114 protein-coding genes and 2 pseudogenes (1 of these 116 only partly in view) are annotated in these 111,530 nt (G+C 62.6%); 56 read left to right on the forward strand and 60 right to left on the reverse strand.

Features of this window, described 5'->3' with window-relative positions:
* Positions 1–153: 153 nt before the first annotated feature.
* From AC0L2U_RS03015 to AC0L2U_RS03035, 5 genes are all read right to left on the reverse strand, one after another.
* Entirely contained in the window at positions 154–2,031 is a 1,878-nt protein-coding gene (locus AC0L2U_RS03015) for an ABC-F family ATP-binding cassette domain-containing protein (RefSeq protein WP_127268152.1), read from the reverse strand.
* Between the two features lie 124 nt (positions 2,032–2,155).
* Positions 2,156–2,605 carry a Ros/MucR family transcriptional regulator gene (locus AC0L2U_RS03020; RefSeq protein WP_127268153.1) on the reverse strand — a complete coding sequence of 150 codons (450 nt, stop codon included), beginning with the start codon at positions 2,603–2,605 and terminating at the stop codon, positions 2,156–2,158.
* 162 nt (positions 2,606–2,767) lie between these two features.
* Complete coding sequence (locus AC0L2U_RS03025; RefSeq protein WP_024504288.1) at positions 2,768–2,971, reverse strand: hypothetical protein; 204 nt, start codon at positions 2,969–2,971, stop codon at positions 2,768–2,770.
* Positions 2,964–3,890 carry a DMT family transporter gene (locus AC0L2U_RS03030; RefSeq protein WP_127810835.1) on the reverse strand — a complete coding sequence of 309 codons (927 nt, stop codon included), beginning with the start codon at positions 3,888–3,890 and terminating at the stop codon, positions 2,964–2,966. The genes AC0L2U_RS03025 and AC0L2U_RS03030 overlap by 8 nt, the downstream gene beginning before the upstream one ends.
* A 45-nt stretch (positions 3,891–3,935) precedes the next feature.
* A complete protein-coding gene (locus AC0L2U_RS03035) occupies positions 3,936–4,769 on the reverse strand; it encodes a hypothetical protein (protein WP_189526205.1) in 834 nt (277 codons plus the stop codon).
* Positions 4,770–4,879: 110 nt separating this feature from the next.
* Here AC0L2U_RS03035 and AC0L2U_RS03040 point away from each other — a divergent pair, with 110 nt between their 5' ends.
* Positions 4,880–5,839, forward strand: coding sequence for a LysR substrate-binding domain-containing protein (locus AC0L2U_RS03040; RefSeq protein WP_027037936.1), 960 nt, complete (start codon positions 4,880–4,882; stop codon positions 5,837–5,839).
* A gap of 111 nt (positions 5,840–5,950) precedes the next feature.
* On the opposite strand, the gene AC0L2U_RS03045 is transcribed toward AC0L2U_RS03040, so the two are convergent.
* A complete protein-coding gene (locus AC0L2U_RS03045) occupies positions 5,951–6,463 on the reverse strand; it encodes a DinB family protein (RefSeq protein WP_127810836.1) in 513 nt (170 codons plus the stop codon).
* A 59-nt stretch (positions 6,464–6,522) separates the two neighbouring features.
* Between AC0L2U_RS03045 and AC0L2U_RS03050 the strand changes: the two genes are divergently transcribed.
* On the forward strand, positions 6,523–7,215 hold the full coding sequence (locus tag AC0L2U_RS03050; RefSeq protein WP_127397433.1) for a glutathione S-transferase family protein: 693 nt from the start codon (positions 6,523–6,525) through the stop codon (positions 7,213–7,215).
* 11 nt (positions 7,216–7,226) lie between these two features.
* Here AC0L2U_RS03050 and AC0L2U_RS03055 read toward each other — a convergent pair whose 3' ends face one another.
* Entirely contained in the window at positions 7,227–7,487 is a 261-nt protein-coding gene (locus AC0L2U_RS03055; protein ID WP_127331827.1) for a DUF2934 domain-containing protein, read from the reverse strand.
* Positions 7,488–7,870: 383 nt separating this feature from the next.
* Here AC0L2U_RS03055 and ndk point away from each other — a divergent pair, with 383 nt between their 5' ends.
* The gene (ndk, locus tag AC0L2U_RS03060) at positions 7,871–8,293 is read left to right on the forward strand and encodes a nucleoside-diphosphate kinase (RefSeq protein ID WP_013532476.1); all 423 of its coding nucleotides are present in this window, start codon (positions 7,871–7,873) and stop codon (positions 8,291–8,293) included.
* Between the two features lie 65 nt (positions 8,294–8,358).
* Here the strand turns inward: ndk and AC0L2U_RS03065 are convergent, their stop codons facing one another.
* The 6 genes from AC0L2U_RS03065 to AC0L2U_RS03090 all read right to left on the reverse strand — a co-directional run bounded on the left by AC0L2U_RS03065 (position 8,359) and on the right by AC0L2U_RS03090 (position 13,489).
* Positions 8,359–9,123: a YbaY family lipoprotein gene (locus AC0L2U_RS03065; protein ID WP_127397431.1), complete on the reverse strand. Its 765-nt coding sequence runs from the start codon at positions 9,121–9,123 to the stop codon at positions 8,359–8,361.
* A 110-nt stretch (positions 9,124–9,233) separates the two neighbouring features.
* Positions 9,234–9,710: a molybdenum cofactor biosynthesis protein MoaE gene (locus AC0L2U_RS03070; protein WP_127267617.1), complete on the reverse strand. Its 477-nt coding sequence runs from the start codon at positions 9,708–9,710 to the stop codon at positions 9,234–9,236.
* A 1-nt stretch (position 9,711) separates the two neighbouring features.
* Positions 9,712–9,969 (reverse strand): molybdopterin converting factor subunit 1, encoded by a 258-nt coding sequence (moaD, locus tag AC0L2U_RS03075; protein ID WP_127267618.1) that lies wholly within the window; start codon positions 9,967–9,969, stop codon positions 9,712–9,714.
* 1 nt (position 9,970) lies between these two features.
* Positions 9,971–10,567 carry a CDP-diacylglycerol--glycerol-3-phosphate 3-phosphatidyltransferase gene (gene pgsA / locus AC0L2U_RS03080; RefSeq protein WP_023673449.1) on the reverse strand — a complete coding sequence of 199 codons (597 nt, stop codon included), beginning with the start codon at positions 10,565–10,567 and terminating at the stop codon, positions 9,971–9,973.
* 97 nt (positions 10,568–10,664) lie between these two features.
* Positions 10,665–12,728 carry an excinuclease ABC subunit UvrC gene (gene uvrC, locus AC0L2U_RS03085; RefSeq protein WP_127267619.1) on the reverse strand — a complete coding sequence of 688 codons (2,064 nt, stop codon included), beginning with the start codon at positions 12,726–12,728 and terminating at the stop codon, positions 10,665–10,667.
* Positions 12,725–13,489: an SDR family oxidoreductase gene (locus tag AC0L2U_RS03090; RefSeq protein WP_473601380.1), complete on the reverse strand. Its 765-nt coding sequence runs from the start codon at positions 13,487–13,489 to the stop codon at positions 12,725–12,727. The genes uvrC and AC0L2U_RS03090 overlap by 4 nt, the downstream gene beginning before the upstream one ends.
* 413 nt (positions 13,490–13,902) lie before the next feature.
* Between AC0L2U_RS03090 and AC0L2U_RS03095 the strand changes: the two genes are divergently transcribed.
* Positions 13,903–14,565: an outer membrane protein gene (locus AC0L2U_RS03095; protein ID WP_027037944.1), complete on the forward strand. Its 663-nt coding sequence runs from the start codon at positions 13,903–13,905 to the stop codon at positions 14,563–14,565.
* A 117-nt stretch (positions 14,566–14,682) separates the two neighbouring features.
* Here AC0L2U_RS03095 and AC0L2U_RS03100 read toward each other — a convergent pair whose 3' ends face one another.
* Entirely contained in the window at positions 14,683–15,279 is a 597-nt protein-coding gene (locus tag AC0L2U_RS03100; RefSeq protein ID WP_127319025.1) for a glutathione S-transferase family protein, read from the reverse strand.
* Positions 15,280–15,405: 126 nt separating this feature from the next.
* Here AC0L2U_RS03100 and AC0L2U_RS03105 point away from each other — a divergent pair, with 126 nt between their 5' ends.
* Positions 15,406–16,278: a hypothetical protein gene (locus AC0L2U_RS03105; RefSeq protein ID WP_473601381.1), complete on the forward strand. Its 873-nt coding sequence runs from the start codon at positions 15,406–15,408 to the stop codon at positions 16,276–16,278.
* Positions 16,279–16,743: 465 nt separating this feature from the next.
* The gene (locus AC0L2U_RS03110; protein WP_292336759.1) at positions 16,744–17,055 is read left to right on the forward strand and encodes a transcriptional regulator; all 312 of its coding nucleotides are present in this window, start codon (positions 16,744–16,746) and stop codon (positions 17,053–17,055) included.
* A gap of 18 nt (positions 17,056–17,073) precedes the next feature.
* Here the strand turns inward: AC0L2U_RS03110 and AC0L2U_RS03115 are convergent.
* The 6 genes and pseudogenes from AC0L2U_RS03115 to AC0L2U_RS03140 all read right to left on the reverse strand — a co-directional run.
* Positions 17,074–17,391 (reverse strand): annotated as a pseudogene (locus AC0L2U_RS03115) (LysE family translocator); the annotation flags it as partial.
* 28 nt (positions 17,392–17,419) lie between these two features.
* Complete coding sequence (locus AC0L2U_RS03120; protein ID WP_292658885.1) at positions 17,420–18,256, reverse strand: DMT family transporter; 837 nt, start codon at positions 18,254–18,256, stop codon at positions 17,420–17,422.
* Positions 18,253–18,834, reverse strand: coding sequence for a TetR/AcrR family transcriptional regulator (locus AC0L2U_RS03125; protein ID WP_292658882.1), 582 nt, complete (start codon positions 18,832–18,834; stop codon positions 18,253–18,255). The genes AC0L2U_RS03120 and AC0L2U_RS03125 overlap by 4 nt, the downstream gene beginning before the upstream one ends.
* A 133-nt stretch (positions 18,835–18,967) precedes the next feature.
* Positions 18,968–19,420: a hypothetical protein gene (locus AC0L2U_RS03130; RefSeq protein ID WP_127380799.1), complete on the reverse strand. Its 453-nt coding sequence runs from the start codon at positions 19,418–19,420 to the stop codon at positions 18,968–18,970.
* Between the two features lie 193 nt (positions 19,421–19,613).
* On the reverse strand, positions 19,614–20,468 hold the full coding sequence (locus AC0L2U_RS03135; protein ID WP_292658879.1) for a 23S rRNA (adenine(2030)-N(6))-methyltransferase RlmJ: 855 nt from the start codon (positions 20,466–20,468) through the stop codon (positions 19,614–19,616).
* A 62-nt stretch (positions 20,469–20,530) separates the two neighbouring features.
* Positions 20,531–21,136, reverse strand: coding sequence for a hypothetical protein (locus AC0L2U_RS03140; RefSeq protein ID WP_127810843.1), 606 nt, complete (start codon positions 21,134–21,136; stop codon positions 20,531–20,533).
* 707 nt (positions 21,137–21,843) lie between these two features.
* On the opposite strand from AC0L2U_RS03140, the gene AC0L2U_RS03145 reads away from it, so the two are divergent.
* Positions 21,844–22,881: a UDP-glucuronic acid decarboxylase family protein gene (locus tag AC0L2U_RS03145; RefSeq protein WP_128288452.1), complete on the forward strand. Its 1,038-nt coding sequence runs from the start codon at positions 21,844–21,846 to the stop codon at positions 22,879–22,881.
* Positions 22,878–23,957 (forward strand): UDP-glucose 4-epimerase GalE, encoded by a 1,080-nt coding sequence (gene galE / locus AC0L2U_RS03150; RefSeq protein WP_127397616.1) that lies wholly within the window; start codon positions 22,878–22,880, stop codon positions 23,955–23,957. The genes AC0L2U_RS03145 and galE overlap by 4 nt, the downstream gene beginning before the upstream one ends.
* On the opposite strand, the gene AC0L2U_RS03155 is transcribed toward galE, so the two are convergent.
* On the reverse strand, positions 23,911–24,348 hold the full coding sequence (locus AC0L2U_RS03155; RefSeq protein ID WP_245486607.1) for a hypothetical protein: 438 nt from the start codon (positions 24,346–24,348) through the stop codon (positions 23,911–23,913). The two genes, galE and AC0L2U_RS03155, sit on opposite strands and share 47 nt — an antisense overlap.
* 352 nt (positions 24,349–24,700) lie before the next feature.
* Positions 24,701–25,204 carry a DUF995 domain-containing protein gene (locus tag AC0L2U_RS03160; RefSeq protein ID WP_127397615.1) on the reverse strand — a complete coding sequence of 168 codons (504 nt, stop codon included), beginning with the start codon at positions 25,202–25,204 and terminating at the stop codon, positions 24,701–24,703.
* A 328-nt stretch (positions 25,205–25,532) separates the two neighbouring features.
* Here AC0L2U_RS03160 and AC0L2U_RS03165 point away from each other — a divergent pair, with 328 nt between their 5' ends.
* The 3 genes from AC0L2U_RS03165 (at position 25,533) to AC0L2U_RS03175 (ending at position 29,319) form a co-directional block, all read left to right on the forward strand.
* Positions 25,533–27,158 carry an ArnT family glycosyltransferase gene (locus AC0L2U_RS03165; RefSeq protein ID WP_127810845.1) on the forward strand — a complete coding sequence of 542 codons (1,626 nt, stop codon included), beginning with the start codon at positions 25,533–25,535 and terminating at the stop codon, positions 27,156–27,158.
* Positions 27,159–27,346: 188 nt separating this feature from the next.
* Positions 27,347–28,273 carry a lysylphosphatidylglycerol synthase domain-containing protein gene (locus AC0L2U_RS03170; protein WP_127810846.1) on the forward strand — a complete coding sequence of 309 codons (927 nt, stop codon included), beginning with the start codon at positions 27,347–27,349 and terminating at the stop codon, positions 28,271–28,273.
* A gap of 44 nt (positions 28,274–28,317) precedes the next feature.
* Positions 28,318–29,319 (forward strand): glycosyltransferase family 2 protein, encoded by a 1,002-nt coding sequence (locus AC0L2U_RS03175; RefSeq protein WP_245481908.1) that lies wholly within the window; start codon positions 28,318–28,320, stop codon positions 29,317–29,319.
* Positions 29,320–29,575: 256 nt separating this feature from the next.
* Here the strand turns inward: AC0L2U_RS03175 and AC0L2U_RS03180 are convergent, their stop codons facing one another.
* Positions 29,576–29,983 carry a hypothetical protein gene (locus tag AC0L2U_RS03180; RefSeq protein WP_127399002.1) on the reverse strand — a complete coding sequence of 136 codons (408 nt, stop codon included), beginning with the start codon at positions 29,981–29,983 and terminating at the stop codon, positions 29,576–29,578.
* Positions 29,984–30,238: 255 nt separating this feature from the next.
* Complete coding sequence (locus AC0L2U_RS03185; protein WP_127810848.1) at positions 30,239–32,119, reverse strand: glycosyltransferase family 2 protein; 1,881 nt, start codon at positions 32,117–32,119, stop codon at positions 30,239–30,241.
* Positions 32,120–32,729: 610 nt separating this feature from the next.
* Here AC0L2U_RS03185 and AC0L2U_RS03190 point away from each other — a divergent pair.
* Positions 32,730–33,653: a glycoside hydrolase family 26 protein gene (locus AC0L2U_RS03190; protein WP_127810849.1), complete on the forward strand. Its 924-nt coding sequence runs from the start codon at positions 32,730–32,732 to the stop codon at positions 33,651–33,653.
* A gap of 133 nt (positions 33,654–33,786) precedes the next feature.
* The gene (locus tag AC0L2U_RS03195) at positions 33,787–34,305 is read left to right on the forward strand and encodes a DUF995 domain-containing protein (RefSeq protein ID WP_127319803.1); all 519 of its coding nucleotides are present in this window, start codon (positions 33,787–33,789) and stop codon (positions 34,303–34,305) included.
* A gap of 84 nt (positions 34,306–34,389) precedes the next feature.
* Here AC0L2U_RS03195 and AC0L2U_RS03200 read toward each other — a convergent pair whose 3' ends face one another.
* Positions 34,390–34,839: a DNA polymerase III subunit chi gene (locus AC0L2U_RS03200; RefSeq protein WP_023813773.1), complete on the reverse strand. Its 450-nt coding sequence runs from the start codon at positions 34,837–34,839 to the stop codon at positions 34,390–34,392.
* 28 nt (positions 34,840–34,867) lie between these two features.
* The gene (locus AC0L2U_RS03205) at positions 34,868–36,379 is read right to left on the reverse strand and encodes a leucyl aminopeptidase (RefSeq protein ID WP_127380810.1); all 1,512 of its coding nucleotides are present in this window, start codon (positions 36,377–36,379) and stop codon (positions 34,868–34,870) included.
* 352 nt (positions 36,380–36,731) lie between these two features.
* Between AC0L2U_RS03205 and lptF the strand changes: the two genes are divergently transcribed.
* The 6 genes from lptF to rsmA all read left to right on the forward strand — a co-directional run bounded on the left by lptF (position 36,732) and on the right by rsmA (position 44,345).
* The gene (lptF, locus tag AC0L2U_RS03210; RefSeq protein ID WP_127396660.1) at positions 36,732–37,934 is read left to right on the forward strand and encodes an LPS export ABC transporter permease LptF; all 1,203 of its coding nucleotides are present in this window, start codon (positions 36,732–36,734) and stop codon (positions 37,932–37,934) included.
* Positions 37,931–39,016 (forward strand): LPS export ABC transporter permease LptG, encoded by a 1,086-nt coding sequence (gene lptG, locus AC0L2U_RS03215; RefSeq protein ID WP_031213741.1) that lies wholly within the window; start codon positions 37,931–37,933, stop codon positions 39,014–39,016. The genes lptF and lptG overlap by 4 nt, the downstream gene beginning before the upstream one ends.
* A complete protein-coding gene (locus AC0L2U_RS03220) occupies positions 39,016–41,436 on the forward strand; it encodes an LPS-assembly protein LptD (RefSeq protein WP_164873870.1) in 2,421 nt (806 codons plus the stop codon). The genes lptG and AC0L2U_RS03220 overlap by 1 nt, the downstream gene beginning before the upstream one ends.
* Positions 41,437–41,535: 99 nt before the next feature.
* Entirely contained in the window at positions 41,536–42,465 is a 930-nt protein-coding gene (locus AC0L2U_RS03225) for a peptidylprolyl isomerase (RefSeq protein WP_127268604.1), read from the forward strand.
* Between the two features lies 1 nt (position 42,466).
* Positions 42,467–43,495 (forward strand): 4-hydroxythreonine-4-phosphate dehydrogenase PdxA, encoded by a 1,029-nt coding sequence (pdxA, locus tag AC0L2U_RS03230; RefSeq protein WP_127398483.1) that lies wholly within the window; start codon positions 42,467–42,469, stop codon positions 43,493–43,495.
* A 10-nt stretch (positions 43,496–43,505) separates the two neighbouring features.
* Positions 43,506–44,345, forward strand: a complete 840-nt coding sequence (gene rsmA / locus AC0L2U_RS03235; RefSeq protein ID WP_473601383.1) for a 16S rRNA (adenine(1518)-N(6)/adenine(1519)-N(6))-dimethyltransferase RsmA — start codon at positions 43,506–43,508, stop codon at positions 44,343–44,345.
* Positions 44,346–44,482: 137 nt separating this feature from the next.
* Here rsmA and gmk read toward each other — a convergent pair whose 3' ends face one another.
* The 7 genes from gmk to fabD form a co-directional block, all read right to left on the reverse strand.
* Positions 44,483–45,139, reverse strand: coding sequence for a guanylate kinase (gene gmk, locus AC0L2U_RS03240; RefSeq protein WP_013532512.1), 657 nt, complete (start codon positions 45,137–45,139; stop codon positions 44,483–44,485).
* 3 nt (positions 45,140–45,142) lie between these two features.
* On the reverse strand, positions 45,143–46,033 hold the full coding sequence (locus AC0L2U_RS03245; protein WP_013532513.1) for a YicC/YloC family endoribonuclease: 891 nt from the start codon (positions 46,031–46,033) through the stop codon (positions 45,143–45,145).
* Between the two features lie 155 nt (positions 46,034–46,188).
* On the reverse strand, positions 46,189–47,439 hold the full coding sequence (gene mltG / locus AC0L2U_RS03250; RefSeq protein ID WP_127398565.1) for an endolytic transglycosylase MltG: 1,251 nt from the start codon (positions 47,437–47,439) through the stop codon (positions 46,189–46,191).
* A gap of 102 nt (positions 47,440–47,541) precedes the next feature.
* Positions 47,542–48,804, reverse strand: a complete 1,263-nt coding sequence (gene fabF / locus AC0L2U_RS03255; protein ID WP_127273339.1) for a beta-ketoacyl-ACP synthase II — start codon at positions 48,802–48,804, stop codon at positions 47,542–47,544.
* A gap of 34 nt (positions 48,805–48,838) precedes the next feature.
* On the reverse strand, positions 48,839–49,075 hold the full coding sequence (locus tag AC0L2U_RS03260) for an acyl carrier protein (protein ID WP_006203723.1): 237 nt from the start codon (positions 49,073–49,075) through the stop codon (positions 48,839–48,841).
* 210 nt (positions 49,076–49,285) lie between these two features.
* Positions 49,286–50,023, reverse strand: a complete 738-nt coding sequence (fabG, locus tag AC0L2U_RS03265) for a 3-oxoacyl-[acyl-carrier-protein] reductase (RefSeq protein WP_127271122.1) — start codon at positions 50,021–50,023, stop codon at positions 49,286–49,288.
* Between the two features lie 57 nt (positions 50,024–50,080).
* Positions 50,081–51,022, reverse strand: a complete 942-nt coding sequence (gene fabD / locus AC0L2U_RS03270; protein ID WP_128363606.1) for an ACP S-malonyltransferase — start codon at positions 51,020–51,022, stop codon at positions 50,081–50,083.
* A gap of 252 nt (positions 51,023–51,274) precedes the next feature.
* Here fabD and AC0L2U_RS03275 point away from each other — a divergent pair, with 252 nt between their 5' ends.
* Entirely contained in the window at positions 51,275–53,233 is a 1,959-nt protein-coding gene (locus AC0L2U_RS03275; RefSeq protein WP_473601384.1) for an LTA synthase family protein, read from the forward strand.
* A 41-nt stretch (positions 53,234–53,274) separates the two neighbouring features.
* Here AC0L2U_RS03275 and AC0L2U_RS03280 read toward each other — a convergent pair whose 3' ends face one another.
* The 3 genes from AC0L2U_RS03280 to AC0L2U_RS03290 form a co-directional block, all read right to left on the reverse strand.
* Positions 53,275–53,445, reverse strand: a complete 171-nt coding sequence (locus AC0L2U_RS03280; protein ID WP_292633639.1) for a hypothetical protein — start codon at positions 53,443–53,445, stop codon at positions 53,275–53,277.
* Positions 53,446–53,664: 219 nt separating this feature from the next.
* Positions 53,665–54,330 carry a hypothetical protein gene (locus AC0L2U_RS03285; RefSeq protein WP_473601385.1) on the reverse strand — a complete coding sequence of 222 codons (666 nt, stop codon included), beginning with the start codon at positions 54,328–54,330 and terminating at the stop codon, positions 53,665–53,667.
* Between the two features lie 6 nt (positions 54,331–54,336).
* The gene (locus tag AC0L2U_RS03290; protein ID WP_473601386.1) at positions 54,337–54,936 is read right to left on the reverse strand and encodes a TadE/TadG family type IV pilus assembly protein; all 600 of its coding nucleotides are present in this window, start codon (positions 54,934–54,936) and stop codon (positions 54,337–54,339) included.
* Between the two features lie 453 nt (positions 54,937–55,389).
* On the opposite strand from AC0L2U_RS03290, the gene rpsF reads away from it, so the two are divergent.
* The 16 genes from rpsF to AC0L2U_RS03370 all read left to right on the forward strand — a co-directional run bounded on the left by rpsF (position 55,390) and on the right by AC0L2U_RS03370 (position 69,815).
* Complete coding sequence (gene rpsF, locus AC0L2U_RS03295; protein ID WP_183453862.1) at positions 55,390–55,890, forward strand: 30S ribosomal protein S6; 501 nt, start codon at positions 55,390–55,392, stop codon at positions 55,888–55,890.
* A complete protein-coding gene (gene rpsR / locus AC0L2U_RS03300) occupies positions 55,890–56,138 on the forward strand; it encodes a 30S ribosomal protein S18 (protein WP_006203718.1) in 249 nt (82 codons plus the stop codon). The genes rpsF and rpsR overlap by 1 nt, the downstream gene beginning before the upstream one ends.
* A 218-nt stretch (positions 56,139–56,356) precedes the next feature.
* Complete coding sequence (gene rplI / locus AC0L2U_RS03305) at positions 56,357–56,941, forward strand: 50S ribosomal protein L9 (protein ID WP_023813757.1); 585 nt, start codon at positions 56,357–56,359, stop codon at positions 56,939–56,941.
* A gap of 300 nt (positions 56,942–57,241) precedes the next feature.
* The gene (locus tag AC0L2U_RS03310; RefSeq protein ID WP_473601387.1) at positions 57,242–58,546 is read left to right on the forward strand and encodes a class I SAM-dependent methyltransferase; all 1,305 of its coding nucleotides are present in this window, start codon (positions 57,242–57,244) and stop codon (positions 58,544–58,546) included.
* 69 nt (positions 58,547–58,615) lie between these two features.
* Positions 58,616–58,939 carry a YnfA family protein gene (locus AC0L2U_RS03315; RefSeq protein ID WP_127322260.1) on the forward strand — a complete coding sequence of 108 codons (324 nt, stop codon included), beginning with the start codon at positions 58,616–58,618 and terminating at the stop codon, positions 58,937–58,939.
* 1 nt (position 58,940) lies between these two features.
* On the forward strand, positions 58,941–59,912 hold the full coding sequence (locus tag AC0L2U_RS03320) for a small ribosomal subunit Rsm22 family protein (RefSeq protein WP_292336783.1): 972 nt from the start codon (positions 58,941–58,943) through the stop codon (positions 59,910–59,912).
* Between the two features lie 141 nt (positions 59,913–60,053).
* On the forward strand, positions 60,054–60,938 hold the full coding sequence (locus AC0L2U_RS03325; RefSeq protein WP_473601388.1) for a DUF1428 domain-containing protein: 885 nt from the start codon (positions 60,054–60,056) through the stop codon (positions 60,936–60,938).
* The gene (locus AC0L2U_RS03330) at positions 60,851–61,177 is read left to right on the forward strand and encodes a YciI family protein (protein WP_473601521.1); all 327 of its coding nucleotides are present in this window, start codon (positions 60,851–60,853) and stop codon (positions 61,175–61,177) included. Before AC0L2U_RS03325 ends, AC0L2U_RS03330 begins: the two co-directional genes overlap by 88 nt.
* Positions 61,174–62,403 (forward strand): RNA polymerase sigma factor, encoded by a 1,230-nt coding sequence (locus tag AC0L2U_RS03335; protein ID WP_473601389.1) that lies wholly within the window; start codon positions 61,174–61,176, stop codon positions 62,401–62,403. Before AC0L2U_RS03330 ends, AC0L2U_RS03335 begins: the two co-directional genes overlap by 4 nt.
* A gap of 226 nt (positions 62,404–62,629) precedes the next feature.
* A complete protein-coding gene (locus AC0L2U_RS03340; protein WP_126068580.1) occupies positions 62,630–64,120 on the forward strand; it encodes a replicative DNA helicase in 1,491 nt (496 codons plus the stop codon).
* 57 nt (positions 64,121–64,177) lie between these two features.
* Entirely contained in the window at positions 64,178–65,581 is a 1,404-nt protein-coding gene (gene radA, locus AC0L2U_RS03345) for a DNA repair protein RadA (RefSeq protein WP_013532526.1), read from the forward strand.
* A 63-nt stretch (positions 65,582–65,644) separates the two neighbouring features.
* On the forward strand, positions 65,645–66,304 hold the full coding sequence (locus AC0L2U_RS03350; RefSeq protein WP_127267853.1) for a CvpA family protein: 660 nt from the start codon (positions 65,645–65,647) through the stop codon (positions 66,302–66,304).
* 104 nt (positions 66,305–66,408) lie between these two features.
* The gene (purF, locus tag AC0L2U_RS03355; RefSeq protein WP_013532528.1) at positions 66,409–67,878 is read left to right on the forward strand and encodes an amidophosphoribosyltransferase; all 1,470 of its coding nucleotides are present in this window, start codon (positions 66,409–66,411) and stop codon (positions 67,876–67,878) included.
* Positions 67,879–67,922: 44 nt separating this feature from the next.
* Entirely contained in the window at positions 67,923–68,663 is a 741-nt protein-coding gene (locus tag AC0L2U_RS03360; RefSeq protein WP_127397307.1) for an SDR family NAD(P)-dependent oxidoreductase, read from the forward strand.
* 135 nt (positions 68,664–68,798) lie between these two features.
* Positions 68,799–69,428, forward strand: coding sequence for a hypothetical protein (locus AC0L2U_RS03365; protein ID WP_127267854.1), 630 nt, complete (start codon positions 68,799–68,801; stop codon positions 69,426–69,428).
* 165 nt (positions 69,429–69,593) lie between these two features.
* Entirely contained in the window at positions 69,594–69,815 is a 222-nt protein-coding gene (locus AC0L2U_RS03370; RefSeq protein ID WP_013532531.1) for a hypothetical protein, read from the forward strand.
* 3 nt (positions 69,816–69,818) lie between these two features.
* Here the strand turns inward: AC0L2U_RS03370 and AC0L2U_RS03375 are convergent, their stop codons facing one another.
* On the reverse strand, positions 69,819–70,325 hold the full coding sequence (locus AC0L2U_RS03375) for an OsmC family protein (RefSeq protein WP_127269953.1): 507 nt from the start codon (positions 70,323–70,325) through the stop codon (positions 69,819–69,821).
* 204 nt (positions 70,326–70,529) lie between these two features.
* On the opposite strand from AC0L2U_RS03375, the gene aguA reads away from it, so the two are divergent.
* Together aguA and AC0L2U_RS03385 are read left to right on the forward strand one after the other, a co-directional pair.
* Entirely contained in the window at positions 70,530–71,636 is a 1,107-nt protein-coding gene (gene aguA, locus AC0L2U_RS03380) for an agmatine deiminase (RefSeq protein WP_127810862.1), read from the forward strand.
* 45 nt (positions 71,637–71,681) lie between these two features.
* Complete coding sequence (locus AC0L2U_RS03385; protein ID WP_127398467.1) at positions 71,682–72,776, forward strand: polyamine ABC transporter substrate-binding protein; 1,095 nt, start codon at positions 71,682–71,684, stop codon at positions 72,774–72,776.
* Positions 72,777–72,797: 21 nt separating this feature from the next.
* On the opposite strand, the gene AC0L2U_RS03390 is transcribed toward AC0L2U_RS03385, so the two are convergent.
* On the reverse strand, positions 72,798–73,547 hold the full coding sequence (locus tag AC0L2U_RS03390; protein ID WP_127321132.1) for a helix-turn-helix transcriptional regulator: 750 nt from the start codon (positions 73,545–73,547) through the stop codon (positions 72,798–72,800).
* Between the two features lie 105 nt (positions 73,548–73,652).
* On the opposite strand from AC0L2U_RS03390, the gene AC0L2U_RS03395 reads away from it, so the two are divergent.
* The 3 genes from AC0L2U_RS03395 (at position 73,653) to AC0L2U_RS03405 (ending at position 77,220) form a co-directional block, all read left to right on the forward strand.
* Positions 73,653–75,170 (forward strand): S10 family peptidase, encoded by a 1,518-nt coding sequence (locus AC0L2U_RS03395; RefSeq protein ID WP_292683001.1) that lies wholly within the window; start codon positions 73,653–73,655, stop codon positions 75,168–75,170.
* Between the two features lie 175 nt (positions 75,171–75,345).
* On the forward strand, positions 75,346–76,233 hold the full coding sequence (locus AC0L2U_RS03400; protein WP_127399117.1) for a DMT family transporter: 888 nt from the start codon (positions 75,346–75,348) through the stop codon (positions 76,231–76,233).
* Between the two features lie 60 nt (positions 76,234–76,293).
* Positions 76,294–77,220: a DMT family transporter gene (locus AC0L2U_RS03405; protein WP_127810865.1), complete on the forward strand. Its 927-nt coding sequence runs from the start codon at positions 76,294–76,296 to the stop codon at positions 77,218–77,220.
* Between the two features lie 133 nt (positions 77,221–77,353).
* On the opposite strand, the gene AC0L2U_RS03410 is transcribed toward AC0L2U_RS03405, so the two are convergent.
* Complete coding sequence (locus AC0L2U_RS03410; RefSeq protein WP_127810866.1) at positions 77,354–78,208, reverse strand: LysR substrate-binding domain-containing protein; 855 nt, start codon at positions 78,206–78,208, stop codon at positions 77,354–77,356.
* A 113-nt stretch (positions 78,209–78,321) separates the two neighbouring features.
* On the opposite strand from AC0L2U_RS03410, the gene AC0L2U_RS03415 reads away from it, so the two are divergent.
* Both AC0L2U_RS03415 and AC0L2U_RS03420 read left to right on the forward strand, forming a co-directional pair.
* A complete protein-coding gene (locus AC0L2U_RS03415) occupies positions 78,322–78,729 on the forward strand; it encodes a tautomerase family protein (protein WP_127398975.1) in 408 nt (135 codons plus the stop codon).
* A 124-nt stretch (positions 78,730–78,853) separates the two neighbouring features.
* A complete protein-coding gene (locus tag AC0L2U_RS03420; protein ID WP_128364109.1) occupies positions 78,854–81,076 on the forward strand; it encodes an AMP-binding protein in 2,223 nt (740 codons plus the stop codon).
* Between the two features lie 27 nt (positions 81,077–81,103).
* Here the strand turns inward: AC0L2U_RS03420 and AC0L2U_RS03425 are convergent, their stop codons facing one another.
* From AC0L2U_RS03425 to AC0L2U_RS03450, 6 genes are all read right to left on the reverse strand, one after another.
* On the reverse strand, positions 81,104–81,922 hold the full coding sequence (locus tag AC0L2U_RS03425; protein ID WP_127268236.1) for a CDP-alcohol phosphatidyltransferase family protein: 819 nt from the start codon (positions 81,920–81,922) through the stop codon (positions 81,104–81,106).
* A 3-nt stretch (positions 81,923–81,925) separates the two neighbouring features.
* Entirely contained in the window at positions 81,926–82,624 is a 699-nt protein-coding gene (locus AC0L2U_RS03430) for a phosphatidylserine decarboxylase (protein WP_127268237.1), read from the reverse strand.
* A gap of 285 nt (positions 82,625–82,909) precedes the next feature.
* Positions 82,910–83,257, reverse strand: a complete 348-nt coding sequence (locus AC0L2U_RS03435) for an antibiotic biosynthesis monooxygenase family protein (protein ID WP_127810868.1) — start codon at positions 83,255–83,257, stop codon at positions 82,910–82,912.
* Between the two features lie 106 nt (positions 83,258–83,363).
* Positions 83,364–85,244: an ABCB family ABC transporter ATP-binding protein/permease gene (locus AC0L2U_RS03440; protein WP_127810869.1), complete on the reverse strand. Its 1,881-nt coding sequence runs from the start codon at positions 85,242–85,244 to the stop codon at positions 83,364–83,366.
* Positions 85,245–85,270: 26 nt separating this feature from the next.
* Entirely contained in the window at positions 85,271–85,612 is a 342-nt protein-coding gene (locus AC0L2U_RS03445) for an ArsR/SmtB family transcription factor (protein ID WP_127810870.1), read from the reverse strand.
* A 67-nt stretch (positions 85,613–85,679) separates the two neighbouring features.
* Positions 85,680–86,612 carry a LysR family transcriptional regulator gene (locus AC0L2U_RS03450; protein ID WP_128289557.1) on the reverse strand — a complete coding sequence of 311 codons (933 nt, stop codon included), beginning with the start codon at positions 86,610–86,612 and terminating at the stop codon, positions 85,680–85,682.
* A 94-nt stretch (positions 86,613–86,706) separates the two neighbouring features.
* Between AC0L2U_RS03450 and AC0L2U_RS03455 the strand changes: the two genes are divergently transcribed.
* Positions 86,707–87,498: an NAD(P)H-dependent oxidoreductase gene (locus AC0L2U_RS03455; protein ID WP_127810872.1), complete on the forward strand. Its 792-nt coding sequence runs from the start codon at positions 86,707–86,709 to the stop codon at positions 87,496–87,498.
* A gap of 27 nt (positions 87,499–87,525) precedes the next feature.
* Here the strand turns inward: AC0L2U_RS03455 and AC0L2U_RS03460 are convergent, their stop codons facing one another.
* Positions 87,526–88,995, reverse strand: a complete 1,470-nt coding sequence (locus AC0L2U_RS03460; protein ID WP_473601391.1) for a LysM peptidoglycan-binding domain-containing protein — start codon at positions 88,993–88,995, stop codon at positions 87,526–87,528.
* 126 nt (positions 88,996–89,121) lie between these two features.
* Between AC0L2U_RS03460 and AC0L2U_RS03465 the strand changes: the two genes are divergently transcribed.
* Positions 89,122–89,733: an LOG family protein gene (locus AC0L2U_RS03465; RefSeq protein ID WP_127332138.1), complete on the forward strand. Its 612-nt coding sequence runs from the start codon at positions 89,122–89,124 to the stop codon at positions 89,731–89,733.
* A gap of 120 nt (positions 89,734–89,853) precedes the next feature.
* Here the strand turns inward: AC0L2U_RS03465 and AC0L2U_RS03470 are convergent, their stop codons facing one another.
* Positions 89,854–90,762, reverse strand: coding sequence for a LysR family transcriptional regulator (locus AC0L2U_RS03470; protein WP_128289809.1), 909 nt, complete (start codon positions 90,760–90,762; stop codon positions 89,854–89,856).
* A gap of 104 nt (positions 90,763–90,866) precedes the next feature.
* On the opposite strand from AC0L2U_RS03470, the gene AC0L2U_RS03475 reads away from it, so the two are divergent.
* Both AC0L2U_RS03475 and AC0L2U_RS03480 read left to right on the forward strand, forming a co-directional pair.
* A complete protein-coding gene (locus AC0L2U_RS03475) occupies positions 90,867–91,157 on the forward strand; it encodes a muconolactone Delta-isomerase family protein (protein ID WP_128289808.1) in 291 nt (96 codons plus the stop codon).
* Positions 91,158–91,333: 176 nt separating this feature from the next.
* Positions 91,334–92,332, forward strand: a complete 999-nt coding sequence (locus AC0L2U_RS03480) for a transporter (RefSeq protein WP_128289807.1) — start codon at positions 91,334–91,336, stop codon at positions 92,330–92,332.
* Between the two features lie 17 nt (positions 92,333–92,349).
* On the opposite strand, the gene AC0L2U_RS03485 is transcribed toward AC0L2U_RS03480, so the two are convergent.
* The 8 genes from AC0L2U_RS03485 to cysS form a co-directional block, all read right to left on the reverse strand.
* Entirely contained in the window at positions 92,350–93,036 is a 687-nt protein-coding gene (locus tag AC0L2U_RS03485; protein WP_127398289.1) for a glutathione S-transferase family protein, read from the reverse strand.
* 9 nt (positions 93,037–93,045) lie between these two features.
* Positions 93,046–93,975, reverse strand: a complete 930-nt coding sequence (rarD, locus tag AC0L2U_RS03490; protein WP_127271670.1) for an EamA family transporter RarD — start codon at positions 93,973–93,975, stop codon at positions 93,046–93,048.
* A gap of 83 nt (positions 93,976–94,058) precedes the next feature.
* Complete coding sequence (cimA, locus tag AC0L2U_RS03495; RefSeq protein WP_206622078.1) at positions 94,059–95,681, reverse strand: citramalate synthase; 1,623 nt, start codon at positions 95,679–95,681, stop codon at positions 94,059–94,061.
* Positions 95,678–96,634 (reverse strand): prolyl aminopeptidase, encoded by a 957-nt coding sequence (pip, locus tag AC0L2U_RS03500; RefSeq protein WP_128289805.1) that lies wholly within the window; start codon positions 96,632–96,634, stop codon positions 95,678–95,680. Before pip ends, cimA begins: the two co-directional genes overlap by 4 nt.
* Positions 96,631–97,107, reverse strand: coding sequence for a GFA family protein (locus AC0L2U_RS03505; RefSeq protein ID WP_128289804.1), 477 nt, complete (start codon positions 97,105–97,107; stop codon positions 96,631–96,633). Before AC0L2U_RS03505 ends, pip begins: the two co-directional genes overlap by 4 nt.
* On the reverse strand, positions 97,104–97,595 hold the full coding sequence (locus AC0L2U_RS03510; RefSeq protein WP_473601392.1) for a GFA family protein: 492 nt from the start codon (positions 97,593–97,595) through the stop codon (positions 97,104–97,106). The genes AC0L2U_RS03505 and AC0L2U_RS03510 overlap by 4 nt, the downstream gene beginning before the upstream one ends.
* Positions 97,596–97,601: 6 nt before the next feature.
* Entirely contained in the window at positions 97,602–97,988 is a 387-nt protein-coding gene (locus tag AC0L2U_RS03515) for a VOC family protein (protein ID WP_127268542.1), read from the reverse strand.
* Complete coding sequence (gene cysS / locus AC0L2U_RS03520) at positions 97,985–99,421, reverse strand: cysteine--tRNA ligase (protein ID WP_127327246.1); 1,437 nt, start codon at positions 99,419–99,421, stop codon at positions 97,985–97,987. Before cysS ends, AC0L2U_RS03515 begins: the two co-directional genes overlap by 4 nt.
* A gap of 391 nt (positions 99,422–99,812) precedes the next feature.
* Here cysS and AC0L2U_RS03525 point away from each other — a divergent pair, with 391 nt between their 5' ends.
* Positions 99,813–99,968 carry a hypothetical protein gene (locus AC0L2U_RS03525; RefSeq protein WP_081738801.1) on the forward strand — a complete coding sequence of 52 codons (156 nt, stop codon included), beginning with the start codon at positions 99,813–99,815 and terminating at the stop codon, positions 99,966–99,968.
* 71 nt (positions 99,969–100,039) lie between these two features.
* Here AC0L2U_RS03525 and AC0L2U_RS03530 read toward each other — a convergent pair whose 3' ends face one another.
* Complete coding sequence (locus AC0L2U_RS03530; RefSeq protein WP_292634191.1) at positions 100,040–100,801, reverse strand: SOS response-associated peptidase; 762 nt, start codon at positions 100,799–100,801, stop codon at positions 100,040–100,042.
* 129 nt (positions 100,802–100,930) lie between these two features.
* On the opposite strand from AC0L2U_RS03530, the gene AC0L2U_RS03535 reads away from it, so the two are divergent.
* From AC0L2U_RS03535 to AC0L2U_RS03550, 4 genes are all read left to right on the forward strand, one after another.
* A complete protein-coding gene (locus AC0L2U_RS03535) occupies positions 100,931–101,365 on the forward strand; it encodes an NUDIX hydrolase (RefSeq protein WP_128289803.1) in 435 nt (144 codons plus the stop codon).
* Between the two features lie 83 nt (positions 101,366–101,448).
* Positions 101,449–101,826, forward strand: coding sequence for a TIGR02301 family protein (locus AC0L2U_RS03540; protein WP_127327243.1), 378 nt, complete (start codon positions 101,449–101,451; stop codon positions 101,824–101,826).
* A gap of 336 nt (positions 101,827–102,162) precedes the next feature.
* Positions 102,163–102,420, forward strand: coding sequence for a hypothetical protein (locus tag AC0L2U_RS03545; protein WP_008874920.1), 258 nt, complete (start codon positions 102,163–102,165; stop codon positions 102,418–102,420).
* 70 nt (positions 102,421–102,490) lie between these two features.
* Positions 102,491–103,279: a hypothetical protein gene (locus tag AC0L2U_RS03550; RefSeq protein WP_164762549.1), complete on the forward strand. Its 789-nt coding sequence runs from the start codon at positions 102,491–102,493 to the stop codon at positions 103,277–103,279.
* Between the two features lie 35 nt (positions 103,280–103,314).
* Here the strand turns inward: AC0L2U_RS03550 and AC0L2U_RS03555 are convergent, their stop codons facing one another.
* On the reverse strand, positions 103,315–104,646 hold the full coding sequence (locus tag AC0L2U_RS03555; protein WP_473601394.1) for a dihydroorotase: 1,332 nt from the start codon (positions 104,644–104,646) through the stop codon (positions 103,315–103,317).
* Positions 104,647–104,721: 75 nt separating this feature from the next.
* Here AC0L2U_RS03555 and ygfZ point away from each other — a divergent pair, with 75 nt between their 5' ends.
* The 3 genes from ygfZ to AC0L2U_RS03570 all read left to right on the forward strand — a co-directional run bounded on the left by ygfZ (position 104,722) and on the right by AC0L2U_RS03570 (position 108,524).
* Positions 104,722–105,582 (forward strand): CAF17-like 4Fe-4S cluster assembly/insertion protein YgfZ, encoded by an 861-nt coding sequence (ygfZ, locus tag AC0L2U_RS03560; RefSeq protein ID WP_127810880.1) that lies wholly within the window; start codon positions 104,722–104,724, stop codon positions 105,580–105,582.
* Complete coding sequence (locus AC0L2U_RS03565; protein ID WP_127397530.1) at positions 105,582–106,217, forward strand: HD domain-containing protein; 636 nt, start codon at positions 105,582–105,584, stop codon at positions 106,215–106,217. The genes ygfZ and AC0L2U_RS03565 overlap by 1 nt, the downstream gene beginning before the upstream one ends.
* A gap of 165 nt (positions 106,218–106,382) precedes the next feature.
* Positions 106,383–108,524, forward strand: coding sequence for a putative bifunctional diguanylate cyclase/phosphodiesterase (locus AC0L2U_RS03570; RefSeq protein WP_127397529.1), 2,142 nt, complete (start codon positions 106,383–106,385; stop codon positions 108,522–108,524).
* A gap of 12 nt (positions 108,525–108,536) precedes the next feature.
* Here the strand turns inward: AC0L2U_RS03570 and AC0L2U_RS03575 are convergent.
* A pseudogene (locus AC0L2U_RS03575) lies at positions 108,537–109,437 on the reverse strand (fatty acid desaturase family protein).
* A gap of 111 nt (positions 109,438–109,548) precedes the next feature.
* On the opposite strand from AC0L2U_RS03575, the gene AC0L2U_RS03580 reads away from it, so the two are divergent.
* A complete protein-coding gene (locus AC0L2U_RS03580; RefSeq protein WP_128289828.1) occupies positions 109,549–110,298 on the forward strand; it encodes a LysR substrate-binding domain-containing protein in 750 nt (249 codons plus the stop codon).
* An 18-nt stretch (positions 110,299–110,316) separates the two neighbouring features.
* Here AC0L2U_RS03580 and AC0L2U_RS03585 read toward each other — a convergent pair whose 3' ends face one another.
* Both AC0L2U_RS03585 and AC0L2U_RS03590 read right to left on the reverse strand, forming a co-directional pair.
* Positions 110,317–110,577, reverse strand: coding sequence for a DUF3303 domain-containing protein (locus AC0L2U_RS03585; protein ID WP_236383112.1), 261 nt, complete (start codon positions 110,575–110,577; stop codon positions 110,317–110,319).
* Between the two features lie 30 nt (positions 110,578–110,607).
* Positions 110,608–111,530 carry the 3' portion of a RimK family protein gene (locus AC0L2U_RS03590; RefSeq protein WP_127321391.1) on the reverse strand. It continues 541 nt past the right edge of the window, so the window shows 923 of its 1,464 coding nt (coding positions 542–1,464); the start codon falls outside the window, past its right edge; its stop codon occupies positions 110,608–110,610.

Consider the following 111,530-nt stretch of genomic DNA (forward strand, 5'->3'; position numbering starts at 1 on the left):
CCGCCCGCCCGGGCCGGGGGGGGGGCCCTCCCTCCCCCCCGCCGCCCTCCGTGGGGGGGGGGGGGGGGCGGCCCCGCTGGGGGGGGGGCCGTGGCGCAGACCCCCACCCCGCTCCGCTTCGCGGATCGACCCTCCCCACAAGGGGGAGGGTAATCACTCCGCCGTGCCTTCCTCATACTCTGCCGACATGGTCAGCCACTTTTCCTCGTGGCCGGCCAGCGTCTGGGCCAGTTGCGAGCGCTCCTTCGCCAGCCGTGTCGCCGTCGAGGGATCCTTCTCGTAGACCGCCGGATTGGACAGTTCGTCCTCAATGCCGTCGATGCGCTTGCGAATGCGGTCCATCAGCGCTTCAGTGGCGCGGATCTCCTTGGCCAGCGGCTCGAAGGCAGCGCGGCGAGCCGCCGCATCGCGGCGGCGGTCGGCTTTTGATGCCTTGTCGGCCTCGCGCTTGCCGCGGCGGTCGCCGGAGACGCCGGTGACCAGCGTCTTGTAGTCCTCGAGATCGCCGTCATAGGGGTTGACCGCGCCGTCCTTGACCAGCCACAGGCGGTCGGCGGTTGCCTCCAGCAGATGGCGATCATGCGAGATCAGGATCACGGCGCCGGGAAATTCGTTCAGGGCATGGATCAGCGATTCGCGGCTATCGATGTCGAGATGGTTTGTCGGTTCGTCGAGGATGAACAGGTTTGGGCCCTCGAAGGCCGACAGCCCCATCAGCAGCCGCGCCTTCTCGCCGCCCGACAGATCCTTGGCGGCGGTGTTCATCTTCTCGGTCGTGAGGCCGAACTGGGCGACGCGGCCGCGCACCTTCGATTCCGGGGCCTCCGGCATCAGCCGGCGGACATGCTCGTAGGCGTTTTCGTCCGGCCGGAGGTCGTCGAGCTGGTGCTGGGCGAAGATCGCCACCTTCAACCCGGGCGCCACCGTCATGGTGCCACTCTCCTGCTTGAGCCGGCCGGACAGCAATTTGGCGAAGGTCGACTTGCCGTTGCCGTTGGCGCCGAGCAGCGCGATGCGGTCGTCGGCGTCGATGCGCAGCGTCATCTTCTTGAGGATCGGCTGACCCTCGGTGTAGCCGACATTGACGTTGTTCAGCGCCACGATCGGCGAGGCCACCGTCTTCACCGGCTCGGGGAAGGAGAACGGCCGCACCGAATCGTTCACGAGGGCCGCGATCGGCTTCATCTTTTCCAGTGCCTTGATGCGCGACTGTGCCTGTCTCGCCTTGGAGGCCTTGGCGCGGAACCGCTCGACGAAGGATTCCATGTGCTTGCGCGCGGCCTCCTGCTTGACCCGGCCCTTCTCCTGCAATTCCTTCTGCTCTGTATATTGACGTTCGAACTGGTCGTAGCCGCCGCGCCAGAAGGTCAGCTTCTTCTGGTCGAGGTGGACGATCGAATTGACGGCGCGGTTGAGCAGGTCGCGGTCGTGCGAGATCAAAAGCACGGTGTGCGGATATTTCGACACGTAGTTTTCCAGCCACAGCGTGCCTTCGAGATCGAGATAGTTGGTCGGCTCGTCGAGCAGCAGCAGGTCCGGCTCGGCAAACAGCACCGCAGCAAGCGCCACGCGCATGCGCCAACCGCCGGAGAAGGACGAGGCCGGACGCCGTTGCGCAGCGTCGTCGAAGCCCAGGCCTGCGAGAATGGTGGCGGCGCGGGATTCGGCTGAGTGCGCGTCGATATCGGCCAGCCGCATATGGATGTCGGCGATGCGGTGCGGATCGGTCGCCGTCTTTTCTTCTTCGAGCAGCGCCGTGCGTTCGAGATCGGCCTTGAGCACGATCTCGATCAGCGCATCCTCGGTGCCCGGCGCTTCCTGCGCCACCTGGCCGATGCGGGTGCTCTTCGGCAGGCTGATCGAGCCTGTCTCGGACGGGAAATCGCCGGTGATGGCCTTGAACAGCGTCGTCTTGCCGGTACCGTTGCGGCCGACAAGGCCGGCCTTGGTGCCGGCCGGCAAGGTCAGCGAGGCATGGTCGAGAAGCAGGCGTCCGGCCATGCGGAGCGATAGGTCGTTGATGATCAGCATGGCCGCGCTTTTGCACCGGACATCAACGCTTCGCAAGGCCTTGCCGGCCAGTTGGCCGCACAAGGCCTCGAAACGACGCCAGCGAGGGCGTCGTCAAAGCAGCCGAACAGTGGCTTGCCTGCTCTCAGGCAGTCGCCTTGCGCTTCGTTGCCTTGGCGACAGCGGCCGGCGCTGCTGCCGGCTTGCGGCCAAGTCCCGTCGACTTTGCCAGCGCCGATCGCGTCGCCGAGTAGTTTGGCGCAACCATCGGATAGTCCGGCGGCAAGCCCCATTTGGCCCGATAATCGTCCGGGCTCAGGCCGTAGTCGGTCCGCAGATGCCGCTTGAGCGACTTGAACTTCTTTCCGTCCTCAAGGCAAATGATGTAGTCGGGAAACACCGACTTCTTCGGATTGACTGCCGGAACCAGGTTTGGAGTTTCCGCGACAACTGCACCAGCGAGCTTGCGAACCGAAGCACTGACGCTGGCAATCAACTCAGGCAGGCCGGCAGCAGGAAGCGGATTGTTGCCTACATAGGCCGAGACAATATCGGCCGTCAGCTCGATAACGGTCTTATCATCGATATTTGACAATTCTTTCACCTTATTTGCGACAAAATCCTCCACCCCAGCGAAGACTTGTGTCGATGTATCTCTTTAACCGCGTCCCCCAACGGACCGCCAAGTCTCATAAAAGAATGAAGAATCGGCAAAAATAGCATTCATGCGAAATCGACGCCGTGCAAATTAGAAAATCTAATACTTGGAACCAGCAGACTTAGCGGCAGGACTTTCGTCCAATATCTCCAGAATACGCTTCCAGCGGGCGCAACGCGCGAAATCCTTTTGTTCTATGGCCTTTTCGGCCCTCATCGCGGCGTAGAGCGGTGCCTCGGCGCCGAATTCGTCGATCAGCCAATGCGCTTCCTGAATGGCCAGACGCTCATTCTCGTCAAACATGGTTTTCGACCTCCGAACGTTCCACACCGACCGCGACACAACTGCCGATGACGAGGATGGCTCCGACAATGGCCGTCACCGTCAGCCGTTCGCCGGATAAGGTCAAAAGCAGGGTCGAGGCGATCGGCGTGAGATAGGCGACCACCGCGACCCTGCCGCTGCCTTCAAGCTTCAAGGCGCGCGACCAGAAATAGTAGCCCAGGCCCATCGGACCGGCGCCGAGATAAAGGCCGAGGGCCAGATCCCCGCCGACGGGCCAGGTGAAACCGTCGCGAGCGCACCACAGAAACATCAAAGCGACGCCAATCAAAGACGATGGCAGCAACAGGCGATCCGCTGGAGTGGCCACCCGTCCCACCATGATCGAATAGAAGGCCATGCATAGCGCGGACCCGAATGCGGCGAGATAGCCGACCAGATCGCCTTCGAACCAGGATTGGTTGCGCCCTCCCGAAATCACCAGTGCAACGCCGATGAAGCCCACCACCGCGGCGAGACCCAACAGTGCCGGACGCCGCGGATTTTCCAAGGCAATGACTGCCGCCGCGACCATCAACGGCCAGGTGTAGGCCACCAGATTGGCCTCGATCACCGGCATCGAAGCGAAGGCGATGTATTGCAGCACCATGGTGCCGACCAGGCCGATGAAGCCGACCGCGAGAGAGATGAGCGCCGCCCCGGCGGTGACCGGTACTACTCTTTCGCGGCTCATCAATCTGATAGCGGCGAAGACGAGTGCTGCGCCTGCAAATTGCAGGAACTGGACCTGCGACACCGGGTGGCTGGCCAGCAGGGATTTGCCGACCAGGGCATTGGTGGACCACAACGCCACCGCACCGGCAGCGAAGACCAACGCGGATATCGAGCCGGATCCCTGCCGAAACAATCGGCATGGGACTCTATGTTGCTGTTCGACCATGATCCTGTCCGAAAACCGGTTCCGACTTATCGGGGTCATGGTTCATTACCATGATTCCCTGGCGCCGCCCGGAACCGGTGCCTCGACGGCGGTGGGCACGGGATGCTCCGCCTCGAACCGACGATAGGCCGGCAGCTGATTGGTCCAGACATCTTCGGCCAGTTCGCTGACCCACTCACGGTCGTGGTCGTTGTCGGCGGCGAGATAGAACATTCTGTTATCGTCGACATAGGGCTTGGCCACCGAGCGCTGGTTGAGCACCAGCGTGACGCGCTCGCCGAACCGGATCGGAGCGGTGCGATGCAGGACGCCCAGGAATTGGCCGAGCGTCGCGTAGTTCATCTTGTGATCGATGCGCATGACACTGTTGCGCGGGATTTCGCGGCCGGCTTCGATAATGGCGCGGCCGGTTTCGGAGTCGTCGCAGTAGATTTCGAGGTGGCCGCCGACCAGCGGATTGCTGATCGACAGCGGAATGAGCTCTGTGACCGGAACGCCATCGCAATGCCACTCCACGGCGCCGTCCTTTGGATTCATGAAGGTGACCGTCGAGCCGACGATCGATAGCGGATAGGGCTCCAGCTTGGTGCCCATCATGTCGGACAGCCGCTCCAGGCGCAGCTTGTCATGCAGCAATTCCTTGATCTGGGGGATGAAACGGTCGGCCCCGGTGATGAAGGTCAGATCGAGGTGCTTGTGCACGGCATGGCTGGCCTTGAGCTTCAGGGCAGCCTCCTCGATAGCTGCAAGCAGTGCCGGGTCATAGCCGTGCAAATATTGCGCGACACCGAAACTCGACACTTTCCAGGCGGTTTCATGGCCGATAATGGCTTCGCGGCTCATCGCATAACGCAGTTCGGGAATGGTATGGGCGTTCATTGTACTTCTCCAGGATGGGGGCAACACTTGGTAAACAGTCGATTAATTCACCCACCCCTGTAAAATTAGGAATGCTGGTGCTAGTGTAAGCCAAGCTTAAGGTCGAAACCGTGCGTCTGCTCAGTCAGGTCAACCTCAATTCGCTTAAAATCGTGGAGAGTGCTGCGAGGCACGGTAATTTCACGCGTGCCGGCGAAGAACAGTTTATTACCGCTTCAGCGGTCAGCCAGCGCGTGAAAAGCCTTGAGGATCAGCTTCGTTTCAAGATTTTCCAGCGCGGCGGCAATGCGGTGTCGTTGACGCCGGAGGGCGAGACCTATGTCTCGCGCGTTCGCGAGGCGCTGGAGCGAATCGTCGCCGCCAGCATGGAAGCGACCGGGCAATCGCAGGAGCATGTGCTAAAAATATCGGTGCTGCCGACCTTTGCGGCACGCTGGCTGTTTCCGCGCCTGCCGCTGTTCCAGCAGCAATATCCCGATATCGTAATGCGGGTCTCGACCTCCTACGCGACGCATGAGTTCACGGCCTCGGAATTCGATCTCGAAATCCGTTATGGCGACGGTCACTTTCACGGGCTGCAATCCGATCTGCTGTTTCGCGAAGACCTGACACCGGTGTGCAGCCGCAAGCTGTTCCACGAAGTTCTCGGCGATAAGCGGCTGTCGAAGGTGACACCGGACGACCTCAAGCACTTCACCCTGCTGCATTCCGACACCTGCACCCAGAATTGGCAATCCTGGCTTGGTTTCGCCGGCGCCAGCTTCGTGCTCAGCGAGACCAAGAGCATCTATTTCGACTCGTGCATGATGTCCTACGAGGCAGCCAATTCCGGGATGGGCTTTGCGGTGGCCAACCGTGCCTATATGGCCAGCGACATCCGCGCCGAAAGGCTGGTGGCTCCCTTCGCCGTCCACCACCCGAACACGGCTGGTTGGTATTTTGTTTCCCCGCTGAGAGGCCTTGCCGCACGCAAGGTCCAGTTGTTCAAGCAGTGGGTGATGGCGGAAGCGGCTCTGACGCAGTGCCAACTGGACAGCGAAATCAGGGGCGAGGCTTCGACGGCCGCCTGAATCTCGGGCAAGTATCCGGTGTGCCGGCTAATTTCAGATGCAAAGACAATGCTGCAGCACAAAATGCAGCGATAGTAGGCGCAAGCTCTTCGACCTTCGGACGGCACCGAATCAGGCGAAAGCTCTGCCCTCCTCGGTCCGCTGAAAAAGCATCAGGTCCAACCCCAGGCTTGGCCGTCCCAGGATGGTCAGGATCGTATGCGCCTGGCCGCGATGGTGGGTCTGGTGGTTGAAGACATGATCCAGCGCCGGCGCCAGCCTTTGCGAGACGGTGCGCATGTCCGAAACGGTCATGTAGGTGAAGCGGCCCGTCAACGCCTTGTCATTGAGGCCGCCGACCCAATCGATGATCCTCCTGTCCTCGGCTTCACGCGCCGCCCGCAGGCCGGTCAACCCCCAATGCAGGATGGCATCCAGTGTCGTCGGCGCGTCGCCCTCGCCGGTGAAGCGCTTCATCCAGATCCGGTCGGCCGTCAAAAGGTGGTTGAGCGTGCCCATCATCGAGCCGAAGAAGGCGCCGACATCGCGGTTGAATTCCTCGTCATCGAGTTCGGCGGCGGCATCATAGATGCGACCGTTGGCCCATTGATTATAGGCCGCAAACATCATGAAATGCTGTCTCATGGCTTCCCTCGGCTCACGTCGATGCGGGGCCTACCTAACCCGCAGGAACGCCGCCGCCAATGACCATTCTGCTCTATGATCTCGTCGGACGCGACACCACACGTCCGTTCAGCCCGCATTGCTGGAAGGTGGTGATGGCGCTTGCCCACAAGGGGCTCGACATATCGACCGTACCGACGCGCTTTCTCGAGGTGCCCGCTGTCGAGGGCGGCGTTTCGAAAACCGTTCCGGTGATCCGGGACGGCGAGACGGTCGTCGCGGATTCCTTCGCCATCGCGCTCTATCTCGATGAGGCCTATCCGGACCGGCCGACGCTGTTTGGCGGTGAAGGCGGCAAGGCGATGGCGCGCTTCGTCGAACGCTGGTCGCAAGTGACCATTCATCCCTACGTGACCACCGCGGCGATCATGGACCTCCATGCCATGCAGGACGCGGAAAACGCCGTCTATTTCCGCCAGAGCCGGGAGCAGCGTCTTGGCAAGCGGCTGGAGGAGGTGAAGGCCGCCAGGGAAGCTGGGCTCGGCAATTTCAGAGCCTCGCTGGAGCCATTGCGCTCGATGCTCTCCTATCAGCCATTCATCGGCGGCGCGGCGCCGCTGTTCAGCGACTATATCGTCTTCGGCGCCCTGCAATGGGCGCGCATAGCCTCGCCCTACCAACTGCTCGACGACGGCGACGTGGTGGCGCAGTGGTTCGCCCGCTGCCTCGACCTGCATGGCGGGCTGGGACGAAAGATCGCCGCCGCGGCTTGACGCCGTAAAGCTTACTTGGCCGCCGCCTTCTTTGGCTTGCCGGCCTTCGTGGCAGCCTTTGCCTCCTTGGGGGCGGCCTTTGCCTTGGCGGCGCCAGTTGCCTTCCTGGTTGGCTTTTTGGCCGCCGACTTGCCCGCGGCGTCCTCCTGGTCGACATCGGCGGCCGCCTGATGCCAATGGCGCTCATGATGTCCAGCCGGCTGGCCCTCTTGCAGCCAGAGCTGGTGCGCACGGTTGCGAATGCGTTCCTGACGATCGTCTGTCATGGTCATGGTGTCTCCATACGGCCCGACCTCAGCGCGGCGCCGACACGCGAGTATAGCAAGCAACGCGTTGCTGTGTAGCCGTCTGATCTCGGCTTCGGGAGCACAGAAAAGCGCAGCGGCCTGCCCTTCGCTATCGCTCCCTGCCCTTCGGGCGTTCAAACCCTTTGAAAGGTCCACTGGACCTTCAATCCGCCCGAAGGCGGACCGGGCTTTCACCGTTCGTCGCTCGGAGCCAAGCAATTGGCTTTCCGTCCGCTTCGCGGACCATCCCTCACCCCTTTGGCCTCACCCCTTTGGCCTCACCCCTTTGGCCTCACCCCTTGGCAATGGGCCGGGCGGCTTGTATAGAGCCCGCCACTCTCAATTCCATTCTCAGACAAGGACGACCCATGGCGCTCGAACGCACATTTTCCATGATCAAGCCGGACGCAACCCGGCGCAATCTCACTGGTGCCATCACCAGGATGCTGGAAGAGGCAGGCCTGCGCGTCATCGCCTCGCGCCGGGTCTGGATGAGCCGCCGCGAAGCGGAAGGCTTCTATGCCGTCCACAAGGACCGCCCCTTCTTCGGCGAACTGGTTGAATTCATGTCGTCGGCACCGACCGTCGTCCAGGTGCTGGAAGGCGAGAACGCCATTGCCAGGAACCGCGAAGTGATGGGCGCCACCAACCCGGCCAACGCCGCCGAAGGCACCATCCGCAAGGTTCACGCGCTGTCGATCGGCGAAAACTCGGTGCACGGCTCCGACGCGCCGGAGACCGCGGCAGAAGAGATCAAGTACTGGTTCTCGGACACCGAGATCGTCGGCTGAGCCGATAGTCCAGACCTTGGATTACGTGAAAAGGCCGGCGTTTCGCCGGCCTTTTTCGTTGGGGGTCAGCTAGCGGCGCTGAAGCGCAGGATCTCGCGGCCATCCTTGTCTGATATGATGAGCTTGCCGGCATCGACACGGTATGACGCCGCCTTGGCCAGCGCATCGAACAGCGCCTTTTCCTCGGCCATCACCTCGGGCGCACAGGCCTTGTAGGTCGAGCCGATGTCCCTGATCGCGATCGTTTGCCCATCGAGTTTGGCGGTGGCGAAGTAGGTGTTGCAGGGGCCGCTGCCGCCCGCCTTGCCGGCCCCGCTGACCCTGAACGTCGCTTGCGGGGCAGCAATAGCGCCGATGCCGTCGATATAGTCGACCAGCCAGGGCTGGTCGAAGACGGAAGCCGTCGGCTCGGCACTCGGGGTGACCATCTTCAGCATGATGGTCTGCGGCACGTCGGCCAACGGATCGACCTGATGGCGCATATCGGAGATGAACAGCAGCTTGTCGTCGACGGTGATGCGGGCTTGCAACGCGTAAGTCATCTGCGACCGGATGACCGAAGGGTCGAATTTGATCTCGAAGCTGATCGGCACCTGGCCTGCCGGCTTTACTTGCTGCTCACCGATGATGGTGGCCGGCGCGTCGGCCAGCGACACGTCCGCCAGCTGGACGGAGAGCACGGCACTGGGCGGCAAGGCAATGCGCTCGCGATAGATCACCTCGCCTCTCACGGCCCTTTCGGTGGCAACAGACTGCTCCGGAACGGCCAATATGCCGACGACCAGAGGCACGAAACCGAAGATCAAGAACTCCGCGATCCTGTCCAGCATGACCATCTCCCTCACCCCGGGCTGCCAATGCCCCGGGCTGCCAATGCCGAGGCTGACCAATCCCGCCAATTGGCCAAAGGATTGCGGTCAATGCATGGCTGCGGCGGATCTTATTCGGACTGATACCAGCGTTGCGCGGCGTTTGCATCGGCTTCCTTGGCCTCGACCCAGCCACCCTCCGAGCCGTCAGCCCGATGCTCCTTCTTCCAGAAAGGCGCGCGCGATTTGAGATAGTCCATCAGAAAATTCGCCGCCTCGAACGCCGCATGGCGATGCGCCGAGGCTGCCACCACCAGCACGATGTTCTCGCCGGGCGCGATCTTCCCGTGGCGGTGGATGGCGGTGAGCCCCTGCAATGGCCAACGCTCGACCGCTTCAACAGCGATGCGGGCGATTTCCGCTTCGGCCATGCCGGGGTAGTGTTCGAGCTCGAGCGCTGAGAGCGCGCCCTGCTCGTCGCGGCAAAGGCCGGAGAAGGTCACCACGGCGCCGATATCGGCGCGGCCTTGCGTCAGTCTGGCGATCTCGGCGGCGACGTCAAAATCCTGGCGCTGAATGCGCACGACAGGCAAGACCGCGCCGCTCATGTCAGCCCCCGGTCATCGGCGGGAACAGCGCGATTTCGCGGGCGCCCGCGATCTTCTCGCGGTGCTCGACATGTTCCTGGTTGATGGCGACGCGGATCACGTCGGGATATTGCAGAGCGTGCTCGTAGCCATCGCCGCGCGATTTCAGCCAGCGCAGGAGATCGGTCACCGTCTCGATGCCCGCAGGCAGGTCGACATCCTCCTCAGCCATGCCGATGCGTTCGCGCACCCAGGCAAAATAGATGAGCCGTGTCGTCATCTCACTCGTCCATGATGTGCTTGAGGCCGGCGCGGAAATAATCGTAGCCGGTGTAGAGCGTGACCAACGCCGCGATCCACAGCAGAACCAGCCCGGTCTGCGTGGTCAGCGGAAAGATCTTGTCGCCGGCCGGTCCGGCCAAGAGGAACGCTATGGCGACCATCTGGATCGCGGTTTTCCATTTTGCCAACTGCGTCACCGGCACCGAGACTTTCAGCGCCGCCAGATACTCGCGCAGGCCCGAAACCAGGATTTCACGGCACAGGATGATGATCGCCGCCCACAACGACCAGCCGGCAATACCCGCATGGCGATCGGTATCGGCGGCCAGCAGCAGCAGGCATGTGGCGACCAGCAGCTTGTCGGCGATCGGGTCGAGCATCTTGCCGATGTTGGAGGTCTGCTGCCAGGCGCGTGCCAGATAGCCGTCCAGATAATCGGTGATCGAGGCGAGCAGGAAGATGATCAGCGCCGACCAGCGGGCAAAGTCGCTCGACTTCAGATGTCCTTCGAGAAAAAAGCACAGCACCACCAGCGGCACCGCGACGATGCGGGCGTAGGTGAGCATATTGGGCAGGTTGAACGCGCGCTTGGCCATGTCTGGGAAACTCTTTCTGCCTGCCTACTCAAATCAGATGCGAATGTAGGGGGTCAACAGGCCAGATTCGACAGGCCAGATGAAAGTGCCGGATTTTTCAACTCTCGTGGAAATGATTGTAGACCAGTTTCGCCACCTGTTCGGAAATTCCGTCGACTTTCCGCAGATCCTCGATGGCCGCGCGGCTGACCGCCTTGGCGGTGCCGAATGCCAGCAGCAATGCCCGCTTGCGGCCGGGACCGATGCCGCTGATCTCGTCGAGCGGGCTCTTGACCATCTCCTTCTTGCGGCGCGCCCGATGCGAACCGATGGCGAAACGGTGGACCTCGTCGCGCAGGCGCTGGACGAAATAGAGCACGGGATCGCGAACCGGCAGCGAAAACGAGTCCCTGCCTTTGACGAAGAAACGCTCACGGCCGGCGTCGCGGTCCTGGCCCTTGGCGATACCGATGGCCACCACCCGGTCCTCGATGCCGAGATCGGCGAGGATCTTGCGCACCGCGGTCATCTGGCCCTGGCCACCGTCGATCAGGATGACATCGGGCCAGGCCGGGAAGCTGCCGGAGATATCGTCCTCCATATCGTCCGCCGAACCATCAGCCGCATCCCCAGCCGGGACATCGCCATGCTCCTTCAGCAGCCGCGAAAAACGTCGCTCCATCACCTCGCGCATCATGCCGAAATCGTCGCCAGGTGTGATCTCGGTCGAGCGGATGTTGAATTTCCGGTACTGGTTCTTCACGAACCCTTCCGGTCCGGCGACGACCATGGCGCCGACCGCGTTGGTGCCCATGATGTGTGAGTTGTCGTAAACCTCGATGCGCACCGGCGGCTTGGCCAGGCCGAATGTCTCGGCGAAACCCGCAAGCAGGCGTCCCTGGGTGGAGGTTTCAGCCAGCCGGCGTCCGAGCGCTTCGCGGGCATTCTGCAAAGCGTTGTCGGTCAGGTCCTTCTTCTCGCCGCGCTGCGGCACGGAGATCGCGACCTTGCGGCCAGCTCGGGTGGAGAGCGCCTCGGCCAGCAGTTCCTGATCCTCGACGCCATGCGACAGAAGAATGTTCCGCGGCGTCGGCTTGTCGTCATAGAACTGCGCCAGGAACGAACCCAACACCTCGGCTGCTTCCAACGCCGGATCGGCCTTGGGGAAATAGGCGCGGTTGCCCCAGTTCTGGCCGGTGCGGAAGAAGAACACCTGGATGCAGACCTGGCCGCCTTCCTGATGGATGGCGAAGACATCGGCTTCGTCGACGGTCGCCGGATTAATGCCCTGATGGCTCTGCACATGCGACAGGGCCGCCAACCGGTCGCGATAGATCGCGGCGCGCTCGAAATCGAGAGCTTCCGACGCCTGCTGCATGGCGGCCGAGATTTCCGTCTTCACCTTCTGGCTGCGGCCGGACAAGAAGTCCTTCGCCTCGCCGACCAGTTCGGCATAGTCCTGATGCGAGACCTCGCCGGTGCAGGGACCAGCGCAGCGCTTGATCTGATAAAGCAGGCATGGCCGCGTGCGGTTCTCGTAGAACGAGTTGGTGCAACTCCTGAGCAGGAAGGCGCGCTGCAGGGAGTTGATGGTACGGCCAACGGCACCGGCCGAGGCAAACGGGCCGAAATAATCGCCTTTGCGCGACCGCGCGCCGCGATGCTTGTAGATGCCCGGCGAGACATGGTCGCCGGTCAAGAGAATGTAGGGAAACGACTTGTCGTCGCGCATCAGGACGTTGAATCGCGGCCGCAAGCGCTTGATAAGGTTGGCTTCGAGCAGCAGCGCTTCGATCTCGGTGCGGGTGACGACGAACTCCATCGTCGACGTTTCGCGCACCATGCGGCCGATGCGGGTGGTGTGGAAACGGCCTTGCGCATAGTTGGTGACGCGCTTCTTCAGGCTGCGCGCCTTGCCGACATAGAGCACATCGCCGGCAGCGTTCATCATGCGGTAGACGCCGGGCGCATTGGGAAGCCGCTTGACCAGCGTCTGGATCACCTCGGCGCCGATCATGCCTTCCGCGTCGCCGGCATGCGGTGTCCAGTCGATGGCGGTGAAGGCGACATCGGGACCGACGGTTTCAACGATCTCCTCGACCGCCTCGTCCTCGAGGTCGATATCGGGGGGCAGATCGTCGGCGCCGCCGCGCGGCTTGCTTTTGTGGTCTACAGGACTCATTCCGTCATGCCTGTCACATCGGGCGTCTGCCATGCAAGATGCTGGCCGCCATCAAGCGCGATCATCTGGCCGGTGACCGAGCGCGCTTCCCAGAGATAGCGGATTGTGGCGCCGAATTCCGGCAATTCCGGGCCGCGCTTGAGGACCAAGCCATCCACCTGTGCGGCAAAATCGCTGTCGTCCTGACGCGCGTTCTTCAGTGTCGGCCCCGGGCCGATGGCATTGACGCGGATGCTGGGGCCGAGCGCTTGCGCCATCATCTGCGTTGCCGTCCACAGCGTCGATTTGGACAGCGCATAGGAGAAGTAGCGCGGCGTCGGACGCCAGACGCGCTGGTCGATCATGTTGACGATCAGGCCCTCCTGCCCTGCCGGCAACGCCCGGGCGAAATTCTGCGCCAGCAGCGCGGGCGCTTTCACATGGACGGCAAAGTGCCGGTCCCAGGCACGCCAGTCGAAATCTCGAACCGAATCGTCCTCGAACAGCGACGCATTGTTGACCAGCAGCGGGATCGGCCCGAGCGCTGCTTGCACCTGGCCGACAAGATCGTCGACGGCGTCCATATCGGTCAGGTCGGCGGCGACCACGGCGGCGCGGCCACCTCCGGCGATGATTTTGGCAGCCAACGCATCGGCCTCGATGCGCGAGCGGTTGCAATGGATGGCGACGGCAAAACCGTGCGCGGCGAGATCCTCGACGATCGCCCTGCCGATCCGCCTGGCCCCGCCCGTCACCAGCGCCGTGACAGTGGCTTTGCTCATATGGTGTCAATCCTCAATTTCGGCCCGAAAAAGCGGTGCCGGCGAAATATGGCCCGGCATGCGTTAAATGGTGTTCGCACCTTGGGCAGCATTGTGGCGAAGCGGCCGCTTGGACATCCCGGCCCGCCCTGGACTCGGGCGCGCACGACCGCAATATAGGGTGCTGGAGTCCTTGCACCAAGCGGTGTGCAGCGCAGCATGGGATGGTTCCTGCCATTTCGCTGTTGCGAAGATGCAACGTCAAGGTTCTGCCTCATTCGTGCCGGGGAATGACCCAAGTTCAGGTTCGCTTCAGCCGCATTTTGACACGACATTTGGAACCGACGAACGCCAGATCCGTTTCACCCCCCGGACGGGTAGATGGCGATCGTGAGAAACAAGCCTGTGTCCTGTGGCTTAAGGAGTAAAGAACAATGCAAGCCAATCTCAAATTCGCACGGCCGCTGGCCGTTGCGCTTGGGCTCTTCGCCCTCAGCGGAACTGCCTATGCTGCTGACGTGGTTTCGGAAGAGCCGCCGGCACCTGCGCCGATCGCTGAACTTCCGGTGGCTTCGTGGGCCGGCCCCTACGCCGGTCTCAACGTCGGCTATGGCTTCAGCGGCCATACCAAGGAAAAGGATCTGGGTGTTGACAATGTTGACGTCGGCACCAAGGGTTTCGTCGGCAGCGTCTTCGGCGGCTATCAGTGGCAGCAGGAGAACTTCGTCTACGGCGCTGAAGCCGAACTCGGCTACAACGGCGTCAAGGGCGACGAGAACGGCGTCAATTCCAAGGCAGGGTTCGAAGGCTCGCTTCGTGCCCGTCTTGGCTACGCCGTGACCCCGGAAATCCTGCTCTATGGCACCGGCGGTCTCGCCGGAAGAAGCCTGAAGGTCGAAGACGACCTGTATGGTTCGGACCGCGCCACGATGCTCGGCTGGACCGCCGGTCTCGGCACCGACATCAAGCTGACCGACAATGTCTTCGGCCGCGTCGAGTATCGTTACACCGACTTCGGCAGCAAGAGCTTCGACGGCATCGGCAAGGTCAAGGCCACCGACAACCGCGTCACCTTCGGCGTCGGTATGAAGTTCTAAGTCGTTCAAGCCACGACACGAAAAAGCCGGGCCTCGCGCCCGGCTTTTTTTGTGTCTGAGTGATTTTCCCGGTGATCGAATCGATAACCCGGGAAATCAATTCCGGGCAATCGGCTATCAACCAGGAATGCAGGGCTTCAGTTCTGGAAACTTCTCGTCGAAGCGTGCCGCCCATCGCGTCAGCCGGGCGCGACCCTTCTCCCATTTTCCGGCAAAACGCAGCGAGAGATAGCCAAGGCAGGCGCGCAGCGCCATCTGGCCGGCGGTGATCTTCTTCGGCAGCTTCGGCGGGTTGGCATTCAGCAGGTCGAGTGCCGCCGTGATCTTCGCCCACTGGCGATCGAGCCAAGGCTGATAGACCATCTCCTCGGGCCGCGTGCGCCGTTCATAGACCATCGACAGCGCGCAGTCGCAAATGCCGTCGGCCAGTGCTTCCAGCACTTCCGCCTCGAGCCGCTTGTCGGGATTGCGTGGAAAAAGCGCGCTCTTCGACAAACGGTTGAGATGCTGGGTGATGGCGCGACTGTCGTGGATGGAGCGGCCGTCGTCGAGCACCAGAACCGGGATCTTGCCGAGCGGGTTGGCGCCGATCAGTTCGGCCGGTTTGTCGTCGGTTTTGACCGCCACCGTTTCGATGTCGATGCCGGCATAGGCGGCTGCCATGCGCACTTTGGAACTGTAGGGAGAGGAGGACGCATAGAGCAGTCTGGGCATGATCGGTTTCCTGTTTTGCAGGCCGGCAGTGTTGACCGATCAAGCGCGATCGAGCAATGGCCAGAAGCGGAAAACCCGGCCGCCAGCGAGCGGACTCATCGGCCGGGGCCGTTTGGCGAGCGCTCCATGAAGACGGTGCTTGATCACATAGTCGCCGAGTTGCCAGAATCGCAGGGATCACTCAGCCGACAGCCAAGACCGAAGGGCCTCGCGCCGATATTTCATCAAGCGCATGAATGGCACAAAAAGCCCCACCGGACTCCGCCCTATGGCGAAGTCCTGGGAGCTGCGAAAAGATATCCTCCGTCCGCCTCTGTTCTCGCCTTCCGACTGCCAAACGACGAACGGGGCGCCTGTCAGGCACCCGCCCTTGACTGTTTCGGCACCGCCCCCGGCGAGGGAAGACGCGACTACTTCTTGCCGGCCTTCGCGGGTGCTGCCTTCGGCTTGGCCGCAGGTGCCGCTTTCTTCACCGGTGCTGAAGATTTCGCTGCCGCAGCCTTCTTTGCCGGAGCAGCCTTCGCAGCCGGCTTCTTGGCCGGTGCAGCCTTGGCAGGTGCAGCCTTGGCAGCCGGTTTTTTTGCAGGTGCTGCCTTCTTCGCTGCGGGTTTCGCCGCAGCCTTCGCTGCAGGCTTCTTGGCTGGTGCCGCCTTCGCCGCCGGCTTTGCCGCTGCCTTGGCGGGTGCTGCTTTCTTCACTGCCGGTTTCGCAGCAGCTTTCGCTGCCGGCTTCTTGGCCGCTGCTGCTTTTGCCTTGGCCGCCGCGGCCTTCGGCTTGGCAGCGGGTGCTGCTTTCTTCACTGCAGCTGCGACCTTCGCCGTCGCTGCTTTTGCGGGTGCTTTCTTTGCCGGTGCCTTCGACGCCGGCGCTTTGGATGACTGCTTAGCCATGCGATGCCCCTTCCGTTGTGCCGACGGCCGTAATGACCCGGCGCGCTCATGCATATCTGACTCGCGGCTTGCTAGCCAGCGAAGCAATAGACTGATTTTCGCAACTTAACTTTCGGTTACGATCGGCACATGATCGTGCTGATCGTCGCAGAAATTCACTGCTGATCTTCGACCATCGGCTAGAATGTGTCGCCGACATTCTCCACACTCCGCGGGAGCGCTCTTCTCGTGAAGCTCCGAAGATCAGCGAACAGCTTTGCGTGTCGATCTTCGTTCGCCAATATCATGACCACAGCCTCAGCGGTTCGATCATCTCATGCAGGCGGACGATCTATACTGCAATGCGACAGCCGGCCAACGCATCACCTTGTCAAGCTCGATCGCAGACCCGATTGCTCGTGAATTGACAGACAACTCTATATGGCAGAGTATTCTGCACAGCATGCCGGAGTACTTCGATGTCCATCGCACAGGGGCAAATGGCGCTGTCGCCGTTCGAGATTGCCAAGACGGTCCGCCACGGCGGCGGCATGGTTGTCGGTGGCCTCCGGCTTGGCTGCACCGGAGCCGATCGATGAGTGCCGACGAAATCATCCACCAGAGCACTCGGCTCAGGATCATGGCCGCGCTGAACATGCTGGAAAGGCGCCAAACGCTGGACTTCACCGGACTGAAGGCCATCGTGGACGTCACCGACGGGAATCTCGGCGCGCATCTCGATACGCTGGCCAGGGCCGGTTATGTCGACATCGAAAAGCTGTTCGTCGGCCGCCGGCCGCAGACGCGCGTCAAGGCGACCACGAGTGGACGGCGCGCGTTCCGCGGCCACGCCGCATTCCTGCGCAAGATCCTCGATCAGGCCGAGGCGGAGCCGCGCAGGAGATAGCGTGACTGGGCAATCCGCTCAGCGCGCGGCAACTACGGCAACGCCGGCGCCGATCATCACACCGCCGGCCGCGCGGTTTACCCGGCGTACGATCCTTGGCGTGCGCAACAGACTGCGGGCGCGGCCGGCGAGGATGACATGACCGCCGATCGCCACCATTTCAACGGCCACGATCACCATCATCAGCACACCCAGATGAGCAGCATTGAGCGATGCGCCGACGCCGTTAGGCAACAGCGCAACGTAGAACAACGGCATTTTCGGATTGCCAAGATTGAGCGCGATGCCGATGGCAAAAATCGTCAGCAGCCCTCGCCGCCCTGAGACGGGCTGCAGTCCAGAATCTTCGCGATCCGCATTTCCGTCACGGCTGATAGCCGAGGCAGATGGCGCCGAGCGCGACGATGGCGCAGGCGCCGACCCGCCTTGGCGTCAGCATCTCGCCGAGGAACAGGCGTCCGATGAAGGCCGCGAAGACGACGCTGGTTTCGCGGATCGCGGTGATCGGACCTGCTGGTCCGAGCGCGAAGGCCGCGACCACGACACCGTAGGCCAGAAGTGCAAACAGACCTCCGCCCAGCGCCTTCCAGGTTTCAGGCGCGCGCAGATCGACAATGAGCCGGCCACGGCAGGCGACGAAGGCCGCCGGCAGCAACGCGCCGTAGATCAGCAGGACCCATGCGGTGTAGGCGCCGGCATTTCCCGCCGCGCGAACGCCGAGCGCATCGACCGTCGCATAGGCGGCGATGATCGCTCCCGTTGCGACTGCATAGAATATCGATGTCGTGGCGGCCCTGCCCCGTCCGAGTGAAAGGCCCATGATGCCGCCAGCGACCAGCGCGACGCCGACGGTCTGCGGCAGAGTGAGCTGCTGGTTGGCCAGGAAGAACCCGCCGAGCGTGACGAGCAGCGGCACGCTGCCGCGAACGATCGGATAGACCTGCCCCAGTTCGCCATATCTGTAGGCGGCCACGAGAAACAAGGTGTAGCCAACCTGCAGGCAAGCCGAGAGCACGATATAGGACCAGACCGGCGCGGCCGGAAGGTCGTGGAAGAAGGCGAAGGGGATGGCGAGCGCGGTGCTTGAAAAGCTCATGACGGTAACGGTCCACAACCGGTCGGCCCCCGTGCGCAGGAACGCGTTCCAGCTTGCGTGCAGGATCGCCGCAAACAATGCGAGCCCGATGACCAGCGGGCTCATTGCGGCCGGCGCGAGGCGGCGACGATGCCCATGGCCGCCTTGCGGGAGTCGCGAATGGCGGCTTCTGCCTGCCCCATCTGCGCCAGCAAGGTCGCACCTTCGATCAGCATAAGCAGCGTCGCCGCCACGCTCTCGGCGCGGCCGTGCGGCATCATCTCTTCGAGTATAGACTGCATGCGCCGCTTGAGGCCGTTCTTCTGCCTGACAACGGCCTCGAAAATCGGATGCCCGGGATGGCCGAACTCGGCCAGCGCATGTGCGAACAGACAGCCATGGAAATCCGGGCTGCGGAACCAGCGTGCATGCCAGTCGAAGATTTTTCCGATTTTCTGCTCCGGCGGAACGTCCTCCTGGGCGAGCCGGTCGAGTTGGCGGTCGAAACGCATAGCGCGATAGTCGAGCACCTCGACGATCAGTTCGTCCTTGCTGGGAAAGTGGCGATACATCGTCATCTTGGCCACATCGGCTTCGGCGATGATCCGGTCGATACCGGTGGCATGGAAGCCGGCGCGCTTGAAAAGCACGTAGGCCGTGTCAACGACGTGTTGGCGCTTGCCGGAAGCGGACGATGGCGTCATGGAGATTACCTAGTAATGAGACAGGTCTGTCTCACCTCTATGCGACGGATCGAACCTGCTGTCAACGGCACGAAAAAACGCCTGCGGCCGATCAGGCCACAGGCGCGAAAGAGATTGGAAGGGGAAACCGGGTCTAGCGCAGAATGCGGCAGCGGCCGTTGTAGACCATCCAGCGGTCGAAGCCCGAGACGCAGAATTCGACATTGTCGCCGATCGAGGCAAAGCCCTGGCCTTCCTCGATCAGGTACCAGATGGTGCGATCGCGGCCGTCAGACAGGCTGACGGTGGCGCCGCAATAACGGCGACCGATCGGCCAGGTATCGTTGGCCGCCAGATAGCGATGCTGGTGGATGCGCCGGAAATCGGTGATCTGCACGTCAGGCAGATGCGGCACGTGATGCACCTGATAGGAAAAGCGGCTGGTGATCTTGTTCAGTACCCAGGGCTGACCGCAGACCCCGCTGTCTTCATCGGAATAGACCGTAAGATCGGCGGCCTGCACGCTCTGGGTGATACCGAGAGGCGCGGCAAGCGGGGTGCAGAGCGAAATCAGGGCGGCAAGGGCGGATTTGGCGAAGCGAGTCATGGCAGCCTCTCAAGGTCGATTGCGCGCACTGTGCGGATTCGCTTGGCGGCGGTCAAGCGGTTGCGTTGACAATGGTTTCCCAGTTTGAAACCGCTTTTTGACCAAAGCCGAATTTGCACGCACCGGAACGGCTCTGGCACGTTCATATCGAGACCCAAAGGAGCACGGTCACTGGGTCGTCGATGAGCCCGCCTCAAGCCTGCTCGCCGGCCAGCCATTCCAGCGACCAGTGCGCCGGCCGCCCCACCGCAAGCAGCCTGTGCAGGGCCGGCAGCAGCGTCCGCAGCTCGCCCTCCAGCGTGAACGGCGGGTTGACCACCAGCAGACCGCTGCCGTCGAGGCTGGGTTCCGAAGAGGCCGGCCTGATCTCGAACTCGATGTCGAGCAGCTTCGGAATGCCGGATTGCTTCAGCGCCTTGCGGAAGGCAATGATCGCCTTGCGGTCCTTGATCGGATACCAGAGCGCGTAGATGCCGCCGGGCCACCGCTTGTGCGCCCTTATCAGCCCGTCGACGAGGCGTTCGAACTCACCCGCTTCCTCGAATGGCGGATCGATGAGGACAAGGCCGCGCTTTTCCTTCGGCGGCAGATGCGCGCCGAGCGCCAGCCAGCCATCGAGCTCGATGATCCGGGCCTGGAAATCGCCGGCAAAGAACGTCCTCAGCCTCGCGGCGTCCTTGGGGTGCAGCTCGATCGCCGTCAGCCTGTCCTGCTTGCGCATGAGATGGCGCGCAATCAGTGGCGAGCCCGGGTACTTCTGGATGCCACCCTCGGGGTTGAGCGACCGTATAGTCTCCAGATAAGACGCGAGCAGCGCCGCCACCGGAGCGGCGAACGGGGCATCGATCAGCCTGCCGATGCCGCCTTGCCATTCACCCGTCTTCTGCGCCTCGGCGGACGACAGGTCGTAGCGGCCGATGCCGGCATGGGTGTCGACGACCCGAAACGCCTTATCCTTCTGCTTCAGATACTCGAGCAAGCGTGTCAGCACGACATGCTTGACGACGTCAGCGAAATTCCCGGCATGATAGGCGTGGCGGTAGTTCATGGTTTTGTGCCGTTATGCATGTCGTTGTCCCAAAACCGCTGCACACTTTTGGGCGACATGCATCAGCCCCTGCCCCAACGCGGCGGTGGCGGCTGCGAGTTCGGATTTTCCGGCCGGCCGCCACGAGTGCGCAAAGTCAGCAAGAATCCGATCAGGCCGATCGCCATCAGCGCGAAGCCGACCGGCCGTGCACGGCTGTCGATCTCGCCGGCGCCGGAGCGCAGGATGAGATCGACCGCCCGCATCGGTATGTCGTCGGCATCACCCGGTCCAACGGTGAAGGTATAGGGGCCTGGGCTGACGGTCGCGATCACGCCGGCCTCGTCGCGAAAGATCTTGTCGGGCAGTTGCGGGCTGACCTGGCGAGGATTGTCGGAATGGTTGAACTGCAGCGTCGAGGCGAGCACCGTGCGGCCATTGCTTGCGGCGGTCAGCGTCAGCACGGTGCGCTGCTGCGAAACGATGCGCTCTGCTCTTGCGGTCAGGTCGACCAGCACCCGCACCGGCGCATCGCGGCCGGAGAGCGGCACCGTCAGCGGCTTGAAGCGGCCCTGCTCATAGACCCGCCAGGTGCCGATCTCATGGCCGGAGAAGTTGCTCATCGCCCAGGGATAGACGACACCGATGCCGGCGCCGACGAGCAGGATCAGGACAAACAGAAAGCGCATTCAGATCACCATGGCGTATCGTGACCTTGCCAATAGCGCCCCGACGGCCAAAAGGCGATGGCCAGTTGCGGGCAGCCACCTGGAGGTGGGCCGTGCGGGCGCGAGCGCAACCAGATTGGCGGCCTGGCCGCGCAACAATTCAAGGTTCTACCTATGCGCTCAAAAATTAAGCCGAGTATTTCGCGCGCTGCGCTGACATCGCTGTCGGCTCATTCTCGGTCGTCCTTGCTGTCAAGTTTCGATTCTACCTCAAGGGACAGCTTCCGCGTCCGGTCATACATTGTCGTCGATCGAGCCAATATGCTGATTAGTAAAGAGGATTTTCCGCATGCGCCGTGTTTCAGCCCGAGAGACGCTCGCCCCCTCACGTTAACCATCCGCGAGCGCACTTGGTTAAGAAATCACTAATTTAGTTGACTATAATTTCCACAGGTATATTTTCGATATGTTGGGATGTGCAATTTGGGCGAGCAATCGGCGATGGTGACACCGAGCGGGTGACCGCGTTTTCGGGGCGCAGAGAATGCTGAGCGGCAGCACGGAGGTCGTGTAGTCGTACCAGCTTCGCGAAAGCCAAAGAACAATTAACGCACATCAGTGATGGCGATTCCGCAGACGCGGAGGTTTGCCACGTTCTGAAGGAACGTGGCCGGGCGATGCTTTGTCCCGGCCCCGGCGGTAGCGTGTGCGGTGCGTGCGAGGAAAGCATGGGTAAGCTTGTCAAGGTTCTGAAACTGGAATCCGGCAGCCAAAGGGGCGCCAACCAAAGCCGACGACGCGCCCTTGTCGCCGGAGGAGCGGGTTTTTTAGGATCGCATCTGTGCGAACGTCTTTTGCGGGACGGATACGACGTTGTCGCGCTGGACAATTTCCACACCGGCAAAAGATACAATCTCAATACCCTTCTGCGTAATCCGAGCTTCACCTGCATCGAGCATGACATCGTCGATGCACTGCCTTCGGATCTTCAGTGCGACGAGATCTACAATCTCGCCTGCCCCGCCTCTCCGCCGCACTACCAGGCAGACCCGATCCACACCTTCAAGACAAGCGTGCTTGGATCGCTGAACCTTCTGGAACTCGCGCGACAGAACAAGGCCAAGATATTCCAGGCCTCTACGTCCGAAGTCTATGGCGATCCCTTCGTGCATCCACAGCCCGAGAGCTACTTCGGCAACGTCAACACGCACGGACCGCGTTCCTGCTACGATGAAGGCAAGCGCTCGGCCGAAACCCTGTTCTTCGATTATTCGAGAACCTATGGCCTCGATATCCGTGTCGCCCGCATTTTCAACACCTACGGGCGCCGCATGCAGCCCGACGATGGGCGCGTGGTTTCGAACTTCATCGTCCAGGCGCTGCGCGGCGAGGACCTGACCGTCTATGGCAGCGGCCAGCAGACGCGCTCCTTCTGCTATGCCGACGACCTGATCGAGGGGTTTGTCCGGCTGATGAACGCGCCGAGCGCGCCCGCCCACCCGGTCAATCTCGGCAACCCTGCTGAATTCACCATCATGGAACTGGCAACGCTGGTCGTCGATTACACCAACGCCCGATCGAAGATCGTGCATCGGCCGTTGCCGGTCGACGATCCCAGGCAGCGCAAGCCGGACATCTCTTTTGCCAAGGCCAATCTCGGCTGGGAGCCGAAAATCAGCTTGAGCCAGGGGCTCGCGCGCACCGTCGAGTATTTTGACACCCTGCTCTACGGAAACCGCATTGCCAGAGGAGCTGCCGCCTCATGAGCCGGCCGGCAGTCCTGGTGACGGGTGGAGCCGGCTTCATCGGCAGCCACACCTGCAAGCAGTTGGCCTCCGCCGGCTACATGCCGGTGGTTTTCGACAATCTGAGCCGCGGCAACGAGAGGTCCGTCGGCTGGGGTCCGCTTGTCGTCGGCGATATCCGGGATCGGGATGCATTGAAGCGGGCGATGGAAACGCACCGGCCGACGGCTGTGATCCATTTTGCGGCGCTGGCCTATGTCGGAGAGTCCGTTCGCGAGCCGGCCGAATATTATTCAACCAATGTGACAGGCACCATCGCGGTGCTCGATGCCGCACGCGCTTGTTCGGTCGAAAACATCATCTTCTCCAGCAGCTGTGCGACGTACGGCGTGCCGGAAGCGTTACCCGTTCGCGAGACCTCCTCGCAAAATCCGATCAGCCCTTACGGGCGCTCCAAGCTGATGGGCGAACAGATCATCGGCGACTATGCATCCGCGTATGGAATGAAATTTGCTATCCTGCGCTACTTCAACGCTTGTGGCGCCGATCCCGACGGCGAGCTTGGTGAGTGGCATTCGCCGGAAACCCACCTGGTTCCCAGAGTGCTCATGGCCGCATCGGGCATCATCGACGCGATCGAGGTTTTCGGCACCGACTACGACACATCGGACGGCACTTGTGTAAGGGATTATATCCACGTCACCGATCTGGCCCGCGCCCACCTGAAAGCGCTCATGCATCTCGAGGGTGGCGGGCAAAGCCTGGCGGTCAATCTCGGCACGGGGCGGGGCGTCTCCATCAAGGAAATCGTCAAGGCGGTCGGCCGAATGACGTCAAGACCGGTCCCGGCAGTGTTCAGAAGCCGGCGCCCCGGAGATCCGGCGGAGCTCTACGCCGATCCGGGAGCCGCACGCGAACAGCTTGGCTTTGTGCCGGAACTTTCAGACGTCGATACGATTGTCAGGACAGCCGCTCCTTTTTTCGGACTGAAGACCAGGCCAATGAAACTGCCGCCAGCCAGGGCGGCAACGTCGGTCGCCGCTCGACGGGTCAGAGATAGCGGGGGCGACAGCTCGCGCGCTGGCCAAACCCGCTAGGGCTGCAGATATAAGGCGAGCCGCCGGAGAACGTGCCGCCATCGCCAGGATTGAACGAGATTTTCACCGGCGCCGGCGTGCTGGCTCTGATCCGTTGCGGTGGTGCAAAGGCGTAGCCATTTTCAGTTCCTGTTGTGCTTGTCATCTGGATCGGAAGGTCGGCCCGGAGCGAGCGCACGAGAAATCCGGCCTGCACGGGCTGGACCGCGGGCTGGCTGCGGATGGCGTGGACCACAGGCTTGACGAGGACCGAATTGGTTTCGTTCGCATCCATACTCTGACAGCCTGCAACCACAGAGATCACCGCCGCGGCCGCAACGATAGCCACGATATTTCTAATAGATACGATATTTTTGCTTGGGTTGACTGCACCCATCGCTGATTTTTTCATCATGTGTCCCTTGCTATCAAGTATAAGCCAAGGGCGCATCGCGACATACTATGCTTCGCCGCTCTCACGCCGCATGAGTGACCACTCGCACATCACACGTCAATATTAGACATCACTAATTATTAAATTTCATCAAAACCGTATGGTAGGGCCCATCGTCTCGTCGTTCTGTCAGATAAAGTTGGATGCCATCAACCAGCGACCGGCGCGCCGACGGGGCCAGCCGAACTGCTTGATGTCCTACCATAAGCGATTCGCCAGATCCCTGACAGGTGCCTTGCAATTGCAGTCCGCTTTCGAAAGCGGGATTGAATGATTTTGTTCAACTCGTCAGGATGGGTCGGCTGCGTACCTAATTTTTGGAATCGACCAGCTTGCGGGTCTCTTCGAACTGCGCGCCCTTCGGGTTGCCCACTTCGAATTTCCGGTATTCGTCGGAAGTATCCTCGGGAGATCGCTTGAAACTGTACCATTCCCCATCCGGATCCTCGCGTTTCTCGATGTTCCCGCCCTGAATCCGGTGGCTGTAGCAGGTGCGTTTTTGCTTGCCGGTGTAGCCCTTCGACCGCCAGGCGAGTTCCATGCACATCTTACCGTTGCTGGTGACCAGCCATCTGCCCGCCGCGAAAGATGCCGTGTCCGGCCCGGACGTCCAGGCCTCAAGGCGTCGATTGCCCTGTGCGAAATAGGCTGCTCCGTCTTTCCACACCCATGTGCGATCGGCGTAAAGAAGCGACATCTCGTAGGCAGTCGGAACGGTGGCGACAACCGCTTGCGCAGGTCCGCTGTCTTTGGCGGCAGCCGCATGCGCTGTTCCCGAAAGCGCCGTCTGGCCGCAGAGGGCCAGGAGAAACATAAGCTGCGTGCAACTTGCGAACCGACGGGGTCTGTGTTGCCGACGGTCGACGCAAAGCGGCGGCAATCTGGTCAGAGCTGTCGGTACAATTGGCGTGCGCATGCCTGTTTGGCCCAAGGTAGCACTATCAGCGCTCTGACAGCCTAGGAAACTAGTTAACAGTCGCGAGAACGGTGATGTCAACCTTCGCCAAGCGGATTAACAACAACTATTCGAGACACACGCAGCCGCAATCGTCAAAATTAAGAATTGCGTCGTATATTCCTCTACCTCCGACAATCGCGCTCAAAAGCAACATCCGTAGACGTCAGGGAGGACGCGGTTTCAAATGACGGACGACCCGGAGTTGAATCAGGCCGAAGGTCAGCAATACCTGCAGTCAAGCGACCGGGAGATGGCTGCTCGCAGCACCCTGAGCCCCAACATGGCGATATTGCTGGGCATCCTGTTCATTGCGGTCGTGTTCAGGTTCCACAACATCACCTTGCCACTCGTCGATGCCTTCAGCTGGCGCGAGGTAAGCACGGCAATGATGGCCGACAATTTCCAGCAGCGCAGCTGGAACATCTTCTTTCCGGAGGTCAGCTGGACCGGGCCCGGGCCAAGTTATCAGGGCCGCGAGTTCCAGATCGTCAGCTATCTGACCGCCCTGCTCTATCAACTCTTCGGCTGGCACGACTGGTTCGGCCGCATGGTAGCGGCCTTCTTCGGTCTTGTGACGGTGTTTTCGCTGCACAGGCTAACGGCCATATGCTGGGACGAGACCCACGCTCACGCCGCGGCACTTGCCTACGCGCTGATGCCGGCGGCGATCATGATCGACAGCTCGTTTCTTCCCGATCCCGCGATGCTGGCCCTGGTGACGCTCGGCGTCTGGCTGTTCGCGAAATACTGGGCCGGAGGCAGCGGCTGGCTCCTGCCGCTTGCCACGGCGAGCTTCTCGCTCGGCGTGCTGGCAAAGCCGCCGGGCCTCGCCGCCGGCGCCGTCATCTTCTACCTCATGGTTTCCTGGGTTCTTGAGAAGAAGCGAAAGCAGGCGGCCAAGGTCTTCCTGTTGGGGCTTTTGAGCTTGGCCATCATCGGCGCCTATTTCAGCTGGGCCATTTATCTCGGCCGCAGCTATCCGCCGTTTCATGTCGCGGGCAGCGGCTATATCTGGGATTCCGGTTTCTGGACATTCTTCAGGAACAGCTTCTACTTCAAATCCGTATGGAACACCTCGGTCTGGTGGTTCTATGGCTATCCGTTCATGGTGCTGATCGCGATCGGTTTCTGGCTGCCGCCCAGACCCGTCGAAGACCCCAAGCAACCCACTCTTTCGGCCATCCCTTATGTTTGGCTGGCTGCGGCCATGGTCGTCTATCTGGCGGCAGCGCGCGAGATCACCAGCAATCCCTGGAACTACCACATCTTCCATGTGCCATTCGCGATGTTCTGCGGCCGCGGCGCGTTTCTCCTGGCAACGCTTGCATCGGGACCCGTTCTGTCCCCGGCGGTCGTGCTGCGCGCGATCTGCATCGCGGCCGTCACGCTGGTCTGGTCGACTTTTCCCCTTGTCAGGACAATGAAGACGCCGATCGCCATGAATGGCAAGCTGCTTGGCGACGAACTGGCGCGGTTAGCGCAGCCGGGCGACCTCGTCGTCGCCATTGCGCCCGAGGTCGGCGATCCCGTCGCCGTCTACTACAGCAGAGCGCGTGGCTGGGTGTTCCCGCCTGGCGGCGGCGATGTCGAATGGTCGAAATTCGTAGCGGACGATGCCACCGCGATCGCGCAGCTCGAGGAATTGCGCGCGCAAGGCGCGGACCTGTTCGGCACGGCCAAGAACGCCGCCGACAAGCAGGACCGGCTGTTCCTCGAGCATCATGACGGGGTCATCGACTATCTCGACAAGACCGCAACCAAGCTTGTGGATTCGGACGATTTGCTGGTCTATAGGATCAGCCGTCCATAGAACCGCGACAGTCTGGGGCTGTGGGCCTTGGACAGGATATTGTCCCGACGGTTCGGCGGCCGCGTTCTCCTGCCGAAACTCGGCAAGCCGGTGGGCCAGGCGAACCGATCCCGGATGGCGGTAGGGATACTCGGGCGCCACGCGGTGCTGCCATTTGAACTCGGCGGTGGAAACCGGCGGAGAATTGGTTGAAAAGAGCAATCTCAATAATCGTGACCCTGGCCCTACTAGCGTGGGTCGCCAGCGACTCGCGCTGGAAGATGGTGGGCGATGCTTTCGCGAGCATCACGCCCGGCGCTTTCGCGGCCGTGGCGCTTGCGCTGTTCGTCACCTACGTGCTGCGCGCGCTGCGCGTCTGCGACGAGTTCCGCGAGGAGGTGCATGGCCGTTTCGGCGCCTGCCTGCGCGTCATTCTGATCCACAATGCGATGATCAACGTCGTGCCCTTCCGCGGCGGCGAGACGGCATTTCCCCTGCTCCTGCGCCAGGTCTTCGGCATACCGATCATGCGTGCCAGCGCCTCGCTGCTGTGGTTCAGGCTGCAGGACGCCTTCGTCGTCGGCGTGCTGGCCCTGGCTGTGTGGCCGGGCCTGCATCCGGCGATAAGAATCGCGGGCGTGGCCGCGGTAATCGCTGCCGCCTGGTGTCTGCCGCGCTGGGCGCGTGCGCCGCATGACTGGGCAGGCCGCGGCAAGATCGTGGCGAAACTCGGCAGGCTGCGCGATGTCTTCACCGAGGCGACCGGCCGATCGCGCTATGGCTGGTGGTGGACGATCGCCAATTGGTCGCTGAAGCTCACCGTACAGGGATGGTTGCTGGCAATGCTACTCGGGACATCCTTTTCGACCGCCTTTCCAGGCGTCGTCGGGGCGGAAGGCGCCGCCATACTACCGGTGCAAGGCGTCGCCGGCTTCGGCACCTACGAAGCGGGTGCAGCGGCGGCGCTGCTCACCTCCGGCATTGCCATGAAGAGCGGCCTTCAGGCAGCGCTGGCATTGCATCTGTTCATCTTCTGCTCGGCAATCGCCACGGGTGCGATCGCCTGGCTGTTTCCCTCGAAATCGACGCTGCCGGGGAACCCGGCCGTCGGCCCTGCAAGGAAGCCATCCCTATGAGCGTATTGCCCATCCCTGCTTCGGGACTGCCTGACGGCGCGGTGATGCCGGACCATACACTGTCCATCGTCGTGCCCATGTACAACGAGGCCGAAAACGTCGAACCGCTCCTGGTGCGGATTCACCAGGCGATGGAACGCTACGGCCAGCCGTGGGAGGTCGTGCTGGTCGATGACGGCAGCACCGACGCGACGGTGAGCGAGATCAGGCGCCTGGCGGCGCATTACGGCCCGCATGTGCATGCGGTCGAGCTGGTGCGCAACTACAAGCAAACCGCCGCGATGCAGGCCGGTATCGACGCAGCGCGCGGCGACGTCATCGCCACGATCGACGGCGACCTGCAAAATGATCCCTACGACATTCCGCGTATGGTCTACCGCCTGTTGAGCGAGGATCTCGACCTGGTGGTGGGCTGGCGCAAGGATCGCCAGGAAGGGTTTTTCATGCGCAGGCTGCCCTCGCGCATCGCCAACGCGCTGATCGCGCGCGTCACCGGGGTGCGCCTTAAGGACTATGGCTGCAGCCTCAAGGTCTATCGCGGCAACGTCATCCGCAGCGTCAAGCTCTATGGCGAGATGCACCGGTTCATCCCTGCATGGCTGGCCACGGTGACGACCCCCAGACGCATCGCGCAGGAAGTGGTGACGCATCACGCCCGCATCCATGGCCAATCCAAGTATGGCATTTCGCGCACCTTCAGAGTCGTGCTCGATCTGGTGTTCATGTACTTCTTCATGCGCTATCGCACACGGCCTGGGCACTTCTTCGGCGGCATCGGCATCGTGCTTGGCGCGCTGGGTTCGCTGATCCTTGCCTACCTGCTTTGCCTGAAGCTGCTTTTTGCCGAAGACATTGGAACGCGACCGATGCTGTTCACCGGCTTCTTCCTGCTCATCGCCGGGGTGCAGATGGTGACGTCGGGCGTGCTGGCTGAAATGCTGGCACGGGTCTATCACGAAGCGAATGGAGCATCGGCCTATGTCGCGCGGCCGCAGCCGGCGCCCAGTGACAATGACGGCTGGCTCCGCCCGAGCCGGCCATCATGATCGGGACGCCATCGAGGCTCTCCGTCCCCAGCGTTGACCGGGGCAGTGGCTTCATCGATAGCTTGCTGGGAGGGATTTTGGTTTCAGGCCGACGGCGGACTGGCAGGGTTCATTGATCCCAGGAATGGCGGCCTGAGGGCAAGAGGCAAGGCGCAACGTCTGCGCCAACCTCTCGCCCTCGACTCGCGCCCCCTGGCGAAGACAAGAGCGGCGGATCCTTCATTCAAATCGCGCCGCCACTTTTAGGTCTGATGGTCTAGTAGCGCGAACGGCAGCTGGCGCGCTGGCCGAAACCGCTCGGGCCACAAATCCAAGGCGAACGGCCCAGGAACGGGCCGCCATTGCCCAGACGATAGGAGACCTTCACCGGCGCCGGCCTGCCGACACGCTGCGGCCGCACGAAGGCCGCGTAGGCCTCCTCCCTCGTACGCGTCACCATGGTCGTCTGTGTGAGCGGCTTGCGGTTGAACAGATGCAGCCGCTTCTTCTTGACGTCGTGCACCTTCTTGCCGAGCGTATGCACCACGGACTTTGTGCCGATCGAGCTGGTCTTGGTCGCGTCCTTGCTCTGGCAACCTGAGAGTATCGAGATCAATGCAACGGCGGCAAATGCACAAGCATATTTCGCGCCGATCCTTGCCCTTCTTTCCCTAACTTTGTTCATCATTGTCCCCTACCACGAATATAATTCGTTGCAGCGCGGAGATCTATTTGCTTTATTGGCTTCCGCGCCACGCGAGCAGCCTATCGCCACTCACATCATGGATTGTATATTAGGGGAAACTTATTAAAGATCATGCAAACGACACGATGAACGCGGCCTTTCGGCAATCGATCGGATATAATTAAAGTTTGATCTTTTGGGCTCGCGCCTGCAGCCGTCCAGAGTGCCGGCCCGCTACGCGGACGCCTCCAGCATTCAGCGCCGCGTTTCCCAACCTGGATCGAAGTAGAAATTGCGGCCACCGATGTTGCCCTGGCCGGCGCCGGAAACCACATAGGCGATGCGCACGATGCGCAGGCCACCGGCGCCCTGCTGCAGTCCGTAGACGCCTTCCATGCCGCGATCGTAGAAGCCCGCGGCGGGCACGATCAGCGCCAGCACGGCAAGCGACCCCTGAAAGGCGACTTTCGCCGCATTGGCGCGCAACGGAATCCTGTTTTCGATGACGTGCCTTACGACAATCACAACAACCAGCAGCCCGTAGAGGAAGGCGTTGAAGGCGGCGAACCAGTAGAAGCCGGTGGCATCGAAGGGGTGCTCAACGAGCAGGACAGGCAGTGCCGCGCCGATGGCCAGCGCCACATAGGGAGTGAGGGCGCGAGCCGGCAGAAGGTGCTTGGGGCCGCTGCCCTTGGGCGTGACGCGGAAATCGACGAATGATTTGGTCAGATAGTCGCGGATCGACGACAGCGTGCCGGCCAGCACCCAAGGCCAACGCGCGAAGAAGAGGAACAGCGTGCCTTCCCAGCTGATCGTCTTGGCCGTCATCGGGCGCGAGAGGCCGAACGCCTTCAGCAGCATCACCAGGCCAACCAGCGCGACCGCGTTCGGCAGATAGTAGAACAAAAAGTCGAGATACATGACATTGGCGAAGTTGCGCCCGGTAGACAGCGCATAGACCGGCATGACGTACATCAGCAACGCAAAGACGGCGAACAGCGGATACCAGAGCTGGCAAAAGAGGAATTGGAATCTCAGCCGCGGCGACAGCTTTGGGAGATAGCTCGGCGAATATTCGAGCAGGATCGTCATCAGACTGCGCGACCACTGGAATTCCTGGGTGATGAGGTCGGCGAAGGTCTGCGGGCCATCGCCATGGGCGATGGCGTCGAGCGCATGCACGCCGTGCCATCCGGCCGCGTTGATCAACATGGAGGTGGAGTGATCTTCCGCCAGTTCAGGACCGAGACCGCCCGCCTGCTTCAGCGCCTTGGTCCGCACGGCATAATGCGAGCCGATGCAGAGCGGAGCTCCACCGCCCGTATGGCCGGACTGCAGCGGTCCGTGAAACATCCCTTCCGGAAACAGCCTGCCGCGCGCCGCCCAACTCTCGGCGGCGTTGTTGTCGCAGATGCTCGGCGCCGAGACATAGCCAACCGAGGGATCGGCGAAGGGAAACAGGATCTCCCTCAGATAGGTTGGCGTCGGTACATGGTCCGCATCCATCTGGGCGACGAAATCGTAACGCTCGTAGCCATAGTGGTCGTAGAAGAACGCCAAATTGCCTTCCTTGCAGCGCGTCCGGCGTGGCCATGTCGTGCGGTGATAGTCTTGCCTGCCGCGCCGCGTCGAAATCATCACGCCGTGAGCGTCGCACCAGCGAACTGTCTCTTCGGAGGGATCCTCGTCGGCCAGCCAGGTATCGTGCGGGTAATCCTGTGCCAGCATCGCTTCGAGCGTGCGCGCAACGACGGCAAACGGTTCGGAGGGGGCCTTGGTGACCACCATCGCGACCCGCGAACGCTTCGGGATCGTGTGAAGCTTGGACGGTTTTTTCGACGCATGCACGTTCAAGAGAAAGTACAACGGCATGAGCGTGAGCCATACCAGGATGAGTGTTGCGAACGTGTATGGCCCGAGATGTTCGACATGCTCCGGCTTCAGCCACCAGATCCAGAAAAACCCGAGTGTGCAGAACCAGAAAGCCAGCGCCAGTCTCAGGATCCATTGCTGAATGGCCGACAGCACGGGCACCAGAAAGGGTCCCTTCTGCGCAGTGACTGCCAGAGCCGCCTCAGATCGATGCGCCCGTCTGCTCTTATGGCCGACGACGCCATCATGCACGGAAGCACTCATACACTTACTCGCCCGCCACTTTGGGCTTCCGCCGACAAGGTGGCTGGAAGCTCCCAAAATCCCAGGATTAGAATTAGCTAATGCTTTCTTAGCGTCAACTAAATTAATTGTTTGTTGAACATGATTATTGAGATTTGGTTAACCTAACGCGTATCGGGGGAGGAATAGCCGCTACCGAGCAGTCAGTCTGGCGGCGAGCCGGTAAACTCTTCGGTGCTGGAAATTCACCGACGGGTCGAGGCAGTCGGAGGGGATCCGGCCAAAGCCGTTAACCATGTTGCCGTCGTCAAGGTTAAGCAACCGTTAATTGTGCTTGACTCTTGGCCCTGACCGGCTCTTAAATTAGCCAGGGATGATATATCGGGATTTTGACGCGAATTTGTGAGTATCGCGGCGAACTTTCTCTCGAACGCCCCCTGTATAGGGGCTTGAGAGGTAATTTTGGGTGGCTCTGTGCCAGGTTCGCACATCCGCCAATGGGGTCGCTCCGAAATCCCGCAGATTCTGCCAAATAGAGCCGATCGGTTTTTGGGTAGTCGTGTCGATCAGGCATCGATGCGCACGGGCAAGCCTTAACTTCCGAAAGAGGTTGGGGCCATGGGAGATCGACATGAAACACTCCACAGTAAAAGCACTCGCAATCGCGCTGGCATTGGGCGGAAGCGCCGCGTTCCCCACGGCAGGAGGCGCTGGCTCGGTAGCCGCGACGGACCCCGTCCAAACGAGCAGCGCCGCCTCGGCGTTCGGATCCTATGATCCCTACGGCGACTTCAGCGCCGACAAGAGTGCCAGCATCGAAGAGCTGTTCCTGCCTTGGGAAGACGTCGACCTGTCGACGCTGCCGCTTGCCGACGCCTATGCGCTGCAACGCGGACGTTCGCTGCTGATTACGGTTGAGCCGTGGACCTGGTCGAAGGACTGGCGCATCACCCCGCCCGAATTGCGCGACGGCATTTTGAGCGGCAAATATGACGCCAACATGCAGGCAATCTGCGGCCTGGTGGGACAGATGAAGAGCCCGGTGACCATTCGCTGGGCTCAGGAAATGGAAGACAAGAACGGCCGCTTCACTTGGGCCAACTGGGCTCCCAAGGACTGGATCTCCGCTTACAAGCGCGAGGTCGATATCTGCCGCAAGGCTGCCCCCGCCGCCAAGTATATGTGGTCGCCCAAGGGCGAAGAGGGTCTGGAAAAATACTACCCCGGCGACGACTATGTCGACGTCATCGGCCTGTCGGTGTTCGGTCTGCAGAAAAAGGACAATGACGAGGCCGGTCATGACCGTACCTTCGCTGAGCTGCTGAAGCCCGGCTATGACCGCGTTGCAGTGTTCAACAAGCCGATCGTCGTTGCGGAACTCGGCTATGTCGGACAGCAGGACTATGTCTCGAAATGGCAGGAAGATTCCCGCAAATCCTACGCGGAGTTCCCGGCGCTGACTTCGGTCGTCTACTTCAACCAGAAGGAAGTGTGGCCGTGGCTGGGTGGCTATGGTCTGCCCGACTGGAGGGTGACCCAGCACGTCCTGCCGTAGACGCATCGTGCTGATCGATCCCGACGCGATCGGGATCGATTTCCAATCTCCTTGTTCGATCATGATCCATCTCGAACCAGCGGTTCGGGATGAGGGTTGAGGCGTGGCGTAAATCAATCTGTGGAGAAGTTTCGTGAAACGGGTAGTGGGAAATTATCTCGGAGCGGCATTCGCCTGCTCCGTTCTTGTTCTTGCCTTTCAGGTTCCTGCGACGGCCAAGACGGCGACAAGGATCGCCGAGCAGGCGCAAAAAGCCACGGTCGTTCCTGACGAAGGCGTCTACCAGATTTATCAGAACCATTCGTGGCTGTGGGGCAAGAAGGGCGCCGGGTTCTTTGCCGTCAAGCAGAGGCAGTTCGATGCCTGGACTCACGACAAGGGCAAGTCGGGCTATGGCGACGGCATGTGGTTCATTCCCGGCGGCGGCAAGCTCTGCTACCGCGCGCAATGGCATGGCTCCTGGGGTGTGAAGGGCTCGATGACCTGCTTCGAGCATCGCCAAGTGGGCAAGGTTATCTACAAGCGTAAATCGCCTGATGGCGAATGGTACGTTTTCAAGAGCCCGCATCGAAACCGGTCGGACGAGTCAATGAAATTGAAATACGGCGACTACGTCACAACGAAAATGAACCGGATCAAGGCAAAGCAGTAGATAACCGGATCGAGGCAAAGCAGTAGATATTGTCGTGACACGCCACTGGTCAAGCATGTCGCCTGAACGTTCAGGCGACCTGCCTTAAGCCTTGCGCTCCCAGCGGCGATCTGGCGTCTGTTGCCAGTAGGTGACGGCGTGGCCAGCGCTCTTCATCACCTTCCAGTGCCCTCGCGCCGCCTCGAGCTGGGCGGCATCGTGGCCATCGAACAGGAACACCGCGCGCTCGTAGCCACCAAGGTCAGGCGGCACCGCACCGTCGACCAGGAACCTAATCTTGGCGTCGTTGGGATTGCCGTCGCCGGTGGTCAACAGAATCGGCTGTTCACCGGGATGAGCCTCACGATCGGTTGCGTGCGCCAGGAACGAATCGTCGCGGAAGGTCCACAGATGCTGGTCGAGCGCATCGCGGCGTTCCTCGGTGCCTGTCTGCACCACGGCGCGCCAGCCACGGTCGACGCTGCGCTCCAGGAGGCCTGGCAGCGCATCCTCCAGCGTCGATTCGGTCAGGTGGTAGAACAGGACGTCGGCCATCGCTTCAGCCTATAGTGATTGAACCCGTTCACTGCTCATAATTATCGCGCACCAGCCGGTCGAGCAGCCTGACGCCGAAACCGGAACCCCAGGACTGGTTGATCTCGTTCGACGGCGCCCCCATCGCCGTGCCGGCAATGTCGAGATGAGCCCATGGCGTATCCTTGACGAAGCGCTGCAGAAACTGCGCCGCAATGGTGGCGCCGCCAAAACGGCCGCCGATGTTCTTCATGTCGGCGTTCTTGGAATCGATGAGCTTGTCGTATTCGGCACCGAGCGGCATGCGCCACAGCCGTTCCTGCGTCGCCTGCCCCGCCGCCGACAACTTTTCGGCCAGCTCGTCATTGTTGGAAAACAGGCCGGCATAATGTTGGCCGAGCGCCACCATGATGGCGCCGGTCAGCGTCGCCAGATTGACCATGAATTTCGGCTGGAAGCGGTCGTTGCAGTACCACAACGCATCGGCCAGCACGAGGCGGCCCTCGGCATCGGTATTGAGCACCTCGATGGTCTGGCCCGACATCGAAGTGACGATATCACCGGGACGCTGGGCATGACCGTCGACGGCATTTTCGACCAGTCCGATGATACCGACGACATTGGCTTTCGCCTTGCGGGCCGCCAGCGCATGCATCAGGCCGGTGACGGCGGCGGCACCGCCCATGTCGCCCTTCATATCCTCCATGCCCGAGGCCGGCTTTATGGAATTGCCGCCGGTGTCGAAAGTGACGCCCTTGCCGACGAAGGCGATCGGGCTGTCCTTCGGCTTGCCGCCGTTCCACTGCATGATCGCCATGCGGGCGCCGCGCGGCGAGCCTTGCGCGACACCGAGCAGCGAACCCATGCCGAGCTTCTTCATTTCCTTCTCAGCCAATATCTCGACCTTGACGCCTAGCGCCTCGAGTTCCTTGGCGCGGGCAGCGAACTCGACCGGCCCAAGCACGTTTGCCGGTTCGTTGACGAGGTCGCGCGCCAGCAGGACGCCGTCTATCACCGCCTCGGCATCGGCGAAGGCCTTCTTCGCAGCGGCCGGATCGGCGGTGTGGATGGTCACCTTGACCGGCTTCTTCGGCTCTGCCTTGCTGTCGTCCTTGTCCTTCCTGGTCTTGTACTTATCGAAGGAATAGCTGCGCAGGAGAATGCCCGCGGCAAGGTTTGCCGCATCCTTCGCACTCGGCGAGGCGCCGGCCACATCGAGGACCACCGCCACTTCGGTCGCCTTGCGCAGCGACGCGGCAACGGTGCCGCCAAGCTTCAGCCACGCATATTCGTCCAGTCCCGACACCTTGCCGGTGCCTATCGCCACGAGTCTGTCGAGCGACGCTCCCTGCGGCGCCAGAACTTCCACCGTGCTGGCGAACTTGCCCATGAACTCAGCCACGGGAAAGGCGCGCTCCAATGTCTTGCCGGGATCGCCGGCCTTGGCGACGTCGCTCAGGCCGCCCTCATCCGCCGCGAACACGAAGACAGTGCCCTTCTTGTTTACCGCGCTCTGGGACCCGGAAAATTTGGCGAAGGCGATCGACGGTCTTTGATTCATCATGTCCTGCTTTCAGGGAATGCGCGACTTTTGGGGAAGCGGTTCGAAACGATGCGCGACATTTGGTCGTTTTCCGGCATTTGGCAAGACTTTGCCGAATTGGCATCCCATATGACCTATGGAATCGATGACGATTCGTCGCGGCACGGCCCCGCTTTTTGCCGCAACCTGTTGTTAACCATCGATGTTCGCCCTTTCTTATCCATTCCCGCCGACACTCCGCCCAGCCGGGGGGCGTAATGTGGGACAGAACCCGGATCGACCATCTGATGGAGCCAGTTGTGCAGGCGCTGCCGGACAGCTACCTTGTTCGGTGGCATGATGCCGTTCGAAAAAATCGAGAAAAGCCTTCATGAAGGTCGTTGAACGCTACATCATGCGCCGCGCTTTCGTGGTCTTCATGGCCGCTCTTGTGTGGACGCTGGCGATCGTGTGGACGACACAGGTGCTGGCAAAGATCGATCTGGTGACAGACAGCGGCCAGTCGGCGTTGACCTTCTTCGAAGTCGCCGCCCTCATCCTTCCGTCCATCATCCCGATCGTGGTGCCTTTTGCGCTGGTGGTGGCAGTCGCACAGACACTCAGTGTGATGAATTCGGATTCCGAACTCGCCGTCGTCAACGCCGCGGGGGCCTCGCGCTGGACGATCGTACGGCCGATCATGTTGCTGGCGCTCGCCGCCGCCGTTTTTTCCTTTGCCGTCGACAACGGCATCGACCCTTACGCACGGCAGAAGAACCGGGCACTGGTGGCCTCGTCGCGCGCGGATCTGTTGTCGCTGATCATCCAGGAAGGCACCTTCCGCAAGATTGACGACGGGCTGTTCCTGCAGATCGGTGAGCGCCTTCCCGACAACCGGCTGGGTGGCATTTTCGTCGCCGATTCGCGCGAAGAAGGCGTCAACCTCGTCTACTACGCCAAGACCGGCAGCATCGTCGAACGCGGCGGTGAAAAGGTGCTGATGATGAATGACGGCGTCATCCATCGCAAAACGCTGACCGGCGATCTCTCCGTCATCCGCTTTACCTCCTATGCCTTCGACATGTCGGCCTTCATGGCGGCGGCTTCGGCGGTGACGCTCCTGCCCAAGGACCAGACGACGCAGTACCTGCTCAACCCGGGCGCCAACGACAAGTACTATCAGCAGAACCCCTACGAATACCGGGCCGAGGTCAACCAACGGTTCTCGGAATGGACCTATTCCATGGTTTTCGCGCTGATCGCGCTTGCGGTCGCCGGGGATGCGCGCTCGCACCGCGAGGCGCGCGTCAATCCGCTGATCACGGCGATCACGATATCGCTGTTCGTGCGTTGGCTGGGCTTTTTTGCCGCCAGCAAGGCGGATGAGATCCCGCAATATGCGTATATGGTCTATGGCGTGCCGATCGTGGCTTCCGCGGTGGCGATCTGGTTCATCGTCTCCAACCGAACACTGGAACTGCCGGTGACCTGGGCGGACTGGATGACAAACTTCGCCACGCGCATCGCTGACAGCTGGAATGCTTTCAAATTGCGTTTGTCCAGGCGCGGCGCATCAGGGCAAGGGGTCGGCTGATGGGCTGGACACTGGGCCGCTACTTCTTCTTCCGCTATGTGACGATCACCATCTGGTTCTTCATCGGCCTCCTGGCATTGGTGTTCCTGATCGACTTCACCGAGCTGTCCGGCCGCACCACCGGCCTGCCCGGCTTCACCTACGGCACGGCGGTAGCCATTTCAGGCCTCCGTATGCCGATGATCATGCTGCAGACGGTGCCGTTCGTCGGTCTCTTCTCGGCGATGGCGACGCTGGTGTCGCTGAACCGGCGCTACGAGCTGGTCATCGCCCGTTCCGCCGGTGTTTCCGCCTGGCAGTTCCTCTTGCCCTGCTGTATCGGAGCCTTGCTGTTCGGCGTCCTGTCGGTTGGCGTCATCAATCCACTCGCCGCGCACGCATTCTCCTGGTCCGAGCAGATCGAAACCCAGCTGCGTTCCGGCAAATCGAATACGGTCTCGGCCGATGCCGCGCCCTGGATCCGGCAGAAAACCAGTTCGGGCGACACCATCATCGGTGCGCGGGCCATCCTGAACCAGGGCCTGGAAATGGCCGATGTCGTATTTTTCATTCTCGACCCGCAAGGCAACATCGTCGAGCGCAAGGACGCCGCCCGTGCCTTCCTGCGCGACGGCTATTGGGAATTGCAGGACGTCAAGACATTCCAGAACGGCACGATCCAGGCATCGGCAACCGATCGCGTACCAACCAATCTAAAGCCCGAATTCGTGCAAGAGCGGCTGGCGCGCCCCGAAACCATCCCCTTCTATGACCTGCCCGGAAAGGTCGAGGTTGCCCGCTCTTTCGGCCTCAAGGCAAATGCTTTTGCCATGCAGTTTGATTCGCTCGTGGCGTTGCCGTTCCTTCTCGTCGCCATGACACTGATCGCGGCAACGGTTTCAATGCGATTTGCTAGGATGGGACAGTCGGCGACGATGATTCTGGGTGGCATCATCGCTGGCTTTCTGCTTTATGTCGTTTCGGTGCTGGTGAAGGCATTCGGCGTGGCGGGATTCGTGCCGACTGTCGTAGCCGCCTGGGTACCGGTCATGGTGGCTATGTTCTTCGGGGTGACTTTCCTGCTATACAAGGAAGACGGCTAGTGAGGGAGGCGTTTTTGCCCAGCAACAGGCAGGCCGGTTTGGCGCGCCTCTATGCGGCGACCGCCTTGGCGTGCGTGCTTGCCTACGCCATTCCGGCACCGGCGCTTGCGCAGGACGTCGGCGACATGGCGACATCGGTTCCGGCCGGCTCGCAAATGCTGCTGGCGGCCGATACGCTGGTCTACAACAACGACAACCAGACCGTGACCGCCGTCGGCGGTGTGCAGATCGACTATGGTGGCAATCGCCTTGTCGCCCAGCGCGTCGAATACAACCGCAACACCAAGCGGATGGTCGCGAGCGGCAACGTCGAAGTTATCAACAGCGACGGCACCAAGATCAATTCGCAACATATCGACATCACCGATGACTTCGCCGACGGCTTCGTCAATGCGTTGCGGGTCGAAACCATCGACAAGGCCTATTTCGCCGCCGAAAGCGCAGAACGCATGGGCGGCGTGCTGACCACCTTCCACAATGGCGTCTACACCGCCTGCGAGCCGTGCGAGGATAAGCCGGATAAAGCGCCGACCTGGCGCGTCAAGGCCAAGAAGATCATCTGGAACGGCGAGAAGAAGACGGTTCGCTTCGAGAATGCGAATTTCGAGTTCTTCGGTTTTCCGCTTGCCTATCTGCCTGCATTCGAAATTGCCGACCCGACGGTGAAGCGCAAGAGCGGCTTCCTGATCCCGAGCATCATCTACAAGAGCGATCTCGGCGTCGGCGTGAAAGTCCCCTATTATCTCGCATTGGCGCCGACCTACGACCTGACCGTCACCGGTACCGGCTATACCAAGCAGGGCTTCCTCGGTGAGGCCGAGTGGCGTCAGCGCTTCGACAATGGCGAGTACAGCTTGAAGATCGCCGGGATACACCAGCAGAATCCCGACGCCTTCCTCGACACCACTGCCTTCCCATCCAGCTCTGGCCACAACGTCAATTCGGGCAGCGCCGGCGATCCCAACAAATTCCGCGGCATGATGGGTACCCAGGGGCAGTTCGCCATCAACTCACGCTGGAACTTCGGCTGGGACGTGCTGCTGCAGACCGACAAGAACTTCTCGAACACCTACGGCATCGACAAGTACAATAGCAGCGTCCACCAGTCGTCGGTCTACTTGACGGGTCTCAACGGCCGCAACTATTTCGACGTGCGCGCCATGCATTTCGATGTGCAGGAAGATACGCCTGACGACAACGCCTCTGCGCGAAGCGGACAACAGCCTTGGGTGCTTCCGTCGCTCGACTATGCCTATATTCCTGATGCCTCGGTGGCCGGCGGCCAGTTGTCGCTCAATGTCAACGCGCGTGTCATCCGCCGCGACGAGCTCGATGATACTTTCTCCACCCCCATACAGCGTGTCCCTGGTATCGAAGGCGAATCCGGCCGTCTCACCGCCGAGGCCGAGTGGAAGCGGAGCTTCGTCACCGATGGCGGGCTGGTGCTGACACCATTGCTCGCGCTGCAGGGCGACGTTGATTATCTCAACGCGTCGTCGGCTTCGCTAAACGCCGTCAACCAGATGGCAGCAAATTTGAGCGAGCAGGCCGATATGCGCTCGTCATTTGCTCGTTACATGGCAACCGCAGGCCTCGAGATGCGTTGGCCGGTGCTGTTTTCCATGGCCAGCGGGTCCAGCCACGTTATCGAGCCAATGGCGCAGGTCTTCATGCGCCCGAACGAGCAATATGTCGGCGGTCTCGCAGTACCCAATGAAGACGCCCAAAGCATGGTCTTCGACGCGACCACCTTGTTCGAACGCGACAAGTTCTCCGGTTACGACCGCGTAGAAGGCGGTTCGCGCGCCAATGTCGGCTTCCGCTATTCCGGCTCGTACAACAATGGCTGGGGCACCAATGCCATTTTCGGCCAATCCTATCAGATCGGCGGCGAGAACTCGTTCGCCGCGCCGGATCTGGTCAATGTCGGCGCCAACTCCGGCCTCGACACGGCCAAATCCGATTATGTCGGCCTGTTCGGCATCAACAGCCCCAACGGCTTCGCGGCCTCGGTCAGCGGCCGTTTCGACGAACAGAGCTTCGAGGTTCGCCGCGCCGAGGTGAAGGCCGCCTATTCCGGCCTGCCTGTGTCGCTGAGCGCCAAATACGCCTTCATCCAGGCCCAGCCACTGTACGGCTTCACCACCGACCGCCACGAAGTCACACTTGGTGCATCCACGCATCTGGCCGAAAACTGGCGCGTTTTCGGCACAGGAACCTACGACCTGCAGCAAAGCCTGCTGGTCAAGGACGGTGTCGGCTTCGCCTACAACGATTCCTGCTTCACTTATCTGATGACCTACTCGCAGTCGCGCGATCTGAACACCAGGGAGGTGTCGCAGACCATCGGCTTCAATCTGTCGTTCCGCACCCTCGGCGAATTCGGCTCGTCGACCAGTGCCATCGACACGATCCAGTAACAATCGGCGACATCGTTTCGCCGCATAGGGCTGGCACGGATTTCGCGCACCTGGAAAGATGAAATTGGGCGGGACCGGGATAGAATTGGGATACCAACGATGAGGAAATACCTCTTTTCAGCAGGTTTCGCGTTGCTCGTGGCGGCGACGTCCGTGTCGATCACTGCAATGACGCCGCCGGCTTTCGCCAGCGAGATCAAATACGTCGTCAACAACATTCCGGTCACCACCGGCGACATAGCCCATCGCGCCGCCTTCCTGAAGCTGCAGCGCAAGAAGGGCGATGCCGGCCAGGAAATGATCGACCAGACGCTGCGTATGGCCGAGGCCAAGCGGCTTGGCATCCGCATCAGCGACGCACAAGTCGAGGCGGCGTATCAGCGCTTTGCCTCGAGCAACAAGATGCAGCTCAGCCAGCTTGACGGCGTCATGGAGAAGTCAGGCGTCACCAAGAGCCACTTCAAGGAATTCATCCGCGCCCAGATGGCCTGGAACCAGGCTTTGAGCGCGCGCTACCGTTCTGGCGACGGCACCGGTGCCGTCAGCGAGCAGGATCTCGTGAGAAAGATGCTCGAAAAAGGCGGCGCCAAACCGAGCGCCACCGAATACATGCTGCAGCAGGTCATCTTCGTGGTTCCGGCGGCTGAACGCAGCGCCACGCTGGGCAAACGCAAGCGCGAGGCCGACGCCATGCGCACCCGCTTCAACGGCTGCAACACGACGCGCGAATTCGCCAAGGGCCTGATCGACGTCACCGTTCGGGATCTGGGCCGGGTGCTGGCGCCGCAGCTGCCGCCGGACTGGGCCGAGCAGATCAAGGCGACCAAAGTCGGCGGTGCCACCGCCACGCGCGAAACCGAACGCGGCGTCGAATTCATCGGCATCTGCTCGTCGCGCGAAGTGTCCGACGACAAGGTCGCCCAGATGGCGTTTCAGGCCGAAGGCTCCGGCGGCGACAAGGATGCCGACGCGCTCAGCAAGAAATATGTCGACGAGCTAAAGGCAAAAGCCCGCATCGTCAAGCGCTGACGTGAGCAACGCAGTGACTGCGCTCGCGTTGAGCGCCGGCGATCCGTCCGGCATTGGGCCGGAGATCGCCATCGCCGCCTTTATGGCGCGCGAAGCTGCCGCCCTGCCCCCCTTCTACCTGCTCGCCGATCCGGCGCTGATCGCCTCCCGGGCGCGCCTGCTCGGCATTTCGCTGCCGGTCGTCGAAACGACATCAGCGCAAGCGGCGCAGGTCTTTGCCCGCGCCTTGCCGATCGTTCCACTGACTGCCCGCTGCATCGACAGCCCCGGCCGGCCGGATCCGGCCAATGCGGCTGCCACCATCGAGGCCATCGACCGCGCCGTCGCCGATTGCCTTGCCGGCGAAGCCTCGGCCGTGGTCACCTGCCCCATCGCCAAGAAGCCGCTCTACGACGCCGGCTTTCGCTTCCCCGGCCACACCGAGTATCTGGCGCATCTGGCGGCCCGGCACAGCGGCGTCGAGGCGATGCCGGTAATGATGCTGGCAGGACCCGACCTGCGCACCGTTCCCGTCACCATCCACATCGCGCTGGCCGAGGTGCCGAAGGCACTGACCACCGAGCTGATCGTCGCCACCGCGCTCATCACCGCCGCCGACCTTACCGGCCGCTTCGGCATCGCCAAGCCACGGCTGGCGATTGCCGGGCTCAACCCGCATGCCGGCGAAGGCGGCGCCATGGGCCTCGAGGACGAGCGGATCGTGCGCCCGGCGGTCGACATCCTGCGTGCCGATGGCATCGACGCTTTCGGCCCTTTGCCGGCCGACACGTTGTTCCATGTCCGGGCGCGGGCGGGCTACGACGCGGCCCTTTGCATGTATCACGACCAGGCGCTGATCCCGGCCAAGGCGCTGGCTTTCGACGAGGCGGTCAATGTCACGCTCGGCCTGCCCTTCATCCGCACCTCGCCCGACCACGGCACGGCCTTCGACATCGCCGGCAAGGGTGTGGCGCGGCCCGACAGCCTGATAGCGGCGCTGAAGCTTGCCCGGCGGCTGGCCGACACGAACACGAAGGCGGTTGCGGTATGAGATCTCGGGCATGAGCATCGACGGGCTGCCGCCGCTGCGCGAGGTGATCGAGCGTCATGGGCTGCAGGCAAAGAAGGCGCTCGGCCAGAATTTCCTGCTCGACCTCAATCTCACCGGCAAGATCGCGCGCACCGCCGGCGACTTGTCCGATGCAACCGTGATCGAGGTCGGTCCCGGTCCCGGCGGGCTGACCCGCGCCCTGCTTTCCAACGGCGCGCGTCACGTCATCGCCATCGAGCGTGACGAACGTTGCCTGGCTGCTCTTGCCGAAGTGTCCGACCACTATCCCGGCCGGCTGGAGGTTGTTTCCGGCGATGCGCTGAAGACGGATTTCACAGGCCTTGCCAGTCGAGCGGCCGGCAATGGCGGCCCGGTCAAGATCGTGGCCAACCTGCCCTACAATATCGGCACGGAGCTGCTGGTGCGCTGGTTGGCGGTCAGCGACTGGCCGCCTTTCTACACCTCGATGACTTTGATGTTCCAGCGCGAGGTGGCCGAGCGCATCGTCGCGCCTGCCGGCAGCGACAGCTATGGCCGGCTGGGGGTTCTTGCCGGCTGGCGGACGGAGGCGAGGATCGCCTTCGACGTACCGCCACACGCATTCACGCCGCCGCCAAAGGTCACCTCCTCGGTGGTGCATCTGGTGCCGCGCCCGACGCCCCTGCCCGCCGAGGTGAAGAAACTCGGCCGCGTCACAGAAGCCGCTTTCGGCCAACGTCGCAAGATGCTGCGGCAGAGCGTGAAAAGCCTCGGCGGCGAGGCCCTGCTCGAACGCGCCGGCATCGATCCGACACGCCGCGCCGAGACGCTCAGCGTCGAGGAATTCGTGCGGCTGACCAATGCCGTGTAGCTCTCTTCTCCCCGTTTACGGGGAGAAGATGCCGGCAGGCAGATGAGGGGGCAGCACGAACCTTGAAATGCCAGCACCGCCCCTCATCCGGCCCTTCGGGCCACCTTCTCCCCGTGAACGGGGCGAAGGAAGAGGTCTCAGCCCGTCTTCTCGTCCAACAGTCCAGAGACGAAATCGAACAGGCCTGGCCGGCGGTCGCGTCTTAGCCGCTCGGCGACGACGATGCCGCGCACTTCGGCGAAGGCGCGGTCAAGGTCATCATTGACGATGACGAAATCATATTCCTTCCAGTGCTCGATCTCGTTGCGGGCGTTTTTCAGCCGCGTCTCGATCACCGCCTCCTGGTCTTCAGCGCGACGTTTCAGCCGCGCCTTCAACTCCTTCATCGATGGCGGCAGGATGAAGATCGAGACAATGTCGGCGCGCATCTTCTCCTTGAGCTGCTGGGCGCCTTGCCAGTCGATGTCGAACAGCATGTCGCGCCCCTCGGACAGCGCCAGTTCGGCCGGTTCGCGCGGCGTCGCATAGCAATTGCCATGCACCTCGGCCCACTCCAGCAGCGCGTCGGAATCACGAAGCCGCTCGAATTCGCGCATCGTCCGAAAATGATAGTGGACGCCTTCGATCTCGCTTCCACGGCGCGGCCTGGTGGTGACCGAGACCGACAGTTCGAGGCTGGAATCGCTTTCCAGAAGATTGCGCGCGATCGTCGACTTGCCGGCGCCGGACGGCGACGACAGGACGAGCATCAGGCCCCGGCGGCGTATGCGGGACCCCAAATCCTTGGCAACCATCGGCTACTCCAGATTCTGGATCTGTTCACGAAACTGGTCGACCACCGCCTTCAGGTCCAGGCCGATCGCGGTGATGGCTGCGGCATTCGATTTGGAACACAGCGTATTCGATTCGCGGTTAAATTCCTGTGCCAGAAAATCGAGCTTGCGACCGACCGCGCCGCCGCCCACCAGCAGTGCCCGGCCGGATGCGACATGCGTTTTCAGCCGGTCGATCTCTTCGCGAATATCGGCCTTGGTGGCCAGGAACGCCGCCTCCATATGCAGTCGGGTGGCATCCAGATTGGCGGAAGCGTCCATCAGCAGCCTGACCTGCTCGGCGATGCGTTCGCGGATCACCGCGGTCTCGCGGGATGGATCCACTTCTGCCCGCAGCGTCAGCGCCTCGATCGTGTCGATATGACCCGACAACAGCAAAGCCAGCGCGGCTCCTTCGCCCTGCCGTGCCTGTTCGAGCCCGTTCAAGGCCACTTCGAGCGCGGCCATGATCGCGGCATCGAGCGCGGCCCTCGCCTCCTCGGTTTCGACGGTTTCAGGAATGTCGAGCACGCCGCGCAGCGAAAGCAATCCATCCGACGTCGCCGCAGCAACGCCGAATTGCTCCTGCAGCCGTTTGGCGAGCCCAGCAAGGTCCTTCAGGAAGGCTTCGTTGACGACCGGCTGCGCCTGCGCGCCAACGGCACGGCCGATGGTCAGCGTCGCCTGGAAATTGCCGCGTGCAAAACGTTTCTGAAGTATTTGCCGGACAGCAGGTTCCAACCGCTCGAAGCCTTGCGGCAGCCGCAGCCGTACCTCGACGCTCTTGCCGTTTACGGACTTGACCTCCCAGGCGATCGAGGTGCCTTCGTGCTCGGCGACGGCACGTGCAAAACCGGTCATGCTCTGCAAATTCATATCGCCCACACGTCCCTTGCACATCGCCCTGAACCGGCTTTCCGGACAGAGCGAGTGCGGCTTGAAAAAGACTGCGCCGCAGGCGCGTCGAAACCGGACGCGCGGCGCTCTTCCAAATGTCAGGGCGTTGCCTGCCGGGCAACGCCTTTCTTCATTTACTGGGCAGCGCCCGCGTCACCGCCGCTGTCGTCGGCACCGTCAGCCGGCCCACTGCCAGCGGGTTCGACGGCATTGCTGTCGCCGGTGCCAGTCGTCTTGGCGGCTTTGGCGGCATCATCGGCCTGCTTCTTCAGCAACGCGCGATAGCGGGCGACGTTCTCGTTGTGCTCGTCCAGCGTCGCGGCAAAGACGTGCCCGCCGGTGCCGTCGGCAACGAAATAGAGGTCGGCGGTCTTCGACGGATTGGCCACCGCCTCCAGCGCTGCACGACCCGGATTGGCGATCGGCGTCGGCGGCAAGCCATTGATCACATAGGTGTTGTAGGGCGTCTGTTTCTGGATGTCCGACTGGTAGATCGGCCGATCCGCCGGCTTTCCCTTGCCGCCGAACAGCCCGTAGATGATGGTCGGATCGGATTGCAGGCGCATGCCCTTGGCAAGCCGGTTCAGGAAGACGGCGGCAACTCGCGAACGCTCGTCACCCTTGCCCGTCTCCTTCTCGACGATCGAGGCCAGCGTGACGAACTCCTCGACGTTGGCCAGCGGCAGGTCAGGCGCGCGCCGCTGCCAGACATCGTCGACCAGCTTCTTCTGATCCGCCAGCAGCTTGTCGACCATCTGCTGGCGTGTCGCTCCGCGCGTGAAGCGCAGCGTGTCGGTGGCGAGGCTGCCCTCCGGCGGCGTGGTTGCCGGCATGTCGCCGCTCAAGGCATTCTCCTCGGCGATGCGCTGCAATGCCTGGTCGACCGTCAGTCCTTCAGGAATGGTCAGCGAATACATCACCGACTTGCCGCTCTTCAGAAGCTCCATGATATCGCGCATGGATGCCCTGGGCTTGATCTCGTACTCGCCGGCTTTCAGCGCGGAATCATTGCCGAAGGCCCGCACGCCAAGGCGGAATACCCGGGCGTCGCTGATCAACCCGCGGCGTTCGAGCTGGTCGGCGATATCCTGGACGCCGGTGCTCGGCTTGACCAGGAAGGTGTCGCCATTGGCCGAAGGTCCGGGTTCGGTGAATTCCTGCTTGCCGAAATAGACCGCGACGCCGGCCGCCAGAACCACCAGCATCACCGAGGAGATGACGAAGTTCATGAACACGACGACCTGGCTGCGTGACGCCCGCGAGCGCTTCGGCGGCGGCGTGCCAGCCTCCGGCCGCAACGCTTCGCTGGCCGTTTTCGGCACGATCGGGCCGGATGTCGGCGGCCGTTGCCCGAATTCTCCGTTGCCTGCCGGATTTGTGTTCATTTCGCCCTACCGTTTGATCGCCCAACGAATCCCCAGCGGCAGAGTAGGGGCGAATATGGCAAAATTGACGGCACGCCGAAGCGCCGCCCGGCAGCCGGACGATCAGCCATTGTAGCGCTGGAAGACCAGCGACGCGTTGGTCCCGCCAAAGCCGAAGGAATTGGACAGCGCAACGTCGATCTGGCGGGCACGCGGCTTGTTCGGCACCAGGTCGATCGCGGTTTCGCGTTCCGGGTTGTCGAGGTTGATGGTCGGCGGCGCGACATTGTCCCTGATGGCAAGGATCGAGAAGATCGCTTCGGCGGCACCCGCCGCCCCAAGCAGATGGCCGATCGACGACTTGGTCGATGACATCGAAATCTTCGATGCGGCATTGCCGACAAGCCGCTCGACCGCGCCGAGCTCGATCGTGTCGGCCATGGTCGAGGTGCCGTGCGCGTTGATGTAGTCGACATCGGCCGGCGTCAACTTGGCCCGGTTCAGTGCCGCCGTCATGCAACGGAAGGCGCCATCGCCATCCTCGGCGGGCGCGGTGATGTGATGCGCGTCGCCGGTGAGACCGTAACCCGTCACCTCGGCATAGATCTTGGCGCCGCGCGCCCTGGCATGTTCGAGCTCCTCGAGCACGACAACGCCGGCGCCCTCGCCCATAACGAAGCCGTCGCGGTCGCGATCATAGGGTCGCGACGCCGTTTGCGGCGAATCATTGCGTTCCGTCGACAGTGCCCGGCATGCGGCAAAGCCGGCGATCGACAGCCGCGTCACCGGCGCTTCGGCGCCACCGGCGACCATCACGTCGGCATCGCCCCACATGATCAACCGGGCAGCATCGCCAATGGCGTGCGCGCCGGTCGAACAGGCCGTGACGACGGCATGGTTCGGGCCTTTCAGTCCGTGCCGGATCGAAACCTGCCCGGAGACGAGATTGATGATCTGGCCCGGGATGAAGAAAGGGCTGATGCGGCGCGGGCCGCGCTCCTTGAGGATCATCGCGTTCTCGGCGATGCCCTCGATGCCGCCGATGCCGGAGCCGATCAGGACGCCGGTGGCACACCGCTCTTCATGCGTCTTGGGTTCCCAGCCGGAATCCTTCAGCGCCTCGTCGGCGGCGGCAATCCCGTAAAGGATGAAGTCGCCGATCTTGCGCAGTTCCTTGGGCTCGAGCACGGCCTCGGGATTGAAGGTGGCATTGCTGCCGTCACCACGCGGAATGACGTGGGCGATCTTGCAGGCAAGATCCTCCACCTCGAACTCAGTGATGCGCTTGGCAGCGCTGCGGCCGGTCAGAAGTTCCTTCCAGCTGTGCTCGAAGCCCATGCCGAACGGCGACAGCAACCCAAGGCCCGTGACGACGACACGCCTCATCGCAGGTCCTCCCCGGTGATGACTGCGGAAAGCGTCAGGCCGAAGCCTTGTCGATGTACTTCACGGCATCGCCAACGGTCAGGATGGTCTCAGCCGCATCGTCGGGAATCTCGACGCCGAATTCTTCTTCGAACGCCATGACAAGTTCGACCGTGTCGAGGCTGTCGGCGCCCAGATCATCGATGAAGCTCGCCTGCTCCGTCACTTTGTCGGCATCGACGCCAAGGTGCTCGATGACGATCTTCTTGACGCGCTCTGCGGTGTCACTCATTTGGGCATCCTCGTCTTTTGTTTGTCTGTCTTCGTTAGCGGGCAGAATGCCGCTAATCAAGCTGAAAGATGGTCCTGCCGGAAACGCAACGACTACGGACCGGTTTTTGCCCGAACCGCCGGGTTGCGGGCCGCATTACACGAAAAATAGCTGAGGTCCAAGCCGAAATGGTCTCTTTTCACAACCCGCCGGCGTTGCTGCCGAACCTCGTCAAATCATAGCCATGCCGCCATTTACGTGGATGGTCTGGCCAGTGACGTAGGCGGCTTCGTTGGAGGCGAGATAAGCGACGGCGGACGCGACTTCAACGCTGGTGCCCATGCGCCGCGTCGGGATCGCCGCCATGATCGCCTCTTTCTGCTTGTCGTTGAGCTTGTCGGTCATCGCCGATTCGATGAAGCCCGGGGCGACGCAGTTGACGGTGATGTTGCGGGTGGCGATCTCCTGTGCCAGCGATTTGGAGAAGCCGATCATGCCGGCCTTTGAGGCGCAGTAATTGGTCTGGCCGGGATTGCCGGTGATGCCGACCACCGAGGTGATGTTGATGATGCGGCCATGGCGGCGGCGCATCATCGGGTGGGTGAGTTCGCGGGTCAGCCTGAACACGGCGGTCAGGTTGACCTCGAGCACGCTGTCCCAGTCGGCATCCGACATGCGCACGAACAGGCCGTCCTTGGTGATGCCGGCGTTGTTGACCAGGATGTCGACGCCTTCGAGATCGGCTTCGGCTTTCTGGCCGAGCGCCTTGACCTCCTCACGGTTGGACAAATTGGCCGGGAACAGCTTGACCCGGTCGCCAAGCTCGCTAGCCAGCGCTTCCAGTTTCTCGACGCGGGTGCCATGCAGGCCGACGATCGCGCCCTGCGCATGCAACATCCTGGCGATCGCCTCGCCGATGCCGCCGGATGCGCCGGTGACGAGCGCCTTGCGGCCAGTCAATTCGAACATTTTTGTCTCCTGATTGAGAAGAGAACACCCTTTACAGGGATGGGATCAAATGACGCTTTATGCAAGCGCCGCCATGGCCGCCTCGACGTCAGCCGCGGTGCCGACCGACGCGGTGGCGACATCGCGGTTGATGCGCCGCGCCAATCCTGAAAGCACCTTGCCGGCGCCGATCTCGTAAAGCGTGGTGACGCCGTTTGCGCCGAACCATTCCACCGTCTCGCGCCAACGCACGCGGCCGGTTATCTGTTCGACCAGGCGGCGGGCGATCTCGTCTGGATCGCTGGTCGGGCTGACCGTGACATTGGAGAGCACGGGAACCACCGGCGCGTTCTTTGCCACGCCGGCCAGGGCTTCGCGCATGACGTTCGCGGCCGGCGCCATCAGCGCGGAATGGAAGGGCGCGGACACCTGCAGCATCAGCGCGCGTTTGGCGCCTTTCTCGGTGCACAGTTTCGCGGCCAGTTCGACCGCGGCCTTGGCGCCGGAGATGACCAGTTGGCCACCGCCATTGTCGTTGGCGATCTGGCAGACAGAGCCTTTGGCGGCTTCCGCGCAAGCGGCTTCGACATCGGCCTGTTCCAATCCGATGATCGCCGCCATGGCGCCCTCGCCGGCCGGCACCGCCGCCTGCATGGCATTGCCGCGTATGCGCAGCAACCGGGCGGCATCGGCAACCGAAACGAAGCCGGCAGCGGCCAACGCCGAATATTCGCCCAGCGAATGACCGGCGACATAGGCGATCTTGCCTTTCAGCGAGAAGCCGCGCGATTCCAGCGCCCGGATCGCGGCCAGCGACACCGCCATCAGCGCCGGCTGCGCGTTGGCGGTCAGCGTCAACGTCTCTTCCGGCCCTTCCCAGATCAGCTTCGACAGATTTTCGCCGAGCGCATCGTCGACTTCCTGGAAGACCCTGCGCGCTTCGGGGAAGGCGTCGGCGAGATCCTTGCCCATGCCGACCGCCTGGCTGCCTTGTCCGGGAAAGGTGAATGCAACGGCCATGCGAGGGCTCCCAAGGGCTGGTTTTGCTTGCCTGAAGACGGGTTTTTCTTGCCTGTGACGCATGGCGGGGCGCCAAGTCAAGCCCGGTTCGACCCTGCCCGAGGGCAGCCTCGTCCGCCGAGTGCCTGTTGCGAAAGGGTTTTTGGCGATCACTCCTGATGAAAACCGCTCACGATTCGTTTGCTGGCTCTTCTTATTTCCGTTACAGGCGCTAGCTTTGCGTGACAATTCCATGACAATCGAGTGACGTGCTTGTCGCTGGGTGGGGAAGTTAAAGTGGCAAAGAGTTACAAACGCACCGGCAAGGCCGCGCCACAGTTCCTGGAAGACGACCCTTCCACCGGCTATCTGCCGGGCAGGAGATGGCCGGTCGTGCGCTATGGGCTGATCAGCCTGGCGATTGCCGCTATCCTGGTGTTTGCCATCGAACTGATCGTGCGCGGCGACTTTGCCGGAACCATCTCCTTCTTCCTTCAGCCGTTCAAGCCGGGCTGGACCACCATCGTCGTGTTTGCGCTGCTCCTGATCGGCTTCGATGCGGTGCTCGGCCGCAGCCACCAGAGCCTGATGATCGTCGCGCCGCTGACCTTGTCGCTTGCTTTCGTCGGTCACCAGAAGTCGCACTATCTCGGCGATCCGCTCTATCCGACCGATTTCCTCTATGCCCGCCAGATCTTCGCGCTGCTGCCGCTTTTGGTACGCGAACGGCCGATGACCGCGCTTGCCATGGTCGTCGGCATCGTCGCCGGCCTGTCGCTGCTCGTCTACGGCTGGCGGTTATGGCGCCGCAAGGTTCCCGCACTCAGCCGCAAGGGGCGCCTTGCGCGGCTGACGCTGGCAGTGCCGCTGCTCGCCTTCTTCGTTTCGATCATGGACTACGCCACCTTCTCCTGGACCAGGGATCGGCTGCAGATCATCCCGATCATGTGGGACCAGAAGGAAAACTATGCCTCCAACGGCTTTGCGCTGGCCTTTGCCCTCAACGTGCCGATGGCGCATGTCTCGGCGCCGCCGGGCTATTCCGACAAGGCGATCGCAGCGATAGCCAGGCCTGATGTGACCGCCTCGGTGCCGGCCGAGAAGCCGGACATCATCATCGTCATGAGCGAATCCTTCTGGGATCCGACCAAGTTGCCTGGCGTCACCATCACGCCAGATCCAATCCCCAATGTGCGGGCGCTGCGCTCGGGCTCGATGTTCTCGCCGGAGTTCGGCGGCATGACCGCCAATATCGAGTTCGAGGCGCTGACCGGCTTCTCCAACGCGTTCCTGCCGGCAGGCAGCATCCCCTATCAGCAATATGTGCGCACGCCGACCCCTTCGCTCGCGACCTTCCTGAAGAGCCAGGGTTACCGGGCGAGCGCCATCCATCCCGGCACCAACTGGTTCTGGAACCGTGGCGCGGTCTATGCCGATTTCGGCTTCAACGATTTCAAGTCGGAAGAGACGCTGCCGCCAATGCAAAAGCGCGGGCCACTGGCATCGGATGCGGCGATGACCGACGAGATCATCAGCGAGGCCGACGCCAGCGACGAGCCGGTGTTCTTCTTTGCGGTCAGCCTGCAAAACCACGGTCCCTACGAGCCGAACCGCTATTACAATCCCACGCATAGGGTGCAGGCGCCGATCAGCCAGTGGGCGCGCGAATCGCTACTCAGCTACGCCGAGGGCTCAGCCGATGCCGATCGCGGCCTCGAACGCCTCGTCGAATGGGCCAAGAAACGCTCCCGCCCCACCGTAATCGCCTTCTTCGGCGACCATCTGCCGCCGCTGGGGCCGGTCTATGTCGAAACCGGCTTCCTCAAGGATAATGTCGCGCCGCGCAAGGAAGCGTCGCCCGAGGCTGCTCTCGAGCATCACGAGACGCCGCTGGTCATCTGGTCGAACCGCACCGGGCCGGCTGAGCAGATGGGTGCCGTCAGCCCAGCCTTCCTGCCCTATCATATCCTGAAAACGGCCGGGATCAGCCATCCATACTACACCGGCTTCCTGGGCGAGATGAGCGAACGCTACCGTGTCGTCGACCGCAATCTTCTGCTGACGCCGGCTGGCGAAGCCACGCCCGATTGGGCGCGGCAGAAGGAGATCGATCCGGCGATCCGCGATTTCCGCCTGCTTCAGTATGATATGATGTTCGGCAAACGCCACGCGGCGCCCGACTTCTTCCCCGAAACGGTCGACAAGGACAAAGTTGTCGCCCATACGAGTTGAGCCCAACGATCCCTCAGGCTCGTCTGTGTCGGATCGCGCGTTCAGTTCGTCAATTGCAGCTTCGAGAACTTGTTGGCGATCTGCTGGAAAACGTCCGGCAATTTGGTCGGATCGTTGACTGCATAATAGCCGCTCGGATCAGAAGCGCAGGCGCTGTAAAGCGCGCGGTTGGCTGCGGTGTCGGATTGCAGCACCATGGTGTAGATTTGCACGCCCTCGTTCTTCAATTGCGTGCAAACGTTTTTGGTCCAGCCGTCGACATTGCGCGCAGCGGTCGTCTGGTTATCCGATCCGAAACGGCCGCCGGCCAGATAACCATACGATGTGTAGTCAGATTTCGGCCCCTGACCGACGATTTCGACAAGCTGCGCAAGGCTGCCAGTCAGATGACCGAGTGGAACGGTTCGGGCACCAACGTCTCCGAGGGCCTGTCATGGGGTATGCGGGTGCTGTCGCCCGCCGCGCCCTACACCGATGGGGCGCCGTGGAAGACGCCCGGTATCAGCAAGATCGTGCTGTTGCTCACCGACGGCGAGAACGTCGTCTATGGCGCCAGCCAACAGCCGACGGACCACCGGGGTCGGACACGCACGGTTCGGGCCGATAGTGATGGGAGAGCCGATCTCGGTGATGAATTCCTTGGCGGGCGCAACATATTTGGCAATCTTTTCCCTGGCAGCCCTGTCATCGGGCGACAGAAGTTCGATGAGATTGCCGAGCAGGTTGCTGAGATCGATGCCCAGGATGTTGATGCCCGACTGGGCAAGCCTGGTTTTGTCGCTGACATCGTTGAGATAGGAGTTGTTGTAGTATTTATCCGAATTGCCATAGGAGCCAGACGGCTTTTGGGCGTCTTCGGGATCATCCGGCGCAAAGTACGGCACGAACAGCGTGTCGGGCTTGGCCGTGTCGGGTGGCGTGTCGGAGATATTGTAAGCGCCTGGCCGTGCCTCGACACAACCCTTCCATCCGGTGCCATTCCATCCGGCATCGGTCCATCCGGTCTTCTTGAGCTGTTTGAAAAGCGCCATGTGGTTCGGCCGCTTGCCGTCGATGACGGGAAAATTGACGCCGTTGGTTGAGGACTTGCCGTCCATGTCGATTCAGGACGGGTCGAAGCCGTCGCCATTGACGTTGACGGCGGTTACGAATGGAACCAGCGAGGCGCGGATCTTGCGCGTCGGCGATTTCGCCCCTTCGAGCGTGTCGAGCAACGATTTTGTCGCCGTCCTCAGCGCCGTCATACGCGCTCCGGCCATCGAGCCGGTGTTGTCCAGCACCAGCACGACTTCGAGCTGGTTGTTCGATTCGACCGCCGAGGCATCGACCACGATGTGCTTGCTGTCGCCGAACAGGAAGGCGAAGTTGAGATTGACGTCCGCCGAGGCAACCGCCTTTGTCTTGACGAAGTTGACGCCCTTGTCGACAGTCAACGTCGCCTGCGCATTGCCGAGCTCGCCATGACCGACGATATTGGCCTGGAAATAGCGGTTGAAAGCGTCATTGCGGGTGATGTCGAGATCGCCAAGGTGCGAAGACGCAAGGTTTGCCGAATCGAGAGCGTTCTGCAGATTGCTCTTGGCCCGCATAAGGGTCGAGACATCGGTTGCGAAAGCGACTGCCGTCAGGATGACCGGCAAACCCAGTCCCAGCACAAGCGTGAAATTGCCGCTCTTCGAGCGCCAGAATTTGTTGAAAAGCATCCTTACCCCCGGAAATGCTTGCCGCTTTTGCGCGGTTGTCCGGGCTTTTGCGCCTTCCATGATGAATCGACCGTTGATGGCCAGGCTTCAACTCCACACAACCTGCTGGTGTGGTTAAGACGTGGTTGCCGGAAACCACAACTCCGGCCGTTGCTGCTCCCCGATCATCGGCTATGACACACGGGAATGCCGCTTGCCCTTGCTTTGCGGCCGGATTGCTGTATAGACGCCCGCAATCTGCCGGTCCTTGCTGGGGGCTGAACGGAGGGCCGGAGGTTTTTCAGAACCTTCGTGTGAAGCCGGAAGTGCTTCCGCCTCCCGTGTCTCCGCTCTCGACCGTCTCGTCATGCTCCTTTCTTCCCCCTGCCCCTTCGAGGGTTTGCGGGTCAGAGAAGTTGCAGAGGCTTTTGCCGCCGGGAACCGGGAGAGAAACGAAGAAAGGCATAGGACATAATGGCTCTTTACGAACATGTGTTTCTTGCCCGGCAGGACCTCTCGCAGCAGCAGGTCGATGCGCTTGTCGAACAGTACAAGGGTGTCATCTCCGCAAATGGCGGGTCCGTCGGCCGGGTCGAGAACTGGGGACTGAAGTCCCTCACCTACCGGGTCAACAAGAACCGGAAGGCTTACTACACGCTGATGGATTTGAATTGCCCGGCTGCCGCGCTCAACGAGATGGAGCGCCAGATGGGCCTGTCCGAAGACGTGCTGCGTTTCCTGACCATCAAGGTCGAGGCGCATGAGGAAGGCCCGTCGGCCATGATGCAGAAGCGCGAAGAGCGCTCGGAACGCGGCGGCTTCGGCGACCGTGACCGTGGCGATCGTGGTCCGCGTTCGTTCGGCGATCGTGATCGCGGCGACCGTGGCGATCGTCCGCCGCGCTCGTTCGGCGACGCTGGTGCCGATCGTGGTCCGCGCCGTCCGCGCGAAGGCTCTGAAGGGGGTGCAGAATAATGGTCGACATCAATCAGATCCCGACCCGGCGCCCGTTCCATCGCCGCCGCAAGACCTGCCCGTTCTCCGGCGCCAACGCGCCCAAGATCGACTACAAGGACGTGCGTCTGCTGCAGCGCTACATTTCTGAGCGCGGCAAGATCGTGCCGTCGCGCATCACCGCCGTCAGCCAGAAGAAGCAGCGCGAACTCGCCAAGGCGATCAAGCGCGCCCGCTTCCTCGGCCTGCTGCCCTACGTGGTTCGCTAATATCTCAAATGCGGGCGGTTCGCCGCCCGCTCTTTCCCACGGCGACGGGCGCCGCAGGGCCGAACATCAAATCCCGGGTTGAGGTCAAAACCTCTAACTGCCGCAACAGGCAGGACAGCGACACCAGCGCCAAAGGCGCTCAAGCTTCCTGACCTGTTCCCAAGACATTCGGCGTCGATCTCAACGATCGATTGGCGCCCAACCGAAGGAACAAAACCATGGACGTCATTCTTCTCGAACGCGTTTCCCGCCTCGGCCAGATGGGCGATACCGTCAAGGTCAAGGACGGCTTCGCCCGTAACTTCCTGCTGCCGCAGGGTAAGGCGCTGCGCGCCAACGAAGCCAACAAGAAGAAGTTCGAAGGTCAGCGCGCCCAGCTCGAAGCCCGCAACCTCGAGCGCAAATCGGAAGCGGCCCAGGTCGCCGAAAAGCTCGACGGCAAGAGCTTCATCGCCGTTCGCTCCGCCGGCGAAACCGGACAGCTTTACGGTTCCGTTTCGACCCGCGACATCGCCGATCTGCTGACGGCGGAAGGTTTCTCGATCAATCGCAACCAGATCCTGCTCAACCAGCCGATCAAGACCATCGGTGTCACCAATGTGGCGATCGCGCTGCATCCGGAAGTCGAGGTCACCGTCACGCTCAACATCGCCCGCACGGCCGACGAAGCCGAGCGCCAGGCCAAGGGCGAGACTCTGACCACCGCCGAAGCCATCTATGGCGACGACATCAACGACAACGCCCGGCCGGAGAACTTCTTCGATCCGAACACCGAGTTTGAAGGCGGCGAAGACAACGCCTGATCATCCATAGCAAAGAGGTTGAAGCTGCGCTCCGATCTCGATTGAAGCGTGCTTCGATCACTTTGCCGTCATCCAGCCATGCTGGACCAATGCCCGGGCCTCTCGCCCGGGCATTTTTGTGCCAAATGGAACTTTTCGAACCCCTATATATTGTTGCAGACTATGGCGTCGCGCGTCCTTTGGCCGCGCAAAGCAACGCTGTGCAACTTTGGTTCGGCGCAAGATCTTCGGCGAAATCGGAACCGATTTTCGCGGTCACGCGCCAAGGCAGCCTGTCTGGCCGAGAGGGGACATTTGGTCATGAATATCCTGTTGAAGCGCGTTCTCGACCGCCTGGTGCGTACCGGCAATCTCAAGGTGACCGGTCCCAAGGGCTCGACTGTGGTTTTCGGCGACGGCAGCGGCGAACCGGTGCACATGCACATCAAGACCGCGCATGCCGAGCGCGCCATCACCTTCGATCCGATGTTGGCGGTGCCTGAAGCCTACATGGACGGCGAACTCGACATTCTCGAGGGCGGCGTGCTGGGCGTGATGCGCATCGCCTTCCAGAACATGGGCAGCGGCGGCATCGACGCCACCTGGTCGAAGGCCATCGAAGGCTTGCGCCACGCCTTCCGCCGGCTGCAGCAGATCAACACCGCCTCGCGCTCGCGGCGCAACGTGCAGCGACACTACGATTTGTCGGGCGACCTCTACCGGCTCTTCCTCGACGAGGACATGCAATATTCCTGCGCCTATTTCGAGCAGCCGGACATGACGCTCGACGAAGCGCAGGCCGCCAAGAAACGCCACATCGCCGCCAAGCTCCGGCTGAAGGCCGGCCAGACCGTGCTCGACATCGGCTCCGGCTGGGGCGGGCTTGGCCTCTACCTCGCCAAGGCGTTCGAGGTCGACGTGCAGGGCGTGACGCTGTCGACCGAGCAGCATGGCGTAGCCACCGACCGGGCGCACGCGCAAGGGCTGGAAAGCCGTGTGCATTTCGAGCTGAAGGACTACCGCGAACTCAACGAGCGTTTCGACCGCATCGTCTCGGTCGGCATGTTCGAGCATGTCGGCGTCAACCACTACCGCACCTTCTTCGACAAGAGCGCGACGCTGCTCAAGCCCGATGGCGTGATGCTGTTGCACACGATCGGTCGTTCCGGCGTGCCGTGGGCGACCAGCGCCTTCATCCGCAAATACATCTTCCCGGGCGGCTATATCCCTTCGCTCTCGGAAGTCATGCCGGCGATCGAAAAGTCGGGCCTGGTCGTCACCGACGTCGAGATCCTGCGGCTCCACTATGCCGATACGCTGAAGCACTGGGGCGTGCGCTTCGCCGCCAATCGCGACAAGGCCAAGGCGATCTATGACGAGCGTTTCTGCCGCATGTGGGAATTCTACCTGGCGGCCTCGGAAGCCGCCTTCCGCTGGCAGGACCTGGTGATCTTCCAGATCCAGATCGCCAAGAAGAACGACACGCTGCCGATGACACGCGACTACATGGCCAAATGCGAAAAAGCGCTTGAGATGCGCGACATGGGGCATCGTGAAACGGCTCCCGTCAAAAAGAGCCCGGCCGCCAAGCCGGCTCGCCGCCGCAAGGTTGCCGACCAGGAATAGCATTGCCGCTTGCCATTGCCGGCGCCTGCACTGAAAAAGGTCCCGTGACTGTCGCGGGACCTTTTTTTCATGACCTACGTCCTCTATGCCGCCGCCGCTCTGGCCGAGATCGCCGGCTGCTTTTCGTTCTGGGCCTGGTGGCGGCTGGATAAGTCGCCGCTGTGGCTTCTTCCCGGCCTCGCCTCGCTTGCCCTGTTCGGCTTCCTGCTGGCGCTGGTGGACATGTCAGCCGCCGGTCGCGCCTACGCCGCCTATGGCGGCATCTACATCGCGGCCTCGCTTGGCTGGCTGTGGCTGGTGGAGGGCGTTCGCCCCGACCGCTGGGATCTTGCCGGTGCCGCGCTCTGCATTGCCGGCGCTTCGGTGATCCTTCTCGTTCCGCGGGGCGCGTGAGATGGAGTTGCCGGCCTCCCTTCGCCAAGGTGTCGAGCGCCTGCTCGAAAACGTTCCGCTGGCGGTAATCAAGCAAGCGGCAAAAACGCTGTCCGACCGTTACCGTGCCGAGTTGCGCGACGGCCGTTTGCACATGGCCGAGGATCTGGCCGTGAAAGCCTATTTGGCGACGCGGCTGCCGGCGACCTATGCCGCGATCCGCGCCAGCCTCGACGCGCTGAGCGACGCAAAGCCCGGCTTTCAACCCAGGAGCCTGCTCGATGTCGGCGCCGGCCCTGGCACGGTGCTTTGGGCCACGACCGACCAGTGGCCCGATCTCGAACAGGCAGTGTTGTTCGAAGCCAGTGCCGCGGTGCGCAAGGTCGGCGAGACGCTTGCCGGCGACACAATTGCCGCCCAGACCAGATGGCTGGCCGGTGATGCCACCATCGACCTTGCCGACATCGAGCCGGCCGATCTGGTCACGTGCGCCTATGTGCTCGACGAAATCGCTCCCGCATCACTGCCGAAGCTCATCGACCGCCTCTGGCAACTCACCGCCGACACGCTGCTTGTGGTCGAGCCGGGCACCCCCGCCGGCTGGCAGCGCATCCTTGCCGTGCGCCGGCAGTTGATCGAGGCGGGCGCGCATGTGCTCGCGCCTTGCCCGCATCAGGCGCCCTGCCCGCTCACCGCGCCCGACTGGTGCCACTTTTCCCGCCGCGTCGCCCGCTCGCGCCTGCACCGGCTGGCCAAGGACGCCGACGTGCCGTGGGAAGATGAGAAATTCATCTATGTCGCGGCTTCTCGCGACGGACTCACATCGCACCAGGCGCGGGTTCTTGCGCCGCCGAAATCCGGTTCCGGCAAGGTTCTGCTCAAACTTTGCCGGGACGACGGCACCGCCGCCGAGCGCTTGTTCACCAAGCGCGACGGCGCCGACTTCAAGCTGGCCCGGCGGCTGGACTGGGGCGACAGGCTGGCTTCCGAATAGACAGCAGCAGCGTTTGCGACCGCCTCGAAGAAAAATTTCGAAGCGATGTCGAATCCAGGCCGTGCCGTTCGACCATTGGCGTTCTCGGACCTTTCGAGACGCCAAGAGTGTCAAACGGCATTAGCCAATAGGAGAAACGCAATGAGCTATATCGCAGGATTTGTCGCCGCGGTGCCCGCCGCCAACAAGGAAGCTTACCGCAGGCATGTCGCCGAGGTGGCATCGGTGCTGAAGGAGTTCGGCACCACCCGCATGGTCGAAGGATGGGGCGACGACGTGCCCGGCGGCAAGATCACCGACTTCAAGGGAGCCGTGAAGGCAAAGCCGGATGAAGTCATCACCTTTTCATGGCACGAATACGCGGACAAGGCGGCGGCGGACGCGGCCTATCAGACGATGATGAGCGACCCGCGCATGGCGGAGATCGGCGCGTCCATGCCCTTTGACGGCAAGCGCATGATCATCGGTGGCTTCACGCCCTTCATCGACCTGAACACGACCGGCAAGACGGGCTATATCGATGGCTCGCTGGTGCCGGTGCCGGCCGCCAACAAGCAGGCCTACCTTGCCGTAGCGACGAAGCAGGCCGCGGTGATCAAGGAACACGGCGCAACCCGCGTTGTCGAAGCGTGGGGCGACGATGTTCCCGACGGCGAGGTCACCGACTACCGTGGCGCCGTGAAAGCGACGGGCGACGAGGTCGTCGTCTATGCCTGGGTCGAATGGCCGTCGAAGCAGGTGCGCGATGACGCCTGGAAAAAGGTGATTGCCGATCCGCGCATGTATGCCGACACCATGCCCTACGACCCAGCGCCGGGTCCATGGCGGCTTTGCGCCGATCCTCGACGCCTGATCCCAAGAACCCTAGTTTTCGACAATCCTGGAAAAGGAAACCCACCATGCGTTACGCCTGTCTCATCTATTACCACCCCAAAACATTGTTCGGCGGCAGCCCGGAGGCCAATGCCGTGCTGGCCGAGTGCTCCGGATATGACGAGGTGCTCAAAGCCAGCGGCCACTTCGTAACCGCCGAGGCCCTGGTGCTGCCCGAGGAGGCAATGACCGTGCAGGTCCGCGACGGCAAGATGTCGACCGTCGACGGCCCGTTCATGGAGACCAAGGAGATCCTGGGCGGCATCATCGTCATCGAGGCCCGCGATCTCAACGAGGCGGTGCGAGTGGCGAGCGGCCATCCACTGGCAACGATCGGCTTTGTCGAAGTTCGCCCGGTCGTCGACTTCAGCCAGCCGCCGCCGGTCCTGTGAGCACCACCAGCCCCCGCGATGCCCTGGAGGCGGCCTACCGCACCGAGGCGCGGCGCGTGCTGGCGACCTTGATCCGCCTGCTCGGCGGTTTCGACGCGGCGGAGGAGGCCTTGCATGAGGCCTTCACTGCTGCCGCCGAGCAATGGCCGCGCCAGGGTGTGCCGGCCAACCCCTATTCCTGGCTGGTCTCGGCCGGCCGCTTCAAGACCATCGACCGCTGGCGCCGGGAAGCGCGGCTGGCCGGGGCCCTTCCCGAGCTCACGGCTTTGGCCGAGCCGACGCCGGAACCAGCCATGCCGGAAGACATCCAGGACGATGAATTGCGGCTCATCTTCATCTGCTGCCATCCGGCGCTGGCGCCGGATGCACGCATCGCCCTGACCCTGCGCGAAGTGGGTGGTTTGACCACCGAAGAGATCGCCCGCGCCTATCTGACGCCTGCACCGACCATTGCGCAACGCATCGTGCGGGCCAAGGCGAAGATCCGGGACGAGGCGATCCCTTACGAGGTGCCCGACCGCGACGACCTGCCGGCGCGTCTCGAGAGTGCGCTGCAGGTGATCTACCTGATCTTCAACGAGGGTTACGCGGCAACCGAGGGGCCGAACCTGACGCGGGCCGATCTGTGCGCCGAGGCGATCCGGCTCGGCCGGCTGATGGTCGAACTGCTCGACCAGCCGGAGGCGCAAGGGCTGCTTGCCCTGATGCTGCTGCACGAGGCGCGGCGCGCGACGCGGGTCAATGCGAGCGGCGACCTTGTCCTGCTGGAGGATCAGGACCGCACGCTGTGGGACCGTTCGCTGATCGCCGAGGCCGACGGCCTGATCGGTCGGGCGATCGCCTCGCGCCGCATCGGACCGTATATCCTGCAGGCGGCCATTGCTTCCGTCCACGCCGAGGCGGCAGGCACGGCGGAGACCGACTGGGTACAGATCGTCGCGCTTTACGATGTGCTCGGCCGCGTCGACCCCTCACCGGTCGTGGCACTCAACCGCGCCGCGGCCATAGGCATGCGCGACGGCCCGCAGGCCGGACTGGCGGAAATCGAGGCGGGCATGGCACAAGGCGGGCTGGACGGCTACCATCTGGCGCACGCGGCGCGAGCAGACATGCAGCGCAGGCTTGGCTTGACCGAAGCGGCAAGGACCTCCTACCGGCTGGCGATCGAGTTGACCCGGCAACCGGCGGAACGCCGGTTCATCGAGGGGCGACTCGGTCAGCTTTGAGCGGGATGGCTGCACAGGGCACCATTCTTGTTTTCTCGTTTTGTTCTCCCTATAGATGCGCTACAATCGTTCTTTCGATTCGAGTCAATTGTGATTCTTTCCACCGAAAAAACTCGGCTGTGAATCGCGGGTATCAAAGCTGATTGGACAGGCACTGGTGCAGATAAGTCAGCATGGACTTGTCACGTTCTGATATCGAAAGGCCGGGATCGAAATCGGGGATATCATGGCAGAAGCAGCGCGAAAATTCGGCGTGGCGGAAACACCGCTTTATCGTGAAGCGCCCAACAACATCGAGGCCGAGCAAGCGCTGCTCGGCGCCATCCTCGTCAACAACGACGCCTTCTATCGCGTCTCGGACTTCCTCAAGGCCAGCCATTTCTACGAGCCGCTGCACCGCAAGATCTTCGAGGTGGCGTCCGAGTTCATCCGTATGGGCAAGGTCGCGACGCCGATCACGCTGAAAACCTTCCTGCCCGCCGACGAGAAGGTCGGCGACATGACGATGGCGCAATATGTCGTGCGGCTGGCGGTCGAGGCTGTGACCGTCGTCAACGCCACCGACTATGGCCGTGCCATCTACGATCTTGCGACGCGCCGCGCGCTGATCACGGTCGGCGAGGACATGGTCAACATCGCCTATGACGCGCCGGTCGACATGGCGCCCGGCGAACAGATCGAGGATGCCGAGCGGCGGCTGTTCGAGCTGGCCGAAAACGGCCGCTACGATGGCGGTTTCGAGAGCTTTTCCGATGCGTTGAAGAATGCCGTCGACATGGCCAGCGCGGCCTATATGCGCGATGGCCACCTGTCCGGCATTGCCACCGGCCTGCGCGATCTCGATCATCGTATGGGCGGGCTGCAGCCGTCGGATTTGATCATCATCGCCGGCCGCCCAGGCATGGGCAAGACGTCGCTGGCCACCAACATCGCCTACAACATCGCTGCCGCCTATGAGCCTGCCCAGCAGGCCGACGGTTCGGTCAAGGCGGCCAATGGCGGCGTCGTCGGTTTCTTCTCGCTCGAAATGTCGTCGGAGCAGCTGGCCACCCGCATCATCTCCGAGCAGACCGAGATCCCATCGTCGAAAATCCGGCGCGGCGATCTGACGGAGGCCGATTTCGGCAAGCTCGTTGCCTACACGCAGGAGAACCATAAACGGCCGCTCTATATCGACCAGACGGGCGGTATTTCCATTGCCCAGCTTGCGGCGCGCGCCCGCCGCCTCAAGCGTCAGCGCGGGCTTGACCTGATGGTCATCGACTATATCCAGCTGATGCAGGGTTCATCCGCCAAGGCGTCGCAGAACCGCGTCCAGGAAATCACCGAGATCACTACCGGATTGAAGGCACTCGGCAAGGAGCTCGGCGTGCCAATCATCGCCCTCTCACAGCTCTCGCGTCAGGTCGAAAGCCGCGACGACAAACATCCCCAGCTGTCCGACCTGCGCGAATCGGGTTCGATCGAGCAGGACGCCGACGTGGTGCTGTTCGTTTACCGCGAGGAATATTACATCAAGAACAAGGAGCCGGAGAAAGGCACGCCCGAGCATCTCGCCTGGGAGACAAAGATGGTCGAAGTCCAGGGCAAGGCCGAAGTGATCATCGCCAAGCAGCGCCACGGACCGACCGGCACCGTCAGCCTTGCCTTCCAGGGCGAGTTCACCCGCTTCTCCGACCTCGCCGAGGAGCATCATCTGCCGGAAAGGTTCGAGTAGCTTTTTGACCTACCCCAGCCAACCTCGCCCAGACCATTTTCAAGCAGCATCCCGCTGATGGCAAAGTCGCGCGTCCAATTCATCTGCCAGAGTTGCGGATCGGTGCATCAGCGCTGGGCCGGCAAATGCGATGCCTGCGGCGAGTGGAACACGCTGGTCGAGGAAGGCACCTCCGGCGGCATCGGCTCAGGACCAGCCAACACGCGCAACGCCCGCAAAGGCCGCGCGGTGGTGCTGACCACGCTGTCCGGCGATATCGAGGACGCGCCACGCATCATTTCGGGCATTGGCGAACTCGACCGCGCCACCGGCGGTGGTTTCGTGCGCGGTTCGGCGCTGCTGGTCGGTGGCGATCCCGGCATCGGGAAGTCGACGCTGCTTACCCAGGCGGCCGCGGCACTGGCGTCAAAGGGCCACCGCATCGTCTATGTCTCGGGCGAAGAGGCGGTCGCGCAGATCAGGCTGCGGGCGCAGCGACTTGGCGTCGCCTCTTCTCCGGTGGAACTTGCCGCCGAGACCAATGTCGAGGACATCCTGGCGACGATCGCCGACGGCAAGCGGCCTGATCTCGTCATCCTGGATTCGATCCAGACGCTATGGACCGACCTTGCCGATTCGGCACCGGGCACCGTCACACAGGTGCGCGCCGCCGCCCAAGCGATGATCCGCTATGCGAAATCCACGGGTGCTGCGATCGTGCTGGTCGGCCATGTCACCAAGGAAGGCCAGATCGCCGGGCCGCGCGTCGTCGAGCATATGGTCGACGCCGTGCTCTACTTCGAAGGCGAAGGCGGCCACCACTACCGCATCCTGCGTACGGTGAAGAACCGTTTTGGACCGACCGACGAGATCGGCGTCTTCGAAATGTCGGACAAGGGCCTGCGCGAGGTTGCCAATCCGTCCGAGCTTTTCCTTGGCGAGCGCCATGCAAAATCGCCCGGGGCCGCGGTTTTCGCCGGCATGGAGGGGACAAGGCCGGTGCTGGTCGAGATCCAGGCACTGGTCGCACCCTCCTCGCTCGGCACGCCGCGCCGCGCCGTCGTCGGCTGGGACGGCGCCCGGCTGTCTATGATCCTGGCAGTTCTCGAAGCCCATTGCGGGGTGCGCTTCGGCAGCCACGATGTCTATCTCAACGTCGCCGGAGGCTACCGGATTTCGGAGCCCGCGGCCGATCTGGCAGTGGCGGCCGCCCTGGTTTCCTCGCTCACCGGTCTTGCCCTTCCCGCCGATTGCGTCTATTTCGGCGAAATCAGCCTTTCGGGCGCCGTGAGGCCGGTTGCGCATGCGCAACAGCGCCTCAAGGAAGCCGAAAAGCTGGGTTTTGGAAGTGCGGTTCTGCCCTCGGGCAGCGGGGAACTGGCAGGGGGGATCGGGGCCGGTTCTTTCCAGCCGACCGAGCTTGCCGACCTCGTGGCACGCATAGCCGGCTCACGCCGAAGCCGCGTGGACGAAGAAGATTAGAGCATCGGACCCAGAGCCCGATGTTCCGCGCTATAATGCGGCTCATGGAGTGGGGCGAAAGACATGCCGATTACGCTGCTTGACGGAATTCTCGTCGGCTTCACTCTGGTCTCGGCGATGCTCGCCATGGTTCGCGGCTTTTCGCGTGAAGTCCTGTCCGTCGTCTCCTGGGCAGCGGCGGCAGCGGCGGCGTTCTTCTTCTACAAGCCGGTTGTGCCTTACCTCGCGCCCTACATCGAGAATGAAAAGATCGCCATGGCGGCCGCCGCCGGCGTCGTCTTCATCGTCGCGCTGATCGTCGTATCGGTCATCACCATGAAGCTCGCCGACTGGATCATCGATTCGCGGATCGGCGCGCTCGACCGTACGCTGGGTTTCCTCTACGGCGCCGCGCGCGGCATCCTGGTCGTCGCCGTGGCACTGCTGTTCTTCAACTGGCTGGCTGGCGCCAAGGCACCGGCCTGGGTCACGGAGGCCAAGTCGCGGCCGCTGCTGGAACAGATCGGCGCCAAGCTCGAAAGCCTGCTGCCCGAGGATCCGGAAAACGCGATTCTCAAGAAGCTCAATCCGAATCAGCCGGCCGCCGAGACGCCAGCTGCTCCGGACGCACCGGCGGCGGATGCTCCGGCGGGCGGCGACGATGCCAACACGCCGGCGCCTGACGACAATGACGCAACACCACCGGCCAACAACGCTCCGGCACCGGCGGCACCGGCCAACTGACGCCGAAAACGGCGTCAGGATCTGACGATGGTGTGAACGACCGCACGGCCCGCGTTGCTTTCGGCGCGAACCCGCATTATATGGCGATTTTAGCGGAGCTTAAGATGGCAGACGCAGACGACGTGCTTTCCGCCGAGGCCGACGACCATTTCCACGACGAATGCGGTGTGTTCGGCATTTTCGGCCGGCAGGACGCCGCGGCCATCGTCACATTGGGCCTGCATGCGCTGCAGCATCGTGGCCAGGAAGCGGCAGGCATCGTTTCTTACGACGGCAGCCAGTTCCATGTCGAACGCCATGTCGGCCTGATCGGCGACACCTTCACCAAGCAGCGCGTCATCGACAGCCTGCAAGGCAACCGCGCCATCGGCCATACCCGCTACGCCACGACTGGCGGCGCCGGCATGCGCAACATCCAGCCCTTTTTCGCCGAATTGGCCGATGGCGGCTTCGCCGTCGCCCACAACGGCAATCTGACCAACGCCATGACCGTGCAGCGCGCGCTGCAGAAGCAAGGCGCGATCTTCTCCTCCACCTCCGATACCGAGACGCTTTTGCACCTCGTCGCCACCAGCAAAGAGCGCGACCTCAACTCGCGTTTCATCGATGCGGTGCGGCAGGTCGAGGGCGCTTTCTCGCTGGTGGCGATGACGGCCAAGAAGATGATCGGTTGCCGCGATCCGCTCGGCATCCGGCCGCTGGTGCTCGGCGATCTCGACGGCGCCTGGATCCTGGCCTCCGAAACCTGCGCGCTCGACATCATCGGCGCGCGTTTCGTTCGCGACCTGAAGCCCGGCGAGATGGTCGTCGTCACCTCCAAGGGCATCGAGAGCCTGTTCCCCTTCGAGCCGCAGAAGACCCGCTTCTGCATCTTCGAATATGTCTATTTCGCGCGGCCGGATTCCTCGGTGGAAGGCCGTAACGTCTATGAGGTGCGCAAGCGCATCGGCGCCGAGCTGGCGGTTGAAAGCCCGGTCGAGGCGGACATCGTCGTGCCGGTGCCGGATTCGGGCACGCCGGCGGCGATCGGCTTCAGCCAGGCTGCAGGCATTCCCTTCGAACTCGGCATCATCCGCAATCATTATGTCGGCCGCACCTTCATTCAGCCGGGCGATTCGATCCGCCACATGGGCGTCAAACTGAAGCACAATGCCAACCGCCGCATGATCGAGGGCAAGCGCGTGGTGCTGGTCGACGACAGCATCGTGCGCGGCACCACCAGCCAGAAGATCGTGCAGATGGTGCGCGACGCCGGCGCCAAGGAGGTGCATATGCGCATCGCCTCACCGCCGACACGCGCCTCCTGTTTCTACGGTGTCGACACGCCGGAGAAATCGAAGCTCCTGGCATCGCGCATGTCGATCGAGGAGATGGCCGAGTTCATTCGCGTCGATTCGCTCGGCTTCCTCACCATTGACGGGCTCTACCGCGCGGTCGGCGAGGCCAGCCGCGATAACGACCAGCCGCAATTCTGCGATGCCTGCTTCACCGGCCAGTATCCAACCCGCCTGCTCGACTTCGAAGGCCACGACAATGTGCGCACGCTGTCGCTGCTGGCGACGAGCGGGACGTAGGCCGGACCGCCATCAGCGTTAGTCAAATTCCCGGAATCCATCGCATGACCCTCGACCTTTCCGACCGCGTTGCGGTCGTCACCGGCGCCTCGCGCGGTATCGGCTATTTCATTGCCAAGGAATTGGCTGCCGCCGGCGCGCATGTCATTGCGGTGGCGCGCACTGTCGGAGGACTGGAAGAGCTCGACGACCAGATCAAGGCGGCCGGCGGCCAGGCGACACTGGTGCCGCTCGACCTCGCCGACATGGCCGGTATCGACCGCCTGGGCGGCGCCATCCACGAACGCTGGGGCAAGCTCGACATTCTCGTCGCCAATGCCGGCGTGCTCGGCGTCATCTCGCCGATCGGTCATGTCGAAGCAAAAACCTTCGAGAAGGTGATGACCATCAACGTCACCTCGACCTGGCGGCTGATCCGCTCCGTCGACCCCCTGCTGCGGCTCTCCGATGCTGGACGAGCGATCATCCTGTCCTCCAACGCAGCGCACTCGGCGCGCGCCTTCTGGGCACCCTACGCGGCTTCCAAGGCCGCGGTGGAGACGATGATGCGCTCCTGGGCGCATGAAACGCAGAGCCTGCCGCTCCGGGTCAATGCCGCCGACCCTGGCGCCACCCGCACCGCCATGCGTGCCCAGGCAGTGCCGGGCGAAGATCCCGAGACGTTGCCGCATCCCTCCGAGATCGCCAAACGCATCGTGCCGCTGGCCAGCCCGGACCTGAAAGAGACCGGATTGATCTTCCAAGCCAAGCACAATCGGTTCGTCGCCTATCGCCAGCCGGAATAAAACTAGAGCCTTTTTGCCGCATGTCGGTTTCCCAAGAACCGCTGCATACTTTTAGGCGACATGCGTAGGGATTAAACAGGCCTCCGGCAACGTTTCTTCTGATGTAACCCGTCGAAGACCAACCGGAGGACCGACATGCGTAAACTGCTTCTCGCCACCGCCGCCACCCTGATCGCAGCCGCGGGCGCCGCTTACTCGCAAGATGCCAAGATGAGCTTCTTCGTCACCAGTGTCGGTTCCGGCAAGGGTGCCGACCTCGGCGGCCTCAAGGGCGCCGACGCGCATTGCGCGTCGTTGGCGGAAGCCGCCGGCGTCACCGGCAAAAGTTGGGCCGCCTATCTGTCGACCAGCGACACCGACGCCCGTGACCGCATCGGCAAGGGGCCGTGGGTGAACGCCAAGGGCGTCAAGATCGCCGACGATGTCGCCTCGTTGCACAGCGATGCCAACGGCATCACCAAACAGACAGCGCTCAACGAGAAAGGCGAAGCGGTCAACGGCCGCGGCGACACGCCCAACCGCCACGACGTGCTGACCGGCTCCAAGCCCGACGGCACCAAGATCGCCGACCAGACCTGCGGCAACTGGACGATGAGCGGGGCGGAAGGCGCCGCGATGATGGGCCATCATGACCGCGCCGGTCTCGACGATTCGGCAGCGGCCAAATCCTGGAATTCCTCGCACGCCTCGCGCGGCGGCTGCAGCCAGGAGGCGCTCAAGGGCACCGGGGGCGATGGCTTGTTCTATTGTTTTGCCACCAACTGAGCCGATTGCGCTTCGAAATCGGGCTGGAAACCCCCGTCACATCACGCGGCTGTGATGTGACGGCGGGAAGCTGTGCGGCGGTCAGGCTTTCGTCATTTCCATGGAGTTGGTAGGGTCACAGCGACTCCCACAACAGCGCCCAACTGGCAGAACAAGGAAATCCCCATGGCTACGACCGCAGCAGCGTTGGTCTGGTATCTGGTAATCGCCGGCCCGCAAGGCGGCATGGTCGTGCTGCCCAGCACCTTCGACAAACGCGAACAGTGCACCGCCGCCATCACCGAATATCAGAAGCAGCCGACACCGGCCGGCTGGTCGGTGCAATGCGTGCCGAGCGCCTCGCCCTTCACTGACGAGGGCGACGCCGAAGAACCGTCGGCGCAGTAAGCATCAGCGGCGTGCGCTCACCGTCAGCTCCGGCTTCTGGCTGATGGTCTGGAACACCACGCAATAACGCTCGGTCAGCTTCAGCAGCGAGTCTACCCGCTCCTGCGGCTCAGCGGTGTCGAGGTTGAAATTGAGCCGGATGGCGCGAAAGCCGACCGGTGCATCCTTGGCGACACCGAGCGTGCCGCGAAAATCGAGATCGCCTTCGGCCTCCACCGTGGCGGCGCCGAGCTTGAACTCGAGCGCCGTCGCCACCGCCTTGAGCGTCACCCCGGCGCAGGCGACCAACGCCTCCAGCAGCATGTCGCCCGAGCAGAGTTCAAGCCCTGAGCCGCCTGTTGCCGGATGCAAGCCGGCGATGGCGAGCGCCCTGCCCGTCTCCACCTTGCAGGCAACCGACTGGTCATCGATCGAGCCCTTGGCGCGAAGCGTGATCAGAGCCTGCGAAGCATCGTCACGGTAGGCCTGCTTCAGCGGCGCCTGCATGGCCTTCAGTTCGGTCGCATCCATCCGCTTTTCCCCTTTCGTCGACTGCTTGCGTCACCGGCATACGCCGTCCGGTCGAGATTTGCGCCGATCACCGTGGCAAGGCAATGCCGTTCCGCAACAGGAGACAGCGGTCAACACCGATATCCCAAATGGGACATTGACGGACAAGGTCCCAAAAACGTCTGATCCGGGCAAGTCATCACTCCATTTCCCGGCGGTCCCAAGATGCCCCGTACCCTCTCGACAAGGCCGAAACAGGATGGGTTTCGCGCGCCCGGCGAATTCGAACCAAAGTCAGGCTGCTGGCTGATCTGGCCGGAGCGGCCGGACACCTGGCGCCTCGGCGCCAAGCCCGCGCAAAAGCTGTTCGTGGATGTCGCCGCGGCGATCGCGCAAAGCGAGCCAGTGACGGTGGCGGCCTCCGCTCGCCAGTGGCAGAATGCCCGAGCGCGATTGCCCGGCCATGTGCGTGTCGTGGAGATGTCCACCAACGATTCTTGGCTGCGCGACAGCGGTCCCAATTTCGTCGTCAACGATCAAGGCGGCGTGCGTGGCGTCGATTGGATCTTCAACGCCTATGGCGGTTTTGACGGCGGCCTCTACGCGCCATGGGACCTCGATGATCTGGCAGCGCAAAAAGTGCTCGAAATCGAGAACATGGATCGCTACCGCGCACCGCTGATCGCCGAGGGCGGCGGGTTGCAATGCGACGGCCAGGGCACCCTCATCACGACGGAGCAATGCCTGCTCAACCGAAATCGCAACGCTCATCTCGGCAAGGCCGAGGTGGAACGCCAGCTTGGTGACTATCTCGGCGTCGACACCGTCATCTGGCTGCCGCGTGGCCTTGCCTTCGACGAAACCGACGGCCATGTCGATGACATCTGCTGCTTCGTGCGTCCCGGCGTGGTCGTGCTGAGCTGGACCGACAATCGGGAGGACCCGCAATACGAGATTGTGCGAGAAGCCGAAGAGGTGCTGCGTTCGGCCCGTGATGCGCGTGGCCGCGCACTGGAGATCCACCGGCTGCCGCATCCCCTGCCGATCGAGATGACGCCGGAAGAAAGCGAGAGCGTGGACCGGCTGGATTCGACCTGGGCGCGACCGGCCGGAAACCGGATCGCGGCGAGCTACATCAACTACTATCCGGGCAACAGCGTCGTGGTGGTACCGCAGTTCGGCTGCGATCTCGATGTGAAGGCCAAGCAGACGCTGGCCGAGCTGTTTCCCGACCACAAGATAGTCGGCATCGAAAACTCACGCGAGATCCTGCTGGGTGGCGGCAATGTCGCCTGCATCACCTTGCCGGTCTATGCCCCGCAGCGACGCTGAGGGACGACGCATGCCGAAAACAGATAGCGAAAACGGAGGACATTTATGCGCGCTCTGATCTTCTCAACCCTGCTTGCCTGCGGCGTCTGCGCAAATGCGGCTTCGGCTGACGAGGAAAAGATCGTCAACGTCTACAACTGGTCCGACTACATCGCGCCGGACACCGCCGAGAAATTCGAGAAGGAAACGGGCATCAAGGTTCGCTACGATGTCTATGACGGCAACGAAGTACTTGAAACCAAGCTGCTCACCGGCGGCTCGGGATATGACGTGGTCTACCCCTCAGCCTATCCGTTCCTGAAGAACCAGGTGAAGGCGGGGGCGTTCCTGGAACTCGACAAATCGAAGCTTGCCAACCATTCGAAGATCGATCCGCAGGCCCTGGCGCTGATCGCAGGCGCCGACCCGCAGAACCTTCATGCCGTGCCCTATATGGCTGTCACCGACGGCATTGGCTACAACGTCGCCGCGGTGAAGCAGAGGCTGCCGGACGCGCCGACGGATTCCTTCGCCATGGTCTTCGACGTGGACGTGGTCAAGAAGCTCTCCGATTGCGGCGTGGCCATGATCGATGCGCCGGCTGAAGTCATCCCGATGGCGATGAACTATCTTCACATCGACCCCAAATCGACCAGTCCCGACGACCTCGCCAAGGTCGAGGACCTGATGGGCAAGGTGCGGCCCTACATCCGCTATTTCCATTCGTCGAAATACATCAACGACCTCGCCAACGGCGACATCTGCGTGGTGTTGGGCTGGTCGGGCGACATACTTCAGGCAAGAACCCGTGCGGCGGAATCCGTGAAGAAGCTGGAGATCGCCTATTCCATCCCCAGAGAAGGCACGCTCATCAACTTCGATACGATGGTGGTGCCGAAAGATGCGCCGCATCCCGACAACGCCCAGGCCTGGATCAACTTCAATCTGCGGCCCGATATCGCCGCGGCCAATTCCAGCTATGTCTCCTATGCCAATGCGATACCGGAATCCCTGCCGCTGATGGACAAGGCGATAGCCAGCGATCCCGGCGTCTTTCCGCCTGATGCCGTGAAGGCCAAGCTGTTCGTGGTCGACAACAACGACCCAAAGCTGCTGCGATCACAAAACCGCATGTGGACGCGCATCGTGACGGGGCAATAGAGCTGGCGGAAGCCGTCAGGCTCAAGCGGCTTCGCGGAAGGCCGCCAGCAGCTCGACCTGGGAGTGCACGCCGAGCTTGCGGTAGATCTGCTTGATGTGGTTGCGGACGGTGCCGGGCGAGACGGCGAGGCTTCGCGAAATCGTCTTGGCGTTGCCACCCTCGACCAGATGCCGCGCAACCTCGGCCTCGCGCCTGCTCAGCCGCGAGCGTCCGTCACCGATTGCGGCGCCCTTGTCCCGGGAGCGGCACAGATGAAGCAATCTTTGCAGAATGAGCCTTGTCGCGCTGCTTGCCGCGCAAGCCATCTCCAGATCCTGATCGCCAAAGGCTGGTGCCCCGTTTCGCCGCAGGAAGGTGACATAGCCAGCGGTCAGCCCGTCGAGATTGAACACGCCGGTGATCTCGTCGAAACTGTCGGAAGGGCCGAAGAATTCGCGATAGTAGGGGGTACGCTGGAAGTCGCCATTGCGGAGTGCCGACAGCGGCAACAGGAAATCCTGTCTTGTGCTGGCGAACCTCTGGAAGAAGGGATCCTGGCGATACAGTCGTGCATCGTAGTCGCGGTTCCAGCGATCGGGGCCGGCATCGTCGATGGTCAGGGATGTGATGTCGCGACGGTAAAAGCCGACATAGGCGCGGTCGGAGCCAAGCAGTCCGCTCGCCGCCGCTGTGAAGCGAGCGGACAATTCTTCGGGCGTTGCAGCCATGGCCGCGGCGGCGACACCACCGCTCCAGTGTCCAAACCGATCGAGAGAGATGTTCGACTGCATTCCGGCTCACATTAGCGCAAGCCGTTGCAGGTTCAAGACAGCCATTTCCTTTGACTTCGATCCTCTCGGCCATACCTATGCGGGAGTCGTTGTCGCGGAGCCATCATGCCGGTCAAGCTGAAACTGATCTGTCTTATCCTGCCGATGCTCGCCGTCCTGGCGCAGCCCGTCCTGGCTGAAACGGCGGAGCGGCCGGCACCTGCGGGCGGTGTGCTGTCCCTGCTGCCGCCGCCGCAGACCACCAACCATTCGATCACACTGGCCGGGCGCAAGCTGGATTACCAGGCAAAGGCAGCGACCCTGTCGCTGCTGTCGGGCATCGGCGACGTCACGGCGGAGATCTTCTATGTCGCCTACACGCTGGAGCCGCCGGCGAGCGTGGCCAAAGACCCGCAGCGGCCGATCACTTTCGTGTTCAATGGCGGCCCTGGAGCAGCGTCCGCCTATCTGCATATCGGCGCACTCGGTCCACGGATAATCGCGACGGGAGCCGATGGCGAACTCCTGCCCTCACCGCAAAGACTGATCGACAATCCGGACAGCTGGCTCGACATGACGGATCTCGTCTTCGTCGATCCGGTGGGGACCGGCTACAGCCGCGAGGCACCGGGGCAGGACACGCGCGATTTCTGGGGCGTCAACCAGGATGCCAGCTCGATTGGCGCCTTCATCCGGCTCTATCTCGCGCAGAACGGCCGCACCGGGTCGCCGCTGTTCCTCGCCGGCGAAAGCTATGGCGGGTTCCGCGCGGCGCTGCTCGCCAGGACATTGCAGGAAGATATCGGCATCAGTCCGAGCGGCATCGTGCTGATCTCGCCGGCGCTGGAGTTCACGCTGGTGCAGCCCGACGAATTCGAGCCGCTGCATTGGGCGCTCGAACTGCCTTCCCTGGCGGCGGTGCGGCTACGCACCGAAGGCGTCAGCGGCGATGCATTGCGGGAGAAGTTGGCCGAAGTCGAACACTATGCGATGGGCGATTACCTCACGGCAATCACCAGCGGACTGGAGCAAGGCAGGCGGCTGGCGAGCCAGCGCGTCGCTGAGATCACCGGCCTGCCACTCGATTTGGTGCAACGGAACTCCGCTCGCATCCCCACCGGCCTGTTCGCAAGGGAGTTCACCCGTGCCAGCGGCAAGGTGCTCAGCCCCTATGACGCCACGATCGGCACAGCCGATATCGCGCCTGAGAGCGCCCGCATCGCCGGCCCGGATCCGGTGCTCGACCGCAGCGTGCCGGCGCTGACGTCGGCTTTCGTCGGCTACATCCGTGACGAATTGAATTTCCGCACCGATGTCAGCTATCGGCTGCTCAATGGCGAAATCAGCCACAAATGGGATTACGGGACCAGCGCCTCGCGGCAAGGCTATGCCGGAGTGATGGACGATCTGCAGCGCGCACGCTCACTGAACCCTTCGCTTGGTGTCGTGATCGTCAACGGCTACACCGACCTGGTCACGCCTTACCTCGCCTCGCGCTACCTGGTGAACCAGATCCCATCGCTCGCCGATGCCAAGCCTATCCGTCTCGATGTCGTCGAGGGCGGGCACATGATGTATTTCAGGCCCGACGGCCGACGCGCGCTGAAAGAAGCCGCTTCGGAGCTTTACCAGGCGACGCAGTAGGCTTGGCGACAGTGCAGCTCGGCATGGCCCCCTGCCCCAACATAACCACCGGGCTGGCGTAGCGCCGCAGCGATTTTCGCCCTTATAGCTTGGTGCCGAGGGAACTGAATTCACAGCTCCTCGTGTCGCTCCTCACAGCATTCTGCCGCTCCGGAAATTTGGTCCCACGCGCCTTATGGCCGATATCGCCATTCTCGAAACACGCGAGCGGGTGCTTGCAGGCATCCTGCTGACCGGTGCGGCCTATTTGCTGTTTTCGACACAGGATGCCTCGATCAAGCTGTTGGTCGTCGGCATGAGCGTCTGGCAGATCATGTTCTTCCGCAGCATTGCCATTCTGGGCGCGTGCGCGGCGATCGGCGGACGACAGTTGTTTGCCGACACGATGCGCTCGCCGATCGTGCGGCCGATGCTGGTGCGCAGTGCCTTCACGCTTGCTGCGTGGCTGTGTTACTACAACGCCGCGCGCAGCCTGCAGCTCGCCGAGCTGACCACCGTCTATTATGCGGCCCCGATCATCGTCACAGTGCTTTCAGTGTTCCTGCTCGGCGAAAAGGTGCCGATGCTGCGCTGGCTGGCGGTGCTGATCGGCTTTGCCGGCGTGTTCGTCGCTTGCGATCCGACCCATCTGGGCCTGTCCGTGCCGGTGCTGCTGGTGCTGGCGGCGGCCTTCTTGTGGGGCATCGCCATCGTGCTCTTGCGCAAGACCGCCCTTGCCGAGCGCTCGATGATCCAGCTCCTGCTCAACAATTTCTATTTCCTGCTGTTTTCGGCGGTGCCGGCATTGCTCTGGTGGCAGACACCCGATTGGACCCAGTTGCTGCTGCTTGCCAGCGTCGGCGCACTCGGCGGCCTGGCACAATATCTTCTGTTCGAAGGCATGAAGCGCACACCGGCTTCGGTCATCGCGCCGCTGGAATACACCTCGCTGTTGTGGGCATTCGCACTCGGCTTTGCGATCTGGGGCGACGTGCCGCGCCGCGAGGTGTTCCTGGGCGCTGCGCTGATCGTCGCCGCCGGCCTGTTGATCGTCGGCACCGAGCATTTTCGCAAACGCCTATGATGTGGATCACCATCATTGCTGACACTACGATGTCAGGACCAAGCGGCGTAGGCTGGTTGCATGACTGACATTGCAGCCGCCACCGACACCGCCGCAGAGCGCACACTCGGCATCATCCTGGTGTCGTCCTCAGCTGCCGTTTTCGGCCTGACCGGTGTTCTGACAAAGTCGATCCATGCCGACCCGTTGACCATCATCTGCTGGCGCGGCTTTGTCGGCGCCATCCTGATCAGCTTCTATGTGCTGTGGCGGCGTCACCGTTCCGGTAACCGCGAAACGCTGCGGCTTGGCTGGCGCGGCTGGCTGCTGGCGGTAGAGGGAGCTCTGGCCAGCATCGCCTTCATCTCGGCGTTCAAGTTCACCTTCGTCGCCAATGTCGCGGTCATCTATGCCACAGCACCTTTCGTCACCGCGCTGCTGGCTTGGGTTCTGACGCGCGAACCCTTCCGGTTGCAGACGATGGTCGCCGCCGCCGTGTCGCTGTGCGGCGTGGCGATCATGGTCTGGTCCGGCTTCGGCAGTGGCAATCTGTTCGGCGACGGACTGGCACTGCTGATGACTATCGGCAGCGGCCTCTACATGATCATGGTGCGCGCGTTCCGCGACACGCCGGTGGTGTGGGCCGGCGCGGTTTCGGCGTTCCTGCTGTTCCTGCTCGGCTGGTTCGTCACCGATCCGCTGGCGGTTTCGCCAAGGGATGCCGTTCTGCTCGCCACGTTCGGCGCGTCCTTTGCGTTATCCTCGATCCTGTGGACGGAGGGCGCGCGGCTCATCCCGCCGGCCGAATCCGGGCTGCTCGGCTCGGCCGAAGTGCCGTTCGCGATCCTGTTTGCCTTCCTGTTCCTGGGCGAGATTGCACCAGCCGCCAGCATGATCGGCGGCATCATCGTGTTGTGCGCGGTGTTCGCCCATGCGGGGCGGGATTGGCTGAGGGCCCGCTCGCAACGCATGGCCGGCCCGCAACGCGTGGCGTCAAATATTTCTTAAAAAAGTGACACAGTCACGGAACCATCATCCGGGTCAGGCATTATGGGTGCGACGGGCCATCCCCAAGTCCCCCCAAACCCCTCGGCCCGTCCTACTCCAAGCCGACCGTAAGGTCGGCTTTTTCTTTGGGCATTCAGCCCGACAAGGCAAGGTTGCCGCCGAGCAGAGCCGCCAGATCGCCCGCCGGACCATCGGAGCCAGCGCGCAACCGGATGGCGAACTCAGCCATTGGAACCTGCGGCAGGCCAAGCTCGCGCGGCGCCTCGACAATGCCGGAATGGGCAAAGCGAGCCGTTCGCAGCGTCAGCGCGACACCGGCGTTCACCGCCGTGCGCAGGCCGGCCAGACTGGCGCTGCCGGCAGCGATGCGGTAGCGGCGGCCGGCAGCATCGAGTGCGGCAAGTGCTGCCTCGCGAAAACCGCAATACGGATCGAGCAGCGCCAGCGGCAATTCCTCCTGCCGCGAAGCCAGCCCTTTTTGCGAACACAGCCATATCATCGGCTCGCGCAGCACGCCGACCTCGTCCAACGCCGCTGCCTGGCGCATAACGATCGCCAGATCGAGGCCGCCAGACTGCAGCGCCTGCGCCAGTTCGGCGGAGCGGCCGACCCGCAATTCGATCCTGACGCGTGGATGGCTGCCGGCGAAGGCACGCAGCAGGTCCGGCAGGCCGCTGTCGGCGAAATCCTGTGTCGTGCCGATGGCGACGCGTCCGGCAGCGCGCGCCCCCTTGAGCGCCAGCCAGGCCTCGCGATGGGTGGCAAGGATTCGCCTGGCATGGCCGACGAGGTCTTCGCCTGCAGGGGTCAAGCCGCGCCCTCGCCCTTGCGGCGCCAGCAGCGGCTCGCCGAGGATTTCCTCCAGCCGCTGCATCTGGGTGGTCACCGCCGAGGGCGAACGGCCGATGCTTGCAGCCGCCTGGGCCAGTGAGCCGCTGTCGACGAAAGCGAGGAAGGTTCGGAGGAGATCGGGATCGAGCGTTTCCATACTTCTATGTTATCGAATCTTCAATTAAAAACAATTCGATTTTTTTGATCTAAAGTTGGTGGCATGGCTGTTTCAACGGCAATCGGACGCCGCTCAAGCCAAGGAGAAGAAAAATGCCCATCATCAACATCAGCGTCACCGGCAAGCCCGACGCGGCTCTTTCAGCCAGCATCGCAAAGGAGGCCACCGAAATCACCGCGACGCAGCTGCGCAAGGACCCGACGATCACGGCAGTTGCCGTGTCCTATGTCGATCCGCAGCACTGGTTCGCCGGCGGCAAGTCGCTGGCCGAGCACGGCACCAGCACGTTCTGGCTTGATATCAAGGTGGTCGACGGCACCAACACCAAGCTTGAGCTGGAGGCCTATCTGAAGGCGATCTTCGCGGCCTTCGGCCGTCTGCTGGGCGGCGTGCACGAGGAGAGCTACGCCTTCGTACATGAAGTGCCGGCAGCCGCTTACGGCTATGGCGGCAAGACGCAGGAATTTCGTTTCATCAGTGGACGGCTGCAGGCGGCATGACAAGCAGCTTCCCGCACCAAGGGAAGCAAAAGCTCCGCATTGACCTTGCTCCCACATCGTCTAGGTTCTGGCCGAAGCGGCCGCAAAAGAGCCGAGATGCTAAGAATGTTGGGAGAGACGCGGCATGGTCCTGACACTGGCGCTGCTTGCGGGTCTTGTTCTGGCCTGGCTGCTGATCGGCGTGGTGGAAAAATTCCGCCTCGGCCTGCGCTTTACCCAGGCGCTGCTCTATGTGCCGTTCAAGCTCGCCTACCGGATCGCCGACAGCCGTATCAGGATCGCCCGCAAGGCGCAGACTCCAGTCATCTACGTCATCTCGCATCAATCGCGCTTCGAACCGGCGCTGATGCTGTCGCTGCTGCCGGAAGACACACTGCACATACTCGACGAGGCCTCGGCGCGCTCGCCGTGGCTTGAACCTTGGCGCGAGCTTGGCCGTACCATCGCTTTCAACGCCGAACATCTCTTCGTCAGCCGCCGGCTGGTGCGGGTGCTGAGGGGCAAGGGCCGGCTCGCCGTCTATCTGCCGGATGCGGTCGAGCCTGACGTCAAGACGTTTCGGTTGTTTCGTGCCGTCACCCGCATCGCCATGCAGGCCGATGCCAAGATCGTGCCGATCTTCGTCGGCGGCGCGCGCGGCCTGCCGGTGTCGCTGACACCCGCGGACAAGGCGCCACGACACTGGTTTCCGCAGCTGTCGATCAGCGTGCTGGAGCCGATGACCATCGCCGAACTGGTGGCGCGGAACCCCGATCAGGCCTCGAACACCAACGCGCTGTTCGACCGTGTCGCCGAGGCGCGGCTCTTCGGCACCAACCTCGATCGTGGCCTGTTCCTGGCCATGCGCGATGCCGCCGACCGCGTCGGCGCTTCGCATACCATCATCGACGACGTGATCTCCGGGGCGCTGAGCTACCGCAAGCTGTTCATCGGCGCCCGCGTCCTGGGCAGGCGCTTTGAGGCGGTGACGGCTCCGGGCGAGGCGGTCGGCGTGATGCTGCCCAATGCCAACGGCGTCGTGCTGTCGCTCACCGGCCTTCTGTCGGCCGGCCGGGTGGCGGCGATGATCAACTATACGGCCGGACCGGCGAGCGTCACCGCGGCCGTGCGCACGGCGGTGATAAGGACCGTGATTTCCTCCCGCGCCTTCGTCGAGAAGGCCGATCTGGCCGATATCGTCGCGGCGGTCGAAAAAGGCGGCGCCAAGCTGCTGTGGCTGGAGGATGTGCGGGAGAGCGTTACCGCGCTGGACAAGCTTGCCGCCGCTCTGCTGTGGCGCTGGCCGCTGCAGCGGCAGGATGCGGCGAAGCCGGCCGTGATTCTGTTTACCTCGGGCTCGGAAGGCACGCCGAAGGCGGTCGTGCTGTCGCACAAGAACCTGTACGCTAACGCCATGCAGGCCGAGGCGCGGATCACCATCTCGCCGGCCGACATCCTGCTCAACGTGCTGCCGGTGTTCCACTCCTTCGGCCTGACGGGCGGCACCATCCTGCCGCTGGTCACCGGGGTAAAGCTGTTCCTCTACCCCTCGCCGCTGCACTACAAGATCATCCCCGAGGTTGCGCGCAAGGTGAAACCGACCATCATGTTCGGCACCGACACGTTCCTCGCCAACTACGCGCGCACCGCCAAGGACGGCGATTTTTCCAGCCTTCGCTTCGTCGTCGCCGGCGCCGAGGCGGTGAAGCCGGAAACCCGCCGCGTCTATCGCGAACGCTTCCAGGCCGAGATCATCGAAGGGTTCGGACTGACAGAGGCGGCACCGGTGGTTGCCGTCAACACGGCAATCCATGGCCGCGACGGCACGGTCGGGCGGCTGCTGCCGGCCATGCGCATGAAGCTGGAGCCGGTCGAGGGCATCTCCGACGCCGGCCAATTGTGGCTCGACGGACCGAACCTGATGATGGGCTACATGACGTCGGACCGCCCAGGTGAGTTGCAGCCGCTGACCGGCTGGCACGATACCGGCGACATCGTCGCCGTCGACCGCGAGGGCTTCATCACCATTCGCGGCCGCGCCAAGCGCTTCGCCAAGATCGCCGGCGAGATGGTGTCGCTGGGGGCGGTCGAGATGCTGGTGCAGTCGCTGTGGCCGGAGGAGCGCCACGCGGCTGTGGCGGTGCCGGACAAGAGACGCGGCGAGCGCATCGTGCTGGTCACTACCGCCGACGATGCCAATCCCGACGAGCTGCGCAAATTCGGCAAACAGGCGGGCGCAGCCGAACTGATGGTGCCGAACGACATCGTCAAGGTGGAGGAAATCCCGGTGCTGGGTTCCGGCAAGACCGACTATGTGTCGACGAGGAAATTGGCGATCGACAGGCTGGGGCTCGGCGTCGCGGCCTGAGTCAGATCAAGCACTTCTGCGAATTTTCTAACCTATATCGGAGGGCGGCACTTTCTCGCCCTCGCGCTTGGCGCGCTTCGAATAGGCGCGCACGCTGAATGGCAGGAAGATCAGGTAGCCGGCGACCGAGGCGGTCAGCGTGTACCAAGGATAGGTCATCAGCAGGAGCACGTAGAGTACGACACCGAGGATGATCGGCAACACCCTGTCGCCCGGGATCCTTAGGCTTTTGCCGGAATAGACCGGCAGCCGGCTGACCAGCAGGAAGGCGACCAGGATGGTGAAGCCGGTGGCGACGAAGGCGGCGGGGCGACTGGGCTCCAGCCCTGTGCGCAGGAAATAGAGATAGAGCGGCAGCATCACCAGCACGGCGCCCGCCGGCGCCGGCACGCCGACGAAATATTCGGACTGCCATATGGGGCGATCGCCCTTCTCGTCGTCGAGCACGTTGAAACGGGCGAGGCGCAACCCGCAGGCGATGGCGAACAGCAGTGCCGCGATCCAGCCCGGCGAGCCGGCGCGGTCGAGCAGGAAGGCATAGAGCACCAGAGCCGGGGCAACGCCGAAATTAACGATGTCGGCCAGCGAATCCATCTGAGCGCCGAATTTGGAGGTCGCCTTCAACATCCGCGCCAGGCGGCCGTCGATGCCGTCGAGGAAGGCGGCAAGCAGCACCATCACCACCGCCGGCTCGAAGCGGCCTTCGAAGCCGAAGCGGATGCCGGACAGGCCGGCGCAGATGGCGAGCACGGTGACCAGATTGGGCAGCACCATTCGCATCGGGATTTCGCGGATGCGCGGACCGCCGCTGGCATGGGCCTCGAACTTTTTGTATTGCGTGCCCACCGGTCAGGAAACCCGAACAAGAGGCGTGCCGGCAACACCGCCGAATTCAGCCAGCACGGTTTCGCCGCCAACCGCCGTCTGGCCGACGGCAACGCGCGGCGTGGCGGTCAGGGGCAGGAACACATCGACACGCGAGCCGAAGCGGATCAGGCCAAAACGCTCGCCAGTGCCGATTGAGCCGCCGGCCTCGGCCCAGCAGACGATGCGGCGCGCCACCAGGCCGGCGATCTGGACGGCCGCGACCGTGCCGTTGGGGCTCTCGATGACCAGGCCGTTGCGCTCGTTCTCGGTGCTGGCCTTGTCGAGTTCGGCATTGAGGAATTTGCCCGGCCGGTGCTCGATTTTCGCAATACGGCCGCGCACCGGGGCGCGGTTCACGTGGCAGGAGAAGACGTTCATGAACACGGAGATCCGGGTCATCTCTGCATTGCCGAGGCCGAGCTCGCGCGGCGGCACGGCGGGTCCTACCGCCGAGATGATGCCGTCAGCGGGGCTGACCACCAGGCGGTCATCGACCGGCGTGACGCGCTCGGGATCGCGGAAGAAATAAACGCACCAGGCCGTCAGGATCAGACCGATCCAGAACAGGATCGAGGAGAAATAGCCGAGGAAAAGCGTCGCCGCGCCAAAGGCCGCGATGAAGGGATAGCCTTCGCGATGGATCGGTACGAATGCGTTCTTGACCGTATCGACAAGGCTCATCTGCTAAAAACAGGCTCCGTTTCCAAGTCCGGCCTCAATAGCCGAAAGCCCCCTTCGCCGCAACGCAACAATAGGGAAGGCCGTATTGGGTGCGCCGGCAGGGGTCGCGATCCGCTTGCCCGGTCAGTGTCGTTGTCGGCAGAATTCGGGACACCGACGGTTCAAGGCGCGGGAAAAGGTTGCCCGTCCATGATCCCAAATCCCAAGACGTTCTGAAGCCCGTACCGGCCAGGTGCTCAAAATCGAAGCGCCGGCACCTGGCATCGGTTGGCCGTAACGGCTTTTCTACAGCCCCGGAATCCGCTGATAGTTGGCAATGTCGGCCCGCACCCCAAGCCGAGCGATCGTCTCCTGCGGGTTGAAAGCGATGCGCTCGTGCGCTGCCTTGACGATCGGCACGACATTGTCGACGGCCGCCTGGCTTTCCCATTCGACGATGGTGACGAGGTTGAATTCGCCCGGCCCCGAGAATTGCTCGAGCAGGAAATCCTGCACGAAGCCCTGTTGCAGGCGCAGCAATTCATGCGTTGTCCTGACCTTGGCGAGTATCTCCTCGCGGGCGGCGGCCGGCACGACGAACTTGTCCACCCTGAACACGCTGCCGCCGTCAACGTCCTGATTTGTCTTGCTCATTTCGATTGCTCCGTTCCTGGATCCTGGTGTTTTGGGCCCCAGGAACGGCCTACAATCTCAACTTAAGTTGAGGTCAAGCGCAAAAATCAACTCACACGCCGAACCTTCAATTCACCTCCGACGTGCGCCGGCGAACGACAACGCCAAGCTCGTCGCCCTCGCGGGCGATGCGTAGGCGCTCCTCGGCCTCGGTCGCCTCGCGCTGGCGGTCCCACATCGAGGCATAGAGGCCATGCTTGCGCATCAGCTCGGCATGGGTGCCGCGCTCGGCGATCTGGCCGTCCTGCAGCACGATGATCTCATCGGCCGTGATGACCGTCGACAGGCGGTGGGCGATGACGATGGTGGTGCGGCCACGGCTGACCAGATCGAGCGCGGTCTGGATCTCCTGCTCGGTGTGACTGTCGAGCGCCGAGGTCGCTTCGTCGAGCATCAGGATCGGCGGCGCCTTCAGGATGGTGCGGGCGATCGCCACGCGCTGCTTTTCGCCGCCCGAAAGCTTCAGCCCGCGTTCGCCGACCATCGACTTGTAGCCGTCAGGCAATCGCTCGATGAACGGACCGATCTGGGCTAGTTCAGCGGCTTTCTGCATATCCTCCTCGCTGGCTCCGATGCGGCCGTAGCGGATGTTGTAGGCGATGGTGTCGTTGAACAGCACGGTGTCCTGCGGCACCATGCCGATCGCGCCACGCAGGCTCTCCTGCGTCACGTCCCTGATATCCTGGCCGTCGATCAGCACCTGGCCCGACTGAACGTCGTAAAAGCGGAACAGAAGCCGCGAGATGGTCGATTTGCCGGCACCCGAAGGCCCGACAATGGCGACGGTCTTGCCGGCCGGCACCTCGAAGCTGATGCCCTTCAGGATCTTGCGGTTCGGGTCATAGGAAAAATGCACGTCGCGGAACTCGACCTTGCCGACGCTCACGGCGAGCGGCCTGGCATCCGGCTTGTCGACGATCTCCTGCGGCACATCCAGAAGGTCGAACATCTGCTCGATGTCGGTCAGCCCCTGGCGGATTTCGCGGTAGATGAAGCCGATGAAATTGAGCGGCACCGACAGCTGCATCAGCATGGCGTTGATGAAGACGAAGTCACCGACCGTTTGCGTACCGGCCTGTACTTCCAGCGCCGACATACACATGACGATGACGGTGCCGAGGCCGAAGATGATGCCCTGGCCGAAATTCAGCCAGCCGAGCGAGGTCCAGATGCGCGTCGCGGCGACCTCATAACGTGCCATGGAGCGGTCGAAGCGCTCGGCCTCCATGCCTTCGTTGTTGAAATATTTGACCGTCTCGTAATTGAGCAGCGAGTCGATCGCCTTGGTGTTGGCGTCGGTGTCGCTGTCGTTCATGTCGCGGCGGATCGAGATGCGCCAGTCGCTGGCGCGCACAGTGAACCAGACATAGACCCAGACGGTGACCGCGACGACGACCACATATTTCCAGCCATAGGTGTAGGCGAAGATGCCCGTGGTCAGCGCGAATTCGAGGATGGTCGGCGCCGTGTTGAGCATGATGAAGCGCACGATCGTCTCGATGCCCTTGGTGCCGCGCTCGATGATGCGCGACAGGCCGCCGGTGCGACGCTCCAAGTGGAAGCGCAGCGATAATTGGTGCATGTGAACGAAGGTGCGGAAGGCGAGCTGGCGCACCGCGTATTGACCGACGCGTGCAAACAGCGCGTCGCGCAATTGATTGAAGCCAAGCTGCACCAGGCGCACGACATTGTAGGCGACGACCAGCATGACCGGCGCCAGCAGAAATGTCGGCAGCGGTGGTACCGATTTGGAGTCGCCGGCCAGCGCGTCCGTTGCCCATTTGAAGAAATAAGGACCGGCGACCAGCGTCAGCTTGGCGACGACGAGCAACAGCGTCGCCCAGGTGACCCGGGCTCTCAGATCGGCGCGGTCCGCCGGCCACATATAGGGCCACAGATTGAGCAGCGTCTTGAAGGTCGAGGAGTCGGAGACGGTTTTTTCGGCCATTTTTGGCGCCTCTTATGTCTTTTTGACTAGCGGCCGGAGCAGCAGGAATTGACGAGCGCGGCCAGCGACGCCGAGATTTCGGTGAGCGCGACGTGGTCGACCGCATAGCGCGAGCGCTGGCGATCAGGCTCGAACCGGACCAGCCCGGCATCGACCAGTATCTTCAAATGTTGTGACACGGTGGATTGCGCCAGATCGAAACGATCGACGACTTCGCGGCAGCAGCAGAAGTTGCTGGTCGACAGGTGCTTCAGGATTTCGATCCGCGCCGGGTGCGAGAGCGCTGCCAGCCGAGCGGCTACGGTGCGACTGTCGGGGGCCTCCGACGTGGGGCGGAGTCTATCGGTTTCGTAGGAGCTGTCACTCATCGTCCATCGGCGATAAACGATGGTCGCCGCTGCCGCAAGCTACTCTTCTGGGCAGAGCAGATAGCGGCTAACGCTGTGAACTGGACTTCTCGACCCCCGGGATATCGGCTATCCGTTCGGCCAGGAAGTCGATCAACAGGCGAACCCTTGCAACGCCCGCGCGCTCCGGCACAATCAGCATGTTCAAAGGGGCGGATGGCAGCGAATAATCATCCAGTATCGTCTCGAGCAGGCCCGCCGCCAAAAGATCGTCGACAAGCCATCGGTGAGCCGGTGCGATCCCTCGACCCGCGACCAAGGCCTCGCGCGCAGCAAGCCCATGGTCGACACGCAGTCGCCCCGCGAAAGGCACCATTTGGCGCTCGCCTCCGGCGCTCTGCAAAGCAAGCGTTTCACTGCCCACCACGTTCGACATCCGGATGCCCTCATGTCCAGATAGGTCCGACGGGACAGCCGGTCTCCCTCGCATCGCCAGATAATCCGGCGATGCCACGAGCAGGCGCCGCGATAGGCCGAGGGCCCGCAACCTCAATGAGCTGTCGGTGAGCGGCCCCAACCGAAGCGCGATGTCGACACCTTCCCTGACGAGATCGACACGCTCATCGGTGAGGCTGAGGTCCACGCCGATGTCGGGATATCGGTCCTGAAAATCGAAGATGAGCCGACTGGTGTGCAAGACCCCGAAAGCGGCAGTACAGGATATCCGAACGGTGCCGGCCGGCGCGCCACGTGCGCCCCGCGCTTCGTCACCGGCCTGCTCGACAAGGCGCAGGATCTGGACGCTGTTGGCATAGTACCGGCTGCCCTCGTCTGTCAGCGTGACCCGCCGGGTGGTCCTGCTGAGCAAAGGCGCACCGACTGCCTCTTCGAGTTCCTGCAGATGCCGCGTGACCGTCGATTGTCCGATACCCAGTTCACCGGCAACCAACGACAGATTGCCCCGTTCCGCGACGCGAACGAAGGTGCGCATACGTTCGAGGGTGATATCCGATTTATCCATTATCCGGCACAATCTTATGCATTATGAACGCGTAGCGGATTACGCCGATATTGCCTAGCTAAGGGATCAGTTTTTCAATCCTCGGAGTCCCCGCATGAAAATCCTACTTGTCTTCGCACATCCCGAATCGCGCTCGCTCAACGGCGCGCTCCGCGACGTCGCCATCAGAGAACTCGAGGCACAAGGCCACGAAGTGCGGGTGACGGACCTGTACGCCCAGGGTTGGAAATCAGCGGTTGATCGGGCCGACTTTCCGGTTTTGGCGCCGGACGCGCGGCTGATGCCTGCCGCAGCATCAAAGAAGTCTTTCGAGGCCGAGGCGCTGACAGAGGACGTCAAGGCCGAGATCGCAAAGCTGCTATGGGCGGATACCCTGATTCTCCAGTTTCCGCTCTGGTGGTTTGCCATGCCGGCGATCCTCAAAGGCTGGGTCGACAGGGTCTTCGCCTACGGCTTCGCTTACGGTGTGGGTGAGCATAGCGACAAACGATGGGGCGACCGCTACGGCGAAGGAACCTTGATAGGCAAGCGCGCAATGCTGGTCGTGACCGCCGGCGGCTGGGAGGAGCACTATGCCCCTCGTGGCGTCAACGGACCAATTGATGATCTGCTGTTCCCGATCAACCACGGGATCCTCTACTACCCGGGCTACGACGTCCTTCCGCCATTCGTCGCCTACAGCGTCGACCGCTTCGGTGAAGCCGACTTCGAACCCACAGCCGAGCGCCTGCGCGAGAGGATGAGGACGCTCGCGACCACGCAACCCATCCCCTATCGCCGGCAGAATGGCGGCGACTACTTGATTCCAAGCATGAACCTACGCCCCGACCTGGGCGATCCGAACATGATCGGATTCAAACTGCACCTGAGCGGCTCAACGAACTAGCTGACGTCGGCCTTTGGATGGCCTGGACTAGTTGGTCTTGGCCGGCGCTGTCGTTGCCTGCTCGCCCATCGCCTTGAGGTCGGCGGCTTCGCCTTCCTTCGACTTTTCCGGGACCTTGAACACCTGCCCCGGCCAGATGCGGTCGGGATCGCTGATCTGGTCCTGGTTGGCGAGGTATATGGTCGAGAATCGTACGCCGTGGCCATAGACGCGCCGCGAGATCCGCCACAGCGTGTCGTTGCGGCGGATGATGACGGCGCCGTCGGCATGTTCAAGCTTGGGCGCCACGGTCTCGGGCACATCGCTCGGCGGCGTCGCCTCCGCTACAACGGCCGGAGCCTCGGCGGCGGGAGCAGGCGTCGTGGCCGGGGCCGTTTCGGCCGCGGCCGGCGCCTCGGCGGCGGCAGGTGCGGCCGGCTTGGGCTGAACGGGCTTCGGCGCCGAGGGTGCCACGGCGGCGACCGCTTCGCCCGGCTCGCGCTCGAACGGCACGGCTGCGCGGGCCACAACTGTCACACCGTCGGTATCGAGGCCGTCGACACGTATTGTGTAGCTGCCGACCGGAATGTCGCGCGTCGCCTCGACCAGGAAATGACCATCCGTCGACGTTTGCGCATCACCGAGCAGGATGTCGTTGGCATAGGCGCGCACCTTGCGGCCGGCATCGGCGAGACCGGCGACAAAGATCTTGCTGCCGTCGATCTCGACCGCCTCGACGACGATCTTGGGCTCGGTCACGCCTGCAACGGGCGGCGTCGCCGGCGCAGGAGCCGGTGCTGCTTCCACCACGGCAGGTGCTGGGGCGGCTGGTGCCGGAGCAGTTGCGGGCGCTTCGGCTGCGGGAGCAGCCGGCGCGGTGGCCGGAGCAGCCGGCTTTGTCTCGGGCGTGGGGACGGTCAGCAATTCGGCCGGCTTGCCCGGCTCCTCGACCATGGCCAGCACCTGGCCGGCCGCATCCTTGGGAACCGAAACCACGGCGGTCTGCACCGAGGGCGTTACGACATCGCCCGTGGTCGCGCGCAGCGCGATCGTATAATCACCGGGCTTCAGCGGATCGTCGAGAATGATAACGAAGGCGCCATCGGGACCAGCGACCGTCGAGCCAAGCACCGTCGAGCCGTTGAGGATCTCGACCTTGGCGTTGGGCGCCGCATTGCCGGCGACGACAATCGAGCCATTGCTTTCGACGCGCACGACATCGAAGGACGGTGCGACCGGACCGGCCGCAGCCGGCGCCGCCGCGTCCGCGGCCGGTGCGGCCGGTGCCGTTGCCTGGGGCACCGCGGCGGGAGCCGCAGGGACCTCCGCGGCGGGCAGCCGCGCTTCGGTGCCGGGATCGGCCGATTTTGGCGCTGCGGGCGGCGTCTGCGCCGCCACTTGCGCCGGCGGCATGGGATTGAGATACGGGTCGAGTGCGCCCGATACATAGGCGGTTCCCGCGGCCGCAACGGTCCCACCCGCCGCGAACAGGAACGCCTTCAGTGGATTAATTGCCATACTTCCCTACCCCTTAGCCACCTAACGCCGGTCTAGCCTGTTTTACCAATACCGACAAGAAAAAGCCCGGACTTGTTAACTCTTGGGGCTTGACCCGGCTTTCAGACCCAATCACCAATCATCGGCATGAACACGATTCGATCCGTCTGCGTCTATTGCGGCTCGTCTCCGGGCCGCGATGAAACCTATATCAAGGCCGGACACCTGCTCGGACGCTCAATTGCCAAAGCGGGACTGCGGCTGGTCTATGGCGGCGGCACCAAGGGCATTATGGGTGCTGTCGCCGAAGGCGCGCTCAAGGCCGGCGGCAAGGTAACGGGCATCATTCCGCGCTTCCTGATCAACAAGGAAGCGAGCGAAACCGCGCTTGACCGGCTCGATGAACTCTTGATCACCGACAACATGCACGAGCGCAAGCACAGGATGTTCGAGAAATCCGACGCCTTTGTGGCGCTGCCGGGCGGGATCGGCACGGTCGAGGAGATCGTCGAGATCATGACCTGGGGGCAGCTTGGCCATCATCGCAAGCCGATCGTCTTCGCCAATGTCAAAGGATTTTGGGATCCGATGCTGGCGTTGCTCGATCACATGGCCGCCGAAGGCTTCATCCACACCGCACAGCGGGTCAAGCCGCTGGTCGTCGACGACCCTGAAGCGATCGTCGCCGCCATCATGGTGGCAGGATCGTCCGTCGATGCTCCGACCGAGGGCGTGCAGTCGGTGATCGACAAAATGTAGGGGAGTAAGGGAATAGGGCAGTAAGGCAGTATGTGAATTGCCTGGAGTGTCCTGCCCTACTGCCCTACTGCCCTACTGCCCTACTGCCCTACTGCCCTACTGCCCTACTGCCCTACTGCCCTACTGCCCTACTCCCCTACTCCCCTCTTCCTCCGCAGCCTGCCGCAAATCGGCAATCACCGCGCGGCGGTCATGACGCCGCCAGGCGAGATGGATGGAAACCGTGCGGTCGAACCACGGCAGGTCGCGAAACACGATCCGCGGCGGCGCAGCGGCGCGCAGGCTGGCTTGCACCGTCGCCAGGCCGAGACCTGCGCTGACAAGGCCGAGCGAGGTCAGCGGATCCGCCGTTTCATAGGCGATGTCGGGCAGAAAGCCGGCTTTGGCGCAGGCGGCAAGGAACTGGCCGCGATTGGTGTCGTCCGGCTGGCGCACGACGGTGATCCAGGTGCGACCGTCAAGGTGATACGGCCCAACCTCTGGTAATTGAACAAGCGGATCATCTTCGGGGATCGCCAGCACCAGCGGCTCATGCCGCAGCGCCATGGCGGCGACATCCGGGTCATCATCGGCTGGCGGCGAGTAGACAAAGCCCAGATCCAGCGACCGCTGCCGAAGCCCTTCCAACTGCGCCGCAGAACGCAGGCTTCTCAGCTGCAGGTGGAAATCCGGCCGGTCGCGACGGAACTGGCGCAGCATCCCGGCGACAAGCCCGGCATGAACGGCGCCTTCGACATAGCCGATGGCGAGCCGGCCGACGGCGCCGCTGGCCAGGTTGCGGCCGAACTCCTCCAAACGTCGCGCATCGGATAGCAGCGCGCGGGCCTCGGTGAGGAAGGCGCGCCCCTCGGCGTTGAGATGGACCCGCTGCTTCGACCTTTCAAAGAGGGAAACACCCAACTGCTCCTCGAACTGGATGATCTGCCGGCTGAGTGGCGACTGAGAAATATGCAGCATTTCGGCGGCGCGCCCGACATTGCCGGTTTCGGCGACGGTGACGAAATACCTGATCTGGCGCAGGTCGAACATTTTTTCTCCAGGCTCCAGTCCCCCGAGGTCTCAACTTTAGCCTAACCAGTCTTGGACTGACCAGCGGGAGCGATAGTTCGGCCATCCAACCACAGGAGACCGCCATGCAGTTCTTTGCCCTTCTCACCCGCAACACCGAAAAATTTGCCGATGCCGATTTCGCTCCGCTTCTGCCCGGCGAAGCCGAACAGCGGCGCACGCTCTATGCCGAAGGCACGGTACGCCAGGTGTGGAACCGAGGCGACATCCCGGGCAGCGGCATGATGCTCGAAGCCGCCGATGATGCAGAGGTTCGCGGCCATCTCGCCACCTTGCCGCTGGTCAAGGCCGGCATGATGGACATTGCCGCAATCGTGCCCCTCAAGCCCTACCCCGGCTTCGGCCCGAAGCACTGACCGGGGCACAATCCGGGGGTGGCGAAGGCGTCACCACCGGATTGACGTGGGTGATCGACAGACCGTGATCGGCTGTCAAGAAACCGTCACACGGAACCGGGTTCGCTCGTGCTAGAAATCAAGGCCAGGCAGGCGCCGTGCGGTGCCATTTCGGAACATGCATCTGGCACCGCCCCATGGATATCACTCTCGCCCCGGAAGGCACCGACCTGTCGCCTTACCTGCCCGACGAGCACGGATTGTTCTTCATCTATCATTTCACCGCTGAGGGCATACGAACCAGGGACGCCGCCGCCGCGCACTGGACATGGCGCAGCTACCAGCTTTCCGACATGCGGGCCCGCCATGAGATCGGCGCCGATCAGGCTTTGCCGGCACCGGTGCGCGAAGCTTTCCTGTCCGCCAGCCATGGCTGCCACATCGACCTCGAGGACGACTGGCTCTATGGCGATCTGCCGGACCTGCGCCATGACTATTCGGCGGAAGCGGGCGGGCTTGGCCATTTCCGCTTCGCGCTCAACGACACGATGCTGGTCGGCGCCCGCAAGCAACCGCTGCAGTCGGTCGACAACATCCGCAAGGCGATCGAGAATGGATCGCGCAAGTTCCGCTCGCCGGCCGAGTTGATCGAGGCGGTTGTCGGCCAGTCTTTTGACGGCATGGTGGCTGAACTCGCGGCACTCGGCGACAGCCTCGACGGGATCGAGGATCGCATCGTCTGCGACGCATGGCACAATGAACGGCAATCCCTCGTCGACGCGCGCCGGCATCTGGTGGTGATCCACAGGCAGATGGCGACGTTGACCAATCTGTTTCGCCATCTCGACCACTCGCACCGTAACGACCTGCCCGACAGCATCAACGACATGGCCGCGCGTCTTTCACACAGGGCGCAGACGCTGCACTATGATGGCGAACAATTGCAGGCACGCGCCCGGCTGTTGCAGGACGAGCTTATGGCCAAGCTGACGACGCAGTCGAACCGGCTGCTGTACGTACTGTCGGTGATGACGGCGGTGCTGTTGCCGATGACCATCATCTCGGGCCTGTTCGGCATGAATGTCGGCGGCCTGCCGCTGGTCGACACGCCAATGGGCTTCTGGGTGGTGACGGCGGTAGCGATGGTGATCGCGGGCGCGACCTATCTCTTTGTCAGGCGGCTCGGACAGATGTAACGCCCGCCCGGCGACTTTCACGCCGAGGCGCGAAGATCCTCGATGACGGTGCCGGCGGCGGCGGCTTCCGCTTCGTGGTCGGGCTCGCGCCAGGTCTCGGCCAAGCCAGCCGCATACCATTCGCGCATCGCCGGCAGGGCAAGCAACCGCGCTGGATAGGCTGCAGCCGCACCCTCGAAGGAGAGCCCATAGGACTGGGCGCGGAACGCCACCGGGGCAAAGAAAGCGTCGACGGCGGTAAAATGAGCGCCGGCCAGAAACGGCCCGCCGAAACGGGCAAGGCCATCGTTCCAGAGATCGCCGAGGCGAAAGATGTCCTGCTTCAGCGCATCGGACATCGGGAATGGCTTTACGCGCACGCCGCAACTCATCGGGCATGCCCCGCGCAATGCGGTGAAGCTCGAATGCATCTCGGCGGCGGCCGAGCGTGCCCAGGCGCGCGCCTTGGCCTCGACAGGCCACACGCCATGGTGGCGTTCGGCCAGATATTCGACGATGGCCAGCGAATCCCAGACCGCCCAGCCATCGTCGATCAGGCACGGCACGCGGCCGCTCGGCGAGAAGGGCCGGTACAGATCCCAACTCGATGCGGTCGGGAATGGCGTCAGCCGTTCCTCGAACGGGATGTTCAGCTCTCGCATCAACACCCAAGGCCGCAGCGACCATGAGGAATAATTCTTGTTGGCGATATGCAGCAGGTACATAGGGGATCCTTACCTTGCAGCCGGCACCGCCGGCCGGATCTCGCGGCCACGGAACATCGACCAGGAATACATCGCGAGCGCTGTCCAGATCAGGCCAAAGGCAATCGCCTGGGTGGTGCCGAAAGGCTCGTCGAAGATCAGCACGGCGATCAGAAACACAATGGTCGGCGCGATGTACTGCATGATGCCGATGGTGGACAGCCGCAGCAGCCTCGCGCCGAACGCAAACAGCAGCAGCGGGATCGATGTGACCGGACCGCAGCCGATCAGCAATGCCGTATCGGTGCCACTGCTGGATAAGATGTGGTCCTGTTCGGTCGCGATGAGATAGACGATGTAGCCAAGCGCCGGTACCGACAGCAGAAGGACTTCGAGCAAAAATCCCTGGCTCGGTCCGATCGGCAGCGTCTTGCGGAAGAAGGCGTAGGCGGCGAAGGAAAACGCCAGCGCCAGCGACACCCAGGGCAGCTTGCCGCCCTCGACGGTCAGCACGGCGACTGCGACGGCCGCCAGCACCACCGCCGCGATCTGCAGCCGGTCGAGCCGCTCGCCAAGCAGCAGCGCGCCGACGACGACGTTGACCAGTGGATTGATGTAGTAGCCGAGCGCGGTTTCGACGGTGCGGTCGACAGCGATCGCCCAGACATAGATGCCCCAGTTGACCGAGATCAGCGCCGCCGTCAGCGCGGCCATGGCGATGGTGCGCGGCGAGCGCAGTGCCGCCTTGAAATCCGCCATGCGGCCGGCCCAGATCAGAACGGCGGCGGCGATCGGCACGGACCAGACGATGCGATGGGCAATGACTTCGGCGAGCGGCAGATGAGCGACCGCCTTCATGTAAAAGGGCAGCAATCCCCACAGCAGATAGGCGCCGAGCGCCAGCAGAAAGCCGCGCCGGGCCTTGGAATCCGCGTCCAGGGTAATTGCTTCAGTGGCCATGGGCCAACGCTATGGCCCAGTCACCTTGGCAAGACCATCGCAAAGTTCTGATGGATCAATGGACTTTCGCTGATGGTTCAACCCTATTCGGCGGCCACCAGTCCGGCCATCTCGCGGTTCTTCATCAGCTTGTAGACGATGGAATCCATCAGCGCCTGGAACGAGGCGTCGATGATGTTTTCGGAAACGCCGACCGTCCACCAGCGCGCGCCGGTGCCGTCATGCGATTCGATCAGAACGCGGGTGATCGCCTCGGTGCCGCCATTGAGGATACGCACCTTGAAGTCGGCCAACTCCATGTCGGCGATCTCGCCCTGGAATTTCCCAAGGTCTTTGCGCAGCGCGATGTCGAGTGCGTTGACCGGCCCATGCCCCTCGGCCACCGACATCTTCTCCTCGCCGTCGACCACCACCTTGACGATCGCTTCGGAGACCGTCTTCAGCTGGCCGTTGGCGTCGAAGCGGCGCTCGACCATGCAGCGGAACGAGGTGACGTTGAAGAACTCCGGCAGGCCGTGCAGCATCTTGCGTGCCAGGAGCTCGAAGCTGGCATCGGCGCCCTCATAGGCGTAGCCCTCGGCCTCGCGCTCCTTGACCACTGATATCAGCGCGTCGAGCCGGTGATCGTCCTTCGGCACCTCGATGCCGCGCCGCCTCAGCTCGGCGAGGAAATTGGCCTTGCCGCCCTGGTCCGAAACCATGACGCGGCGGCGGTTACCGACCGTTTCCGGGGGTACATGCTCATAGGTCGCCGGCTCCTTGGCCAGCGCGGAGGCATGGATGCCTGCCTTGGTGGCGAAAGCAGAGGCCCCGACATAGGGCGCCTGTGCCTCTGGCGCTCGGTTCAGGAGTTCGTCGAAGGCGCGGGACAGGCGCGAAATGCCGGTCAGCGCCTCAGCCGAAATACCGGTGTCGAAACGATCGGCGAAGGCCGGTTTTAACGCCAGCGTCGGTACGATCGAGATCAAATTGGCGTTGCCGCAGCGCTCGCCGATGCCATTGAGTGTGCCCTGGATCTGGCGCACGCCGGCCTCGACAGCGGCGAGGGAAATGGCCACGGCCTGGCCGGTGTCGTCATGGGCATGGATGCCGAGATGATCGCCTGAAATACCTGATAAAATAACCTTCTCGACGATGGCGCGGACTTCCGAGGGCTGCGTGCCGCCATTGGTGTCACACAGCACCACCCAGCGCGCGCCGGCATCATAGGCGGTCCTGGCGCAGGCCAGCGCATAATCGGGATTGGCCTTGAAGCCGTCGAAAAAATGCTCGCAGTCGACCAACGCCTCCTTGCCGGCGGCGATCGCCGCCTCGACGGAGGCCTTGATGGCGTCGAGGTTCTCCTCATTGGTGCAGCCGAGCGCGACACGGACATGGTAGTCCCAACTCTTGGCGACGAAGCAGATGGCATCCGACTTGGATTGCACGAGCGACGCAAGGCCGGGATCGTTGGAAGCCGACACCCCAGCCCGTTTGGTCATGCCGAAGGCGACGAATTTGGCGCGCGACGTACGTTTCTCCTGGAAGAAGGCGGTGTCGGTCGGATTGGCGCCGGGATAGCCACCTTCGACATAGTCGAGGCCAAAAGCATCGAGCAGTTTCGCGATGGCGATCTTGTCCTCGACGGAAAAGTCGATGCCAGGGGTCTGCTGGCCATCGCGCAATGTGGTGTCGAAGAGATAGAGGCGCTCGCGGGTCATGGTCATTTGCCTGCAAACTTGTCCGTCGCGCGGATCAGCCGATCCAAAATCCCCGGCTCCGAATAAGCATGACCGGCGCCCTCGATCAGGTGGAAATCCGCCTTTGGCCAGGCCTTGTGCAGCGCCCAGGCATAATGCGCCGGGCACGGCATGTCGTAGCGGCCATGGACGATGGTGCCGGGAATGTCAGCCAGCTTGTGCGCGTCGCGCAGCAACTGCCCTTCCTCCAGCCAGCCGGCATGGACGAAATAGTGGTTCTCGATGCGGGCAAAGGCGATGGCATAGTCGTCCTGCCCAAATGGTCCGCTGGTCTCCGGCTCGGGCAAAAGCGTGATCGTTTCGCCTTCCCACAGGCTCCAGGCGCGGGCCGCCTCGATCTGCGCCTTGCGATCCGTGCCGACCAGCCGCTTGCGGTAGGCAGCCATCATGTCGCCGCGCTCGGCCTCCGGGATCGGCGCCAGGAAGCGCTCCCATTTGTCCGGGAACATTTCCGAGACGCCGAATTGATAGTACCATTCGAGTTCGGCTCGCGTCAGCGTGTAGATGCCGCGCACCACCAACTCGCTGACGCGATCGGAATGCGTCTCGGCATAGGCGAGCGCCAGCGTCGACCCCCAGGAGCCGCCGAACACCAGCCATTTGTCGAAGCCGGCCATTTCGCGCAGGCGTTCGATGTCGGCGACCAGGTGCCAGGTCGTATTGGTTTCGAGCGAGGCGTTGGGCGTCGATTTTCCGCAGCCGCGCTGGTCGAACAGGATGACATCGTAGAGCTTCGGGTCGAACAGCCGCCGGTGTTTTGGGGAAATGGTGCCGCCCGGCCCGCCATGCAGGAACACCGCCGGCTTGGCGCCCCTCGTGCCCGAGCGCTCCCAGTAGACCTGATGGCCGTCGCCGACATCCAGCATGCCGGAATCGAACGCCTCGATCTCGGGATAAAGCGTACGCAATTGACTGCTCATAGCTGCAAACCTTTGGTCGGCCAGTCCGCTGTTTCATGGTCTGGGTGCTGGAAGGAGATGATGGATTCCTGCCTGTTGTAATAATCAGGATCCTGGTGGACGGGCTGATCGAAGATCATCTCCACCCAGGGCAGCCGCGCGGCGTAGTTGACCTGGATCTGCGGGGCAAGATCGGAGCGGTCGTCGAAGGCACCAATAGCGATCTCAAGTCCACCGGGCTGCCGGTAGGTCAGCGGCGTGCCGCAGCGGGCGCAGAAACCACGATCGATGTTGACCGACGACTGGAAATAGCTCGGCTCTTCATGGGTCCATTCGACGCCGTCCCTGGGCACCGTGACCAGTGCACCGAAGAACGAGCCGAACTGCTTCTGGCACATCCGGCAATGGCAGATCGATGGACGGCCGAGCGCTCCATGAATGCGGAAACGCACGGCGCCACACTGGCAGCCGCCGGTTCTTACCTGATCGGTCATGATCTTTCCTTTGGCGACCATTGTTCGGTGTCGTGGTCCGGATGCTGATAGGAGACGAGATCCGCCAGATAAGAGGCCGACGACACGTCGGCCATCGTCTCCTCGCCCGGCAATTGCGGGATCGTATCGACGTAAGGCAGCTTTGCCTCGGTGCCCCATTGGATCAGCGGCACGATCTCCGCCGGATTGTCGAACGCGCCGATGGCGAGGCCAACGCCGTCCGGCGCGGTGAAGGTCAGCGGCGTGCCGCAATCCGCGCAAAAACCGCGATCGACATGGTTGGAGGAGCGGAAGTATTTCGGCTCGCCGCGCGTCCAGTCGAGCCGGGCGCCACGCACCGAAACCAGCGGCGCATAGAACGAGCCGAACGCCTTCTGGCACATGCGGCAATGGCAGACCGAAGCGTCGCCGAGCGCGCCTTCAACGCGAAAGCGCACCGCGCCGCACTGGCAGCCGCCGGTGTAGACCGGCCGGTTGTCGAGGCTCATCACCGCTCACTCCGGGACATGGCAGACGGCCTCGACATTGTTGCCATCGGGATCGAAGACGAAGGCGCCATAGTAGCTCGGGTGATAATGCGGCCGCAGGCCTGGCCCGCCATTGTCCTTGCCACCGGCGGCAAGGGCTGCGGCATGGAAGGCATCGACCTCGGCGCGGCTGCGCGCGGTGAAGGCGACGTGCTGGTGATCCCTGGGCTTGTCCTTGCCGGTACTCAGCCAGAACACCGGCCGGTCACGGCCATAGCCGCCGACCTTGGCACCCCCGGTATATTCCAGCGGCACCATGTAAAGCAGCGCCGCACCAAGCGGGGCCATCGCCTTGTCATAGAAAGCCTTCGAAGCGTCGAAATCGGCAACGGTGATGCCGAGATGGTCGATCATCTTTTTACCTCCCAGGTGGTGATGCGCTCGCCAGTGACCGGATCCTTACCGTCCTTCAACTGTACACCTTGAGCCAGCAGTTCGTCGCGGATGCGGTCGGCCTCGGCCCAGTTCTTGGCGGCGATGAATGCGAGACGCTTGGCGATTGCCTTGGCGACGTGGTCTTCATCAACCGTCGCCGACGCGACATCGAAGCCGAGGAACAGCAGCGACGCCTTCAGCGCAGCCGCCGCATCGTTGCCGTCCGCTGCCTCGCCAGCCAATTGCGTCAAGACCTGGAAGGCGGCATAGGTTGCGAGATCGTCCGACAAGGCATCGATGACCTGCACGGGCAGCAGTCCTGCGGCGGCCGGCGCAAGGTCGGCGGCCCGCTTCCATTTGCGCAGCGTGTTCTCGGCCTCTTCCAGCTTGCGCACGGAAAAGTCGATCGGTTCGCGATAGTGCGTCATTAGCATCGCCAGCCGCAGGACCTCGCCCGGCCATTTGCGGCCGCCAAACGTCTCGGTCTCGAGCAGTTCGTTGATCGAATAGAAATTGCCGACGCTTTTCGACATTTTCTGACCTTCGACCTGGAGGAAGCCGTTGTGCATCCAGATATTGGCCATCACATCCGTGCCATGGGCGCAGCGCGACTGGGCGATCTCGTTCTCATGGTGCGGGAAGATCAGGTCGAGGCCGCCGCCATGGATGTCGAACACCTCGCCGAGATAGGCGGCCGACATTGCCGAGCATTCGATGTGCCAGCCCGGCCGGCCCCTGCCCCATGGCGAGTTCCAGCCAGGCTCCTCCGGCGACGACAACTTCCACAGGACAAAATCGCCGGGATTTTTCTTGTGCGCGTCGACGGCGACGCGAGCTCCAGCCTGCTGCTCGTCGAGATTGCGCTTCGACAGTTGGCCGTAGTCCGGCATCGACGCCGTATCGAACAGGACTTCGCCCGCGGCAACATAGGCATGGCCGCGTTCGATCAGGCTTTGAATCAAGGTGATCATGTCGACTTTGCCGTCGGCGCGGGGCTCGACGAATTCGGTGGCGCGCGGCTCGACCGTCGGCTCCAGGCAGCCGAGAACCGCCACGTCCCGATGGAACTGATCGGCGGTCTTTTCGGTGACCCGCCTGATCGCCTCGTTGAGCGAAAGTGTTCCGGAAGCGATCTCGCCGCCGAAGTCGCGCAGAGCGCGCGCGTTGATCTTGTCGTCGACGTCGGTGATGTTGCGCACATAGGTGACGTGCGCCTGCCCATAGACGTGACGCAGCAAGCGGAAAAGCACGTCAAAGACGATCACCGGCCTGGCATTGCCGATATGGGCAAAGTCGTAGACGGTCGGGCCGCAGACATACATGCGCACATTGTCTGGATCGATCGGGACGAAATCCTCTTTCGTCCGCGTCAGCGTGTTGTAGAGGCGCAGGCCCTGCGATGCGTCGGACATTCGTGCCTTCCCGGTTCAGAACTCAATTTGACGAAGCCAGCCCTGCGCGAAACGCAAATCAGGCTCCAGCCTGCTGGCCGGGGCGTTTGTCCAATCTGGGGAAAGATGAGGCGAAAACGTCCGGACCAGCGCGAGGCTAGCCAATAATGCAAATGCCACAAATGGCGAAAGACGTTTTCATGGGCGGCTTTATCGCCTTGGCATGTGTTGCCGTCAAGTCGCAAGTTTCGGCAAAAACGTCGCTGGATCACAGGTAATGATGCACTGAAACATTTTATTAAACATGTCGGCACAGTCATGAAACATTCGCCGGCTAGATCAGCAGGCGTCACGATTTGGTCAGAATCGGCCATCAAACGCAGACACGAAAATGTTACCTGGGAAGAGAGACATGCCCCGAACCAAGCAGGAAGCCAACCGAGCCAAGCAGCCGGCACTGGCCAACCACTACCGCGCGATCGGCCCGGCCGCGATCGTCGCCGCCCTCCTTCACACCGCGAAGAAGAAAAAGCCGGTACAGAAGATCGTGTCGCCCCGCGCCGCCTGAAGTGGTGTGCGGCCCGGCGCCAAGGGCGCCTGGCAAATGGCGCAGACATACGTCGCTGAAGAACAGTTCAGCTAGAACAACGTCATCTGATTGTCGTCCGCGCCGGGCTTCTGGCGCTTGACCTTTTCGGGCTCCGGCCCGATCTCGCCCCGCTCCTGAACCTCCGGTCCGGTGTTGGCGACCTTGTTGACCAGGTCGGAGACGGGAATGGCCTCGAAGAAATCGAGTTGAGCCGGCCGCAACAGATCGGCGACATCACGCGGTTCGAGCGTGCGGCAATCCAGCCAACGGGCGAAATCCCTGGGGTCGATCACCACAGGCATGCGGTCGTGGATATGCGCGATATCAGCATTGGCGTTGATGGTCAGAATGGCGCCGGTATCCATTTCCGAACCGCCCGGCTCGGCATAGGTCTCGACCAGGCCGGCAAAGGCGACCAACCCGCCATGCCTAGGCCGGATCCAGTAAGGCTGGCCTTTCTTGCCGCCGGTTTGCCGCCATTCATAAAAGCCGGAGGCCGGCACCAAGGCGCGGCGATGGCGCATGGCGGCCTTGAACGACGCCTTTTCGGCAGCCCCTTCGGAGCGCGCGTTGAACAGCAGCGGAAACTCCCTGGTATCCTTGACCCAGGTCGGGATCAGCCCCCAGCGCACCAGCATTGGCTGCCGGTCGGGCAAATTGGAGCCCGGCGCCCGCGGAGGGCCGGCGACCGCCATCAGGATCGGCTGGGTTGGTGCGATGTTGTAGCGCGCCGGGAAATCCTCCAGTTCCGCCAAGCCTAGCAAGGCGGCAGTCTGGTCCGGCGTCGCGGTCAAGGCAAAACGTCCGCACATGGTCGATTGGCGCCCTTTGAAAGGTTCGGTTTCTGAAAGTGCCGGTGCAACCGGCATTGCGCAACCGCTAAAGCTTGCCCATGCTGGGTGGTCTACAACAGACCTGCCTACACGCCTGATCGGGAACCCATGAACGAAGCGCGCAAGACACTTCCGGCAGTCTCGGTCGCCGTCGTGCGTGCAGACACCGTGCTTCTGGTCAAGCGAGCCCGGCAACCCTCGCAAGGGCTCTATGCCTTTCCGGGCGGCAAGGTCGAACCCGGCGAGACGCTGGAGGCAGCGGCAGAGCGCGAACTTCTGGAAGAAACCGGTTTGCGCGCCACAAATTATTGCCCGCTGCGGGAAATCCACATTGACGGCAGGGATGACAGCCACCCGGTCGATTACCTCCTCACGGTCTTCGGCGCGGCCTATGCCGGCGGCGAGGCGGTAGCCAGCGACGACGCAGAGACGGCGGCCTTCTATACACTCAGCGAGATGGCGGCATTGCCGCTCGCCGGCTCGGTGTTCGCCGTGGCCGAGGAGTTGTTGGACCCCCGCGGAGACGACGGGCCGAAGCCCTGAAAACAGCCTTGCAGGCGACAAATTGTTTCGCCACAAAGACTTATCCTGTTTGGCAGAGCCACGCCGTTGGGTAGAGAAGGCTTATGAACCGTCCGTCCATGCTCCTCGCCGCGTGTCTTGCGGTCGTCGCGACCGTTTCGATACGGCCCGCGCTCAGCGCCGAATCGCCGTTCGAGCCTGGGTTGATGCGGCTGGCGGAGGTTCTGGGCTCGCTGCATTTCCTGCGCAATCTGTGCGGCGAGAAAGGCGACCAGTGGCGTGTCGAAATGACAAAACTGCTCGATTCGGAAAATCCGGACGCCGAGCGGCGCGCCCGCTTCATTGCCAGCTTCAATCGCGGCTACCGCTCCTTCGGCGGCACCTATACGAGGTGTACGCCCTCGGCGACCGAAGCCATCAGCCGCTACATGAAGGAAGGCGAGACGCTGTCTCGCGATATCGCCTCGCGTTACGGCAACTAGGCACTCGCTCATCAACAACTATCCGGATCATTGCCGGGCACAAGCCGATATATCGGCTTGTGCCAGGCGATCTCTTGGTGCAATCGTCATGTTGCACTTCGGCAACAGTATTAACGAAACCTTACCGCGCGAAAGCGGAATTAACTCAAACTGAAGGTTTTCGCCCCGCAGGCCGCCCCAATCGGCTAAGTTTGACTCGGACTGAACGCAGCTTCGCACAAGGCAATCGGGCTTTGTAAAAGACGATCAAAAAAATGTCGTATTTACAAATACTTAATTGTCCCTGCGTGTGAAACACATCGACGGATCGCAGCTTGAAAGGGTGGACATTCGCTTATGGAACATGGTGTCAACGACATCGACGCGCTGGTCAGGGAAGAAAAACGCCTGACCGCCGTGGAAAGCCACAGCGAGGCCTGGGCGGAAGGTCTCTCCGCCGGGATAGAGCCCGAGATCATTGCCGAAGCAGCGCTCGAAACAGCCTTCGGCGAGATGTTGCGTGCCAATGGCGAGACCTCGGCCCTTGCCCTGCTCGACCGTATGCGTGAAAAGGTGATTGCTGGCGCCTTCGAACCTGAACGGCTGCGGCACTGAACCGACGTCCGGTTCTTTGACGGCAACATGCCGCTCGGGCGTCATGCCCGGAAGCAGGGAGAAACGGGCAGTGAGTTTTTCGATGTCAGGCAAGCCGTGTGGCTTGGTCCTTCGCATCTCCTTCGCCGCTTGCTGTGCCGCGATTCCCCTGCTTGTGTGTCTCGCGAGCAGCCCCGTGTATGCGCTGAGCGAAATCAAGCGCGAAGAGCTCCCCCCGACAGTCACGCCGCCGGCCGACGACGACATGTCGCCCTCCGGAAGCGCCGTGCCAATGCCCAATCCGGTCGGAACACCGCCGCCGGCCAGCCAGCCGACTGCTCCTGCCGAAGCCGAGCCGGACAGTCCGGCGGATGGCGGCGTGACCAGACCGCGTGTCGATCCGGAAACGCCGGTGCCTGAGGTCGTCTACGATCTCGGCAAGCTGCCGGAACCGGTGCGGCGCATGCACGATCTGATCGTCGAAGCCTGCAAGGGCGGCGATATCGAAAAGCTGCGGCCGTTGATCGGCACGGGCGAGAGCATGACACAGATATCGCTGACCGACATAGACGGCGACGCCATCGCCTTCCTCAAGGGCCTCTCCGGCGACCCAGACGGTCAGGAGATTCTGGCCATCCTGGAGGAGGTGCTTAATGCCGGCTACGTCCACCTCGATGCCGGCACGCCACAAGAACTCTATGTGTGGCCGTATTTCTTCGCCCTGCCGCTGGACAAGCTGGACGCCAAGCAGCGGGTCGAGCTGTTCAAGATCGTCACCGCTGGCGATTTCAACGACATGAAGCAGTTCGGCGCTTATATTTTCTACCGTGTCGGCATCACGCCTGCCGGACAGTGGTCGTTCTTCGTCGCCGGGGATTGAGCTTTCTGCCTCTGCCCTTGCAGAGATCCGGGAGCCTAGACGGGCAATGCCTCGGAAAACTCCACCGCTTTGCCCTGGCCTGGCGTGACGATTTCCCCCTCCCACATGACACGTCGGCCTCGAATGACGGTGCCGATCGGCCAACCCGTCACTTCCCTGCCATCATAAGGCGTCCAGCCGGCTTTCGAGCCGGCCTGCGCATTGGTGATCATCTCGCGCCGCATCATGTCGACGATGGTGAAGTCGGCGTCATAGCCGGCGGCGATGCGGCCTTTCCTGGCCATGCCGAAGATCCGCTGCGGGCCATGACTGGACAGGTCGACGAAGCGCTGCAAGGTTAGCCGGCCGGCATTGACGTGGTCGAGCATGATCGGCACCAGCGTCTGCACGCCGGTCATTCCCGACGGAGAGGCCGGATACGGCTTGGCCTTCTCGGCCAGCGTGTGCGGCGCATGGTCGGAGCCGAGCACGTCGACAATGCCTTGCGCAATGCCGTGCCAGACGCCGTCGCGATGGCGGGCGGCGCGCACCGGCGGGTTCATCTGGATCAGCGTGCCGAGCCGCGCATAGTCGTCGGCGCTGAGCGTCAAATGATGCGGCGTCGCCTCGCAGGTCGCGACATCCTTGTGCTGTTCGAGGAGCAAAATCTCCTCGGCGGTCGAGATGTGCAGGACATGAATGCGGGCGCGAACGCTGCGCGCGATGCGTACAAGCCGTTCGGTACAGCGCAAGGCGGCGATCTCGTCACGCCAGACAGGGTGCGATGCCGGGTCGCCCTCGATGCGCTCGCCAAGACGCTCGCGCAGCCGGAATTCGTCTTCCGAATGAAAGGCGGCACGGCGGCGCGTGTTTCTCAGGATCGAGGCGACACCTTCGTCGTCCTCGACCAGCAGGTCGCCGGTGGACGAGCCCATGAAAACCTTGATCCCGGCCGCGCCCGGCAACCGCTCAAGCTCGCCGACATCCCCAGCGTTTTCGCGGGTGCCGCCGACCCAGAAGGCAAAATCGCAATGCATGCGATCCGTGCCGCGCCGAACCTTGTCGGCAAGCGCTGCCTCGCTGGTGGTCAAAGGATTGGTGTTGGGCATCTCGAACACGGCGGTGACGCCGCCAAGCACGGCCGCGCGCGAACCCGTTTCCAAATCTTCCTTGTGCTCCGATCCCGGCTCACGAAAGTGCACCTGGCTGTCGATGACGCCCGGCAGGATATGCAGGCCGCGGCAATCGATCGTCTCGCCCGCCGAGGCCTGGCGGAGATCGCCGATGGCGGCGATGCGCGCGCCCTTCACGCCGATGTCGCGTCTCCCTTCGCCGTCGTGGTTGACCACGGTGCCGCCTGTCAGGATGAGGTCGTAGATCATGGCCATGCTCTCTTGCGGGGGGAGTGCCAGCGGCTTACGTAAAGGCCGACCGTTTTGCAAGATCAGGTTGCTTTTCCGCCCATGCCCTTTGCCCAGCTCAAAGACCGCGCCCTCGTTTCCGTATCAGGTCCGGATGCCGAGCATTTTTTGCAGAACATCCTGACCACCGATCTCGACATCCTAGCTCCCGGCGAAGCCAAGCCCGGTGCGCTGCTGACGCCGCAAGGCAAGATCCTGTTCGATTTCCTGATCTCGCGCACCGGCGAGAATGCATTCCGGCTCGAATGCCGAGCCGACATATCGGACGATTTCATACGCCGGCTGACGCTCTACAAACTGCGCGCCAAGGTCGAGATTGCCAAATCCGATCAGGCATTTGTCACCGTTGCATGGGGACATGAATCAACACCCTCGCAATCCGATTCAACGGCGGCCGCCGACACGCGCTTTCCGAAGGGTGCCGTCACGCGTTCCTATGGCGAAACAGATGAGCGCAGCGATCTTGCCGCGTGGCAAGCCTTCCGCATTGCCGGCGGCATTGCCGAAAGCGGCAGCGACTACCAACTCGGAGACGCCTTTCCCCACGACGTGCTGCTGGACGAAACCGGTGGCGTCGGCTTCAAGAAGGGCTGCTATGTCGGCCAGGAGGTCGTCTCGCGCATGCAGCATCGCGGCACCGCCAGGCGACGCGTTCTGATCGTGTCAGCCGACCGGCCCCTGCCCGCGCCCGGCTCCGAACTGACCGTCGAAGGCAGGCCGGTTGGCACGCTCGGCTCGACCGCCGGCACGATCGGTCTGGCGATTGCGCGCATCGACCGGATCAAGGCGGCGCTCGACGCCGACCTGCCGATCATGGCGGCGAACATTCCGGTTACACTAGCCATTCCCCGCTGGGCAAAATTCGCCTTCCCGCAGGAAGCCGTCAGCGCGGAGGAGGCCTGATGGCGGCCGACCGCGTCGGCGCGCCGGCACGCGCCTGGCAGCGCATGCTGTCGGGCCGCCGGCTCGACCTGCTCGACCCCTCGCCGCTCGACATCGAAATTTCAGACATTGCGCACGGGCTCGCCCGCGTTGCCCGCTGGAACGGCCAGACCAGTGGCGAGCATGCTTTTTCGGTTGCCCAGCACTCGCTGCTGGTCGAAGCGCTGTTCCGCGACCTGGTACCCGAGGCTTCGGCCGACGCCCGGCTGGCGGCTCTTCTGCACGACGCCCCCGAATATGTCATCGGCGACATGATCTCACCGTTCAAATCGGTGATGGGCGGCAGCTACAAGGATTGTGAGTTGCGGCTGCAGCGCGCCATCCATCTGCGCTTCTCGCTGCCGCAGGAGCCAAGTGCTGCGCTGCGCAAGGAGATCAAGCGCGCCGACCAGATCGCCGCCTATTTCGAGGCAACGCTGCTCGCCGGCTTTTCGACCGCCGAGGCGACCGAGTTCTTCGGCCGTCCGCGCGGCTTCAATGCCGACCGCTTCGATTTCACGCCACGCTCGGTGACCTGGGCGCAGAACGCGTTTCTGAAACGGTTTTCGGCGATCGAGATGTCGCGGCATCAGGTTTCGGCGACCGCAATCGTCTAAAGCGCGTCGCGCTGAAACGGATTCATGCGACGCGCTTTAGGTCTTTGTTTTTATGCATGTCGTTCCCCCAAAACCGAGGTCACTTTTGGGCGACAGGCATTAAAACGCTAAATTAACCGGCGGCGGCCACAATAGCGCGTTCGATCACGGTCCGCAGGCGCGCTCATGCCCGTCGCTGATGCCAAGGATGGTTCGACCATCCCGAAACGGGAGGCCGAAGGCATGGACCGCTCCCGCCACATGGAAGACGAACTGCGCGAGCAGAACCAACGCTTTTCGGCTGCGGTCGAGAACATGTCGCACGGCCTGTGCATGTTCGACGCCGACGAGCGGATGATCATCTGCAACGGCAACTACCTGAACATCTTTTGCCTCGAAGCCAGCGTCATAAGGCCCGGCATCCGGTTCCTCGACATTCTGCGCCACAGCGTCGATATCGGCATCGCCTCGCAAACCGCCGACGAACTCTACGCCATCCGCAAGCCCTATATCGATCAGGCAAAGCCCTCGACCTACGAAGAAACACTGTCGGACGGCCGCATCGTCAGCATCTCGCACCGCCCTCTGGCTCTGGGCGGCTGGGTCTCGATCTACGAGGACATCACCGAGCAGCGCCGCGCGCAAGAGGATCTGAAGGAGCAGCACCGCCGCTTCGACGCAGCGCTTGCCAACATGTCGCAAGGCCTGCTGATGTACGGCGCCGACGGCAAGATGATCGTGCGCAACCGGCGTTTTCTTGAACTCTACAATGTCACCGCGGCAGACTTCCCGCTTGGAACGACGCACCGCGAGGCGCTCGAACGATTGCTGGAACTCGGCATCTATACGGAGATCGACGTCGACAGCGAAGTCGCCAAGACCGAAGCCTGCCTGACGGCGGCAAAAATGCATTCGGCCTACCGGCATCTTACCGACGGCAGGACGGTTCTGGTCACACGCCGGCCGATGAACGGCGGCGGCTGGGTAGTGACCTTCGACGACGTCACAGAACGTCGCCGCACCGAAGAGCGCATGACCCATCTTGCGCATCACGATACGCTGACGGGATTGCCCAACCGCTCGATGTTTCGCGAACGGCTCGACCTGGCGCTGGAAGCCACGGCGGTCACGCCGCTGGCAATCTTTTCGCTCGATCTCGATCGCTTCAAGGCGGTCAACGACACCTGGGGACATCCGGCCGGCGACTGGCTGTTGAAGAGTGTGGCCGAGAGGCTGCAGCGCTGCCTGCACAACGAAACCGACGTCGTCGCCCGTTTCGGCGGCGACGAATTCGTCATCATCCAGTTCAACTTCAAGGGCATTGCCAATGCAGAAAAACTCGCGAAGCGCATCGTCGAGACAATCGGAAAACCGTTCCGCGACAAGAGCCGCGAGATGCATGTCGGCATCAGCCTGGGCATCGCGGTTTTCCCCGACGACGGTGGAGATGCCGACACGCTGCTGAGGAACGCCGATACGGCGCTTTACCGGGCGAAGAGCGAAGGGCGCAATCAGTATCGGTTCTTCGAACCCGGAATGGACGCTATGGTACAGGCACGGCGTGCGCTGGAGGTCGACCTTGAGACCGCGCTGCCGCGCCAGGAGTTCGACCTCGACTTCCAGCCCATCATGAACATCGCATCCGGGGAGATCGTCGGCGCCGAAGCCTTGATGCGCTGGCATTCGCCGACACGCGGCACGGTGGCGCCGGACAGCTTCATTCCGGTCGCCGAAGACACCGGATTGATCGTGCCGCTTGGCGAATGGGCGCTGAGGAAAGCCTGCACGGCGGCGGCACACTGGCCCGCCGGCCTGCGCGTCGCGGTCAATGTCTCGGCCGTGCAACTTAAAAGCGGCAGCTTCGCCCGCAGCGTCATCTCGGCGCTGGCCTTCTCCGGCGTGCCAGCCGATCGGTTGGAGCTTGAAATCACCGAAACCGTGCTGATGGACGAAAGCGAGGCGGTGCTGAGGACGCTGCGGCAGTTGCGCGAACTCGGCATCCGCATCGCGCTGGACGATTTCGGCATCGGCTATTCCTCGCTCGGCTATCTCAGGCGTTTTCCTGTCGACAAGATCAAGATCGATCGTTCGTTCATCCACGACCTGGGCAATCGTGACGCCGCGGCGATCGTTCGCACCGTCATCGGGCTGGGCGCCGAGCTTGGCATCACTGTCACCGCCGAGGGGGTCGAGACCGAGGTGCAACTCGACATCCTGCGCGGCAATGGCTGTACAGAGGCGCAGGGCTATCTGATCGGCGTGCCGTCAACGGCCGCCGAGATCCAGCGTCTATTGAAATCCCGAGCGCTGCACAGCCAGACCGGCTGAGGCCGGCCATCGTCAACGCAGCGTGTCGATGTACTTTTCGTGGAAGCTGACATAGCCGGGCTCGACCACCTTGAGATGCCGCTCGATCAGCGCATGAAACCGCGGCAGTTGATGAAACGGCACGCCGGGATAGGCATGATGCTCGGCATGGAACGGCATGGAATGGCATGTTCCACGCCAGCTTGCGGACCAGCCAGTTGGTCAACGTGGTCCTGGTGTTCTCCAGCATGTTGGCGACGAACGGACAGCGACCATGCTCGGCCAGCAGATAGAGGCGCAGAAACGGCTGCCCCAACAGAGCGGGCAAGATCCAGACATAGACAAGCACCGAGAGCCGGAAATAAACGGCCAGCAGAAGGACCACGGCGTAAAAGGCAATCATGGCGCGGGCCTCGATGCGCACCTTGTCATAGCCCTTCGGCGGAACGTAGCTTTCGCGACCACGGTCTGCCGCGTTGGCATAGAGCGTCTTGAGGTGGCCCCACCATAAGGGGATGCCGGATATGTGGACGAGGTATTGCCGCCATGTCTCCGGTTTCGGGAAGGCCAGTTCAGGGTCGTTCTCCGGGTCTTGCGTGTATCGATGGTGGGCAAAGTGGAAGTAGCGGAACCAGTCCGCCGGCAGTGCGATCGCCAGACTGCACACCCGCGCCACGACATCGTTCAGCCGCTGTGCCTCAAAAGCCGTGCGATGAACCGTCTCGTGCAGCAGCGTGAACAGGAAGACGATGAGGATACCTTGCGGAAGCATCAGCAGTGGCCAGAACGGCACCTTGGCAGCGATCAGCGATCCGACGACCACGATCGCGCCCCAATGAGCAGCAAGCTGAACGAGGCCCGCAACATCAGACTTGGCGGTCAGCCGGTTGCGCTCCTCCTGCGTCAACGATGAAATTACGTCACGATGATCCACGTGCTTCGATCCAGACTGGAGTTTGATGAACCCATTGTAGCCAATGAACAACCTTTCCAAAAACGACGATTTCTGCAATCTAGATAAGCTGAACTTATCTATTCGGTGATTATGGCCGTACCTCCCTCTCTCAAAGGACTTCAAGCTTTCGAGGCTGCGGCCCGTACAGGCAGCTTTGCCGCGGCAGCGGAAGAGCTTTCGGTGTCGGCCGCTGCCGTCAGCCAGCTCATCCGCACGGTCGAGGAGCAGATGGGCCGCAAGCTGTTCCACCGCGTCAACCGGCGCGTCGTCCTCACCGAGGCCGGCGTCGAGATGCTGCCCAGGCTGACCATGGCCTTCCAGGAGATCGGCAGCGTCGCGCGCCAGCTCGACATCAGGCTCTCCTATGGGCCGCATTATCGCGAGCACCCGACCGAGGACATCGTCCAGGACGCAGTCTATCCCGTGTGTGCGCCCGGGCTGGCGGACACGATCAAACCCGAAGGCCTGGCCAGCCTGCCGCTTATCCACACGGGCTGGGGACCGACTGGTGCGTCCTTTCCGTCTTGGCACAACTGGTTCGAGGCGGCCGGCATCGAGCCCGGCCGGGCAGCGCAGCGCGGCCTCTCGGCCAACTCATCGCGCGCAGCGCTCGACCTTGCGATTTCGGGATTGGGCGTGGCGCTGGCGCAAGGAATCTACTGTGCCGAGGCGCTGGAAGACGGCCGGCTTGTCAGGCCCCTCGCCCAGGCACTGGAGCTGCGCCAGCCCTATTGCCTGACGATCCCCGAGCGCAGCGCCAGGCGCGACGTCGTGGCGGCGTTTCGCCAGTGGCTGATCGACGAATGCCGGCGCGCAGTGAACTCGCCGGCACTGCGTTGACGTAGCGTGCGGCGATGATCAGAGGTGCCCGCTCAAGGCCTCAGCCATGTCCTTGTTTGTCGCCACAGGGATGATCTCGAACTCCACCAGATCCGCCCATTCGATGACCCAACGCTGCAGCAGCGTGACGTCATCGGTCTCCACCAGCAGGAAGCAGCGGCTCATGTCCGCCGCGATCCAGCTGTGGTGCACGAGAAGCTCGTCCGGTTTCAGGCGGCCGCGGTCGCGAAAGCGGCGATAGATCTCCTTGCGATCGCAGCCGGTGAAATCCTCGATCACGATAAACTGCATGTTCTACCCCCGATCAAATTACCGCCCCGGCCGGTCCAGCCGCTCCAGGAACCACTGCGTCAGCCGCACCCAGACCTCGTCCTTCTCGCCGGAATCCTCCCAGCCATGGTCGAGGTTGGGATTGTCGTTGACCTCGATGACGAAGACGCCGTCCTTGGTCTCCTTGAGGTCGACGCCGTAGAGCCCGTCGCCGATGCAGCGCGCCGCCTTTACAGCCGTCTCGACGACATGCGCCGGCGTCTCCTTCAGCGTGAAGGTCTTGATGCCGCCCTGGTCGGGCTTGCCGTTGGCCTTGTGGTTGACGATCTGCCAGTGCTTCTTGGCCATCAGATAATGCACGGCAAACAGCGGCTGGCCGCCGAGCACACCAACGCGCCAGTCATACTCGGTCGGAATGAATTTCTGCGCGATCAGAAGGTCGGAATCCTCCAGCCATTCGGTAGCAAGCGTCTTCAGTTCCTCGAAATTGGCGCATTTCTTGACGCCGCGCGAGAACGACGAATCCGGGATTTTCAGCACCAGCGGAAAGCCCAGCGTCTGCGCTGCCAGTTCGAGATCCGAGGTGCCGGCGATCATCACCGTCGGCGGCACCGGCACCTTGTTGTAGGCCATCAGCTCGTTGAGATAGACCTTGTTGGTGCAGCGGATCATCGACAGTGGATCGTCGATAACCGGCATGCCTTCCTGCTGGGCGCGGCGGGCGAAACGATAGGTGTGGTTGGAGATCGAGGTGGTCTCGCGAATGAACAGCGCGTCGTAATTGGCGAGCTTGGCGAGGTCCCGCTTGGTGATCGGCTCGATTTCGACACCCATCTTCTCGGCGATCTTGGCCCAATAGCGCAGCGACGATATCTCCGATGGCGGCAATTCCTCATGCGGGTCGACCAGCGTGGCGAAGGTGTAGCGCGCCGGCGTGCGGCCCTTGGTGTCGCGCCATTCGC

This window comes from Mesorhizobium sp. WSM4808 (assembly GCF_055811675.1).

Excerpts from the sequence above, each read along its gene's own strand:
- AC0L2U_RS03015 (WP_127268152.1), bottom strand. The coding sequence starts at position 2,031 with ATGCTGATCATCAACGACCTATCGCTCCGCATGGCCGGACGCCTGCTT.
- AC0L2U_RS03025 (WP_024504288.1), bottom strand. The coding sequence starts at position 2,971 with ATGTTTGACGAGAATGAGCGTCTGGCCATTCAGGAAGCGCATTGGCTG.
- AC0L2U_RS03030 (WP_127810835.1), bottom strand. The coding sequence starts at position 3,890 with ATGGTCGAACAGCAACATAGAGTCCCATGCCGATTGTTTCGGCAGGGA.
- AC0L2U_RS03035 (WP_189526205.1), bottom strand. The coding sequence starts at position 4,769 with ATGAACGCCCATACCATTCCCGAACTGCGTTATGCGATGAGCCGCGAA.
- AC0L2U_RS03045 (WP_127810836.1), bottom strand. The coding sequence starts at position 6,463 with ATGAGACAGCATTTCATGATGTTTGCGGCCTATAATCAATGGGCCAAC.
- AC0L2U_RS03050 (WP_127397433.1), top strand. The coding sequence starts at position 6,523 with ATGACCATTCTGCTCTATGATCTCGTCGGACGCGACACCACACGTCCG.
- AC0L2U_RS03055 (WP_127331827.1), bottom strand. The coding sequence starts at position 7,487 with ATGACCATGACAGACGATCGTCAGGAACGCATTCGCAACCGTGCGCAC.
- ndk (WP_013532476.1), top strand. The coding sequence starts at position 7,871 with ATGGCGCTCGAACGCACATTTTCCATGATCAAGCCGGACGCAACCCGG.
- AC0L2U_RS03065 (WP_127397431.1), bottom strand. The coding sequence starts at position 9,123 with ATGCTGGACAGGATCGCGGAGTTCTTGATCTTCGGTTTCGTGCCTCTG.
- AC0L2U_RS03070 (WP_127267617.1), bottom strand. The coding sequence starts at position 9,710 with ATGAGCGGCGCGGTCTTGCCTGTCGTGCGCATTCAGCGCCAGGATTTT.
- moaD (WP_127267618.1), bottom strand. The coding sequence starts at position 9,969 with ATGACGACACGGCTCATCTATTTTGCCTGGGTGCGCGAACGCATCGGC.
- pgsA (WP_023673449.1), bottom strand. The coding sequence starts at position 10,567 with ATGGCCAAGCGCGCGTTCAACCTGCCCAATATGCTCACCTACGCCCGC.
- uvrC (WP_127267619.1), bottom strand. The coding sequence starts at position 12,728 with ATGAGTCCTGTAGACCACAAAAGCAAGCCGCGCGGCGGCGCCGACGAT.
- AC0L2U_RS03090 (WP_473601380.1), bottom strand. The coding sequence starts at position 13,489 with ATGAGCAAAGCCACTGTCACGGCGCTGGTGACGGGCGGGGCCAGGCGG.
- AC0L2U_RS03095 (WP_027037944.1), top strand. The coding sequence starts at position 13,903 with ATGCAAGCCAATCTCAAATTCGCACGGCCGCTGGCCGTTGCGCTTGGG.
- AC0L2U_RS03100 (WP_127319025.1), bottom strand. The coding sequence starts at position 15,279 with ATGCCCAGACTGCTCTATGCGTCCTCCTCTCCCTACAGTTCCAAAGTG.
- AC0L2U_RS03105 (WP_473601381.1), top strand. The coding sequence starts at position 15,406 with ATGAAGACGGTGCTTGATCACATAGTCGCCGAGTTGCCAGAATCGCAG.
- AC0L2U_RS03110 (WP_292336759.1), top strand. The coding sequence starts at position 16,744 with ATGAGTGCCGACGAAATCATCCACCAGAGCACTCGGCTCAGGATCATG.
- AC0L2U_RS03120 (WP_292658885.1), bottom strand. The coding sequence starts at position 18,256 with ATGAGCCCGCTGGTCATCGGGCTCGCATTGTTTGCGGCGATCCTGCAC.
- AC0L2U_RS03125 (WP_292658882.1), bottom strand. The coding sequence starts at position 18,834 with ATGACGCCATCGTCCGCTTCCGGCAAGCGCCAACACGTCGTTGACACG.
- AC0L2U_RS03130 (WP_127380799.1), bottom strand. The coding sequence starts at position 19,420 with ATGACTCGCTTCGCCAAATCCGCCCTTGCCGCCCTGATTTCGCTCTGC.
- AC0L2U_RS03135 (WP_292658879.1), bottom strand. The coding sequence starts at position 20,468 with ATGAACTACCGCCACGCCTATCATGCCGGGAATTTCGCTGACGTCGTC.
- AC0L2U_RS03140 (WP_127810843.1), bottom strand. The coding sequence starts at position 21,136 with ATGCGCTTTCTGTTTGTCCTGATCCTGCTCGTCGGCGCCGGCATCGGT.
- AC0L2U_RS03145 (WP_128288452.1), top strand. The coding sequence starts at position 21,844 with ATGGGTAAGCTTGTCAAGGTTCTGAAACTGGAATCCGGCAGCCAAAGG.
- galE (WP_127397616.1), top strand. The coding sequence starts at position 22,878 with ATGAGCCGGCCGGCAGTCCTGGTGACGGGTGGAGCCGGCTTCATCGGC.
- AC0L2U_RS03155 (WP_245486607.1), bottom strand. The coding sequence starts at position 24,348 with ATGAAAAAATCAGCGATGGGTGCAGTCAACCCAAGCAAAAATATCGTA.
- AC0L2U_RS03160 (WP_127397615.1), bottom strand. The coding sequence starts at position 25,204 with ATGTTTCTCCTGGCCCTCTGCGGCCAGACGGCGCTTTCGGGAACAGCG.
- AC0L2U_RS03165 (WP_127810845.1), top strand. The coding sequence starts at position 25,533 with ATGACGGACGACCCGGAGTTGAATCAGGCCGAAGGTCAGCAATACCTG.
- AC0L2U_RS03175 (WP_245481908.1), top strand. The coding sequence starts at position 28,318 with ATGCCGGACCATACACTGTCCATCGTCGTGCCCATGTACAACGAGGCC.
- AC0L2U_RS03180 (WP_127399002.1), bottom strand. The coding sequence starts at position 29,983 with ATGAACAAAGTTAGGGAAAGAAGGGCAAGGATCGGCGCGAAATATGCT.
- AC0L2U_RS03185 (WP_127810848.1), bottom strand. The coding sequence starts at position 32,119 with ATGAGTGCTTCCGTGCATGATGGCGTCGTCGGCCATAAGAGCAGACGG.
- AC0L2U_RS03190 (WP_127810849.1), top strand. The coding sequence starts at position 32,730 with ATGAAACACTCCACAGTAAAAGCACTCGCAATCGCGCTGGCATTGGGC.
- AC0L2U_RS03200 (WP_023813773.1), bottom strand. The coding sequence starts at position 34,839 with ATGGCCGACGTCCTGTTCTACCACCTGACCGAATCGACGCTGGAGGAT.
- AC0L2U_RS03205 (WP_127380810.1), bottom strand. The coding sequence starts at position 36,379 with ATGAATCAAAGACCGTCGATCGCCTTCGCCAAATTTTCCGGGTCCCAG.
- lptF (WP_127396660.1), top strand. The coding sequence starts at position 36,732 with ATGAAGGTCGTTGAACGCTACATCATGCGCCGCGCTTTCGTGGTCTTC.
- AC0L2U_RS03225 (WP_127268604.1), top strand. The coding sequence starts at position 41,536 with ATGAGGAAATACCTCTTTTCAGCAGGTTTCGCGTTGCTCGTGGCGGCG.
- rsmA (WP_473601383.1), top strand. The coding sequence starts at position 43,506 with ATGAGCATCGACGGGCTGCCGCCGCTGCGCGAGGTGATCGAGCGTCAT.
- gmk (WP_013532512.1), bottom strand. The coding sequence starts at position 45,139 with ATGGTTGCCAAGGATTTGGGGTCCCGCATACGCCGCCGGGGCCTGATG.
- AC0L2U_RS03245 (WP_013532513.1), bottom strand. The coding sequence starts at position 46,033 with ATGAATTTGCAGAGCATGACCGGTTTTGCACGTGCCGTCGCCGAGCAC.
- mltG (WP_127398565.1), bottom strand. The coding sequence starts at position 47,439 with ATGAACACAAATCCGGCAGGCAACGGAGAATTCGGGCAACGGCCGCCG.
- fabF (WP_127273339.1), bottom strand. The coding sequence starts at position 48,804 with ATGAGGCGTGTCGTCGTCACGGGCCTTGGGTTGCTGTCGCCGTTCGGC.
- AC0L2U_RS03260 (WP_006203723.1), bottom strand. The coding sequence starts at position 49,075 with ATGAGTGACACCGCAGAGCGCGTCAAGAAGATCGTCATCGAGCACCTT.
- fabG (WP_127271122.1), bottom strand. The coding sequence starts at position 50,023 with ATGTTCGAATTGACTGGCCGCAAGGCGCTCGTCACCGGCGCATCCGGC.
- fabD (WP_128363606.1), bottom strand. The coding sequence starts at position 51,022 with ATGGCCGTTGCATTCACCTTTCCCGGACAAGGCAGCCAGGCGGTCGGC.
- AC0L2U_RS03285 (WP_473601385.1), bottom strand. The coding sequence starts at position 54,330 with ATGGACGGCAAGTCCTCAACCAACGGCGTCAATTTTCCCGTCATCGAC.
- AC0L2U_RS03290 (WP_473601386.1), bottom strand. The coding sequence starts at position 54,936 with ATGCTTTTCAACAAATTCTGGCGCTCGAAGAGCGGCAATTTCACGCTT.
- rpsF (WP_183453862.1), top strand. The coding sequence starts at position 55,390 with ATGGCTCTTTACGAACATGTGTTTCTTGCCCGGCAGGACCTCTCGCAG.
- rpsR (WP_006203718.1), top strand. The coding sequence starts at position 55,890 with ATGGTCGACATCAATCAGATCCCGACCCGGCGCCCGTTCCATCGCCGC.
- rplI (WP_023813757.1), top strand. The coding sequence starts at position 56,357 with ATGGACGTCATTCTTCTCGAACGCGTTTCCCGCCTCGGCCAGATGGGC.
- AC0L2U_RS03310 (WP_473601387.1), top strand. The coding sequence starts at position 57,242 with ATGAATATCCTGTTGAAGCGCGTTCTCGACCGCCTGGTGCGTACCGGC.
- AC0L2U_RS03315 (WP_127322260.1), top strand. The coding sequence starts at position 58,616 with ATGACCTACGTCCTCTATGCCGCCGCCGCTCTGGCCGAGATCGCCGGC.
- AC0L2U_RS03320 (WP_292336783.1), top strand. The coding sequence starts at position 58,941 with ATGGAGTTGCCGGCCTCCCTTCGCCAAGGTGTCGAGCGCCTGCTCGAA.
- AC0L2U_RS03325 (WP_473601388.1), top strand. The coding sequence starts at position 60,054 with ATGAGCTATATCGCAGGATTTGTCGCCGCGGTGCCCGCCGCCAACAAG.
- AC0L2U_RS03340 (WP_126068580.1), top strand. The coding sequence starts at position 62,630 with ATGGCAGAAGCAGCGCGAAAATTCGGCGTGGCGGAAACACCGCTTTAT.
- radA (WP_013532526.1), top strand. The coding sequence starts at position 64,178 with ATGGCAAAGTCGCGCGTCCAATTCATCTGCCAGAGTTGCGGATCGGTG.
- AC0L2U_RS03350 (WP_127267853.1), top strand. The coding sequence starts at position 65,645 with ATGCCGATTACGCTGCTTGACGGAATTCTCGTCGGCTTCACTCTGGTC.
- purF (WP_013532528.1), top strand. The coding sequence starts at position 66,409 with ATGGCAGACGCAGACGACGTGCTTTCCGCCGAGGCCGACGACCATTTC.
- AC0L2U_RS03360 (WP_127397307.1), top strand. The coding sequence starts at position 67,923 with ATGACCCTCGACCTTTCCGACCGCGTTGCGGTCGTCACCGGCGCCTCG.
- AC0L2U_RS03365 (WP_127267854.1), top strand. The coding sequence starts at position 68,799 with ATGCGTAAACTGCTTCTCGCCACCGCCGCCACCCTGATCGCAGCCGCG.
- AC0L2U_RS03370 (WP_013532531.1), top strand. The coding sequence starts at position 69,594 with ATGGCTACGACCGCAGCAGCGTTGGTCTGGTATCTGGTAATCGCCGGC.
- AC0L2U_RS03375 (WP_127269953.1), bottom strand. The coding sequence starts at position 70,325 with ATGGATGCGACCGAACTGAAGGCCATGCAGGCGCCGCTGAAGCAGGCC.
- aguA (WP_127810862.1), top strand. The coding sequence starts at position 70,530 with ATGCCCCGTACCCTCTCGACAAGGCCGAAACAGGATGGGTTTCGCGCG.
- AC0L2U_RS03385 (WP_127398467.1), top strand. The coding sequence starts at position 71,682 with ATGCGCGCTCTGATCTTCTCAACCCTGCTTGCCTGCGGCGTCTGCGCA.
- AC0L2U_RS03390 (WP_127321132.1), bottom strand. The coding sequence starts at position 73,547 with ATGCAGTCGAACATCTCTCTCGATCGGTTTGGACACTGGAGCGGTGGT.
- AC0L2U_RS03395 (WP_292683001.1), top strand. The coding sequence starts at position 73,653 with ATGCCGGTCAAGCTGAAACTGATCTGTCTTATCCTGCCGATGCTCGCC.
- AC0L2U_RS03400 (WP_127399117.1), top strand. The coding sequence starts at position 75,346 with ATGGCCGATATCGCCATTCTCGAAACACGCGAGCGGGTGCTTGCAGGC.
- AC0L2U_RS03405 (WP_127810865.1), top strand. The coding sequence starts at position 76,294 with ATGACTGACATTGCAGCCGCCACCGACACCGCCGCAGAGCGCACACTC.
- AC0L2U_RS03410 (WP_127810866.1), bottom strand. The coding sequence starts at position 78,208 with ATGGAAACGCTCGATCCCGATCTCCTCCGAACCTTCCTCGCTTTCGTC.
- AC0L2U_RS03415 (WP_127398975.1), top strand. The coding sequence starts at position 78,322 with ATGCCCATCATCAACATCAGCGTCACCGGCAAGCCCGACGCGGCTCTT.
- AC0L2U_RS03420 (WP_128364109.1), top strand. The coding sequence starts at position 78,854 with ATGGTCCTGACACTGGCGCTGCTTGCGGGTCTTGTTCTGGCCTGGCTG.
- AC0L2U_RS03430 (WP_127268237.1), bottom strand. The coding sequence starts at position 82,624 with ATGAGCCTTGTCGATACGGTCAAGAACGCATTCGTACCGATCCATCGC.
- AC0L2U_RS03435 (WP_127810868.1), bottom strand. The coding sequence starts at position 83,257 with ATGAGCAAGACAAATCAGGACGTTGACGGCGGCAGCGTGTTCAGGGTG.
- AC0L2U_RS03440 (WP_127810869.1), bottom strand. The coding sequence starts at position 85,244 with ATGGCCGAAAAAACCGTCTCCGACTCCTCGACCTTCAAGACGCTGCTC.
- AC0L2U_RS03445 (WP_127810870.1), bottom strand. The coding sequence starts at position 85,612 with ATGAGTGACAGCTCCTACGAAACCGATAGACTCCGCCCCACGTCGGAG.
- AC0L2U_RS03450 (WP_128289557.1), bottom strand. The coding sequence starts at position 86,612 with ATGGATAAATCGGATATCACCCTCGAACGTATGCGCACCTTCGTTCGC.
- AC0L2U_RS03455 (WP_127810872.1), top strand. The coding sequence starts at position 86,707 with ATGAAAATCCTACTTGTCTTCGCACATCCCGAATCGCGCTCGCTCAAC.
- AC0L2U_RS03460 (WP_473601391.1), bottom strand. The coding sequence starts at position 88,995 with ATGGCAATTAATCCACTGAAGGCGTTCCTGTTCGCGGCGGGTGGGACC.
- AC0L2U_RS03465 (WP_127332138.1), top strand. The coding sequence starts at position 89,122 with ATGAACACGATTCGATCCGTCTGCGTCTATTGCGGCTCGTCTCCGGGC.
- AC0L2U_RS03470 (WP_128289809.1), bottom strand. The coding sequence starts at position 90,762 with ATGTTCGACCTGCGCCAGATCAGGTATTTCGTCACCGTCGCCGAAACC.
- AC0L2U_RS03475 (WP_128289808.1), top strand. The coding sequence starts at position 90,867 with ATGCAGTTCTTTGCCCTTCTCACCCGCAACACCGAAAAATTTGCCGAT.
- AC0L2U_RS03480 (WP_128289807.1), top strand. The coding sequence starts at position 91,334 with ATGGATATCACTCTCGCCCCGGAAGGCACCGACCTGTCGCCTTACCTG.
- AC0L2U_RS03485 (WP_127398289.1), bottom strand. The coding sequence starts at position 93,036 with ATGTACCTGCTGCATATCGCCAACAAGAATTATTCCTCATGGTCGCTG.
- rarD (WP_127271670.1), bottom strand. The coding sequence starts at position 93,975 with ATGGCCACTGAAGCAATTACCCTGGACGCGGATTCCAAGGCCCGGCGC.
- cimA (WP_206622078.1), bottom strand. The coding sequence starts at position 95,681 with ATGACCATGACCCGCGAGCGCCTCTATCTCTTCGACACCACATTGCGC.
- pip (WP_128289805.1), bottom strand. The coding sequence starts at position 96,634 with ATGAGCAGTCAATTGCGTACGCTTTATCCCGAGATCGAGGCGTTCGAT.
- AC0L2U_RS03505 (WP_128289804.1), bottom strand. The coding sequence starts at position 97,107 with ATGACCGATCAGGTAAGAACCGGCGGCTGCCAGTGTGGCGCCGTGCGT.
- AC0L2U_RS03510 (WP_473601392.1), bottom strand. The coding sequence starts at position 97,595 with ATGAGCCTCGACAACCGGCCGGTCTACACCGGCGGCTGCCAGTGCGGC.
- AC0L2U_RS03515 (WP_127268542.1), bottom strand. The coding sequence starts at position 97,988 with ATGATCGACCATCTCGGCATCACCGTTGCCGATTTCGACGCTTCGAAG.
- cysS (WP_127327246.1), bottom strand. The coding sequence starts at position 99,421 with ATGTCCGACGCATCGCAGGGCCTGCGCCTCTACAACACGCTGACGCGG.
- AC0L2U_RS03525 (WP_081738801.1), top strand. The coding sequence starts at position 99,813 with ATGCCCCGAACCAAGCAGGAAGCCAACCGAGCCAAGCAGCCGGCACTG.
- AC0L2U_RS03530 (WP_292634191.1), bottom strand. The coding sequence starts at position 100,801 with ATGTGCGGACGTTTTGCCTTGACCGCGACGCCGGACCAGACTGCCGCC.
- AC0L2U_RS03535 (WP_128289803.1), top strand. The coding sequence starts at position 100,931 with ATGAACGAAGCGCGCAAGACACTTCCGGCAGTCTCGGTCGCCGTCGTG.
- AC0L2U_RS03540 (WP_127327243.1), top strand. The coding sequence starts at position 101,449 with ATGAACCGTCCGTCCATGCTCCTCGCCGCGTGTCTTGCGGTCGTCGCG.
- AC0L2U_RS03545 (WP_008874920.1), top strand. The coding sequence starts at position 102,163 with ATGGAACATGGTGTCAACGACATCGACGCGCTGGTCAGGGAAGAAAAA.
- AC0L2U_RS03555 (WP_473601394.1), bottom strand. The coding sequence starts at position 104,646 with ATGGCCATGATCTACGACCTCATCCTGACAGGCGGCACCGTGGTCAAC.
- ygfZ (WP_127810880.1), top strand. The coding sequence starts at position 104,722 with ATGCCCTTTGCCCAGCTCAAAGACCGCGCCCTCGTTTCCGTATCAGGT.
- AC0L2U_RS03565 (WP_127397530.1), top strand. The coding sequence starts at position 105,582 with ATGGCGGCCGACCGCGTCGGCGCGCCGGCACGCGCCTGGCAGCGCATG.
- AC0L2U_RS03570 (WP_127397529.1), top strand. The coding sequence starts at position 106,383 with ATGCCCGTCGCTGATGCCAAGGATGGTTCGACCATCCCGAAACGGGAG.
- AC0L2U_RS03580 (WP_128289828.1), top strand. The coding sequence starts at position 109,549 with ATGGCCGTACCTCCCTCTCTCAAAGGACTTCAAGCTTTCGAGGCTGCG.